Origin of the sequence: Dietzia sp. Alg238-R159, from assembly GCF_900537145.1 — a bacterium.
GTDB classification, from domain to species: Bacteria; Actinomycetota; Actinomycetes; order Mycobacteriales; family Mycobacteriaceae; genus Dietzia; species Dietzia kunjamensis.
This window is the reverse complement of the sequence record NZ_UNRI01000004.1, coordinates 1-115,343: the sequence shown is the minus strand read 5'-3', so window position 1 is coordinate 115,343 and position 115,343 is coordinate 1. Positions and strand designations below refer to the sequence as shown.

Sequence of the window (115,343 nt, the reverse complement as noted above, 5' to 3'; positions counted from 1 at the left end):
TGCGCTTGGGACAGATCTCGCTGGACCTGTCGGTGCTGGTGCTCTTCGTCATCATCATCGTCATCCAGGTGATCCTGCGTGGCCTCATGATGAGCGTGGCGTGAGGCCCCGTTGCGGCCGCTGGTGACGCGCGGGCCGATTGTGACTAGATTGGCCACCGTTAAGGTAGTAATGAAGTCGCGGGTCCGGTGCGACAACGCCGGGCCGGCACCCGAGACGACCACGAGGGGTATCCCATGCCGTTGACTCCAGCCGATGTGCACAACGTCGCGTTCTCCAAGCCGCCGATCGGCAAGCGGGGCTACAACGAGGACGAGGTCGACCAGTTCCTCGACCTGGTCGAGACGGAGCTCGCGGAACTCGTCTCGGACAACGAGGACCTCCGCCAGCGGGTGGAGGAGCTCACCAAGGATCTCGAGAAGGCGCGCAAGGCCGCCGACGAGTCCGGCAAATCCTCCGGCGCCGCCACCGGCGGCTCGGGTACGGCACAGCAGCCGGCCGCCCCGGCGCCCGCGCCGACCCCCGCGCCCGCACCTGCCGCGGCCGCCGCGCCGACCACCCCGACTCCGGCCGCCGCGACCCCGTCGCTGGGCAAGAGCGAGGACGACGGCGCCGCCAACAACGAGACCCACCTGCGCGCCGCCCGCGTCCTGGCCATGGCCCAGGAGATGGCCGACCGGCTCACCGGCGAGGCCAAGAAGGAGTCCGACGGACTCATGGCCAAGGCCCGCAGCGAGTCCGACCGGCTGGTGGGCGACGCCAAGTCCCAGTCCGATCGCCTGGTCGGCGACGCCAAGTCCCAGTCCGAGAAGATGGTCGGCGACGCCCGCAAGGAGGCCGACAAGATCCTCACCGAGGCCAAGAGCAAGTCCGACGGCATCGTCAAGGACGCCCAGGCCCGGTCCGAGCAGCAGGTCAAGGAGGCGCAGGCGAAGGCCGACGCCCTGCAGGCCGACGCCGAGCGCAAGCACACCGAGATCATGGCCACCATCAACCAGCAGCGTGGCGTGCTCGAGAGCCGGATCGACCAGCTGCGGACGTTCGAGAAGGACTACCGCAGCCGCCTCACCAGCTACCTGGAGAACCAGCTCTCGGAGCTCGGCAAGACCGGATCGGCCGCCCCGGCCGCCCCGGCGGCCACTGCGGCCTCGTCCACCCCGGGCGGCCCGGCGGCCTCGTCCGCGGCCGGCGAGGGTACCGGCAGTGCCGGCGCTCCCGGCTCGTCCGACCAGTCGGCAAAGAAGGACGGCGGTCACCGCGCCGAGTGATCCACTCCGCGTGACCGATGCGGTCCCCGCCCCTGCCCAAGGGTGCGGGGACCGACGTATATTCGGGGGGAGGGGACGGGGCCACCGACGGTGCGACCCCCTTTCCCATCGCACAGCTCCCAGAATTCGCCCAACACCAGGATTCGCCCACCAGGAGGCACGGATGCTCGTCGCCGCGCTCGGACTGACGGTCCTCGGTTTCGCCTTCCTCGTGGCGGCCGTCGCGACAGGTCAGATCGGGTGGGCGTGGGCGTGTATCGTCGTCGGAGCCCTGGGGCTCATCCTGCTGCTGGCCGACCTGGTCCGTGGGCGCGCCGAGCGCGACCGCGAGCCGCGGATGACCTCGGAAGAGGCGGACGCCCGCACCGACGGGTAATATCGGAGCCTGTTCGGTCGTGAGCCGGACGCGCGGAGATCCGGCCATCACCGGGGAGTGCTCGGAAGAACGGTGGGACCCCGCACGGCGGGGACCGCTCAGTAGAACCGAACGGGGGAGCCCGTCACAGCCCGACCCACGAGTGGGCGTCGCACGTCGTCGCCAAACGGGGTGGTACCGCGGACGGAACGCGCCAGACGCGATCCGGTTCGTCCCCGAGCGCAGGCCTGACGGCCCCACGGATGCGAACTCGTGCGGGCCCCGTACGCGAGGAGTCCGCCCACATGAGCACCGAACCCGTAGCGACCGAACCCGCCGACGGCGAGCCCGCTGCCACCGGCAGCGCGTACCCCGTGCTCGACCTCGCCGGGGGCGCCACGTCCCAGACGCCGTCGTTCCCCGCCCTCGAGGAGACGGTCCTGCAGCGGTGGGACGAGCGCGACACGTTCCGCGAGTCCATCCGTAACCGTGCGGACGCGCAGGAGTACGTCTTCTACGACGGGCCCCCGTTCGCCAACGGCCTGCCCCACTACGGTCACCTGCTCACCGGGTACGTCAAGGACGTCGTCCCGCGCTACCGCACCATGCGTGGGTACAGGGTCGAGCGCCGGTTCGGCTGGGACTGCCACGGCCTGCCCGCCGAGCTCGAGGCCGAGAAGCAGCTCGGCATCACCGAGAAGTCCCAGATCCTCGACATGGGCCTGGCCGAGTTCAACAACGCCTGCGAGATGTCGGTGCTGCAGTACACCGACGAGTGGGAGAAGTACGTCCACCGCCAGGCCCGCTGGGTGGACTTCGACAACGACTACAAGACCCTCGACATCGACTTCACCGAGTCCGTGCTGTGGGCCTTCAAGCGGCTCTACGACAAGGGGCTGATCTACAAGGGCTTCCGCGTGCTGCCGTACTCCTGGTACGAGCAGACGCCGCTGTCCAACCAGGAGACCCGCCTGGACGACGCCTACAAGATGCGTCAGGACCCGGCCGTCACCGTCGGGCTGCCACTGGAGGCCCGTCAGGACAGCCCGTTCCACGGCGCCGAGGCACTGGTGTGGACCACCACGCCGTGGACCCTGCCCTCCAACCTCGCCGCCGCCGTCCACCCCGAGATCGACTACTCGGTGGTCAGGGTCAACTCCGGTGAGTTCGCCGGGCGGAGCTTCGTCATCGCCGAGGCCCGTCGCGGCGTCTACGCCGCCGAGTTCGGTGAGGACGCGGAGGTCGTGACGACCGTCAAGGGCTCTGAGTTGGTGGGCCTGCGGTACACCCCGCCGTTCGACTTCTTCGCCGGTCACGCGGGTGCGCACGTCGTGCTCTCGGCCGACTATGTCACCACCGAGTCCGGTACCGGCGTCGTCCACCTCGCGCCCGCCTTCGGTGAGGAGGACAAGGACGCCTGCGACGCCGCCGGGATCGAGCTCGTCATCCCGGTGGGCCCGGACGGCAAGTTCACCACCGAGGTGCCGCCGTACGCCGGGCAGCTCGTCTTCGACGCCAACGCGCCCATCTCCCGCGATCTGCGGGCCGATGGCCGTCTGATCCGCCACGAGACCATCGAGCACTCCTACCCGCACTCGTGGCGCTCCGGCCAGCCGCTCATCTACATGGCGTTGCCCGCGTGGTTCGTCAAGGTCACCGCGTTCCGGGGCCGCATGGTCGAGCTCAACCGCGAGCACATCACCTGGATGCCGGAGCACGTGCGCGACGGCCAGTTCGGCAAGTGGCTCGAGGGCGCCCGCGACTGGAACATCAACCGCAACCGCTACTGGGGCGCCCCGATCCCGGTGTGGGAGTCCGACGACCCCGCCTACCCGCGGGTCGACGTCTACGGGTCCCTCGACGAGTTGGAAGCCGACTTCGGCGTCCGGCCCACCGACCTGCACCGCCCGTACATCGACGAGCTGACCCGGCCCAACCCGGACGACCCGACCGGCAAGTCCACCATGCGCCGCATCCCGGACGTGTTCGACTGCTGGTTCGAGTCCGGGTCGATGCCGTTCGCCCAGGTCCACTACCCCTTCGAGAACAAGGAGTGGTTCGAGACCCACAACCCGGGTGACTTCATCGTCGAGTACAACGGGCAGACCCGCGGCTGGTTCTACACCCTGCACGTGCTGGCCACCGCGCTGTTCGACCGTCCCGCGTTCACCCATGTCGCCGCCCACGGGATCGTCCTGGGCAACGACGGTCTCAAGATGAGCAAGTCAAAGGGCAACTACCCGGACGTCAACGAGGTGTTCTCCCGCGACGGCTCGGACGCCATGCGCTGGTTCCTCATGAGCTCGCCGATCCTGCGGGGCGGCAACCTCGTGGTGACCGAGCAGGGCATCCGCGAGGGCGTCCGCCAGGCCATGCTGCCGCTGTGGAACTCCTACAGCTTCTTCCAGCTGTACGCCTCCCGCCGGGCCACCTGGCGTACGGACTCGGAGCACGTGTTGGACCGCTACATCCTGTCCCGCCTGGCGTCCACGCGCGACGCCATGACCGAGGCGCTGGACGCCACCGACATCGCCGCGGCCTGCGACGAGCTGCGCCTGTTCGCCGACGCCCTGACCAACTGGTACGTCCGCCGGTCGCGCTCCCGGTTCTGGGCCGGCGAGGACAGCGGCCAGGATTCCCGCGACGCCTTCGACACCCTCTACACGGTGCTCGAGACCACCATGCGCCTCGCCGCGCCGCTGCTGCCGCTGATGAGCGAGGTCGTGTGGACCGGGCTCACCGGTGAGGAGTCGGTGCACCTGGTGGACTGGCCGGCCGCCGATGAGCTGCCGCACGATGCCGACCTGGTCGAGGCGATGGAGGCCGTGCGCGACGTGTGCTCCACCGTGTCCTCGATCCGCAAGGCCAAGCACCTGCGGGTGCGCCTGCCGCTCAGCTCGCTCACGGTGGCCATGCCCGACGCAGAGCGGCTCCAGCCGTTCACCGGTCTCATCGCCGACGAGGTCAACGTCCGCGAGGTGCGCCTCACCAGCGACGTGGCCACTCACGGGCGGATGGAACTGGCGGTCAACGCGCGCGCTGCCGGCCCGCGGCTGGGCAAGCAGGTCCAGGCCTGCATCAAGGCCGCCAAGTCCGGTGACTGGACCGAGACCGACGGCGTCGTGGTCGCCGGCGGCGTCGAGCTGCAGGAGGGCGAGTACGAGCACCGGCTCGTGGCCGCCGATCCCGAGTCCACGTCGGCGCTGCCCGGCGGTGCCGGCCTGGTGGTGCTGGACCTGACGGTCACCGAGGAGCTCGAGGCCGAGGGCTGGGCCAAGGACCGGATCCGCGAGATCCAGGAGGCCCGCCGCGGTGCCGGTTTCGACATCTCCGACCGCATCCGGGTGCGCATGGAGGTGCCGGCCGCCCGCCGTGAGTGGGCGGACCGTCACGCGCAGCTCATCGCTGGCGAGGTGCTGGCCAGCGACTTCGCCGTGGTCGACGCACTGGACCCGGCAGACGGGGACCCGGTCGAGCTCGCCGAGGGCGTCCGGATGACGCTGGCTCGGGTCTGACCGGCGGCTCGTCATGGGTGGCGGGCAGGACCGCTGGGTCCTGCACGTGGACATGGACGCGTTCTTCGCGTCCTGCGAGCAGCTGACCCGGCCGACCCTGCGGGGTCGGCCGGTGCTCGTGGGCGGTCAGGGCGGCCGCGGTGTGGTGGCGGGGTGTTCCTACGAGGCGCGAGCGAAGGGTGCCCGCTCGGCCATGCCCTCACACCAGGCGCGGCGCCTGGTGGGGCCGGGCGCGGTGTTCGTCTCGCCGCGGATGCCGGTCTACCGGGCCCTGAGCCGCCGGGTGGTCGAGGTGTTCGCCGAGCACGCGCCGGTCGTGGAGCAGATCTCCGTGGACGAGGCGTTCCTCGAGCCTCCGGAGCTGCGGGGTGCCGACGCCGACCGCACCCGACAGTGGGCGCAGGAGTTGCGTGCCGCCATCCGTGCGGCGACCGGGCTCCCGGCGTCGGTGGGGGCGGGGGCGGGCAAGCAGTACGCCAAGATCGCCTCGGAGCTGGCCAAGCCGGACGGTGTGGTGGTGGTGCCACGCCGCGACCACGCCGAGGTGATGTTCCCGTTGCCGGTGCGGAGCCTGTGGGGAGTGGGTCCGGTGGCGGGGGAGCGGCTGGCGCAGTTCGGGGTGGCGACCATCGGCGACCTCGCGGCGATGGACGACGACGACGTGGCCCACGCGCTCGGCAAGACGGTCGGCCCGGCGATCGCCCGGATCGCGCGGGGCTACGACGACCGGCCGGTGCACGAGCGGGCCGAGGCCAAGCAGATCAGCGCCGAGAGCACGTTCGCCGCCGATCTCACGACGTCGGGTCAGGTCGCGGCCGCGGTCCGTCGAGCGGCTGAGGCGGCGCATCGCAGGCTGCTCTCCGACGGCCGTGCGGCGCGGACGGTGACGGTCAAGGTCAAGCGCAGCGACTTCACCTCGATCACCCGTTCGTACACGTTGCCGGTGGGCACCACGTCGCTGGAGACGATCATCGCGGTGGCGCGCTCGCTCGCCCCGGACCCCGTCGACTTCGGGGCGATCCGCCTGCTGGGCGTGGGGGTGTCCGGCCTCACCGATCACTACCAGGACGCGCTGTTCGAGCAGGAGTTCGTCCCCGTGGACCGGTCGGAACAGGACGACGACGAGGACCTGCCCGACATCGTCGGAGTGGGCACCACCGTCACCACCGACGAGTCCGAACCGGCCGACGACGGGACCGGACCCGCGGACGAGGGGGCGGCCGACGGACGGGGGGCAGGGGAACTCCCGGCGATCGGGGCGTGGCGGCAGGCCGGGCACCGGCGTTTCGAGACGGGCGCGGACGTGCGACACCCGGAGTTCGGGCACGGCTGGGTCCAGGGCTCGGGGCACGGGCGGGTGTCGGTGCGGTTCGAGACTGCGGTGACGGGCCCGGGCCGGATGCGCACGTTCGCCGAGGACGATCCGGACCTCGAGCCCGCGGACCCGCTGGACTCCCTCGGCTGGTGACCCGGCGGCCCCGCGCCGCCCGCCGACGCCCGGCCCTGCTGCAGCCGCTCCTCGAGATGGCGCCTCGCCCCCGCCGCGGGGCACGCGAGACGCCATGGGCGCGTGCGGCTGCGGCGGGGCGGGCAGGGCGCCAGCACACCCCCGGCTGACCGCGCTGCCTCTCTGCCCTGCGCTGCGTGAACGCCCGCCGGCGCCCCGCCAGCCCCGCAACCGCCGGCCCCGCAACCGGCGACGTCTGCTCGTCAGCTGTAGAGGTGGTAGCGCCCCCACTGTCGGCGCACCTCTGCGGCCGCACCGTCGCCGCCGGCGCCGTCTGCACTGCCCGCGGTGGACAGGAGCGCGGCGAGCAGGACCCGGGCCTGCCCGGATCGCAGGTATCCGCAGCTCAGCACGCCACGAGCGGCGAGCTCCGCGCCACCGCCCGGGCCGCCGTAGGTCGAGGTCGCCTCACCCCGCGGCACCCGGCTGGACGCCACCACCACGATGTCCGGCCGGTCGTCCGCCAACCGTGCGACCGCGTCCGCGACGAGCGGGGGCAGGTTGCCGGATCCCGACCCCTCCAGGACCAGCCCGCGGGCGCCGGCATCGACACACGCGTGCACCGCGACCGCGTCCGCGCCGGCTGGGCAGGCGACGACGTCGACGCGGGTGTCGGCGAACCGGGCCCGGCCGGTCAGGGTGGGGCGTTCGAGCTCCGGGGGCAGGTCCTCGACCGGATGCTCGGGCGAGTTGCGGGCGAAGGCGATGGGATCGGTCGTGTGCCACTTGCGCACGCCGCGGGCCTGCAGGATGGCCCGGCCCAGGACCACCAGCACCCCCAGGTCGCGGGAGACGGGGTCGGCGGCCAGCAGGACCGCGTCCAGGAGGTTGGCGGGCCCGTCGGCCTCGGGGTGGTCGGCGGGACGCTGGGCCCCGGTGAGCGCGACGGGCCGCGGGTCGTCGTGGTGCAGATCGAGGGCGATGGCGGTCTCCTCGAGGGTGTCGGTCCCGTGGGTCACCACGACCCCCGACACCGCCGGATCGGACAGCACGTCACCCACCGCGTCGACCAGCAGGTCCCACTCGGCCGGGCCGAACGTGGAGGAGTCGGCGTCGAGCACGGCGCGCGCGCTCACGGTGATCTGGTCCGGCAGCACCGCCCGCAGGCCGTCGAGCATGGCCTGGGTCGCGGGGTCGGAGTCCCCGGCCACGACCGCTCCCTCCGGCGTGGTCGAGGCGGTGATCGTGCCTCCCGTGGTGCAGATCACGATGTGGGGGGTATCGGTGCTGGTCTCGGCGCTGGTCACCCGCTCCACAGTGGTGTGCGGGCGGCCCGGCGTCAACCATCCCGGCCGCTGACGATGGAACAATGGCTCACCGATGTTCGTTGGGCCGGTGACCCGGCCCGGAGCCATGCCCGGCTCGGTACCGCATGCCCGGTGCCGCACATCTCGACGAAAGGACCCCGCGTGAGTCTTCGACGGACCATCGCCGCAGTCTCCCTGTCCGCCTTCGCACTGGGTGGCCTCGCCGCCTGCGGAGGTGAAGACGACGGTGGGCGCGAGACCGCCCCCGCGCCCACCACGAGCGCGCAGGAGACCACCGTGCCCACCGCCGAGGAGCTGACCCAGCTGCTCGACCGGGCCTCCGACCCCGCGGTGCCGGTGGAGGAGAAGGTTGACCTGGTGGAGGGGGGCGCGGAGGCGCCCGAGATCTTCGACCAGATCGCCGCCCTCAAGGCCGAGCAGGGCGCCGAGGTGACGATCACCGGCGCGGCGGAGGGGGACATCCCCGGCACGCTCATCGCCAACGCGGTGATCTCCCAGCCGGGCCAGGAGGACATCAACGTCCAGGCCCAGTTCATCAACCAGGGTGGTCAGTGGCAGCTGCAGAAGGCGTTCGCCTGCGCGCTCATCACCAACGCCGGGCTGGAGCCGCCGGCCACGTGCGCCGCGGCCTGACCGCACGTCAGCGCGCCGTCAGCCCGGCCTGACAGCGAGGCCTGACCAGCGTCAGTCCACGCTGCGGAACCGCAGCACCGAGTCCTCGTCGTAGGTCGTGCGTCGTCCCGAGCCGGGATCGACGTAGACGGCCCGCGTCGAGGACTCGGTGGTTCCGCCGACGGGCACCGGGGCGCGCAGGTCCACCGTGAGCTCGCCCGAGCCGGAGACCTCGTAGGACTCCACGTCGAGGGTCACGCCCGGCCCGCCGTCGGGGGCCGGGGCGGCCAGGGTGCCCGCCGGGTCGGGAGCGGTGGTACTCGACCGGACGGTGGCGACGTCGCCGTCGAGGTCGACCAGGTCGTAGGTGGTGACCCTCGTCGGGGCCACGGCGTCGTCGACCCGGCGGGTGACGGTCCACCGGGCACCGACGCCGATCTCCTCGGTGGGGAACGCCACGGTCGCGTCCGAGACCGCGTTCGCGGTGATCTCCACTCCGGCTCGGGCGGCGTCGGTGGCCCCCGAGGGGGCCGCCAGCGACAGTTCCCGGACGATGCCGTCGGCGCTGCGGGTCCAGGTCACGGTGAACCCGGGGGCGGTGGAGAACTGGGCGTTGCGGAGTTCGTCCACGGAGGTGAACTCCCGCGCGGTCACGGTCGCCCGCTGCGCGCCGTCGACGTCGGGCTCCGATCGCCCCTCCACGGTGAGTGTCTGCGCCGGGGTGTCGTCGGTGCGCGGCTCGGCTCCCGGGACCTCGGTTCGCGAGGTGGCCGAGCGGGTGATCGCGACGACCGACGGTTCGCGCGAGGGGGCATAGGCCAGGACCCGCCGCTCGCCCTCCCCGGCGTCGATGAGGTCGACGACCGGGGCGGGACCGGGGTCGACGGTCACCTCGGGCTCGAGGGCATCCGTCCCCTCTGCGGCGGACGAGCCCGGGCCGCCGTCGGCGGGGTCCGCGGCATCGTCCCCGGCGCACGCGGAGGTGCCGGCCACCAGCGTCACGGCCAGCGCCGCCGCGAGGAGACGGTGACCGCGACGAGCGGTTCGGGAGGGGCCGGGGGAGACGGTCGATCGCGGGTCCACGGCCCCGAGCCTAGAGGGTCGCCCACCCGGCGCCGCCGGGCCCGCGGCGGGATCAGGGATACTGGAGCCCATGACGGAGACCAACGGGACGCCGCCCGACGCGTCGGGGCCCACGCCCGGCAGCGCGGCGCCACAGGGTGACTCACCCGCGAGCACCGCGCCCCACGACCCCGCGCCCCACGACCCCGCGCCTCACAACCGTGCGCCCCACTACTTCCGGGGCGGGCCGGTGGTCATGCTGGTGATCGCCGCGCTGATCGTCGCCGTAGACCAGATCGCCAAGGTCCTGGCCGTGGCGAACCTGGAGGACTCGAGGCCCATCGAGCTCATCGGCGACACGGTTCGTCTGGTCCTGCTGCGCAACCCGGGCGCCGCGTTCTCCATGGGCACCGAGTTCACGGTGGTGTTGAGCATCGTCGCCACCGTGGTGGTGGCGGGCCTGCTGTGGTTCTCCCGCAGGGTCCACTCCCGGTGGTGGGCGTGGGGCCTCGGACTGATCCTGGGCGGCGCCGCCGGCAATCTGGTGGACCGCTACTTCCGTGCGCCCGGCATCCTGCAGGGCCACGTCGTGGACTACATGTCCGTTGGCTGGTGGCCCGTGTTCAACGTGGCCGACGCCAGCCTGGTCACCGGCGTGATCGTGGTGGCCGTGGCCGTGTTCCGCAACGTCGACTTCGACGGCTCGCGGGTGTCCGAGGCGCTCGCCGGCGACAAGAAGGCCCCTGCCGACCCCGCCGCCCCCGCCCACGAGAAGGACCCCGCCGATGGGTGAGGTCCGCACCTTCCCCGTCCCCGACGGGCTCGACGGCATGCGCGTCGACGCCGGTGTCTCCCGGCTCCTGGGCATCTCGCGGACCGCGGTCGCAGACCTGGCCGGCGAGGGCAAGGTCCTGCTCGACGGGCACGCCGTGGGCAAGTCCGACAAGCTCACCGGGATGTCCTGGATCGAGGTCGAGATGCCCGAACCGCGGGCCGAGCCCGCCGTGGTCGCCGAGCCGGTCGAGGGGATGGCGGTCCTGTACTCGGACGCGGACATCGTCGTCGTCGACAAACCCGTCGGCGTCGCCGCGCACGCGTCGGTGGGCTGGACCGGCCCCACGGTGATCGGCGGCCTGGCCGCCGCCGGGTACCGCATCTCCACCTCCGGCCCGCCGGAGCGCAAGGGGATCGTCCACCGCCTGGACGTCGGCACATCCGGCCTGATGGTGGTGGCGGCGTCGGAGCGGGCGTACACGCTGCTCAAGCGGGCGTTCCGTGACCGGACCGTGGACAAGACCTACCACGCGCTGGTGCAGGGCCACCCCGATCCGCTGTCGGGGACCATCGACGCGCCGATCGGCCGGCACACCTCGTCGGACTGGCGCTTCGCCGTCACCTCCGACGGCAAGCACTCGATCACCCACTACGACACGCTCGAGGCGCACCAGGCCGCGACGCTGGTGGAGGTCAAGCTCGAGACCGGCCGCACCCACCAGATCCGCGTGCACTTCTCCGCGCTGCACCACCCGTGCGCCGGCGACCTCACCTACGGCGCCGACCCGGTCCTGGCCAGGCGGCTCGGCCTCGAGCGGCAGTGGCTGCACGCGGTGGGGCTGGGCTTCGAACATCCGGGCACCGGCTCGCGCGTCGACTTCACCAGTACCTACCCCGACGACCTCCAGCACGCGATCGACGTCCTGCGCTCGGCATGACCCTCGCCGCGCGGGTGCTGAAGATCGCCGGCGTGGGAGTCGTGATCGTGGTGGCGTTGGTCGCGATCCTCACCGCGCTGCGCACCGACCCGCCCCGCAGCCCTGGCGTGATGACCGACGCCCTGGGACCCGAGGACGGCGAACGCGTCGAGGACTACCTCGCCCGCGCGGCCGACTCGCTGGTCACCGCGGGCGGCGGGGGGGATGCCGCACGGGGTTCCGGCGGAGATGACGACGACGACGAGGCCCTCGCCTCCGACCCCGACGCCCGTCGCTGGGCCCTCGTGACCGCAGGCTGGGCGTGGACGGTCCCCGAGGCGGTCGGCGTGGTCCGGGAACTGCCGCGCGTCTCGGGTCTGTACGTGCAGGTGCCGGTCGACGGGGTCGCGATGCCCGTCACCGGGGTGACCCTGGCCGAGCCGGTGGCGGGGGAGTCGGGGCGCGAGCCCGTCTTCCACCGCGGCCTCGAGCAGGTGGCCCGGCGGCTCGACGCCGGACCTCCGTCCGGGCCCGGGGTGCCGCAGCCGCCCGACGCCGGGCGGGCAGCCGCCACCGCCGCCCTCACCGTCTCGCGGATCCGTGCCGGTGAGCCGGCGATCATCGGGCTGCTCGCCCGCGGCACCACCGAGCAGTTGCGCGCGGTGGCCGACCAACCGTGGGTCCGCGCGGTCGAGGCCCTGCCGCCGGACGCGGTATGGGAACGCTTCGCCGTCCGCCCGCTGCAGCCGCAGCAGGTCGACGCGGCGTACCCGCTGCCCGACGGCGGCCCCGTCCCGGCCGCCTGACCGGTCCCCGCCCGTCTGACTGGCCCCCACCCCCGAAAGGGCTCGATGTGCGGGGCCGATCCGGGGCCTGGCTAGGGTTGCGCCGGTGAGCAGCGAGGGGCCGAGCCGGCGGGTGAGCAACAGCGAGAAGTCTGTGGCCGGCGGGATGGTCGCCGGCATCGCCGCGTACACCCTCTGGGGGTTCTTCCCCGCGTTCTTCCCGCTGCTCGAGCCCGCCGGCGCCGTCGAGATCGTCGGCCACCGGATCGTGTGGTCGCTCGTCGTCATGGCCGTCGTGCTCACCGTGCTGCGGCGCTGGCGCGACCTGTGGGCCATCGACCGCGTCTCGTGGGCCCGGGTCGGCGGGGCCGCCGTCTTCATCACCGCCAATTGGGGCGTGTACGTGTATGCGGTCAACTCCGAGCGCGTCACCGAGGCCGCCCTCGGGTACACGATCAACCCGCTGGTCAGTGTCCTGCTGGGCGTCCTGTTGTTCCGCGAACGACTCAATCGCCCACAGTGGCTCGCGGTGGCCCTCGCCGTCGTCGCCGTCGGGGTCCTCACCGCCGGATACGGCCATTTCCCGTACCTCTCGGTGATCCTCGCGATGAGCTTCGGCATGTACGGCGTGCTCAAGAAGAAGCTGCGCGTTGACCCGGTGATCGGGATGACGGGCGAGGTGCTGGTGATCGCCCCGTTCGCGCTGGCCCTGCTGCTGTGGCTGGGTGCGACCGGCGCGGGCACGTTCACCACCGACGGCGCCGGGCATTCGGTGTTGCTGGCCACCGCCGGGCTCGTCACCGTGGTGCCGCTGCTGCTGTTCGCCGTGGCCGCGCAGCGCATCCCGCTGGCGACCGTGGGCATGCTGCAGTACATCGTCCCGGTGCTGCAGATGGCCTGGGGACTGCTCGTCGTGGGCGAGCGGCTCGACGCCGTGCAGTGGGTCGGGTTCGCGCTCATCTGGGTCGCGGTGATCGCATTCACGCTGGCCGGCAGGCAGCCACGCTCGGCCCGCGCTGGGGTTTCGGGGACTGTCGGGGATCCGACCTACACTGGCCCGGACGAGTCGTAGGAGGAATGCTGCGTGGGCGGATCCCAGTTCGTGCATCTGCACAATCACACCGAGTTCTCGATGCTCGACGGGATGGCGCAGATCGACCCGCTGTTCGCGGAGGCCTCCCGGCTCGGCATGCCGGCGGTCGGGATGACCGACCACGGCAACATGTACGGCTCGTCGGACTTCTATAAGCAGGCCGTCAAGACCGGCATCAAGCCGATCATCGGGATCGAGGCGTACGTCGCCCCCGAGTCGCGGTTCAACAAGAAGCGCGTGCTGTGGGGCGAGAAGAACCAGAAGAGCGACGACGTCGCGGGCTCCGGCGCGTACACCCACATGACGATGGTCGCCGAGAACGCCACCGGCCTGCGCAACCTCTTCCGCCTGTCCTCGCTGGCCTCCTACGAGGGGCAGCTGGGCAAGTGGGCGCGCATGGACGCCGAGATCCTCGCCGAGCACTCCGAGGGGATCATCGCCACCTCCGGCTGCCCCTCCGGTGAGATCCAGACGCGGCTGCGCCTGGGCCACAGGAAGGAGGCCTACGAGGCCGCGGAGAAGTGGCAGTCGATCTTCGGCAAGGACAATTTTTTCCTCGAGTTGATGGACCACGGGATCGACATCGAGCGCAGGGTCCGCGAGGACCTCCTCACGCTCGGCAAGGACCTGGGGATGCCGCCGTTGGTGACCAACGACTGCCACTACGTCACCCGCGAGCAGGCCCACTACCACGAGGCCATGCTCTGCGTGCAGACCGGAAAGACCCTCGCCGACGAGAACCGCTTCAAGTTCGACGGTGACGGCTACTTCCTCAAGTCCGCCGACGAGATGCGCGCCCAGTGGGACACCGAAGTCCCCGGCGGCTGCGACAACACCCTGTGGATCGCCGAGCGCGTCCAGCCGTACGACGACATCTGGGCCCCCAAGGACCGGATGCCCAAGTTCCCCGTCCCCGACGGCGAGACCGAGGACACCTGGCTGGCCAGGGAGGTCCAGAAGGGTCTGGAGTGGCGGTTCCCGGACGGTGTCCCGCAGGAGTATCTCGACCGCGCCGCGTTCGAGCTCGAGGTCATCAAGGGCAAGGGTTACCCCGGCTACTTCCTGGTGGTCGGTGACCTCATCGAGCACGCCCGCTCCATCGGTATCAAGGTCGGACCCGGCCGAGGCTCAGCCGCCGGCGCCCTGGTCGCGTACGCGCTGAAGATCACCAACATCGACCCGATCGAGCACGGGCTGCTGTTCGAGAGGTTCCTCAACCCCGAGCGTCCGTCGGCGCCGGATATCGATATCGACTTCGACGACCGCCGTCGCGGCGAGATGATCCGCTACGCCTCCGACAAGTGGGGCGCCGACAAGATCGCCCAGGTCATCACGTTCGGCACCATCAAGACCAAGGCCGCCATCAAGGACGCCGCGCGCGTGAACTTCGGCCAGCCCGGCTACGCGATCGCCGACCGGATCACCAAGGCACTGCCGCCGCCGATCATGGCCAAGGACATCCCGCTGTCCGGGATCACCGACTCCAAGCACGAGCGCTTCGGTGAGGCCGCCGAGGTCCGTCAGCTCATCGAGACGGACCCCGACGTCAAGCGGATCTACGACACGGCCCGCGGGCTCGAGGGCATGGTCCGCCAGGCCGGCGTGCACGCCTGCGCGGTGATCATGTCCTCCGAGCCGTTGCTCGACGTGATCCCCATGTGGAAGCGCGCGCAGGACGGCGCCATCATCACCGGCTGGGACTACCCGTCGTGTGAGGACATCGGCCTGCTCAAGATGGACTTCCTGGGCCTGCGCAACCTCACGGTGATCGGCGACTGCCTGGAGAACATCAAGCTCAACCGGGGCGAGGAGATCGACCTCGACGTCCTGAGCACGGACGACCCCGCGACCTACGAGCTGCTCGCCCGCGGTGACACGCTGGGCGTGTTCCAGCTCGACTCCGGCGGCATGCGCGAGCTGCTCAAGCGGATGAAGCCCACCGGCTTCAACGACATCGTGGCCGCCCTCGCCCTGTACCGCCCCGGGCCGATGGGCATGGGGACGCACTGGAACTACGCCGACCGAAAGAACGGCAAGCAGGAACTGGTGCCCATCCACCCCGAGCTCGAGGAACCGCTCCGGGAGATCCTCGGCGAGACCCACGGCCTGATCGTGTACCAGGAGCAGATCATGGCCATCTCCCGCGAACTCGCGGGATACACGGCCGGTGAGGCCGACGGCTTCCGTAAGGCCATGGGCAAGAAGAAGGCCGAGGTGCTGGCCGCCGAGTACGAGAAGTTCTCCGGCGGCATGTTCGAGCGCGGTTTCTCCAAGGACGCCGTCGACGCACTGTGGGGCACCATCGAGCCCTTCGCCTCGTACGCGTTCAACAAGTCGCACGCGGCCGGCTACGGCCTCGTCTCCTTCTGGACCGGCTACCTCAAGGCCAACTACCCGGCCGAGTACATGGCCGCGCTGCTCACCTCCGTCGGCGACGACAAGGACAAGGCCGCCCTGTACCTGTCCAACTGCCGCCAGATGGGCATCAAGGTCCTGCCGCCGTCGGTCAACGAGTCGCGGACCAACTTCCTGTCGGTGGGCACCGACATCCGCTTCGGACTGGGCGCGGTGCGCAACGTCGGCGCCCAGGTGGTCGACTCGATCGTCGCGGCCCGCGAGGCGAAGGGCGAGTTCGGCGACTTCTCGGACTACCTGGCCAAGATCGACCAGACCGCCTGCACCAAGAAGGTCACCGAGTCGCTCGTCAAGGCCGGCGCCTTCGACTCTCTCGGCCACCCGCGCAAGGGACTGTTCCTGGTCCACGCCGACGCGGTGGAATCGGTGATGTCCACCAAGAAGGCCGAGGCGGTGGGTCAGTTCGACCTGTTCGGCGGGGGAGATGACGCCGAGGCCGACTCGGGCTTTGGCGACGTCTTCGCCGTCCGGGTCCCCGACGAGGAATGGGACATCAAGCAGAAGCTCGCCCTGGAACGCGAGATGCTGGGTCTGTACGTGTCCGGGCACCCGCTGGACGGGCTCGAGGCCGCCCTGGAGGCCAAGACCGACACCACCATCGCCACCATCCACGAGGGCGAGCTCGCGCACGGCACCGCCGTGACGATCGGCGGGATCATCTCCGGCGTCGACCGGCGGGTCAACAAGAACGGCGAGCCGTGGGCGATCGTCACCATCGAGGACTTCAACGGCAGTGTCGAGGTGCTGTTCTTCCCCAAGACGTACCGTCTCGCGGCGATGGACATCGCCGAGGACGCGGTGGTGCTGGTCAAGGCGCGCATCAACATCCGTGAGGACCGCGTCTCGGTGTTCGGCGACACCCTCGAGGTGCCCGACCTGGTCGTCGGTGGCAACGGGGCGCCGCTGGCGCTCACGCTGCCGACGCGGATGTGCACCATCGAGACCGTCACCGCGCTCAAGCAGGTCCTGGGGCGGCACCCCGGACCGTCGGACGTGCACCTGCGGTTGGTCAACGGAAGTTCGTCGACCGTCCTGCGGCTCGATGACCACCTGCGGGTCGAGACCTCGTCCTCGCTGATGGGCGATCTCAAGGCGCTGCTCGGCCCCGGCTGCCTCACGGGCTGACCGGGTTGACGGTGATCGTGGGCGCGGTGGGACACTGGTGGCTGTGACCGTCACCGATTCCGCCACGACCCAGGTCGTCACCCCCGACGACATCGACGCCGCCGCCCGCCGGATCGGTGACGTGGTCCGGTGCACCGACCTCCAGGTCAGTGAGCGGCTGAGCGAGCAGACCGGCGCGCACATCCTGCTCAAGCGGGAGGACCAGCAGGACGTCCGCTCGTACAAGATCCGCGGCGCCTACAACCTCATGGCGCAGCTGAACAGGGACGAGCGCAGTGCCGGCGTCGTGACGGCCAGCGCCGGCAACCACGCCCAGGGCGTCGCCTTCGCCTGCCGGGTGCTGGGCATCAACGGCCGGATCTACGTGCCGACCAACACGCCCAAGCAGAAGCGCGACCGGATCCTCGCCCACGGGCGGAACTCGGTCGAGCTCGTGGTGACGGGGACGAACTTCGACGCCGCCCAGACCGCCGCCCGAGCCGACGCCGCGCGCACCGGGGCGACCATGGTGCCGCCGTTCGACCACCCCGACACGATGGCAGGGCAGGGCACCATCGCCGCGGAGATCCTCGCCCAGCTCGACGAGACGCCCGACGCCGTGGTGGTCCCCGTCGGTGGCGGCGGCCTGGTTGGTGGGTTGGCGACCTACCTCGCCGAGTACGCGCCGGACTGCAAGATCATCGCCGTCGAGCCCACTGGGGCCCCATCCCTGACCCGGGCGCTCGAGGCGGGGGAGCCGGTCACCCTGGACACCGTCGACACCTTCGTGGACGGCGCCTCGGTCGCGCGGCTGGGCGAGTTCCCGTTCGGTGTCATCTCCTCGATGACCGAGCGCATCCAGGTCCTCACCGTGGACGAGGGCGCGGTCTGCACCGAGATGCTGGAGCTGTACCAGAACGAGGGGATCATCGCGGAGCCCGCCGGGGCACTGGCGGTGACGGCGCTGGAGCAGCTCGAGATCGACGAGGGTGCCACCGTCGTCTGCCTGGTCTCCGGTGGCAACAACGACGTCTCGCGGTACAGCGAGATCATTGAACGTTCCCTGGTGCACAAGGGACTCAAGCACTACTTCCTGGTGAAGTTCCCGCAAGAGCCCGGCCAGCTGCGCCGCTTCCTCGACGAGGTCCTGGGGCCCGAGGACGACATCACGCAGTTCGAGTACCTCAAGCGCAACAACCGCGAGTACGGCGCCGCCCTGGTGGGCATCGAGCTGGGCTCGGCCACCGGCCTGCACTCCCTGCTCGAGCGGATGGACGCCTCCCGGATCGACTGCGAGCGCCTCGAGCCCGGCACCGCGGCGTACGAGTACCTGACCTGACCTGATTTCACGCGCGGGCGGCGTCCACCGTGACGTCGTCTCAGCGCGTCCGCAGCACCGCGAAGCCGAACGCCTGGCAGAACACCGAGTCGTCGTCGGCGACCGCCCCCGAGGCGAACACCGCCTCGCCGGCCAGCGGGACCCGCGACGGCTCGGTGCCCAGGTTCACCACCAGCGCCAGCGCCCCGCGGTGGACCACGAGCCAGCGGTTGTCGTCGGCCTCCACGCCGCAGTCCACCCGGACCGAGCCCAGCCACGGGTCGCTGAGCTCCGGCTCGGACTTCCGCAGGGCGATCAGCGCCCGGTAGGTCCGCAGAATCTCGGCGTGCTCATCGGCCGCCTGCTCCGTGCGGTCGAGCACCGAGCGACGGAACGTCTCCGGATCCTGCGGGTCCGCCACCGTGTCCGGATCCCAGCCCATCGCCGCGAACTCGCGGGTCCGACCCTCACGCACAGCCTCGGCCAGCTCCGGCTCGGGATGCGAGGTGAAGAAGCAGAACGGCGTCCGCGCGCCCCACTCCTCACCCTGGAACAGCATCGGCGTGAAGGGCGAACAGAGGACGATGGCGGCCTTGGCCAGCTGCTGCTGCGGCGTGAGGTTCATCGACGGCCGGTCGCCGGCCGCGCGATTGCCCACCTGGTCGTGCGTCAGCGTGTAGGCCACGAACCGCGACCCCGGCACCCGGCCCACGTCCAGCGGCCGCCCGTGCACGCGCCCGCGGAACGTCGAGAACGTCCCCGCGTGCAGGAACGCACCCGTGAGCACCTGTCGCAGCGACTCGAGCGACCCGAAGTCGGCGTAGTAGCCCTGCCGTTCCCCCGACACGGCGGCGTGGACGGCGTGGTGCACGTCGTCGTCCCACTGCCCGTCCAGCCCGAGGCCGCCACCCTCACGCGCGGTGACCGTCCGCGGATCGTTCTGATCCGACTCGGCGATGAGCGAGAGCGGCCGCCCGAGATGGGTCGCCAGCGACTCCACCTCCACCACCAGCTGCTCCAGCAGATGCACGGCCGAGGCGTCGTGCAGCGCGTGCACCGCATCCAGCCGCAGCGCGTCCACGTGGAACTCGTCGAACCAGCGCAGCGCGTTGTCGATGATGTAGCGCCGCACCGCGCCCGAGTGCTCACCATCCAGGTTGAGCCCCGACCCCCACGGACCGTCCGCGGCCGACAGGTACGGCCCGAACTCCGGCAGGTAGTTCCCGGACGGCCCCAGGTGGTTGTAGACCACGTCCAGACACACCGCGAGGCCCCGCGCGTGGCAGGCGTCGACGAACTGCTGGAACGCGTCCGGCCCGCCGTACGGCTCGTGCACCGCGAACCACGCCACCCCGTCGTAGCCCCAGCCGTACTCGCCGTTGAACGCATTGAGCGGCATCACCTCGACCATGTCCACGCCCAGCTCGACCAGCTCGTCGAGGTGCTCGATCGCGCTGGTCAGCGTCCCGCCGGCCGAGAACGTGCCCACGTGCAGCTCGTAGATCACCGATCCGGCCAGCTGCCGTCCCGTCCACGCCTGGTCCGTCCAGCGGGACTCCTCGAGGCGATGTGCCCGAGACAGCCCGTGGACCCCGTTCGGCTGACGCGGCGACCGCGGGTCGGGCCGCGGCGGGCTGACCTCGTCGTCGTCGCCGGTCACCACGAACCCGTAGTCCCTGCCCTGCTCCCGGGGGGTGCCGGACGTCCACCAGCCGCCCGGGGCGCGGCGCATCGGAACAGGGTCGGAGTCGGGGGAGTCCAGCACCAGCCCCACCGCGCGGGCCTCGGGCGCCCAGACGGAGAACATCTCGTCGCGCGGGGTGGCGGCGGGGACGGTCGTGGCGGGCGCGCTCGTGTCGGTCGGGGTCGCTTGGCTCGGTGAGGTCACACCGCCCAGCGTAGGGAAAACGTGCCGCCGCGGGGAGGGGCGAACGACACCCGCAGGCCGACCTGTGCCCATCCACGACCAACGGCGATACTGGGGACATGACCGACTCCCCGCCCCGCGTGCTCCGGCTCACCGCCGGACCGGACGTGAGGGGGGAGTACGAGGAGAAACGCTCCAGGTTCGTGGCCGTGCTGAGACGGTGCGACGACGAGGAGGACGCCCGCGCCCTGATCGCCGAACTCCGGGCCGCGCACCCGTCGGCTCGCCACCACTGCAGTGCCTTCATCGTGGAAGTTCCCGGGGCCAGCCGAATCGAGCGGTCAAACGACGACGGCGAGCCCTCCGGCACCGCCGGGACACCCATGCTGGACGTGCTGCGGGGACGTGGCCTGACCGGGGTGTGCGCGGTCGTGGTCCGGTGGTTCGGCGGCACCAAGTTGGGCACCGGCGGGCTGGCGCGGGCCTACTCGGCGGCGGTGTCCGGGGCGGTCGACTCCGCGTGGCGGGGCGGTCGCGTGGCGGAGGTGACCCGTACCCCGGCGTGGACGGCCGAGGTCGACCACTCGGTGGCCGGCGGGCTCGAGGGGGCGCTGCGCTCGGTCGGTGCCCGGGTGATGGACGTCGACTACGGCCGGCGCGTGCGGTTGACCGTCGCCGGCGAACTGGACGTGGTCGGGCCGATCCTGGCCGCCCGCACCTCCGGCGGGGTCGAGTGGGAGTCCACAGGGGTGGCCACCACCGAGAACGCGGCCGTTCGCCGGGATATGGAATCCTGACTACATGAGCATGCAGCCCTACCAGCCGAACTCGATCGAGCAGCAGAAGCAGCAGGTCCGCAAGGATGCGCGCACCACCGCTATCGCTCTGGGCGTGACGGCCGTGTCGCTGCCGATCGCGCTGTTCGCGAGCTCGTTCTTCACCGTGGTGGCGATCCTCGCCGCCATCGTGGCGATCTACAACGGCAACAAGGTCCGCAAGGCCATCTCCGGCAAGCCCGATCAGAAGCGCGAGCTGTACTGAGCTGTCCCGCGTGATGTGCCCGTCGGGCTGCGGGTCAGCCGAGATCCGTGGGCCGCGAGTCGACTGCGGGTGTCAGCCGTGTCGGCGCACGACGTCGGTCAGGTCCGCACGCTCGGCCCGGAACGTGTTGGCCGGGTGGTCGGCATCGGCGTAGCCGAAGGCGATCCCACAGACGATGAGGCGGTCCTCGGGGATCTGCAGGTGCTCGCGGACCGCATCCGAGTACAAAGCGATCGCTGCCTGGGCGCATGTGGCGACGCCCAGCGACGTGGCGGCCGCCAGGAACGTCGACACGTAACCACCGCAGTCCACCGCCCCGTACGTGCCGAGGCCCGCGTCCGAGGTGATCACCGCGACGTGCGGGGCGCCGAAGAAGCGGTAGTTCTCCAGCATCTGACGCAGCCGGGCGTCCGTGTCAGACCGCTCGATGCCGAGCGCCGAGTAGAGCCCGAAGCCGCTCGCCCGGCGGCGGTCGCCATACACACCGTCATACCGCTCCGGGGCGGGAAAATCCGAGCGCATGTCGTTGGAGAGCACATGGTCGGTGAGATGCTCGCCGAACGCCGCCGTGGCCCGTCCCGTCACCAGCTCCACCTGCCAGGCCTGCGAGTTGCACCACGATGCGGTGCGCTGGGCCATGCGGAAGATCCGGTCGATCGTCTCCTCCGGGACCGGCTCGGAGGTGAATCCCCGGCAGCTGTAGCGGTCGTCGAGGAGCTGCTCCAGCGTGGCGGCGGCGTCGGTCATGGGCCCTCCAGGGGAACTCGTTTCAAAGTGTGAGCCCAGTCTCGCACGGGCCCCAGGCGGGCTTGGCAGGGGCTGTAGCCGCCAGCGCTGCCACCGCCGCCTCGCCAGCCCCACCCGCACCCGCACCCGCACCCTCCATCATCCCGCCGGCCCCAATCCGCCGATCGGTCGGCGATCCACCAGGCGGGATCGCTCGGTGGATCGTCGTTCGATCTGCGGTTGTCGCGAAGGGCCGGTCATGCGCGACCGCGATATCCACAGGGGTCTTCCCCCTCCACAGGTGGCGTGCTCCGGGTGCTCAGGGGCGGCATGTCGAGCACGGCGCCCGGCCATTATCGGGTCGTGACTGACATGAGCGAACTGCGATCCCTCCTCCTGACGGCCTCTCGGTTGCGAGCCGACGGCATGACCTCTCAGCGGATGAGCCGGGCGGTCTCCTCAGGCGACCTGGTCCGTCTCAGACCGGGTTACTACGTGGACGGCGTAGCCCGCCGACTTCGGAAAGAGGACCGGCACCTGCTGAACGTGTTGGCCGCGGATGCGGCGCTCGACTCCCCGGTGTTCTCGCACGCATCCGCGGCTCTCATACACGGCTTGCCCTCGTGGGGACTGCCTCTGGGAAAGGTTGCGGTCTCGGCAGACCATCAGTGCTGGCGAACCCACACGACCCGGGCGATGAAGCATCATCTCGGCGCTCTCCGCGAGGACGAGGTGACCCGGGTTGATGGCCTGCGAGTCACTGCTCCCGCGCGTACTGTAATGGATCTCGCGCGGACCGTTGGTCGGGATGCGGGTGTGGCCGTCGCGGATGCGGCACTCCACGGGGAACTGATCGACCCGGCCGCTCTGGACCGCGCGCTCGAGGAAGCGGCCGGGCGCTCGGGGATCAAGAGAGCCCGGGCGTCTATGGCGTTGACCGACGGCCGGAGCGAGAGCGTGGCCGAGACGCTCAGCCGCCTGACGCTGGCCGACTTCGGACTCCCGGCGCCGGAGACCCAGGCGGACATCATCGGCAGGCACGGCAACCGCATCGCCCGCGTGGACTTCCTGTGGCGCGAGTTCGGGGTGATAGGGGAGTGCGACGGGTTCGGCAAGTACTTCGACGGCGCGGACAGTGCAGAGGTGAGGCGCCGACTCGGCCGTGAGAAGGACCGGGATGCCGAGCTCCTCGCTCTCGGCTATCGGATCCTGCACTGGCGGTGGGCGGATCTCGAGCAGCCGCGCCTGTTGGCCGAGAAAGTCCGTCGGGTCCTTTATCCCGTCGCGGCCTGAGCCCCGGGGTCCGGCACCCGCCTGAAAAGTCTGCACCCGCCACGATGGTTCGCGGGCGGGGTCGGTGATGCACTGATCGGATGACGATCCGCCGACGGAGCTCCCGCGGTGAATCGCACACGGATCGGTGGATCACGCACAGGTCGGTGGGTTTCAGGCGCCCCTGGCGGCCACAGCTATCCTCGGCCCCATGAGTGTTCGGGTGGACGCGTGGACGTGGTCGGTGCGGTTGTTCCCGTCGCGGACCAAGGCGGCGGCCGCCTGTCGCGGTGGGCACATCAAGGTCAACGGCGAGGCGGTGCAGCCGTCGAAGCCCGTCGTTCCCGGCGACCGCGTGCAGGTCACCGGCGCATTGGGGCGGGTCCGCATTCTCGAGGTGGTGACGACCATCAACAAGCGGGTCGGTGCCCCGGTGGCCGCGACCTGCTACATCGATCACTCGCCCCCGCCGCCGCCCAAGGAGGTCCTGGCCTCCCAGCCGCGGCGGGGGCGGGGAGCCGGGCGGCCCACCAAGCGGGAGCGCCGCGAGACCGACCGACTGCTGGGCCGCGACTGAGGTCCCCGCGACTGAGGCCCCCGTGCCGCCGCGCCGCCGCGCCCCCACCGGTCAGCCGCCCCCGCCGGTCAGCCGCCCTCGCGGACGATCACCACGACCGCCGACTCGCTCAGCAACTCGCCGAGATCGACGCGGCCCGAGAGCGGCGTCCCGCCCGGGCGCACGGACCAGGTCCCCTGCGGTAGGAGCACCACGGTCCCGGTGAACTCCTCGGCGGGCAGCACCGCGGTACGCCGCCGCGCGATCATGCCGACCGCCGGCCGTCCGTCGACGGACCGGGTGAACGCCACCACGTCCGAGGCGGCCGGACCCTGCACGGGCAGCGGCACGTACGCCCCGCCGGTCAGGGCCTCCGGATGCGCCCGCCGCAACCGCAGCAGCTCGCGCGCCAGCACGAATTTGGGGTGTCCCGCACGGGCGACGGCGCCGGAGCGCAGTGGCCCGTAGTCCACGAACCGGCGGTTGTCCGGGTCGACGAGCGAGTCCTCCCACACCTCCGTGCCCTGGTAGACGTCCGGGATGCCGGGGCCGAGCAACTGCACGGCCTTGGCGACCAGCGAGTTGTCGCGGCCGGCCGGGGCGATGCGCTCGACGAACGGCCCCAGCAGCCCGCCGCCGGAGTCGATCAGCGTGTCGATCCACCGGTGCACACCGGACTCGAAGTCGGCGTCCTGATCGGTCCAGGTGGTGTGCACGGCGGCCTCACGCAGGGCTTTGTCGGCGTAGTCGTGCAGGCGCGACCGCAGGTCGTCTGTGGGCCCGCCCAGCTCGGGCCAGACGCCCACGATCACCTGGAGGAGGAAGTAGCCCGCGTCCTCGGCGGGCGGCGGGAACTCGTCGAACACGCGCGTGACGAGGTCGGCCCACTCGTCGGGGAGCTGCGAGAGCACCGAGATCCGGGCGCGGACGTCCTCTCCGCGCTTGGTGTCGTGGGTGCTCAGCGCCGTCATCGCCAGCGGGGTGGAGCGGGCCCGTTCGGCCATGGCGAGGTGGAACGCCTCGACGGGCATCCCCATCCGGCCGGGCGAGCCGCCGACCTCGTTGAGCGAGACCAGTCGCGCGAGCCGGTAGAACAGCCGGTCCTCCTCGGCCTTGGCGGTGGCGGCGCCGGTGACCTGCGCGAGCCGGGTCGAGGCCTCGCCGCCGCGGGCCAGTGCTGCGGCCACGAGCCCCAGGGCGGGCACCAGTTCGGGCCGGTCGCGGCGCAGTCCCCCCAGGATCGTGGGCAGGGTGCCGCGCAGGACGGGGTAGTCGGCCCGGTAGAACGGCGTGCGCGCGACGACGGAGATCAGCGTCTCCCGGAGGGCGGCCTCGTCGACGTCGTCGCTCGCCGGGCCGTCCAGCCCGACCGCCACCTCGCGACGAACCGCGCGCGCCAACCTCGCGAGCTCGGGAGCCAGGTCCTCCGCCACGATCTGCCGTTTGAGCTCGGCGGACTGCGCGTGCACCTGCTCCTCGTCACCGGGGTCGCCGGTGTAGCGCCGGGCGAGCTCGGACAGCCGGGCCTCGCCGGAGGCGTCGACGAGCAGCTGGTCGATGAACCGCAGGGCGTCGTAGCCGGTGGTGCCGTCGACGGGCATGGCGGGTTCGAGGACCTCGGGTGGGGTCGATTCGGTACCGGGCGCGAGGATCTTCTCGACCAGCAGGACGCGGTCGTCGCCGGCGAGTGCCCGCAGCCGTCGCGCGTACCCGACCGGGTCGGACAGTCCGTCGGGGTGGTCGACGCGGATGGCGTCGACGAGGTCCTCCTCGCACCAGCGCCGCACCTCGGCGTGTGTGGCCTCGAAGACCTCGGGGTCCTCCTGGCGCAGCCCGGCGAGCCCGGTGACGGTGAAGAACCGCCGGTAGCCCAGCAGCGGCTCGCGCCAGTGGACGAGCCGGTAGTGCTGGCGGTCGTGGACCTCGCGGGCGGTGCCGTCCCCGGTGCCGGGGGCCACCGGGAACCGGTGGTCGTAGAAGTGCAGCTCGGCCTCGCCGGAGGGGGAGTCTCCGGGGGCGACGACGACGAGGTCCGCCACATCGTCCGGTGTCCCCAGGACGGGGATCGCGATCCTGCCGTCGGCCCCGTTCGCCTCCTCGGTGTCGAAGTCGAAGAACGAGAAGTGCGGCGAGTCGGGGCCCCGCCTCAGCGCGTCCCACCACCACGGGTTGGCGGCCGGCTCGTCCACACCGAGGTGGTTCGGGACGATGTCCACCACCAGGCCCAGCTCGTGGGCCCGGCACGCCGTGCGAAGGGAGCGCAGTGCGTCGATCCCGCCGAGTTCGGCCGAGACGGTGGTGGGGTCGACGACGTCGTAGCCGTGGGTGGAGCCGGGAGTGGCGGTCATGACGGGCGAGAGGTACACCGCGCCCACGCCGAGGTCGGCCAGGTAGGGCACGAGCTCCTCGGCGTCGGCCAGGGTGAAGCCTCGGCCGTCGGGGTCCGAGGCGGGGGTGCGCAGCTGGAGGCGGTAGGTGCTCGCCAGCGCGGCGCCCCGGCTCGGCCCGGCCCCGGTCCCTGTCTCGTCCTCGGCGGCCATGCTCAGCTGACCTTGCGCAGCACGATCGTGCCGCGGTCGGCCACGGTGATGGTGCCGTCCGAGCTCAACTCGTCCGCGCGCTCCTCGAGATGGTCGGCGGTGTCCAGGACGACCTCCCACTTCTCGGCGTAGTCGGCGCCGAGCAGGGAGAACTCGATGGGCTCGTGGTGGGCGTTGAACAGCATGAGGAACGAATCGTCCACGATCCGCTGACCGCGCACGTCCGGCTCGTGGATCCCCTCGCCGTTGAGGTACACGGCCATGGACTTGCCGAACCCGGAATCCCAGTCCTTGCTGGTCATCTCCGAGCCCTCCGGGGTGAACCACCCGATGTCCTGCGGTTCCTCCTCGCCACGCAGCGGGGAGCCGAAGAACCGGCGGCGACGGAACACGGGGTGGTCCTTGCGCAGCTGGACCAGGTTCCGGGTGAACTCCAGGAGGTCCTGCTTCTCCTCGTCGAGGTCCCAGTCCATCCAGGAGATCTCGTTGTCCTGGCAGTAGACGTTGTTGTTGCCGCCCTGGGTGCGGGCGATCTCGTCGCCGTGGGCGATCATCGGCGTGCCCTGCGACAGGATCAACGTGGTGAGGAGGTTGCGCCGCTGGCGGTGGCGCAGCTGGATGATCTCGGGGTCGTCGGTGGGGCCCTCGACCCCGCAGTTCCAGGAGCGGTTGTGGCTCTCGCCGTCGTTGCCGTCCTCACCGTTGGCGTCGTTGTGCTTCTCGTTGTAGCTCACCAGGTCGTTGAGCGTGAACCCGTCGTGGGCGGTGACGAAGTTGATCGAGGCGTTGGGGCGGCGACCGGTGTGCTCGTACAGGTCCGAGGACCCTGTCAGGCGCGAGGCGAACTCGCCCAGGGTCGCGGGCTCGCCGCGCCAGAAGTCGCGCACCGTGTCGCGGAACTGGCCGTTCCACTCGGTCCACAGCGGTGGGAAGTTGCCCACCTGGTAGCCGCCCTCGCCGACGTCCCAGGGTTCGGCGATGAGCTTGACCTGGCTGACGATGGGGTCCTGCTGGACGAGGTCGAAGAACGAGGACAGCCGGTCGACGTCGTGTAGGCCGCGCGCCAGGGCGGAGGCGAGGTCGAAGCGGAACCCGTCGACGTGCATGTCGAGGATCCAGTAGCGCAGCGAGTCCATGATGAGCTGCAGGGAGTGCGGGTGCCGGACGTTGAGCGTGTTCCCGGTGCCCGTGTAGTCCATGTAGTGCTGCTCGTCGCCCTCGACCAGCCGGTAGTAGGCCTGGTTGTCGATACCGCGGAAGCCGATGGTGGGGCCCATGTGGTTGCCCTCGGCGGTGTGGTTGTAGACCACGTCGAGGATCACCTCGATATCGGCTTCGTGGAAGGCCTTGACCATGGCCTTGAACTCGCTGACCGCGTCGCCGGGCCGGTCGGAGAACGCGTACTCGTTGTGGGGCGCCAGGAACCCGAAGCTGTTGTAGCCCCAGTAGTTGCGCAGGCCCATGTCGATGAGTCGTTGGTCCTGCATGAACTGGTGCACCGGCATGAGCTCGATCGCGGTGACGCCCAGGTCGGTGAGGTAGTCGATGATCGCCGGGTGGGCCATCCCCGCGTAGGTGCCGCGCATCTCGGCGGGGATGTCAGGGTGCGTCGCGGTCATGCCCTTGACGTGCGCCTCGTAGATCACCGTGTTGTGGTACTCGTGCCCGGGGGCGCGGTCGTTGCCCCAGTCGAAGTACGGGTTGATCACGACGGTGGTCATGGTGTGCCCGAGGGAGTCGTCGGTGTTGCGCTCGTCCGGGTTGTCGAGGTCGTAACTGTGCAAACTCGGGTCCCCGTCGAAGGAGCCGTCGAAGGCCTTGCCGTACGGGTCCATGAGCAGCTTGGACGCGTCACACCGCAGCCCGTCGGAGGGTTCGTACGGACCGTGGACGCGGAACCCGTACCGCTGACCGGGCGTCACGCCGAACAGGTAGCAGTGCCAGATGTGGTAGTCGACCTCGACGAGCTCGATGCGCTGTTCGCCGCCGTCGTCGTCGATCAGGCAGAGCTCCACGCGCTCGGCGACCTCTGAGAACAGGGAGAAGTTCGTGCCGGTGCCGTCGTAGGTGGCCCCCAGCGGGTAGGGGGTACCGGGCCAGGCTCGGATGAGCTCCGGGGCGGACTGCGTCTCGTCGTCTTGGGTCACCCGACCCAGGGTAGTGCCTGAGGGCCGTCCGGACGTGGCCGTGCAGGCGGAGGCGGGTCGTGGGCTCCGTCGGCCACCCGCAAGCAGGTCACCGCCGGCCGTTCACCGCCAGCTGTTCACCACCAGCCGGTGGCGGGCCCCATCTGACGGGCCAGTTCGCCGGACGCGGAGCGCACCCAGGAGCCGGACAGGTGGTGGGAGTCGTGGTAGACGATCACGTTGCCCACCACGGCGGGGCAGACCTCGGGATCACACAGCCCGTCGGTGAGGTCGAGCAGTCGCACGGAGTCGAGGCCGGCGCCGGCGAGCGCGGCGGGGTTGACGGGGGAGATGGAGCGCTCGCGAGGCATGCCGCACTCGGCCGGGGTGCCGCCGTCGCCGAGGCAGTCGGGGGCGCGGATCGGGCCGCGGCCGCGGTTGAGCCACGGGGTGTCGCGGATGGCGATGACCCCGATGCCCTGCTCGCCGAGCGCGCGCCACAGGTCGACGTACTGGCGGGGGGTGACGTCGGGTCCCACGACCCCGACGGGTCGGGTGGCGGTGGTGAAGACGAAGTCCGGGTCCAACCCGACGAGCGCCGCCAGCGCCTCGGGGGTCCACTCGGCGCAGCTCTCGTAGAGCTGTTCGCCGCCGTCGGAGACCGTGGCGTCCAGGGTGAGGGGGCAGCCCATCTTGAGGACGGTGACCACGCGGAAGCCGTAGTGCCGACCGACCTCGTCGAGGCCGCTGATCCAGTGCTCGGCGTGGGAGCCGCCGGTGAGCGCGATGGTGCGGGGCGAGGTGACGTCGCCGTAGACGCACATCTCGACCTCCGTCGACTCGAAGGTCGAGATGCAGCCGTCCATGGTGCTGGCGGGGAGGTCATTGCCGACCTGGAGCAGGGAGGGTACGTAGGGGGCGTCGTCGGGTGCGGGGACGCCCTCGAAGAACGCCCGCGCTCCGGGGTGGTCCGGGTCGGTGAGGGAGTCGACGTACGGGACGGACGAACGGGAGCCGGAGGTGGCGCTCCACCAGCTGACGGTCCCCAGGCTGGCGACGACGGCGACGACGACGACGACGCTCGCCCCCACGAATCGCTTCTGCTCACGGGCCGAACGGGCCGGGCCGCCCCGCTGTCGGTCGCGTGCCGCCGCCGCCGGGGTGGTGCGTCCCCGCGCCCGGCTGGCCATGCGGAGCGGGCGCTCGACGTACTTCTCGGTGAGGAGCGCCAGCACGAGCGAGACGACGATGATGGTCAGGCCGGAGACCAGCGTGATCTCGGCTTCGCGGTCGTGGGACAGCCACAGGATGAGCAGCGGCCAGTGCCACAGGTACAGCGAGTAGGAGATGTCGCCGAGCCGCCGGAACACCCGTCCGGACAGGAGCCAGGTGACGGGGTCCTTGGCCGGGGTGGCGCGCTGCCCGACCGGGAGGTTGCCGCCGAGGATGATGAGCAGGGCGCCGCCGATGGGGTACCAGGCGAGCGGGCCGGGGAAGTGGGCGGCGCCGTCGAAGAAGAAGCCGGTGCTCACCACCAGGAAGAGTCCGGCGACGGTGGTGAGCAGCCGCAGGGGCCACGGCAGGACGATTCCGGCCAGCAGGATGGCCACCAGGCCACCGATGAGCAGTTCCCACATGCGGGCGCCGGTGTCGTAGTAGTTCCACGCCTGGTTGTCGGCCTGTCCGAGGACGGCCCACCACACCGAGGCGGCGGTGCCCGCGGCGACGATGCCCACGAGAAGCCACTTCGGGGTGCCCCTGCGGACGATCAGGCGCCAGAGGGCGGTCCCGCCCAGGATCACCGCCAGGGCGACCACATAGAACTGGCCCTGCACGGACATGGACCACAGGTGCTGCAGCGGGGAGATGGTCGCGTCGGCGGCGACGTAGTCGGACGCGGTCAGCGCCAGTTCCCAGTTCTGGTAGTACAGCAGCGAGGCGACGGTCTGCTCGAAGATCGTCGACCATTGGGTGGGCGGCTTGACGAGCACCGTGCCCAGCACGGTGGCGGCGATCGTCACCACCAGCGCCGGGTACAGCCTGCGGACAAGCCGCTTCAGGTGGGGAAGCGGGGAGAGCGGCGTGCCGGGGTCGCCGGCGCCGCGCAGGAGCGAGCCGAGGAAGAAGAAGCCGGACAGGGTGAGGAAGACGTCCACGCCGCCGGAGACGCGGCCCATCCAGATGTGGAAGACCACCACCAGCGCGATCGCGAGGCCACGCAACCCGTCGATGTCGTGTCGGTAGGCCATCTTCCCGCGGCGCCGCCCAGCGGGCGCGGGAGGAGAGATGGTGGCCACTGGCGGGTACTTCCTGACGTGTCGTCCGGTGGGTCGGTGGGGGCCCGGCCCGGGGTCCGGGCACCGTGCCGTACACCGGCGGAGCCGGGTCCGATTACACCACAACGGGTCGGCACCACCGGCGTTGGTACAGTCCGTGCGCATGACCAGCCCGTCGTCGACATCGTCGTCCCCGCCGTCGTCGACCACGGCCCCGCACCGCGGCGGTGCGGCCCGATTCGCGGCGTCGACCCTGCTCGGCGTGGTGGGCCCGTTCGTGGTCGCGCTGCTGCTGTGGATCGTCGCGGCGCCCCGGGCGGAGCTGTTGTCGGTCGGTGACGGCCGGGGTCTCCGGCTACCGGACTCGGGGGTGGACGGTGGCAGCCAGCTGCTCGTGTTCATTGTCCTGTCGGGGTTCGCGACCGTGTGTGCGGTCATGGTCCTGTGGCGGCGTCACCCGCACCTGCGGCGGCCGGATGGCGTCCCGGCGCTCGTGCTGCTGCCGGGTGTGGCCTGCGCGATCGCGGCTGCGGCCGCGACGCCTCTGGCAGACGTGGTCGCGGCGCCCCCGGATGACGTCCCCTACGGCGAGGTGGTCCGGCAGGCTCCGGCGGTCGGGAGTCTGTTCTTCGACCGCATGGTCTTCGGCACGTCCGGCCCGTCATGGGACTGGTTCCCGCCGGGTCTCGACTGGGTGGTGTTCGGGGTGATGATCGCGGCGTTCACGGTGGCGGTGCTGGCGTACCTCGACGACCCCGAGGCACCCGTCAGCCCACCCCCGCCGGCGGCCGCAGCGTAGCGAACTGGTCGGTGATCCGGAGGCGCCGTTCTGCGAACGTGTACAGCGCCGCCGGCCGGCCGCCCGTGGGCCCGGGGGGAGCGCTGCGTCCGCACCGCACGAGCTCACCGCGGCGGGTCAGGACGCGCTGGAGGTTGGTCGGGTCCACCGGGTGGCCGAGGGCGGCGCCGTAGAGCTGCGCGAGGTGCGACAGCGTGAACTCCACGGGCGCCAGGGCGAACCCCAGGGTGGAATACGAGAGCTTGGCGGCGAGGCGGGCGCGGGCGCGGGCGACGATCTCGGCGTGGTCGTAGACGGTGTCGGGGAGATGGTCGACCCGGAACCAGGCGGTGTCGTCGGGGATGGCGGGATCCGCATCGCTGGGCAGGACACCGAGGAATCCGGAGGCGAACACGCGCCGGCCGGGTATGCGGGCGGGGTCCGAGAATTCCGCGACCGATTCCAGGTGGCTGAGCGAGCGCACGTCGACCTTCTCGGCGAGCTGCCGGGTGGCGGAGGCGGGCAGGTCCTCGTCGTCGCGGACCTCACCGCCGGGTAGCGCCCACCGGCCGGCGGCCGGCCCGAGCGAGTGCTGCCACAGCATCACGTGGAGCGCCGGTGCGGTGGAGCCGGGGGTCGGCCGGACCTGGGTCACCACGACGAGCACCTCGTGACCGGTGTTACACTGCATCATGTTTTCGATTGTAAGTCGAAAACGGGGCCGGTGGCGTATCGGCCCGGAGAAACGACCCGGGAGGGGGCAGCGATGAGCACTGCCACAGGACACGGCACGACGGTCGCGCCGCGGCCGGACACCACCGTCGGGCGGCTCGACTCGCCCCTGGCCGCGAGGATCCGCCATGACGGCTCGGTGTACACGGGCGTCGAGCCCGACGCGGAGTGGGCCGCCGAGATCCGCCGCCTCGCCGCCGAGCGCGACGCGGTGATCCTCGCCCACAACTACGAGGTCCCCGCCATCCAGGACATCGCCCACCACGTGGGGGACTCCCTGGCCCTGTCGCGCATCGCCGCGGAGGCCGAGCAGTCGACCATCATCTTCTGCGGCGTCCACTTCATGGCGGAGACCGCCAAGATCCTCTCCCCGGACAAGACCGTCCTCATCCCCGACGAGGCCGCGGGCTGCTCACTGGCCGATTCCATCACCGCCGAGCAGTTGGCCGAGTGGAAGTCCGAGCACCCGGACGCCGTGGTGGTCTCCTACGTCAACACCACCGCCGCGGTGAAGGCCCTCACCGACATCTGCTGCACGAGCTCCAATGCGGTCGAGGTCGTCGAGTCGATCGACCCGGGCCGCGAGGTGCTGTTCCTTCCCGACCAGTTCCTCGGTGCGCACGTCCGGCGCAAGACGGGCCGCGAGAACGTCCTCGTGTGGGCGGGCGAGTGCCACGTCCACGCGGCGATCAACGGTGACCAGCTCACCGCCAAGTCGGAGGCCCACCCGGGTGCCGAGCTGTTCGTCCACCCCGAGTGCGGCTGCGCGACGAGCGCCCTGCACCTGGCCACCGAGGGTGCGGTCCCCGCCGATCAGGTCAAGATCCTGTCCACCGGAGGGATGGTCGACGCCGCCCGCGCCTCGGGGGCCAGCGAGGTCCTCGTGGCGACCGAGATCGGGATGATCCACCAGCTGCGCAAGGCCGCGCCCGAGATCGACTTCCTGCCGGTCAACGACCAGGCCAGCTGCCCCTACATGAAGATGATCACCCCGGCCGCGCTCCTGCGCGCCCTCGTCGAGGGTGCCGACGAGGTGCACGTCGATCCCGCCACGGCCGAGGCCGCGCGCGGGTCCGTCGAGCGGATGATCGCCATCGGCAACCCGGGGTCGGGGGAGTGAGCGGCGCTGCACCCGGGGCCGACGACGACGAGCTCTTCGATCCCGACACCCGTGCGGACGCCCTGATCGCGGTCCGTCGTGCCCTCGAGGAGGACCTGCGATACGGCCCGGATGCCACGTCGCTGGCGACGGTGCCCGCGGACGCCCGTGCCACGGCCCGCCTCGCGACCCGCTCCGACGGCGTGGTGGCCGGGCTGCCGCTGATCGAGATGGTCCTGGCCGAGGTGCTCGGCCGGGCCGAGCCGGGGCGGGCGGATTTCTCGGTGACGCGCCACGCCCGCGACGGAGACCGCGTCTCGGCCGGCGACGTGGTGGCCGAGATCAGCGCCCCGACACTCGGTCTGCTCACCGCCGAGCGGACCCTGCTCAACCTCGTCTGTCACCTGTCGGGGGTGGCGACCGCGACCCGGGCGTGGGCCGACGAGCTCGCCGGCACGGACTGCGCCGTCCGCGACACCCGCAAGACCATGCCCGGCATGCGACTGCTGCAGAAGTACGCGGTGCGCTGCGGCGGCGGGGTCAACCACCGACTGGGCCTCGGCGACGCGGTGCTGGTCAAGGACAACCACGTGGTGGCCGCCGGCGGGGTGCTCCCGGCGTTGGCCGCGGTCCGCGAGCGCTTCCCCGACCTGCCCTGCGAGGTCGAGGTGGACTCCCTGGAGCAGCTCGACCAGATGTTGGACGCGGGCGTGGACCTGGTCCTGCTGGACAACTTCCCCGTCTGGCAGACCCAGATCGCGGTCCAGCGCCGCGACAAGGTCTCACCGGCCACCCGGCTGGAGTCCAGCGGCGGGCTGACTTTCGATGCGGCCGCCGACTACGCCCGCTGCGGGGTGGAGTTCCTGGCCGTGGGGGGCCTGACCCACTCCGTCGCGGTGCTCGATCTGGGGCTGGACATGTGAGGTACGCCCCACCGCCGCCTTCGGGCTCGGGCGACGGGCCGCGGTCCGCGTAAAGTCGAGGACCATGACGGGGTTCTGGGACTCAGGCGAGAAAAGCACGGCATCGGAACGACGATTGCAGCGGATGGAGGAAGCCCGCCGCCGCGTGGAGGCCGGGGAGAACTCCTCGCCGCCGCCTCCGCCCGCACCCGCCAGGAGCACCCGGCCGACTCGGTCCGCCCGCGCCGCCAAGGCCCCGACCGTCGATCCGCTCGCGGTGACCGGCGCGCAGTTCGCGGTGTGGCGCAGCGTCCAGCACTTCTGCAGCACCGACTCGACGCCCGACGCCCGCGGCGCGAACCTCGACCTCTTGGTCGCCTGGTCCGACTCGATCCAGCCGTTCCGGCTCCGGCAGCGCATCGTCGCCCGCCTGGACAACGAGGGCGCCTGGCTGCCCGTCTGCTACGCCAAGGACGGCGCCCGCGAGCCCATCACGCAGGCCCAGGCGGAGCGCTACCGGGAGGCCCGGATCGGTGAGACCACCCTGTCCGGCGGGGCCCAGAAGCCGCTCAAGGACACCGACCACCCGGACGAGACGCTCACCCTGTAGTCGGCCCGCCCTGTAGCCCACCCTGCACCCGGCCCTGTCGCGCCCCGACCCCGCCGGCCGGGGGTCAGCGGTCCCCGAGCGCGAACCGCCGCCCCTCGGGCTGCGGGCCCGTCGCGAGGACGATCTCCTCGGCTCCCGCCTTCGCGGCCGCCGCGTCGGTGGTCTCCTTGGCGGCGGTGACCTCGTCGTCGTCGTTGTTGTCATTGCCGTCGTCGTGGTTACCACAGGCAGGGTCCCCCTCGCCGGTGGCGCGGACCATCTCGCCGTCGCCGGGCAGGGGATCGACGGCCACGATCGCCCCCTCGTCCAGCAGGTCGATGATGGCCGTGCGCGCGGCGCGGGCGTAACGCAGGTTCCGCAGGGCCGGGGTGTCGGAGTCGGGCGCGGACGGGTCCACGTCGACCAGCCGCAGCGGCTCGCCCGACGGCGCCTCGTACGCCTCGCAGACGGATTCGACGAGCTCGTCGAGCGCCAGACTGTCCCGCTCGCCGAGCTTGTCCACGATGATCATGCGGGCACGCTCCAGCGCCGGCGCCTCGGGCTCGGTCGCGCTGTCGATGGCGGTTCGGATGGTCTCGAGTGAGGTCATACCCCGAGCCTGCCAGCCCGGGCGACGACGTGCAGCCGGTCAGCAGGGCCGGTGGGCGTCGTGTACCTCCGATACCACCGTCACCACCACGTCCTCGATCTTCCAGCTCAGCTCCGCCAGACTCCGGCGCACGTCCGCGAGCCGCTCGACGGTGATCTCCCGGCCGCGGGCCGGGACGAGGAACGCCTCCACGTGGAAGACGTGCCCCTCGTCGCGTACCCGCGCGCCGTGGTCGTCTGCCCAGTCGACGCCCGCCAGCAGCTCGTCGATCCGGTACACGAGCGGGTGCGGGTCCGTGCCGTCGAACCGGGTGGGTCGCGCATCGGCGAGTCCCTCGATCGCCCCGCGCAGGTTTGACCACCCGTCCCGGACGATCGACGCACTCACCACGAGCGCCGCCACCGCGTCCGCCCACCACAGGCCGAGCGAGATGCCCAGCACACCGACGATGGTGGCCAGTCCGGTCTTCCAGTCGGCGCGGTTCATGTCGGCGTCGGCGTAGAGCACCTTGTCGTGCAGCGCCTCGGCGGGACCGGTCTTCATGCGACCGAGGATGAGCGGCCCGACGACGGACAACGCCATCACCGCGATCATCAGCCACCCGGACCAGATCACCTGCCCGCCGATCACCACGACCCCCATCGGTGGGCGTTCACGGGTCAGCAGAGACGTTCCGGAGTCGACGACGAGGAACGCCCCCATCGCGAGCAACGCCACCCCCGCGACGAGGTGCCCGATCCCGACGGAGCGGTGCATACCGTAGGGGAAGCGGGCGGTCGGCGGCATGCGGGAGACCCGGATCGCCACGAGGAAAGCGATCGGCGGGAGCAGCGACAGCGAGTCCTCGATCCACGCGGCCTTCATCGCCTGCGACTGACCCGACACCGCGTACACCGCGGCGACGGTCACGGTCATCACCGCGAGGGTGGCCCACTCCAGGCGGATCGCCCGGCGCAGCGCTGCCCGCTGCTCGACGGGCAGGTCGTCGCGACCGAGCCCCGGGGCCACGCCCGCCACCGCGTGTTCGCCCCGGCCCCTGTCCCGCTCGTCACTCACGATTCACCCCCGGCCTCGGCGAGGTAGGTCTCCAACGCCACCAGCAGCGCGTTCTCCCCGAGCGGTGTGGCCATCACCATCTTCTCGGTATCCCCGTCCGGGGTGATCTCCTCGGTGTACGGCCTCGTCAGTGCGACCTCCTTTTCCCACGGCGAGTCGGAGGTCAGCCCACCCACGACCACATCGAGGTCACCGCGGGCCATCGCCATTGCCAGTTCGCTCTCCGCGCCCGGCGTCCACTCGACGTCCGCGGCGTGGGCTTCGGCGAAGCCGGTGACGAGGTCGACCTCCCGACCGGCGACGCGGCCGTCGTCGTACACCTCGGTCCACGGTGGGTTCTCCGACACGCCCACCCGGAGCACGCCGTCGGTGATGCGCGCGAGGCTGCCGTCGGTGTCCTTGGGTACAGGTCCGCCGCAGGCGGCCGCGAGGGTGGTGACGGCGGAGGTGAGAACAACGGCGACGACGCTGCGGGCGGTCGTCGACACCGGGCTGCGGGACGGGCGACGCACGACGGGATGGCTTCGGACCTGCACGATTCCCCCTCCGCGTGGAGCAGTTCAGGACGAGAGTTCCACCAGGACGCCGGGGATCTCGGCCAGCAGTTCGCGGGCGAGGAAGCCGGTCGTACCGATCCGGGCGGACAACCGTTCCCCTGCCCGCCCGTGGCTGTGGGTCGCCCACGCGGCGGCCTGGGCGGGTTCGGCGCCCCGGGCGAGCAGCCCACCGATGAGCCCGGCCTTGACGTCACCCGACCCCGAGATCCCGAGCCCGAACGAACCGGACTCGTCCCGCCAGAGTCGGCCGTCCGGGGCGGCGATCCACGAGGTCGCGGTGCCGGTCACCACCACGGCCCCCGCGCGCTCGGCCAGCGCAACGGCGTGTCCCGGGGTGTCAGCCTCCACGTCGTCCTCCGGCACGTCGAGGGTGCGGGCGAGTTCCTTGGGGTTGGGGCTGAGGACCGCGCGACCGTCGAGGGGGGCGAGCCCGCCGGGGTTCTCGGTGACGTAGGCCATCCCCAGCGCGTCAAGCACGAGGGTGGTGTCCAACCGGGGCACGACGTCCGAGAGCAGTTCCACCGCGGCGGCCTTCTCGCAGATCCCGGGGCCGAGCACCACGGCGTCACACCCCGCGGCGAGCTCGACGATCGTGTCCGCCCCCGCGGCGGTGAGTTCCCCGGCGTCGTCCTCGGGCAGACCGATCGATTTCGACTCGGGGATGTGGATCGCCAGCGACGACGACACCGACCCGGCGGTGGCGATCTGTAGTTTGCCGGCCCCGCACCGCAGCGTCGCCTCGGCGGCCAGCAGCACAGCGCCCGGGGTGGACCTGCTGCCACCGACGACCAGCACCCGCCCGCGGCCCTCCTTTCCACCACCGGGGGAGGGGAGCGCCCAGTCCCGCAGCGCATGGTGCGTGAGGACCGACTCGCTGCTCACCTCGCCGCTCATCTCGCCGCCTCCTCGTTCCCTGAAGGCGACTCTCGCGTGGTGGGCGCATGGCCGCGCTCCACGGCCGTCGTGTCGGCATAGCTATGCAGCTCGAGCCCCGCGCTGCCGGGGTGGTGCCCCACCGATTCGTGCCGCCCCGGGCGGTGCTGCCTCGGTGCGAGCTGCCGCTGGCGATAGATCGTCACCGAGCAGTTGGGCAGGGGGTCCTCGCGATCGACCCGGAGGACCTCCTCCTCGTCCAACTGCTCCAACGCGACCCGGAAACACATGATCACGGCCTGGTGGCTGAACACGCAGACCCGCTCGCCCGCGTACTGCTGCCGGAGGTCCGTCAGCAGGTACCGCACGCGTAGCAACACGTCGGTCCAGCTCTCACCACCCGGCGGGCGGTAGTAGAACTTGCCGATCCGGTCCCGCCGCTCCGCCTCCTCCGGGTACCGCTCCCGGATGCCCCGGCCGGTGAACCCGTCGAGGATCCCCAGGTCGCGCTCCCGAAGTCGCTCGTCGGTGAGCAGCCTGGTGCCACTCGCCCGACCGCCCGCCGCGCTGCCGCCGGCCGCCTCGAGCGCAGCCGTGGCCGTGTCCGCCGCACGGCGATAGGGCGAGGTGAGCCACACCGTCGGCAGGGCGTCCTCGGGTAATCCGCCGAGCCAGGTGCCCACTGCCCGAGCCTGTCCCACTCCCGACTCCGACAGCGGGGTGTCGGCATCACGGTGGTCCAGGTCGAGACGGTGGGCGCCGGCGGCACGGGCGTTGTCATTGGCGACGTTGCCCACGCTCTGACCGTGGCGGACCAGGAGGAGTCCGGCGAGTTCCGTCACGGCTCGAGGACCACCTTCACGGCGCCGTCCTCCTTCTTCTGGAACATCTCGTACGCGCGGGGCGCATCGGCCAGCGGGAGCCGGTGGGTGGCGAAGTCGTCGACGCCCAGCGGATCGTCGTCGGTGAGCAGCGGCATGATCTCCGGAACCCAGCGCTTGACGTTGGCCTGGCCCATCTTCAGGGTGATCTGCTTGTCGAACAACGTCAGCATCGGAATGGGATCGGCGGTGCCTCCGTACACTCCCGAGAGCGAGACGGCCCCACCGCGGCGCACGATGTCGATCGCCCCGTAGAACGCCCCGAGGCGGTCCACCCCTGCGTGCTCCATCATCTTCTTGCCGAAGAACTTCGGCATCAGCCCAACGGCGGCGTGCGCAGCGCTGGCGACCGGCGAGCCGTGCGCCTCCATACCCACCGCGTCGATCACGGAGTCGGGCCCGCGGCCGTCGGTCATGTCGCGGATCGCATCGCCGATCTCGCCGGGAACGTCGGTCGGATCGAGGACCTCCACCCCCCGGTGGGCCTGACGGGCCCGGCGCTCGGCCACCGGGTCCACACCGATCACACGGTGACCACGGTGGGCGGCGATCCGCGCGGCCATGTCCCCGATCGGCCCGAGGCCCAGAACGACGACCGTGCCGCCGTCGGGGATCTCGGCGTACTCGACGGCCTGCCACGCGGTGGGCAGGACGTCGGACAGGTAGAGGTAGCGGTCATCGGAGTGCTCGTGCGGCACCTTGATGTGGGTGTTCTGGGCCTGCGGGACGCGCAGGTACTCGGCCTGGCCGCCGGAGACGCTGCCGTACAACTCCGAATAGCCGAACAGCGCGGCGCCCATACCCTGGTCTCGGACCTGCGTGGTCTCACACTGGGTGTTCAGGCCCTTGTCGCACATGTAGCAGTGGCCGCAGGAGATCTGGAAGGGCATCACCACGCGGTCCCCGGGGTTTAGCCCGGTCACCTCGGCGCCGACCTCCTCGACGATTCCCATGGGCTCGTGACCGAGGATGTCGCCCTCGTTCATGAAAGGACCCAGCACCTCGTACAGGTGTAGATCCGATCCGCAGATGTTGGTGCTCGTGATCTTGACGATCGCGTCGGTGGGCTCCTGGATCTTCGGATCAGGAACGTCCTCGACGCGGACGTCGCGCTTGCCGTGCCAGGTGACTGCCTTCATGTGCGGGGCTCCTCTCTGGTCGTGCCATGCGCGTTCACGCATGCCTCCGACGGTAGTAACGGAGGGCAGCGTCCGCATCCGGTAACCGGGGGCCGCGGGTCGCAGGACGCTCAGGACAGCGCAGTGTGGTCGGGACATCATCGCGTTCGGGAGACCGTCGGCGAACCGGGGCTCTCGCTTCGCGATACCGGATAAAGTGATCGTCATTCAGATCGGATCGGTCGGTTACCCCGACCCCGTTGCTGGTGGTGACCATGAGTAGTCCGCCCAACGGACCCGGCTGGGGTAACGAGGGGTGGGGGCACGCCTCGTACGGAGAGCCTCCGCAGGATGCGCGTCGCTCTCCGGTGGTCTGGGCGCTCGGCGCGCTCATCGTCGTGTTGCTGATCGCCCTCGCAGGCACTGTCGGGTACCTGCTCGCGTCCGACGACGACCAGCCGGGCGCGGCTTTCGCACCCACGACGACCCCCTCCGAAGCGTGGACGACGAGGCAGGGCGCCCCCTCGGCCTCGACAGGGAACGGCACGCGCGCAGGAGTAGTGGCGGGGGTGGGGCCGTGCGACCCGGACGAGATCGCGGCAGAAGCGGGTATCACCCGCCGGGATGTGAACATCGATCGGTGCCTGGGCGACTGGGCTCTCGCTCATGTGGACGTTGCGGCCGGCGAACCGGCCGGGGACACGCAGTACATCCTCGGTCGCGCCGACGGAACCTGGAGTCGCTATACCGGCATTCCTTCGGGGATCTGCTCGGATGATGCGGAGGGTGACGGGATGCCCGCCGAACTGGCCGCGTTCCTGAACGAGTGCCCGCGATCTGAGGGCGCGGCGGGGGATCTGGGCCTGGCCACACCGATGTCGAGGCCGGCCTGCGATGGCCGGGGAATCGTGGTCCTGTATTCGGCTGTCACGCCGGGGGCCTACTCGGAGGAGATCTCTTCCGCGCTGTCGAGGCACCCGGGGGCGTCCTACCTCCGTACCGACATGGCGTGCCCGTCCCTGCGTTCTCGCGATGAGAACGGCAATGTCATCTACGCGGTCTACCGGCCGTCGGGGTACACGCGTGGGGAATTGTGCAGCGATGTGCGAGCGGTGGGTCCGCCCGCGTACGGCCGGTGGCTGGACACCACGAGCGACCCGACCGAGCTCGTCACCTGCTGACCCGGAGGTCGGCCGGGTCGGAGACGGGGTCAACGAATGAGCAGCGGAATGTGTTGTTCATCAGTGGTGTTGGCCCCGTGGTGGCCGAGCAGGGATGACTCCATCTTCTCGAGCTGTGTACGCGCGAGAATCACTCCTCCGGCGGCGATGCCGATGACGTCGCCCAGACGATCGGCGTGGTCTCGGTTGGGTCCGAAGAGGTGCTCGTCGAGTGCCTGCTCACGACTGATCACCCGGGCTCGCCCGGCCAACTCTGATCGCCACGTGTCCAGGACATCGTCGGCCGATCCCGGTCGCGCGTAGACGTGGCGCACTCGGGGCTCGCCGGCAACGGTCTCGACGTCGGCGAGCAGCGTCGGCGCCGCGTCTATGTCGACAACGGTTTCAGCAGTGACCATCCCGTGGTCTGCCGTCAAGATGAGCTTGCAGTCGCGGGGCAGGTCAGTGGCCAGGTCTGCGACGCTCCTGTCCACTTCGCGCAGGACCTGCAGCCACTCGGGAGATCCCGGCCCGTGAATGTGGCCGATGAGGTCGAGGTTGCCGAAGTATGCGTAGACGAACCGTCGAGCGCGAGACGGCTCGATGAAGGTGTCGAGTACGCCCTGGCGGACTTCGTCAAGAGAGTTCGCCGCCCGATAGTCGCCTTCCGCCCGGAACGCTGCACGGGTCAGGCCTGACTCGCGAAAGTCCTCCCGCATGACGTAGGTGACGTCGACCCCGTCCGCGGCGAGCAGTTCGAGCAGGCTCGGTTGCTGTTGGACCTGCCGGGGCGGGAAGCGATCTATCGCCGAGGGGCCGCTCGACGATTCGACCGTCCACCGCAGGGGGTTGAACGACCTCGGTGGTCCGCCGGACTCGTCGGAGATCCGAAAGCTGTATCCCACGATGCCGTGCTTGGAACACGGAGCGCCCACCGCGAGGCTGGTCAGGCTCGTCGCCGTTGTCGAGGGAAAGCCTGCAGAGATCATGCGGCTGGTCATCGCTGCGAGCGTGGGGGCATCTTCCGCGTGTCGGCGGATGAGTTCGGCGCCCAGCCCGTCGATGAGTACGAGTACCGCGTCCCGAGTCGGCAGTATACGCAGCGGGTTAGGTAGATCTAGACCCAGGGCGGCGGCTACTGACGGCATGACGTCGGCCAGCGAATTGTCCGACGGGCTGGCGGGAATCGGGCTCATTCACTCACCATCCCTCAAGACCCGCTCGGAGTGGGGGAAATCCGTGCCCCCAGGAGGTTCGGTTCACTCGGTGCGGCCCTCGTGGTGTCAGAAGGGTGGTGGGTCGATGAGTTCGTCGAGGCGTTCGTGGAGTAGGGCGCGGATGCCTTTTTCGATGTCGCTGTGGTGGGGCTTGTTGCGGGCCCACCAGCGGCTGGCGCTCTCGGGGGTGGCGCTGGCGGGGGTGGCTTTCTCGGGCGTGGTGTCGGTGGCCGCGGCGGTGGTGGAGCTGGCCGCGCCGGTGCTGGAGCTGGCGGCGCCCGTGCCGGGCGCGGGTGGGGTGGGGTCAAAGGTGCGGACGCGTTCGGCGTTGCGGCGTTCGGTGCGGTGGCGGGCGGCGCGGCGGGACCAGAAGGTCGGCTCGGCGTCGGCCTTCTCGTCGCCGGTGGGGTCGGGGCTGCGGCGTTGCTGCCGGGTCCACGCCTCGGTCTCGGCGCGGGCCTGTTCGCGCCGGTACTCGGCCAGTGGGCCGGAGGGTCGGGTGAGCATGGTGGTGCCGTCCGGGGTGCGCACGGTCAGAGTGCCGTCGGGCTGCAGGTCGTAGATCCAGTCGGAGAAGGTCTTGAACCGGTGATGCCGGCGGCACATCGCGGCGAGGTTGGCCTCGATGGTGTGTCCGCCCCGCTGGGGGTCGGCGTGATCGAACGGCACCACATGATCCAGATCACAGGCCTCGGCCGGGATTGCGCAGCCGGGGTGGCGACAGGTGCCATCGCGCAGCCGGATCCGGCGGGCCAACTGGGCACCGGGCCGGTACTTCAGTGCGGCGCGGGCGTCATCGGCGGCCCCGATGCGCGGGTCGATGGGCTCGAAGGTGGCTCCGTCGCTGGTGGCGAGCATGTCCAGCAGGGCCTGCAGGGCGGCCTGGCCGGTGCGGGTGAACTCCACCCGGGCGCCGCCAGCGTCGCGGGCGTGGTTGCCGGTGGCGATGACGGTGACCTTCGGCCGCAACGCCACCCCGGCACCAGGCGCGCCGGGCCGGCCGGGGCGGGCAGGGGTGCCGGCTAGGCCGGGATCGCCGCACACCAGGGACATCAGGGCGTCGGCGCGCCGCTCGGCGATCGAGTAGTCCTCGACCTCGCCAGAGCCGCCGGTGCCGGTGTTGGTGTCGGTGTCGGGGTTGGCGGTGTCGGCTTGGGTGTTGGCGGCGGCTTGGGCGTCGGCGTACTTGTGGTCTTTCACGCGTTGGTCGAGGGCCTCGGCCAGGACGGCCGCTTCCTCGGTGGCCAGGATCGCCGACACACTCGACATGCCGTCGACGCCCTTGTGGAACCGCACCCCGCGGGTGCGGGCCGCTTCCTGACGGCGCAGGCGGATGCCGTTCGCGTCGTAGCGGGCGATGATCGCATCGACGTTGCCGCGGATGGCTTTCTCACCCAASCGCACCCCGCCCTCGATCGCGGCGAGATACTCCTCGACGACCTGCCGCTGCACCGCCTCGAGCACATCGACGTGGACGGTGGCCATCTGCGAGGCCAGGATATTCGCRGCCTGCAGATCCAGCCGCCCCTGCGCCATCGCGGACAGGATCGCCGGATACCGCAGGTGCAGATCGAGGGCGAAGGTGATCATCCGTTCGGCCCGGCCCGTCGAGATCGCCATCGCCGACACCACGTACCCGGCCGCGACATCGATCGGATCGAGYACSGCATGACCGGGCCGACACTCACCGCCGCCCGCMCCGGACTCCTCCCGGCGCTGGCATTCGACAAACAACTCGTAACAGGCCACGAACCGGCGCGCCGCCGCACGATTCTCGCCCATCCACCCCTCACGCGCCGCCGCCCGCAGCCCCGACAGCGACACGGGCGCCGCGGAACCGGCGCCGCCGCCGGACGGGGACGGGCCACCGGACGAGGAGGGGCCACCGGACGGGGATGGGGACGGGCCACCGGCCGCGGCGTCTGCGTTACCGCCCATGTGCCCCACCCCCTGCCCGTCTGGCTGGTATCGAATCTGTGTTCTACAGTACGCACACACATTCGAGTACGCAAGGGTTTTCCCCCGACGCACCGGAGGAGCACAGGAGACGCGCCGGGGGTCGAGCAGCTAGGCCGAATCGCGCGGTTCCGGGCCGACGACGTCGAAGAGCATGGCGGTGAACTGCCCGTCGGTGTCGAGTTGACGACGGTGGAGGCGGAGCCGACGGGGGAGCAGGGGGCGGCCGGAGCCGAGGACCACCGCGCACTGGTGGATCCACACCCGGTCGAGCAGGCCGAGATCGGCGAACTGGCCGGCGAGGTCGCCTCCACCGACCACCCAGACGTCCCGCCCCGCCGCGGCCTCGACGAGGCGGGGGTGCAGGTCGGCGAGATCGCCGGCGAAGAACTCCACGCCGTCGACGGGGTCGAGGTCCCGGTGGGTGACGACCCAGGTGGGCTGTGAGTACGGCCAGACGAACGGTTGGCCGTCCTTGGTGAGATCCCGGCGGACCCACTCGAAGGTGTTCGCACCGCAGACGATCGAGCCGACGCCGGCGAAGAACCGGTCGAAGTGGAGCTCGGGCGCCGACTCGTCATCGGCCCCGGCAGTCGACCCCGGCGCGGCGCCTCCGGGAGTGGTGAAAAGCCAGGTGAGGCTTTCGTCGTCGTCGGCGATGTACCCGTCGAGGCTCGTCGCGGTGCAGTAGATCGTGGCCATGCTCATGAATCGCACGGTGGCGCGCGCCGCGCGAGGGGGAGAGGGCCCGTACTCAGCGCCGGCCGCGTGCCTCGCGGTAGATCTCGACCAGGGAGTCCGTGGAGGAATCGAAGGTGGGGCCCGGGTGGGTGTCGGCGGTGAGCGCGCCCAGCAACTCGCCGGCCTGGGCCTTGCCCAGCTCGACGCCCCACTGGTCGAACGCGTTGATGCCGAGGATCGCGGCCTGGGTGAACACGATGTGTTCGTACAGTGCGATGAGCTGGCCGAGGACACCCGGCGAGAGCGACGGCGCGAGGATCGTGGTGGACGGCCGGTTCCCGGGCATGACCTTGTGGGGCGCGAGAGTCGGGTCGACGCCGTCGGCGAGGACCTCCTCCTCGGTCTTGCCGAACGCCAGGACCCGCGACTGCGCGAACAGGTTGGCCATGAGCAGGTCGTGCATGGACACCGCGTCCGACCCATCGGTGGGGTGGGCGTCCAGGTCCGTGCCCGGGCGGGCGATCCCGATGAAATCGACGGGAACCAGCTGGGTGCCCTGGTGGAGGAGCTGGAAGAACGCGTGCTGGCCGTTGGTGCCGGGCTCGCCCCAGTAGACCTCGCCGGTGGGGTAGGTGACATCGGAGCCGTCGAGCCGGACCGACTTGCCGAGCGACTCCATGGTCAGCTGCTGCAGGTAGGCCGGGAACCGTCGGAGGTCCTGGGTGTAGGGGATCACGGCCTTGGACTGCGACCCGAGGAAGCACGTGTACCAGATCCCCAGCAGCGCCATGAGGACCGGTGCGTTGTGCTCGGGCGCCTCGGTGGCGAAGTGCTCATCCATCGTGTGGAAGCCCTCGAGCAGTTCGATGAACGCCGGTGGCCCCACCGTGATCATCACCGACAGCCCGATGGCGGAGGAGACGGAATATCGTCCACCGACCCAGTCCCAGAACTCGAACATGTTGTCCGCCGCGATGCCGAAGTCGGCGACCTTCTCGGCGGCGGTGGAGACGGCGACGAAGTGCGAGGCGATCGCGTCCTCGGAGCCGAGGGCCTCCACGAAGTGCCGGCGCGCCGCGTGCGCGTTGGCCATGGTCTCCTGGGTGGTGAACGTCTTGGAGGCGACCACCACCAAGGTCGTTGCCGGGTTGATCTCCGCGAGGGTGGCCGAGAGGTCGGCGGGGTCGACGTTGGAGACGTACCTGGCGCTGATGCCGGCCGTCCGGAACTGCCGCAGGGCGCTGTCGACCATCACCGGGCCAAGGTCGGAGCCCCCGATGCCGATGTTGAGCACCGTGTCGATCCGCTCGCCCGTGTGTCCGGTCCACTCGCCGGAGCGGACGCGGTCGGAGAAGTCGGCCATGCGTGTGAGTACCGCGTGGACGTCGGCCACCACGTTCCGGTCGTCGACGACGAGTTCGGCATCGGGCGGAAGACGGAGCGCAGTGTGGAGAACCGCGCGATCCTCGGTCGTGTTGATGCGGTCGCCCCGGAACATCGCGGCCCGCTGCGCCGGCAGCCGGGCGGCGTGGGCGAGTTCGAGCAGGGCGGACAGGATCTCGTCGGTGACCAGATGTTTGGACAGGTCCACGTGCAGATCGCCCGCGGTGACCGACATCCGGCGGCCGCGGTCCGGGTCGGCGTCGAACAGCTCCCGCAGAGACACCTCGCCGATCGACGGAACCAGGTTCTCCACCGCTGTCCACTGCTTCGTCGTGCTGATGTCGGTCATGGCTTCGAGGCTAACCGGGAATAACGGCGGGCCGCGGGCCGTTCCAGCGATGTGACCCCCGGAGTTCCGCCCGAAGCCCCCATCGCCCGCCAGGTCGAGCGCCTCGTCGAGCTCGGGGTGCCCGAGCTCGCCGGAATCACGGCCGATCAACTGCGGGCCCACGCCCGCGCACTGCCTGCCGGACCCGGCGACAGCGAAGGCGGTGGCGGGTCCGTGCTGGCCGTCCACCCGTCCCTGGTGCCCACCGCGCGACTGGCCACCCTCATGCGCCGCCACGGTAAGGCGGGCTTCGTCGTCGTCGACATGACCGACCTGGCCGAGTTCGTGCCCACCGACGACGTCCACGTCCCGGACGCCCCGTTATACCTGGTGGGGGACGTGACACGCGACGACGACATGCTGGACTGGACGCCCACCGACGCACACACCGAGATGGGCGCCCGGGGTCGTACCCCGCTCACCGTCTCCGAGGGGATCAGCTGGCTGCTTCAGCGCCCCGACCTACTGGAGCCCGGGAAGTGCTTCATGTGCATCGGCTCACGCAAACCCAAGAAGGGCGGCGGGCTGGACTCGCGGACGCCCGCACTGTGGATCAGTGGCGGGACCGGCCGCGATGGCAAAGCGAACAAGGGCGCACCCAAGGTGGGGTGGTGCTGGGCGAACAATCACCACACCTGGCTGGGCTTCGCGTCCACGGCGGGCAGGGTCGGGCCGGAAGAGTAGCCGGGGCCCTGGTTGTCAGTACAGCTAGTAGCCCAGGCGGCCCCGGCCGAGACGCAGCAGCATGCCGGCGAGGGTCTGCCCTTCCTCGCCGAGCGAGGAGAACCGCTCGTAGACCTTGAGCTCCCGGGTGTGGACGAGCTTCGTGCCGCCCGACTTCATGCGGGTGCGGCCGATGCGCTTGGAGATCTCGCTGCGGCGGACGATCGCATCGAGGATCTCGGCGTCCAGGCGGTCGATCTCCAATCGCAGTTCCTGGATTTCGGACTCTGACAGCGGGTCGTCGGTGCCGGCGGGATCGATGCTCATGACCGAATTATCCCACTGCGCCCCGAACCGGACGAATGACCGTCTAATGTTTCCGCCCGTGGAAGATATCAACACGTTTCTCGCCGACATCGGATCGGTGATCTGGGGACCGTTCGTCCTCATCCCGCTGCTGCTGGGCACCGGCCTGTTCCTGACGATCCGGCTGCGGATGCTGCAGTTCCGCAAGCTGGTCCCCGCCCTCAGGCTGGGGCTGCTGAAACGGAAGGACGACGGCGGCGAGGGTGACATCTCGCAGTACCAGGCGTTGACCACCGCCCTGGCCGCGACCGTCGGCGTGGGCAACATCGTCGGTGTCGCCACGGCCATCGCGCTGGGCGGACCGGGTGCCCTCTTCTGGATGTGGATCACCGCGCTCGTCGGCATGGCGTCCAAGTACTCCGAGGCGTTCCTCGGTGTGCGCTTCCGCGTCACCGACGCCCGCGGCGAGCAGTCCGGCGGCCCGCAGTACTACCTGCACCGGGGGTTCGCGGAACTCTTCGGGCGCACCGGCGGCAGGATCGGCCTCGTCCTGTCCATCGTGTTCGCGGTGTTCGCCGTCCTGGCCAGCTTCGGCATCGGCAACATGACCCAGGGCAACGCGGTGGCCACCCAGTTGGACAACTCGTTCGGCGTCCCGCACGTCACCACCGGCATCGTGATGTTCGTCCTCACCGGCGCGGTCCTCCTCGGCGGAATCAAGGCGATCGGCCGCGTCACCGCCGGGTTCGTGCCGCTGATGATCGTGCTCTACCTCGTCGGCGGGACCGTCGTGCTCGTGGTCAACGCCGGCCAGATCCCGTCGGCGTTCGGTCAGATCTTCTCGGATGCCTTCACCGGCACCTCGGCGGTCGGCGGCTTCGTCGGCTCGGCGATCCTCTACGCCATCCAGATGGGTGTCGCCCGCGGCATCTTCTCCAACGAGTCCGGTATGGGATCCGCCGCCATCGCGGCGGCGGCCGCCAAGACCACGCACCCCACCCGGCAGGGCCTGGTGTCGATGACCCAGACGTTCATCGACACCATCATCGTCGTGACGTTCACCGGTCTGGTGCTGGTGACCACGGGTGTGTGGCAGGAGGGCAGCGACAGCGCCGGGACGATGACCGCCGACGCCTTCGGCTCCGCGATCCCCGAGGGCGACAAGCTGGTGGCGGTGTCCATCGCGTTCTTCGCATTCTCCACCATCCTCGGCTGGTCGTACTACGGCGAGCGCTGCATGGAACGGCTCGTGGGCGCGCGCGGCGTCATCCCGTACCGCATGGTGTTCACCTGCGTGGTGTTCGTGGGGGCGGTCACCGAGCTCGAGGTGGTGTGGAATTTCGCCGACGTCATGAACGGCCTCATGGCCATCCCCAACCTCATCGGCCTCCTGGTCCTCTCCGGCCTCATCGTCCGCGAGACGCGCCACTACCTGGACAACGACCCGGGCCTGACCGCCACGGCGTCCCAGGTGAAGGAGTTCACGGGGGCCGGTCAGCGCTGATCCCGGGGTGTCGGACCGAGTGGGTAGATTGGACCCACGATGACCGACACCGCACACGCTTCCGCCCGACCGACCACGCCCCACTCGCCCCTCCTGGACGGGCTCAACCCACAGCAGGCCGCCGCGGTCACACACCGCGGCGGCCCGTTGTTGATCGTGGCCGGCGCGGGCTCGGGCAAGACCAGCGTGCTCACGCGGCGGATCGCGTACCTGCTGGCCGAGGGTGGCGCGCACCCGGGGCAGATCCTGGCCATCACGTTCACCAACAAGGCCGCCGCCGAGATGCGCGAGAGGGTCGCCACACTGGTCGGCCCGCACGCCGAGCGGATGTGGGTGGCGACGTTCCACTCGATCTGTGTGCGGATCCTCCGCGCCCAGTCCGCGCTGCTCGGGACGCGGAACTCGAACTTCACGATCTACGACTCGGACGACTCCCGGCGGCTGCTGGGGATGATCGCCAAGGAGCAGCAGCTCGAGGTCAAGAAGTTCACCCCCCGGATGCTGGCCACGGCCATCTCCAACCACAAGAACGAGTTGCGCGAGCCGTCCGAGGCGATGGACCGGGCGATGGAGGACTCCGACCGCACCGGGCAGACCGTCGCGGCCGTCTACACGGAGTACCAGTCGAGGTTGCAGGCGGCCAACGCCTTCGATTTCGACGATCTGATCGGGGAGACGGTCGCGCTGCTGCGTGCCCACCCCGAGGTCTCGGCGTACTACCGGCGGCGGTTCCGTCACGTCATGGTGGACGAGTACCAGGACACCAACCACGCCCAGTACGTCCTGGTGCGCACGCTCGTCGGCGGGGCGGCCGGGAACGACGACGACGAGGTGGGCGTCCCCCCGGCCGAACTCTGCGTTGTCGGTGACGCCGACCAGTCGATCTACGCGTTCCGCGGGGCCACGATCAGGAACATCGAGGACTTCGAGCACGACTACCCCGATGCACGTTCCATCCTGTTGGAGCAGAACTACCGTTCCACGCAGACCATCCTCACGGCCGCCAACGCCGTGATCTCGCGCAACCCGGGCCGCCGGGAGAAGAACCTGTGGACTTCCGAGGGCGCGGGTGAGCTGTTGGTCGGCTACGTGGCGGACAACGAGCACGACGAGGCGAGGTTCATCGCCGGGGAGATCGACAGGTTGGTCGACTCGGGTGAGGCCTCCTACTCCGACATGGCCGTGTTCTACCGGACCAACAACTCCTCTCGCGTGGTCGAGGACGTGTTCGTCCGACTGGGCCTGCCCTACAAGGTCGTGGGCGGCACCCGGTTCTACGAGCGCAAGGAGGTGCGCGACATCGTCGCCTACCTCAAGGTGCTGGGTAACCCGGACGACACCGTGGCGCTGCGCCGGATCCTCAACACCCCCCGACGAGGGATCGGGGATCGTGCCGAGGCGTGCGTAGTGGTCCACGCCGAGCAGCGGGGGATCGGGTTCGGCCGCGCGTTGCGGGACGCGGCCGAGGGAAAGGTGGCGCTGCTGCCGACGAGGTCCGTCAAGGCGATCGCCGGGTTCGTGCAGATGCTCGACGACCTGCGGGGGCGGCTGGACGGCAGCGGTCACGCCGCCGGGGAGGACTCGGCGCCCGATGTCGGGGCACTGGTGGAGGCCGTGCTGGAGAGCACCGGCTACCGCGCCGAGCTGGAGGCGTCCAACGATCCGCAGGACGCCGCCCGGTTGGACAACCTCAACGAGCTCGTCGGCGTGGGCCGGGAGTTCTCCTCGGAGGCCGCGCTGCAGCGCTCCGCGCGGGAGCAGGGCTTCGGGATCGAGGACGCCGGGGAGGCCGCGGGTGCGGTGCCCGACCAGACGGATGCCGACCTCGACGAGGGTTTGGCGGAGCCCGGGTCGCTGGCGGCGTTCCTCGAACGGGTCTCGTTGGTCGCCGACGCCGACCAGATCCCGGACGAGGATCAGGGGCAGGTCACTCTGATGACCCTGCACACCGCCAAGGGGCTGGAGTTCCCGGTGGTGTTCCTCATCGGCATGGAGGACGGACTCTTCCCGCACATGCGGGCGCTGGGGGACCCGGCGGAGCTGTCCGAGGAGCGCAGGCTCGCCTACGTGGGGATCACGCGCGCCCGCAAGCGCCTATACCTGACCCGCGCGATGATGCGCTCGTCCTGGGGGCAACCCATGACCAATCCCGGGTCGCGGTTCCTGGAGGAGATCCCCACCGAGGCGATCGAATGGCAGCGCGAGGAGCCGGCCGGTGGTGGCGGTGTCGGGGATGACGACTCGTATGTCCCGCGCCGCCGCTTCGGAGGCGGTTCGGGCGGGTACGGTTCGGGCGGGTACGGCTCAGGTGGAGCCGGGTCCGCGAGTGGACGGTCGTCCGGGATCCCCCGCGCGAAGGCGTCCGCCCCCGCCCTCGAGCTGGCGCCGGGGGACCGGGTCACCCATGACAAGTACGGACTCGGCAAGGTGCTGTCCTGCGACGGCAGTGGGCCGCGGGCCACTGCGACGATCGACTTCGGTGCGTCGGGCAAGGTCCGGCTGATGCTCATCGGGGGCGTCCCCATGCAGAAGCTCTAGAGCAGAGGCGTCATGGCGCCGCCGGGGCCGGGCCTCTCGAACTATCGAGTGGGCCCGGCCGGAACAGGTCGAACTGTCAGCTACCGAAGGCGGAGGCGACGCTGCCCGCGAGCACGTCGAGACCGTGCTCGGCCAGCCAGATGACGGGATCGACGTGCTGCTGGCCGTCGTTGACGAGCACCTCGAAGTGCAGGTGGGTGCCGGTCGAGAAACCGAGGTTGCCCATACCGGCGATCTTCTGACCGGCGTAGACGCGCTGGCCCTTCTGGACGTCGACGGTCTCCATGTGGCCGTAGACCGTCATGGTGCCGTCGTCGGACATGATCCGAACCCAGTTGCCGTAGCCCTGGGCGGGGCCCGCGTCGACCACGACGCCGTCCGTGGCAGCCAGGATGGGCGTGCCGTTGACGTTGGCGATGTCGATGCCCGAGTGCATCACGCCCCACCGCATCGCGTAGGGGGAGGTGAACGCGCCGATCGCGGGGATGACGACCTTCGGCCGTCGCGCCTGCTCCTCGGCGATCTCGCGCTGGGCGTTGATCTCGGTGCCCGCGTACAGCATCGTCGAGCTGATGTCATCGGTGGACGAGCCGTCGGCAGCGGCCGGCAGGACGACCGGCGCCGGGGCCGAGGGCGTCGCCGGCGCCGAGGTCGACGGTGCACCGGGCGCGGAGGTGGCGGGGGCGGGCTCCCCGTTGGCGAGCAGGGCGATGTCCCCGGCCTCGGCCGAGTGGGTGCTCGTGTCGCTCATGGCGGAGCCGGCCGAAGCCGCGGTCACCGCGGCGCCGGCCGCGACGGCCAGGACGGCTGCGCGACCGCGCAGTGCGTGCGGCGGCGCGGGCATCCGGTGACGGCCGACCCGGTGCGCACCGGCAGGGGGGATGACGACGGGAGTCGCGGCTTCCTCGAATTGCGACTTCTGCACCGTGTCGTTTCCCCTCTGCGTTCGCGCCGTGATCTTTTCGTGATGAACGTCGTCCAACGTAACGGATCGGCAACGGTGCCGCAAGGTTGTCGGCGGCGCGTGGGGGAGGGGTGCGTCACACCGGTGTGACTCGTGGTGCCCGAGGGGCTCCGGGGTGCCCATGTGTGGGGTGTGACGGTTCGGACTGCCGTCCGGTGTGATCCACTACACACAGCTACCCCCAGTGTGCGACGGGGGACACACCACGCGCCTAGGATGAGGCAGGACTCGGCTTTCAACAGGGCCGGGCGAATCTACCCACGTCAAGATGGTGAGCTGATGGATCTCTTTGAATACCAGGCAAAGGCTCTTTTCGCGAAGCATGACGTGCCCACCACCCCGGGGCGCGTCGCGGACACCGCGGAAGAGGCCGAGAAGGTTGCGGCCGAGATCGGCAAGCCTGTCGTCGTCAAGGCGCAGGTCAAGGTCGGAGGCCGTGGCAAGGCCGGCGGCGTGAAGCTGGCGGAGGATGCCAAGGAGGCCCGCGCCCGGGCCGAGGACATCCTGGGCCTGGACATCAAGGGCCACATCGTCAAGAACCTGCTGGTCGCCGAGGCCAGCGACATCGCGGAGGAGTACTACATCTCCTTCCTGGTCGATCGGTCGAACCGCAACTACCTGGCCATGTGCTCGGTCGAGGGCGGCGTCGAGATCGAGCAGGTCGCCGAGGAGTCCCCGGACCGCCTCGCCCGGATCAACATCGACCCCACGGTCGGTGTCGACGAGGCCAAGGCCCGCGAGATCGCGAAGGCCGGCCACCTGCCGGAGGAGGTGCTGGACGCCGCTGCGGTGACCATCGCCAAGCTGTACGACGTCTTCATCAAGGAGGACGCCACGCTGGTCGAGGTGAACCCGCTCGTCCGTACGCCGAATGACGAGATCCTCGCCCTCGACGGCAAGGTCACCCTGGACGAGAACGCCGAGTTCCGTCACAAGGAGACCTTCGCCGACTTCGCCGACGCGGGCACCACGGATCCGCTCGAGCAGAAGGCCGCGGAGAACGACCTCAACTACGTCAAGCTGGACGGTCAGGTCGGCATCATCGGCAACGGCGCCGGTCTGGTCATGTCGACCCTCGACGTCGTCGCCTACGCGGGCGAGAACCACGGCGGCGTCAAGCCCGCCAACTTCCTCGACATCGGCGGCGGTGCCTCTGCCGAGGTCATGGCCAACGGTCTCGACGTCATCCTCAATGACGAGCAGGTCAAGAGCGTGTTCGTCAACGTCTTCGGCGGCATCACCGCGTGTGACGCGGTCGCGAACGGCATCGTCAAGGCCCTGGAGATCCTGGGCGACGAGGCCAACAAGCCCCTCGTGGTCCGGCTCGACGGCAACAACGTCGAGGAGGGTCGCAAGATCCTCGCCGAGGCAAACCACCCGCTCGTGACCCTGGCCGACAACATGGACTCCGGCGCCGACAAGGCCGCCGAGCTGGCCGCCAAGTAAGAAGCTAAAGGACCTTACACACATGTCGATTTTCCTCAACAAGGACAACAAGGTCATCGTCCAGGGCATCACCGGCGGCGAGGGCAGCAAGCACACCGCCCGCATGCTCGCGGCCGGTACCCAGATCGTCGGCGGCGTCAACGCCCGCAAGGCCGGCACGACGGTGTCCCACAAGGACGCCGACGGTAACGACGTCGAGCTGCCCGTGTTCGGTTCCGTGAAGGAGGCCATGGAGGCCACCGGCGCCGACACGACGATTCTGTTCGTCCCGCCGCCGTTCACCAAGGACGCGATCATCGAGGCCGTGGACGCGGAGATCGGGCTCGCCGTGGTCATCACCGAGGGCGCCCCGGTGCTGGACACCGCCACCGCGTGGAACTACAACGTCGCCAAGGGCGGCAAGACCCGCATCATCGGCCCCAACTGCCCGGGCATCATCACGCCGGGCGAGTCGCTGGTCGGTATCACCCCGGCCAACATCGCGGGCAAGGGGCCGGTCGGTCTGGTGTCCAAGTCGGGCACCCTGACCTACCAGATGATGTACGAGCTGGCCGACTACGGTTTCTCGACCGCCATCGGCATCGGTGGCGACCCGATCGTCGGCACCACGCACATCGACTGCATCGAGGCCTTCGAGAACGACCCGGAGACCAAGGTCATCGTCATGATCGGCGAGATCGGCGGCGACGCCGAGGAGCGTGCGGCCGATTACATCAAGGCCAACGTCACCAAGCCGGTCGTCGGCTACGTGGCCGGCTTCACCGCACCCGAGGGCAAGACGATGGGCCATGCCGGCGCCATCGTCTCCGGCTCCGCGGGTACCGCGCAGGCCAAGAAGGAGGCCCTGGAGGCCGCGGGCGTCAAGGTCGGCAAGACGCCGTCCGAGACCGCGCAGCTGGCCAAGGATCTTCTCGACGCCATGTGATCCGCCCGCGGTGGCCCTCCCGGCCACCGCGAGTGAGCAGGCCCCAGCGACCCCCGTCATCCCCGGATGGCGGGGGTCGCGGCGTGCCGGGGGTGCCCCGCGCCGGCGGGTATCTACGGTTGTCAGAGTGAGTCCCCCACGCGTCATCCGGCCCGCTGCGAGACGGTCGCCCGCGGGTGCCCGCTCGTTGTTGTGGACGGCGGCCGCCGCGGCGCTGCCCGTCATCGTCTCCGTATTGGTGCTGGCGGCGCTCACCCTGGCGGTTCTGCTGTTCGCCGCCGACGGATTCGACTCGCTGTTCGCGGTGGTCGCGGTGGAGTGGCTGGTGGTCAACCGGGTGCCGCTGACCGTGGACCGGGTCGAGCTGGGGTTCCTGCCGTTGTTGCCCGCGCTGATCTATGTGGCGGTCCTGGCCCGGCAGACCCGTGCGGTGCTGGCGGACGTCGAGCAGCCGGGCCCGCGCGAGGCGGGTGCGGCGATGGCCGGTGTGACGCTGGCGGGGCTGTTGCTGACCGGGCTGGCGACGCTGCTGGTCGGGTCGGCCGCCTCGGATTTCGCGGTGCGCGAGTCGGCCCTGCCGACGGCGTTGCTGTGGACCGCGGGTGTGGGGATCGTGGGTTCGGGGCTGGGGGTGTGGCTGTACTTCCGTCGCGACCTGCGCGAGATACTGCCGCTGTGGGTGCGCGGGGGGATCCACCTGGGCGCCGCGTTCGTCGCCGCGACGTGGGCCGTCGCGACACTGCTGGTGCTGGTCGGCCTGGTGACGGCATGGGAGCCGGTGGGGTCGGTCCTGGAGATCGGCAAGGGCGTCGTGGGCACGGCCGCGCTCGCGGGCATCTCGGTGGCGTACCTACCCAATGTGGTGATGACGGGGGCCGCGCTCATGGTCGGCGGGGAGGCGCACCTGGGCGAGGCCTCGTACAGCGTGTTCGCGGTGTCCCGGGGGCCGATGCCTGAGGTGCCGTTGGCGGCCGTCCTGCCCACCACCAACCCGCACTGGGTCGTGCAGGGCCTGTTGCTCGTGACGGTGTTCGTGGCGGCCGGGCTCGCGAGGTCGGTCGCGCACTGGTTCCGCACGACGGGCGACGCCGTCAAGGCGACGTGGCTGGCCGCGGGGATCGTGGCCCTGGTGATCGCGGTGAGCCCGGTCATCGCGGGCGGTCGGCTGGGGATGTTGGGCATGGTCGGGACGGGCTCGCTCATCGCGGCGTCGATGGCCCTGGTGCTGTTCGGCATCATCGGGTCGGCGACGATCGCCTTGTCGTTGGCGGGCCTGACTCGGCGCCGCGAGCGGGCCGAGAGCGAACTCGAGCGGCGTCGTCGCCGCGCCGGGACCGCCCCGGTGGTCGAGGACCCGGCGGAGTATCCGGCGGAGTATCCGGTCGAGGACCCGACCGGGAGCGGGGTGGGCGAGGTCGGCGAGGCCAGCACGTCCGGTGTCGAGGACGCTGGTGTCGAGGACGCTGGTGTCGAGCACGCCGGGGTCGACAGCGCCGGGGTCGACGACGAGGTCGCCGCTTCCGACACCGCCGCGGAAGCCGAGGTGGACGCGCAGCCAGACCTCGACCCGGCTGCCGACGAGGACGCGACGGTTGCCGGGGGTCCGCCATCACCGGCGGTGGTCGAGGACCCACGGCCGGCGGAGGAGCAGCCCGCGGAGGGTCAGCCCGCCGAGGATCAGTTCGAGGAGGTCCGGCTCGACGAGGGCGAGCCCGAGGACACCCGGCGTGGGGACACGGTCGCCGACGATGCCGAACCCGGCGATGCACAGTCCGACTCCGACGATCCGACCGGTCTGCCTGCCGAGGGCAGAGGGGCGGCCGACTAGACTCCCAGCCGTGGCCCGCGCTCCCGGTGGGTCTGAGGATCGACGGGTAGGAGAGCCGGACGTGGTCGGTAGCGAGACCCCCAGCGCCTCTCCACCCAGCGCCTCTCCACCCAGCGCCGGCTCCCCTGATGCCGACCCTGTCGGTGCCCGCCGCGTCGTGGTGATGGCGTCCGGTTCCGGGACCCTCGCGCAGAGCGTGCTCGACGCCGCCGACGCCCCCGGCTGCCCGTACCGCATCGTCGCGCTGGTCTCCGACCGCGACTGCGAGGCCGTCGCCAGGGCCGGCCGCGCCGACCTCCCGACGGCCGTCGTCCGGCCCGGCGACCACGCCGACCGCGCCGACTGGGACCGCGCCCTCGCCGACGTGGTGAGCGGGTTCGATCCCGACTGGGTGGTCTCGGCGGGCTTCATGCGCATCCTCGGCGCCGCGTTCCTCGGACGGTTCGACGGTCGCGTGCTCAACACCCACCCGGCGTTGCTGCCGTCGTTCCCCGGCGCCCATGCGGTGCGCGACGCGCTCGCCTACGGGGTGACCGTCACCGGCAGCACCGTCCACCTGGTCGACGCCGGCGTCGACACCGGACCCGTGATCGCCCAGCGTGCCGTCGACGTCCACCCGGACGACACCGAGGCCACCCTCCATGAACGCATCAAAGTCGTCGAGCGCGAGATGCTCGTCGACGTCCTCGCGGCCGCCGCCCGTGGCCGACTCCACATCGAAGGTCGAAAGGTGCACCTAACGTGACCGATTCCCGCAGGCCCGTCCGCCGCGCACTCATCAGCGTCTACGACAAGACCGGGCTCACCGAGCTCGCCCGGGGGCTCGCCGACGCCGGGGTCGAGATCGTCTCCACCGGCTCGACCGCGCAGCGTATCGCCGACGCCGGGGTCGCCGTGACGCCCGTCGACGCGCTGACCGGGTTCCCGGAATGCCTCGAAGGCCGCGTCAAGACCCTCCACCCGCGGGTTCACGCCGGCATCCTCGCCGACACCCGCAAGCCCGAGCACCTCGAGCAGATCGCCGACCTCGGTGTGCAGCCGTTCGAGCTCGTCGTCGTCAACCTCTATCCCTTCACCGACACCGTCGCCTCCGGCGCCGATTACGACGCCTGCGTCGAGCAGATCGACATCGGCGGACCGTCGATGGTCCGCGCGGCCGCGAAGAACCACCCGTCGGTGGCTGTGCTCGTCGACCCCGCCGGATACGGCGAGGCGCTCGAGGCCGTCGCGGCCGGTGGGTTCACCCTCGAGAAGCGCCGCAGTCTGGCCGCCGCCGCGTTCCGCCACACCGGGGCCTACGACGTCGCCGTGGCCACGTGGATGACCGCACAGACCGCGGACGGCGCGGGCGACGGGGCAGCGGGCGGCTCCGGCGAGTTCCCGGTCTGGCAGGGGCAGAGCCTCGACCTCGCCGCCACCCTGCGCTACGGCGAGAACCCGCACCAGAGCGCCGCTCTCTACACCGACGCGGCCGCCGCGCCCGGCCTCGCCCAGGCCACCCAGTTGCACGGCAAGGAGATGAGCTACAACAACTACGTCGACGGCGACGCGGCGTGGCGCTCCGCCTTCGATCACGCCGAGCCGTGCGTGGCGATCATCAAGCACGCCAACCCGTGCGGGATCGCGATCGACGCCGACATCGCGGCCGCCCACCGCGCCGCGCACGAGTGCGACCCCGTCAGCGCGTTCGGTGGTGTGATCGCGGCCAACCGTGAGGTCACCGTGGAGATGGCGGAGCAGGTCGCCGAGATCTTCACCGAGGTGATCATCGCCCCGTCCTACGCGGACGGTGCCGTTGAGATCCTGCAGCGCAAGAAGAACATCCGCATCCTCTCCGCGCAGGCGCCCGCCGAGGGCGAGTTCGAGCGCAAGCAGATCTCCGGCGGCGTGCTGGTCCAGCAACGTGACTCGCTCGACGCGGACGGCGACGTGGTCGCCGGCTGGACCAAGGCGTGCGGCGACGACGCCGACGAGCAGACCCTGCGCGACCTGCTGTTCGCGTGGCGCGCGTGCCGCGCGGTCAAGTCCAACGCCATCCTGCTCGCGCAGTCCGGGGCCACCGTGGGCGTGGGCATGGGCCAGGTCAACCGCGTCGACTCCGCCCGGCTCGCCGTGCAGCGCGCGGGGGAGCGGGTCACCGGGTCGGTCGCCGCGTCGGACGCGTTCTTCCCCTTCGCGGACGGTCTCGAGGTGCTCGCCGAGGCCGGCGTGCGCGCCGTGGTCCAGCCCGGCGGGTCCGTGCGGGACGCCGAGGTGATCGAGGCCGCGGAGAAGGCGGGGATCACCATGTACTTCACCGGCGCCCGGCACTTCTTCCACTGAGACGGGACGTCCGAGATGGCACTGACATGACCGGGACCGGGGCCGCGGGCAGCGGGGTGGGCGAGCAACAGGACGCCGCGGCCCCGCTGACCCCGCGCGCCCGGGCCAAGGCCCGGCGCCGTGACGAGATCCTCGTGGCCGCCGCCCGCCTCATGGCCCGGCGCGGATTCCACGCCGTGCGGCTGGACGACATCGGTGCCGAGGTCGGGATCTCCGGGCCGGGCATGTACCGGTACTTCACCTCCAAGGAGGACGTACTGGCCGAGATGCTGCTCGACATCTCCCGTCGCCTGCGGGACGGCGGGCGGGCGGCGGTCGAGCGGGCCGGCGAGCCGGCGGACGTGCTCGATGCCCTGCTCGGGGTGCACGTGGACTTCGTCGCCACGGAGCCCGATCTCATCAGCGTGCAGTTCCGTGACCTCGGTTCCCTGCCGGCCGCTCCCCGGCACGAGGTGCGCACCCTGCAGCGGGAGTACGCGCAGTTGTGGGTGGACGCCCTCGTGCGGGTGCGTCCGGAGCTCTCGTCGATCGAGGCGCGGGCCCACGTCCACGCGGTGTTCGGGCTCCTCAACTCGAGCCCCCGGCTGCCGGCCATGGCCGAGGCCGACCTTCGGCGCGTGCTCACGGCGATGGCCTCGGCTGCGCTGCGGTCCTGAGCGCCTGCCCGGGTGCTGATCTGCCCCTCGGTTCGCTCGCGCAGATCGACTCGCGCTTTCGATCACGATCCGCCCGCGGGGCCCCGGGGGCGGACCGGATTCCGGAGGGCGGATCGTCTGGGTGGGCTGTATCAGGTGGGCTGAATTGCGCGGGCTGAATCGGGGGGTTCGCCGATCAGGTCAGGGCGGACCGGAGGCGGGCCATCTCCTCCCGGTAGCGCTCGACGTTCGCGAGCTTGACGTGCTCGTAGCCGCGGACCATGTCCGGCAGCTCCGCGAGCGCCACCGCGGTCGCCCGCCAGGTGGCGTCCTTGCCCACCGGGCCCGCGCGCCGCAACTCCGAGGCCAGGTCGGCGACGAGATCCCGGTACCCGGCCAGCAGCTCACGCTCGACGCGGCGGACCTCCGCGTAGCCGAAGAGGTCCATCCGCGTGCCGCGCAGTCGCTTCATCCGGGCCAACGCCTTCATCGCCGGCCTGGCCCGCGGGCCGATCGAGATCTTCTTCTTCATTCCCATCGCGCGCAGCACCGGGGGATGCAACTTCAGTCTGGCCACCGCCCCTTCGCCCCAGTCCTCGTCGAGCTGCGTCGCGAACTGTGGATCCACGGCCAGGCGGGCGACCTCGTACTCGTCCTTGTAGGCCATCACCTTGAACAGGTTGCGGGCCACGGCGAGGCTGAGCTGCTCGGAGGTCGGCCCGGCCGGGTCGCCGTCCTCGAGGGACCCGGCGGCGCGGACCTCCTCTACGCGCCGGACGTAGTCGGCCGCGTACGCCTCGTCCTGGTAGCCGATCAGTTCGTCGACCCGGAGCGCGACCACGTCGCGGAGCTCGTCGGAGGCGTCGGCGTCGAGGTGGGTCAGCAATCGCTCCGCCGCGGGGGAGGGCACGTGCCGGCCCGCCGTGGCCGTTCCGGCCGGGCGGTGCAACCCGGCCGCCAACGCCGCAAGGGCGTTCGGCTCGGCGACCGCCTGCCGGCCGCGACGGAAGGCTTGCAGGTTAGCGTCGACGGCCACCCCGTTGAGCTCGATCGCCCGCTCGATCGACTGCGCCGAGATCGGCAGGGCCCCGCTCTGGTACGCCGCCCCGACCATGAGCATGTTGGCGGTCTGGGTGGACCCGAAGAGCTGCTCGGTGAGCGCCCCCGGGTCGAGGTACAGCCCGCGCGAGGTGGTCGGGTCGATGATCGCCTGGATGTCCGAGGTGGTCGGGTAGTGCTCGGAGGTGTCGATCACCATCTTCCCGGTGGGTATCTGAGTGGTGGACACCACCGCCGTGGTGCGATCGGGAGCGGCCACCTTCAGGTGGGTGCTGTCCGCGCCGACCAGGCCGTCACAGCACAGGTAGAGGTCGCAGTCGCCGGCCCCGATCTTCGGGGGCTGTTCGGTCGGCGTGCGGGTCACGCGGACGTCGGAGACCACCGCGCCGCCCTTCTGGGCGAGCCCGGTCATGTCCAGGGTGCGCGCCGAGTGGCCGTCGAGGACGGCCGCGGTGGCGAGGATCGCCGAGACGGTGACGATGCCGGTGCCACCGATCCCGGTCAGCCGCAGGGAGAAACCGCGGTCGGGCGCGACCCCGGCGCGGGCCGGCTCCGGGATCGCGTCGGCCGCCAGGGCAGGCGCGGACGTCACCCGCCGGGACTTCTCACCGGGGACGACGGTGACGAACGCGGGGCAGTCACCCTCCAGGCACGAGAAGTCGAAGTTACAGGTGGACTGGTCGATCTGCGTCTTCCGACCGAACTCGGTCTCCACCGGATGGACCGACAGGCAGTTGGACTTCCGGCCGCAGTCCCCGCATCCCTCGCAGATGCGCTCGTTGATCACCACCCGCTCGTCCGGCGTGGGATAGGTGCCACGCTTGCGGTGGCGGCGCTTCTCGGCCGCGCAGTACTGGTCGTGCACGAGAACCGTGACCCCCGGGACGGCCGCGAGTTCCCGCTGCACCTCGAGGGTGTCCACCCGGTCGCGGACCTCCACTCCCCTCGGCAGGCCCCGGGACCGGGTCGCCCTGACGTCGTCGGTGGTGACGACGATCCTCGCGACCTTCTCGGCCTGCAGGAGCCGGAGGATCTCGGGCAGGGTCATCTCGCCGACGGGGTCCTGACCGCCGGTCATCGCCACCGTCCCGTTGTAGAGGAGCTTGTAGGTGATGTTGTCGCCGGAGGCCACGGCGGCCCGGAGTGCCAGGGAGGCCGAGTGCATGAAGGTGCCGTCGCCGACGTTCTGCACCATGTGCCGCTCGGTGAGGAACGGCGCCATCCCGGTCCACTGGATCCCCTCGCCGCCCATCTGGGTGACTCCGGTGACGTGGCCGACCTGTTCCTCGTCCATCATGAGCACCATCGCGTGACAGCCGATGCCCCCGCCGACGAGCGTGCCGTCGGCGACCTTGGTCGAGCTGTTGTGGGGGCACCCCGAGCAGAAGTACGGGGTGCGGCTCGTGGCGAGCGGCAGCGCGATCCGGGAACGTCCGCGTCCCGGGCCGTCGAGCCAGGCCCGAGCCGATTCGATTCCGTGGACCGGGCCGAGACGCTGCGCCAGGCCGCGGGTGACGGAATCGACGTCGAGCTCGCCGAACCGGCTGAACAGGGTGGACCCGTCCTCGTGCGCCTTGCCGACCACGTTCGCCACCCCGGGCTTGCGGAACTGGATGTCCCGGATCATGGTCTCGATGAAGTCGCGCTTCTCCTCCACCACGATCACCTCGTCGAGACCGGACATGAACTCGTCGAGGATCGTGCGCTCCACGGGGTAGATCATGCCCAGTTTGAGGATGCGGATCCCGCGGCGGCCCAGCTCGTCGTCGCCGATCCCGAGGCGGCGCAGTGACTCACGGACGTCCAGGTAGGTCTTCCCGGCCGCGACGACGCCGATCCGGTCGTCCGGGGTCGACTGCACGATCCGGTTGAGACGGTTGAGGCGGGCGTACTCCAGCGCGCGGGGAAGGCGGATGGTGAGCTGGTTCTGCTCGAGCTCCATGAGGCTGGCCCCCAGGAGCCGACCGGACGGCACGTGCGGGCTCGTCCCGAGGTCGCCGTACACGGGCAGGATCCGGTCGGGATCGACGAGGGCGGTCGCCGAGGCGTCCGCGACGTGCGCCGAGATCTTCATCGCGGACCACAGGCCGGAGACCCGGGACAGGATCGCGGCGTGGACGCCGAAGTCCAGGACGTCCTGCGGGTCCGCGGGGTAGAGCGTCGGCATGTACAGGTCCGCGAGTGCCAACTCGGACGCGCACGGCACGGTGGAGGACTTGGCGCCCGGATCGTCGCCGACCAGCACCACCGCGCCGCCGTTCGGATCGGTGCCTATCAGGTTGGCGTGCCGCAACGCGTCGGTGGCACGGTCCAGGCCGGGCGCCTTGCCGTACCAGTACCCCACGACCCCCTGGAGGGCGGCACCGCCGGTGTTGGCGGTGGCGCGCAGGGTGCCCGTGCGCCGGGCGAGCTGGGACCCCATCACCGCCGTGGCGCCCGCCTCCTCGTTGAGGGCGGGGCGGTGCACGATGTCGAACGGCCCGAGGAACTCGCGACGCCTGGCCAGTTCGAGGTCGTACCCCGCGAGCGGCGATCCCTCGTAACCGCTGACCAGGCTCGCGGTGAGCAGATTCTGCCTGCGGTCGAGCCGTGCCCGGTCGCGGACCGTCCGGACCAGTGCCTGGATCCCGGAGAGGAAGACCGTGCCGCTCTCGCGCGTGTAGCGATCGGAGAGGGAGAACGATCCGGCGTCCGCTTGCCCGGTCCGCGGCAGGTCGTCATGCGTGCCGTCCGTGGAGTGGAGGAGAGAGGTCATGATCAACACCTGGCCTTCGCGAGACGAACGATGTGCCCCCAGGCTAGGACGAACTGTGAGGCGCGTCACGCGGCCGGTCCGAGATCGAACAGTCTGCACATTCGGGGTCCCGTTTGTGCGTCATGACTGGACCATCTGTCCACCTCGTCGTCGTATACCGTGGACACATGGACCCTTCACCCAACCTGGACGACACCGACCGGCGACTCCTCGACATCGTCCTGTCCGACCCGCGCGTCGGGGTCCGCGAGTTCTCGCGACGACTCGGGGTGGCCAGGGGCACCGCCCAGGCCCGGCTCGACAAGTTGGAGGCGCGCGGTGTGCTCGCCTCGTGGGCGCCGAGGCTCGACCCCGCCGCCCTCGGGTACCCGCTGGGCGCGCTCGTCCACGTCCAGGTGGCGCAGGCCGGGCTTGACGAGACGTGTGCGGGGCTGGCGCAGGTGCGCGAGGTGCTTGAGGTGGTGAGCATCGCCGGCGAGTTCGACGTCGTCTGCCGGGTCGTCGCGCGGGACCACGCCCACCTCGAGGAGGTGTTCAGCGCCATCATCTCCACGCCCGGCGTCCTGCGCACCCGCACCGAGGTGATCCTGCGTCAGCGGGTCGGGCCGCGCGTCACCCAGCTGCTGGGGGAGTGAGCCTCACTCCCAGATCCGGGCGAACGGATGGGCGGCCTCGTACTCCGAGGCCAGCTCCAGCAGGAGCCGGTCCTGCCCCCTGCGGGCGGAGAAGTGCACGCCGACGGGCATCCCGTCCGGCGCGTGACCGGTGGGCAGCGAGACGGCCGGCGATCCCGCGATGTTCTGCAGCGGGGTGAAGGTGACCCAGTTGGAGACCCGCTCGAGGTGGGTCTCGAACGGCAGGTCCGCGTCCAGGTACCCGACCTCCGGGGTCTCGTGGGCGACCACCGGGTTGATGTACACGTCGAGGTCGCCGAACCCCGCGTCGAACTGCCGCCGGGTCCTGGCCAACCGCAGTAGGTGCAGGGGAAGCGAGGCGATGTTCCGTCGGGCCATCCGCGCGAGCCCGACCGTGAAGGGGTCGAGCTCGGAAGGGTCGAAATCGGGGTCGAAGAGCCTGCGCCCGGACGATGACGTGCTCAGCGCGAGCAGCCCCCAGTAGGCGATGAAGTCGTCCCGGAACCCCGTCGGGACGGGAGCCTCGGTCGGCACCACCTCGTGGCCCAGTCCGGCCAGCCGCGCGGCGGTCTCGCGGAGGACCGCCAGGGTCGCGGCATCGGTCGCACCGCCCGCCGGGCTCTGCTCCACGAGTCCGATGCGCAGGCGCCGTGCCGGGGCGGGGGCGACGGGGCCCACTGGGGGGACGCCGACGGGGAGGTGGCTCGCCTCGAACGCGGTGAGGAACGTGGCGGTGTCCCGGACGGACCGGGAGACCACCGACTGCGACACGATGGGGATCGGCATGCCCCGGGAGAATTTCTCGTCGGTGTGCCTACCCCGGCTCGGCTTGAACCCGACCAACCCGGTGACCGCCGCGGGGATCCGGATCGACCCCCCGCCGTCGTTGGCGTGCGCGATCGGCAACGCCCCCGCGGCCACGAGGGCCGCGGAACCACCCGAGGAACCGCCACTGGTGCGGCCGGTGTTCCACGGGTTGCGGGTCACCAGGCCGCCCTGCCGTTCGGTCGCGGCGGTCCAGCCGAACGGGGGCATGGCGGTGATGCCCAGTGGGATCAGGCCGGTGGCGCGGAACGCCCGCGCGTAGTCGCCGTCGTGGAGGGCGGGGGAGTCGGGGACGGCGGGGGAGCCGAGCCGCATCGGGGCGCCCTCGACCTGCACCGCGTCCTTGAAGGCCGACGGCACGCCGGCGAACGGCGAGGACAGGCGCGAGCCCGCGGTCCGGCGTGCGTGCTCGCGGGCCCTGTCGAAGTCGGTGAAGACCAGGGCTCCTAGTTCCGAATCCACCTGCGCGCATCGTTCGATGGCGGCCTCGACGAGCTCGGTCGGTGACACCTCCCCGCCGCGGACCCGCTCGGCGAGGGCGGTGGCGTCGTCGTACCCGAGCGCGTCGTCACGGAAGGCGTGGATCCGTGTCGTGTCGGGATGGCGCCGGACAGAAGCGGTGGCATCGGCGGTGGCATCGGTTGTGGCGTCGGTCACCCCCCCACTGTAGGGCGAGGGGGTGCGAAAATCGGTGGCCCTCTTGACAGGCTCCGCACCGTCGGGCACTTTAGGGGTACCTAAGTAAGGCGAGGGTCACCTAACGCATCGGCGGGCGGGGCCGGTCTCTGGAGGCAATCGATGGCAGCGCACCCGGTCGTGTCGGATCCGATAACCACCGGCGCGCGCCGTCTGCTCGACGGAGCCGGCATCGCGACGGTCGCCGTACGCGGGACCAAGAACCGTTCGGATGTCATGGTCTCCGCCGGCCATCGCTGGATCGGGGAGGGGGCGATCATCGTCACCGGGACCCCGGCCCCCTGGTCCGCACTGATGGTCGCCCCGGGAGAGTCGGTCGAGGTGGTCGTCATGATCGACGAGTTCGCCCCGATCGTCGAGGCCAAGGTCCACGTCGCGAGCCTGTACGGCTTCGGCGTGGCGCCTGCGGCACGGCAGGGTGAGGGCTGGGTGGTCGAGATCGAGATCGAACTCGGCGACCTCGACATCCGCCGACTGGGGCACGAGGGCACCGTCCACGCGGGCTGCCTGGACGCGGTCCCGTCGGACCCCCTGGCATGCGAGGCGCCCGGCCTCGCGGACGAGATCCGGGCGCGCTTCGGCTCTGACTTGGCCATGCTGGCCGGGTCCGCCGACCCGGCGCAGCCGCCGTATGTCCTGGGCGTCGATCCCGACGGCCTGCATCTGCTGACGGCGCTCGGTACCCACGCCGATGTCATCCACCTGCCGTTCCTGACCCGCGCGGAGTGCGTCAACGACGTCGTCCGTGAGATGGGCCAGTACGTGGCCCGCGCCAGCTAGCCTCCCGCGGTAGCGCGGACCGGGCCGATCAGGCCGGGCTGTAGGTGAGGCAATCGGCGGTGTCGGCGCCGGAGCCGATCTCGACGGAGTCCGCCGAGCAGAGCAGGTCCTTGTTGTGGGTGCACTCCACCCGTTGGCAGGCGCCCACGTGTGCGCTGGCGGTGGGTAGTCCGCCGCGGACGTCCAGCGAGATGAAGGTGCCGCACTCGGCGTGATCCGGGGTTCCGGCGACGGTGATGGCGCCCGCGTTGCAGCTCTGCTCGCTGTTGAACGAGCACGCCGTGACGGTGCAGGCGCTGATTCCGGTGAGTGTGGCCATGATGATCGCTCCTCGTATGACGGTGGCGTGGTGTGCCCCAGAGTCAACACCGGATCCCCCCGGCTTGCAAGCAAGTTGAGGCTGTGCTAATTCAGGCCAGCCTAAGCTGCCTACCTGCACGGATGGCGGGAATGGCGGCGTCCCCGTGCGCCTCGTCGGGTCCGCGGAGTGGGTGAGCGCGGGTCCGGGTCCCCGGTGGGTGATCCCGAATCCGGTCTGGACATTTGTGAGGCGCAGCACTATCGTCGATTTCAGTTAATCCGACTTAACTGAAAGGGAGCGGCACTGATGACTTCCGCGACCACCAATCGCCAGGCCCACGAGGAACTTCTCGCCGACCTCCGCGAGCGCCTCGAGCGGGCCGCGCTGGGCGGCGGTGAGAAGGCCCGTGCGCGCCACCTCGAGCGCGGCAAGCTGCTCGCCCGGCAGCGCGTGGACGTGCTGCTCGATCCGGGCAGCCCGTTCCTCGAACTCTCGCCGCTCGCCGCGGAGGAGATGTACGGGGGCAAGGCCCCCGCCGCCGGCGTCGTCGCCGGGATCGGCCGGGTGTCGGGCCGCGAGTGCCTGATCATCGCCAACGACGCGACCGTCTCCGGCGGCACCTACTACCCGATGACGGTGAAGAAGCACCTGCGCGGTCAGGAGGTGGCGCTGGCCAACAACCTGCCGTGCATCTACCTCGTGGACTCCGGCGGCGCGATGCTGCTGCAGCAGGACGAGGTCTTCCCGGACCGCGACCACTTCGGCCGGATCTTCTACAACCAGGCGAACATGTCCGCCAAGGGCATCCCGCAGATCGCCGCGGTCATGGGCTCGTGCACCGCCGGTGGCGCGTACGTCCCCGCGATGAGCGACGAGGCCGTGATCGTCCGGAACCAGGGCACGATCTTCCTCGCCGGCCCGCCGCTGGTGAAGGCCGCGACGGGCGAGGAGGTCACGGCCGAGGAACTCGGTGGCGGCGACCTGCACGCCAAGACCTCCGGTGTGGTGGACCACCTCGCCGACGACGACTATGACGCGCTGATGAAGGTCCGCCGGATCGTGGCGACCTGCCCGCCGGCGCCCGCGCCGGACTGGGAGGTGCTCGAGCCCCGCGAGCCCGTCCGCGCGCAGTCCGACCTGTACGACCTCGTCCCGGTCGACTCGCGCCAGCCCTACGACGTGCGCGACATCATCGGCACGATCGTCGACGGCGGCGAGTACACCGAGTTCAAGGAGAACTACGGCACCTCCATGGTGACCGCGTTCGCCCACATCCACGGGCATCCGGTCGGCATCATCGGCAACAACGGCGTCATCTTCTCGGAGTCCGCGCTCAAGGGCGCCCACTTCATCGAACTGTGCGACCGCCGCAAGATCCCGCTGGTCTTCCTGCAGAACATCACCGGCTTCATGGTGGGCCGGCAGTACGAGGCGGGCGGCATCGCCAAGAACGGCGCCAAGATGGTCACCGCCGTGGCGTGCGCCCGGGTCCCCAAGTTCACCATCGTCGTGGGCGGGTCCTTCGGTGCCGGCAACTACTCCATGTGTGGCCGTGCGTACTCCCCGCGGTTCCTGTGGATGTGGCCCAACGCGAAGATCGCCGTGATGGGCGGGCCCCAGGCGGCCGACACCCTCGCCTCGGTGCGCGCAGCCCAGGTCACCAAGTCGGGCGGGGAGTGGACCGACGAGCAGCAGTCCGAGTTCACCGCACCGATCCGCGAGCAGTTCGAGGAGCAGTCCACCGCGTACTACTCCACGGCCCGCCTGTGGGACGACGGGATCATCGACCCCGCAGACACCCGCACTGTCCTCGGTCTGGCCCTGGCGGCCGCGGCCAACGCCCCCCTCGAGCCGGTCAACAACGGCGTCTTCAGGATGTGAGCAGCCCCATGTCAGAACAACTGTCACAAAAACTCCACACCGTCCTGGTGGCCAACCGCGGGGAGATCGCGTGCCGCGTGATCCGCTCGCTGCGGGCAGCGGGTATCCGCTCGGTCGCCGTCTACTCCGACGCGGACGCCGACGCGCTGCACGTGCGCATGGCCGACGCCGCCGTCCGCCTCGGCCCGGCCCAGGCCTCGCAGTCCTACCTCGACATCGACAAGGTGATCGACGCCTGCCGCCAGACCGGGGCGCAGGCCGTGCACCCGGGCTACGGTTTCCTGTCCGAGAACTCGCGGTTCGCGCGGGCACTCGACGAGGCCGGCCTGATCTTCGTCGGACCGCCGGCCTCGGCGATCGAGACCATGGGCGACAAGATCACCGCCAAGGCGGCGGTGTCCGCACGTGACGTCCCCACCGTGCCCGGGATCTCGCGTCCGGGACTGACCGACGACGATCTGATCGCCGGTGCCGCCGAGGTCGGCTACCCGGTCCTCGTCAAGCCCTCGGCCGGTGGTGGCGGCAAGGGGATGCGCCGCGTCACCGATCCCGCCGATCTGCCGGCGGCACTGGAGTCCTCGCGACGGGAGTCGGCAGGCGCCTTCGGCGACGACACCCTGTTCCTCGAGCGGTTCGTCGACACCCCGCGCCACATCGAGGTGCAGGTCCTGGCCGACACCCACGGCAACGTCATCCACCTGGGCGAGCGGGAGTGCTCGCTGCAGCGCCGTCACCAGAAGGTCATCGAGGAGGCGCCCAGCGCACTGCTCGACGAGGTCACCCGTCAGCGCATTGGTCAGGCGGCCTGCGACGCGGCCCGCTCGGTGGGCTATGTGGGCGCGGGCACGGTGGAGTTCATCGTCTCCGCGCACGCCCCGGACGAGTTCTTCTTCATGGAGATGAACACCCGCCTGCAGGTCGAGCACCCGGTCACCGAGATGGTCACCGGTGTCGACCTGGTCGACTGGCAGGTCCGCATCGCCGCGGGCCAGGAGCTCACCCTGCGCCAGGAGGACATCACCCTCACCGGCCACGCGATCGAGGCCCGCGTCTATGCCGAGGACCCGGCCAAGGGCTTCCTGCCCACCGGCGGCACCGTGGTCGGGCTCGAGGAGCCCTCCGGCGACGGCATCCGCGTGGACTCCGGACTGCGCGTCGGCACGGTCGTCGGCAGCGACTACGACCCGATGCTCGGCAAGGTGATCGCCCACGGGGCGGACCGCGCCGAGGCTCTGGCCCGGCTGGACGCCGCGCTCGCCGGCACCCACGTGCTGGGCCTGCGCACGAACGTCGACTTTTGCCGGTTCCTGCTCTCGCGCCCGGAGGTCGTCTCCGGCGACCTGGACACGGGCCTGCTCGACCGGTCCGTCGACGACTACACCGCGACGCCCGCCCCCGAGGGCGGACTGATCGCCGTGGCCATGCACCGCACCGAGGAGCGCTGGGCCCGGGTGCCCGCGCAACGCCGCGGCCCGTGGGACGTTCCCAACGGGTGGCGCATCGGCGGGCGCGCCGAGGTGTGGACCCGCCTGGACGCCGGCGCCGGGTCCGACGCGGTCACCGTGGGACTGCGGGGGACCCCCGACGACGCCGAGGTGACCATCACCGACGCCACGATCGGCTCCACCGAGGCGCCCGAGGTCTCCTCCCGACATCGTGCGCGGGTCGCCCGGGACGGCGCCTCCCTCCGGCTGACCGTCGACGGCACCCAGCAGCGCTGGACCGTCGTGCGCTCGGCGGACCCCAAGGCCGCCGACACCTTCTGGGTGGCCGGCGACGGCGGGACCTGGGACCTCCGGATGCTCCCGCTCATCGACTCCCGGATCCACGACGCCGGGATGTCTGACGGCCAGATCGTCAGCCCCATGCCCGGGTCGGTCATCGCGTGCTTCGTCGCCGACGGCGACGAGGTCACCGCCGGACAGAACATCCTGGCCGTCGAGGCCATGAAGATGGAACACGCGCTGCCCGCGCCGATCGACGGTGTGGTCCGCGTGCACGTCACCACCGGCGAGCAGGTGCCCGCCGACCACCTGCTCGCGACCGTCGAGCCCCACCCCTCCACCGAGGAATCCGAAGGAGAAGGCAATGCCTGAGTTGGAAGAGCACTACGCCGACCTGAAGTCGACGGTCGCGGACTTCGCCGACAAGGTGGTCGCCCCGGCCTCGGCCGAGCACGATCGCAACCACACCTTCCCGTACGAGGTCGTCGCCCAGATGGGCGACATGGGCCTGTTCGGTCTGCCGTTCCCGGAGGAGTTCGGCGGGATGGGCGGCGACTACTTCGCGTTGTCGCTCGCCCTGGAGGAGCTCGGCCGCGTCGACCAGTCGACCGCCATGACCCTCGAGGCCGGCGTGGGCCTGGGCGCCATGCCCATCTACCACTTCGGCAACGACGAGCAGCGCGCCAAGTGGCTGCCGGACCTGGCCGCCGGCCGCACGCTCGCCGGCTTCGGCCTGACCGAGCCCGGCGCGGGCTCGGACGCCGGCGCCACCAAGACCACCGCGAAGCGTGACGGCGACGAGTGGGTGATCAACGGCAACAAGCAGTTCATCACCAACTCCGGCACCGACATCACCTCGCTGGTCACCGTCACCGCCGTGACCGGTGTCCGCGACAACGGCAAGAAGGCCATCTCGACGATCATCGTCCCGGCCGGCACCCCCGGTTTCACCGCGGAGCCCGCGTACGACAAGGTCGGGTGGAACTCCTCCGACACACACCCGCTGACCTTCGCCGACGCCCGGGTGCCGGCGGAGAACCTCCTCGGCGAGGAGGGGCGCGGGTACGCGAACTTCCTGTCGATCCTCGACGAGGGACGCGTCGCGATCGCCGCCGTGGCCACCGGTGCCGCGCAGGGGTGCGTCGACGAGTCCGTGAAGTACGCCCGTGAGCGCGAGTCCATGGGCCGCAAGATCGGCGAGTTCCAGGCCATCGCGTTCAAGATCGCCCGCATGGAGGCCCGAGCCCACACGGCGCGTTGCGCCTACTACGAGGCCGCGCGACTCATGCTGGCCGGCAAGGAGTTCAAGAAGGAGGCCGCCATCGCCAAGATGATCGCCTCCGAGGCGGCCATGGACAACGCCCGCGACGCCACCCAGATCCACGGTGGCTACGGCTTCATGAACGAGTACCCGGTGGCGCGGCACTACCGCGACTCGAAGATCCTCGAGATCGGCGAGGGCACCACCGAGGTGCAGCTCATGCTCATCGCGCGCGGTCTGGGGCTGTGACGATGTCTGAGCAGCGCAGAGAGGTCGTCCAGCGTGGCCTGTGGTTCGAGGAGTACGAGGTGGGGACCGCCTACCTCCACCGCCCCGGGCGCACGATGACCGAGACGGACAACGTCCTGTTCACCACGCTGACGATGAACACGCAGGCCCTGCACCTGGACGCGGCGTGGTCGGCCGAGCAGCCGGGCTTCGGCGGCGAGCGACTCATGAACTCGATGCACACGCTGTCGACGCTCGTGGGACTGTCGGTCGCCCAGCTCACCCAGGGCACGATCGTGGCGAACCTCGGCTTCTCCGAGGTCAGCTTCCCCAAGCCGGTCCTGCACGGTGACACGCTGTACGCGGAGACCGTGTGCACCGACAAGCGCGAGTCGAAGTCGCGGCCGGGCGAGGGCATCGTGACCCTCGAGCACATCGGCCGCAACCAGCACGGCGACATCGTGGCCAAGGCGGTCCGCAAGACGCTGGTCCGCAAGCGGCCGACGGAGTCGGGCCCGGGCGGGGAGGCCACGGCATGACCCCCGCACCCGCCTGGATCCCGCCCGGCCCGGCACTGTTGTTCTGCCCGGCCGACCGGCCGGAGCGCTACGGTAAGGCCGCCGACCGCGCGGACGTCGTGATCGTCGACCTCGAGGACGCCGTCGCACCGGCGGACCGCCCCGCGGCCCGTGAGGCGCTGCGGGCCTCGACACTCGATCCGGACCGGACGATCGTGCGAGTCAACCCGACCGGCACCGACGACCACGCGGCCGACCTCGAGGCCCTGGCCGACACGGACTACCGCTGCGTGATGCTGGCCAAGACCGAGTCCGCCGCGCAGGTCACGGATCTACACTCGACGACCGGCGCCGCGGTGCTGGCGTTGGTCGAGACCCCGCTCGGCGTCGTCCGCGCGGAGGAGATCGCCGCCGCGCCCGGGTGCGCCGGGATGATGTGGGGCGCCGAGGACCTCCTGGCCGCGATGGGCGGATCGACCAGCCGGTTCTCCTCCGCCGAGGCCGGTGGCCCCCGCGTGGCGGGGGAGTACCGCGACGTGCCCCGTCACGCCCGGGCGCGGGTCGCGCTCGCCGCGGCCGCGTTCGGTCGGTGGGCGGTCGACTCCGTGCACCTGGACATCGCCGACTCCTCCGGTCAGCGCGCCGAGGCGCTCGACGCCGTCGCGCTGGGGTTCGTGGCCACCGCGTGTATCCACCCGTCCCAGGTGGCGGTGGTCCGCGAGGCCTACGCCCCCGACGACGACGAGGTGGCCTGGGCCCGGAAGGTCCTCGCCGCCGCGGAACACAACCAGGGCGTGTTCCGGCTGGACGGTCGCATGGTCGACGGTCCCGTCTTCCGTCAGGCCGAGGCGACGATGCGTCGCGCCGCGGCCGCCGCCACCTGATACCGCAATCCCCATGTCGCGGGCCGTCCGGCCCCACCCCCAAGGAGTACCGAGATGACCACCACCGATCTCGATTCCACACCCCTCGACCCCGCCGGGTCCCACACGCGCGGGGAGACCGACGTCCCCCTGCTCACCCAGACGATCCCCGAGAACCTCGCGGCGACCGTCGAGAGGTTCGGCGACCGCGACGCGCTCGTCGACGTGCAGGCCGACCGGCGGTGGACCTACGCCGAGTTCCTCGCCGACGTGCGCCGACTGGCCTCCGGGCTGCACCGCCTCGGCATCCGTGCGGGCGACCGGGTGGGCATCTGGTCGCCCAACCGGTGGGAGTGGGTGATGGTCCAGTACGCCACCGCCGAGATCGGCGCGGTGCTGGTCAACATCAACCCGTCCTACCGGGTCCACGAGCTGGAGTACGTCCTCAAGCAGGCGGGGATCAAGGCCGTCGTCGCCGCCCCCCAGTTCAAGGATTCCGACTACACCGGGATGCTCGCGCAGGTCCAGCCGAACTGCCCCGACCTCGAGCTGGTCGTGCTCTTCGGCGACGAGGAGTGGGAGTCGCTGGTCTCGGGCCCCACCCACGCCGAGGAACTCGCGTCGATCCGCGCCGCACTGCAGCCGGGCGACCCGATCAACATCCAGTACACCTCCGGCACCACGGGCTTCCCCAAGGGCGCCACGCTCTCGCACTCGAACATCCTCAACAACGGGTACTTCGTCGGCGAGCTCGTCAACTACACGGAGGTCGACCGGGTGTGCATCCCGGTGCCCTTCTACCACTGCTTCGGCATGGTGATGGGCAACCTCGCGTGCACCAGCCACGGATCGGCCATGGTCATCCCCGCGCCCGCGTTCGACCCCGCGGCGTCGCTGCGCGCGGTGGAGCAGGAGAAGTGCACGAGTCTCTACGGCGTACCCACGATGTTCATCGCCGAGCTCGCGCTGGAGGATTTCGACTCCTACGACCTGTCCACGCTGCGTACCGGGATCATGGCCGGCTCGCCGTGCCCCGAATCCACCATGCGGCAGGTGATCGACAGGATGAACATGGAGGAGGTCTCCATCTGCTACGGCATGACCGAGACCTCGCCGGTGTCCACCCAGACCCGTCGGGACGATTCGCTGGACCGGCGCGTGTCCACGGTCGGCCGGGTCGGGCCGCACCTCGAGATCAAGATCGTCGACCCGTCGACCGGCGCCACACTGCCGCGCGGCGAGGCCGGCGAGTTCTGCACGAAGGGCTACAGCGTCATGCTGGGCTACTGGGACCAGCCGGACAAAACCGCCGAGGCGATCGACCCCGAGGGCTGGATGCACACCGGTGACATCGGGGAGATGGACTCGGGCGGTTACGTCCGCATCACCGGCCGCATCAAGGACATGGTCATCCGCGGTGGCGAGAACATCTACCCGCGGGAGGTCGAGGAGTTCCTCTACACCCACCCGGACATCCTCGACGCCCAGGTGATCGGCGTGCCCGACCCGAAATACGGCGAGGAGCTCATGGCCTGGGTCCGGCTCAAGCCGGGACGCGACGATCTCACGGCCGAGGAGGTCCGCGAGTTCGCCACCGGCAAGCTCGCCCGCCACAAGATCCCGAAGTACGTCCACGTGGTCGACGAGTTCCCCATGACCGTCACCGGCAAGGTCCGCAAGGTCGACATGCGCAAGAGTGCGATCGAGATCCTCGGCATCGCCTGACTGCCCCCACACCCAAGGAGTGCGTGTATGTCCAGCAAGATCATGACCGCGGCCGAGGCCGTCGCGGACATCCCCGACGGGGCGTCGATCGCCGCCGGCGGGTTCGGCCTGAGCGGGATCCCGCAGATCGTGATCGAGGCCCTCGCCGCCCGCGACGTCGGGGACTTCGAGGTGTTCTCCAACAACGCCGGCGTCGACGGCAAGGGCCTCGGCATCCTGCTGGAGAGCGGCAAACTCCGGCGCATCGTCTCCTCCTACGTCGGGGAGAACAAGGAGTTCGCCCGCCAGTACCTGTCCGGTGAGCTCGAGGTGGAGCTCACCCCGCAGGGCACGCTCGCCGAGCGGATGCGTGCGGGAGGGTCCGGCATCGGGGCGTTCTTCACCCGAACCGGCGTCGGCACGTTCGTCGCCGACGGCGGCATGCCGTGGAAGTACGACTCGGCCGGCGGGATCGCGGTGGCCTCCCCGCCCAAGGAGACCCGCGAGATCCGCGGCGAGACCTACGTGCTGGAGCAGGCCATCGAGGCCGACTACTCGCTGGTGCGCGCCGCCGTGGCCGACCGCAACGGCAACCTCCGGTTCAACCTCACGGCCCGCAACTTCTCGCCGCTCGCGGCGATGGCCGGCCGCGTGTGCATCGTGGAGGCCGAGAAGATCGTCGAGGTCGGGGAACTCGCGCCCGACGACATCCACCTCCCGGGCATCTTCGTCCACCGGCTGGTGGAACTGACCCCGGAGCAGGTCGCCCAGACCAAGTGGATCGAGAAGACCACCACCAACCCGCCCTCGGAAGGACAGCGCTGATGAGCAGGATCGGACGCGACCGCAAGGCCATGGCCGCCCGCGCGGCCCTGGAGCTGGAGGACGGCCAGTACGTCAACCTCGGGATCGGCCTGCCGACCCTGGTCCCCAACTACGTCCCCGAGGGCGTCAACGTCACCCTGCAGTCCGAGAACGGGCTGCTGGGCATCGGGCCGTACCCGCACCCCGACGACGTCGACCCGGACCTCATCAACGCCGGCAAGGAGACCGTCACGACCCTGCCGGGGTCGGCGATCTTCGACTCGGCGATGAGCTTCGGCATGATCCGCTCGGGCAAGATCGACGTGGCGATCCTCGGCGCGATGGAGGTCAACCCGGCCGGTGACATCGCCAACTGGATGGTCCCCGGCGCGATGGTCAAGGGCATGGGCGGCGCGATGGACCTCGTGGTGGGCGCCCGCCGGATCGTCGTGGTCATGGACCAGGTCGCCAAGGACGGTTCCTCCAAGATCGTCTCCGAGATCTCCCTGCCGCTCACCGGCCTGGGCTGCGTCAACCGGATCATCACCGAGCTGGGCGTGTTCGACCGGGACGCCGACGGGCTGACCCTCATCGAGATCGTCGACGGGGTGACCGTCGAGCAGATCGAGGCGGCCACCGACGCGCCGTTCCGGGTGGCCGAGCACCTCAGGTGACCCCGCCGCCGCCGGCGCCGCCCGGCCTCTGGACCACACCGGTCCGGGGCCGGGCGGCATTGTCGGCGTTGGCGTGGGTCCTCGTGTACGGGGCCGCCCTCGTCGTCGTCGTCCTCCTCGGCCTGGTCACCGCACGGTCCCTCGGGGCCGGCCGCCCCGATACCGCGCTCCTCGCCCTGGTCGTCCTCGCCGGCACCGCCGTGGCCGCGCTGCTCGCGGTGCGGATCCACCTCCTGCGTCGGCGCGGTCTCGGGTGGGCGGACGTCGGCCTCCGGCCACCGGACCGCTCACCCTGGCACCTTGCGTGGCAGATCCCCGCGGTGATGGCGGCCGGCGTCACCGCCTCGATGATCGTGCTCATCCCCCTGGGGGCGGGCGCCGAGTCGACGGGGGATGAGGCCGATGCGGCGATCGCGGACCTGGCGGCCGGCGGGCCGGTGTTCGCCGTCCTCGGGCTGCTGACCGTCGCCGTGCTCGTCCCGGTGGCGGAGGAGGTCGTGTTCCGCGGCATCGTGCTGCCGGCCCTGCGGGCGCGGCTGCGGGCCGTCGCGGGGATCCTGCTCGCCGGGGCGGTGTTCGCCGCCGTGCACCTGCTGCCCCCGGCGCTGCCCTACCTGCTGGTGGTGGGGATCTCGCTGTGCGCGATGGCCGAGTGGTACCGGTCGATCGTGCCCGGCATCGTGCTCCACGGCGTCAACAACGCGGTCGTGTTCGCCGGGGTCATCGCCGCCGGGTCAGGCCAGTAGCGCGGAGACCAGCAGGAGGACCGGCAGCGCGCCGAGGGTGGTGAGGACGGCGGAGTCCCGGGCCAGCAGAGTCCCGTGTCCGTATCGGGTCGCGACCACGAGGACGTTCTGCGCGGTGGGCAGCGCGGCGGCGACCACCACGGTGAGGAGCTCGTGGCCCCGCATCCCCATGAGCCCGGCGCCGATGGCGTACGCGAGCACGGGGTGGGCGACGAGTTTGAGTGCGCTCGCGAGGAAGATCTCCCGGCGGGGCGAGGCGCCGGCCTCGAGGACCTTCACCCCGTAGAGCGACATGCCGAACACCAGCAGGGCGCCGGGGACGGAGATCTGGCCGACCAGGTGCACGGGCTCCAGGAGAGTCTCGGGCGGCGTCCAGGGCAGGGCGGCGACGACGACGCCCGCGAGCGCGGCGAGGACGATCGGGGTGCGGACCGACTGCAGTAGCGCACCGAGCGCGCCCCCGTCCCCGCCGCCGTCCGACCCCTCGGCCCGCGCGGCCCGCTCCAGCACGGCGATGGCGACCGGTTGTAGGACCACCACCTGGAAGAGCAGCAGCGGCATGACGAACCCGAGGTCCCCGAGGACGTACAGCGCGATGGGGATTCCGAGGTTGGCGGAGTTGACGTAGCCGGCGGACAGGGCACCCACCACGAGGTCCGCCGCCGGGCGCTTGAGCCACAGCCGGGCGATCGCCACGTACAGGACCGCGACGATGATCGCCGACACCGCGGACACCACGAACACGCCGGTGAAGACCTGGTCGAGGGTGGTGCGGGCGAGGGAGTCGAACAGCAGTGCCGGGGTGGCGACGTAGAAGACGAGCCGGTTGAGCACCAGCCGTGCGTCCGTACCGAGAACCAGGGTGCGGGCGAGGATCCAGCCCAGCGCGACCAGCGCGACGATGACGGCGAAGCCGTTGAGGACGCCGGCCACGGGTGGACTCCTGGTGTCGGGGAGGGGAGGGGGAGAGGGGAGCGGTAGGCGCGGTAACGCCGATCGGGGTCGCGCACTCCTGCGTGAGGAGGCACGACCCCGATCGGGTTGCTGTTGCCTGAGTCGGCGGCTAGAGGCCGCAGGCGGGACGGGCGGTCCGGTTCACCCGCGCCGAGTGGTGACTCAGCGGCTGGTGAACGGCAGCAGGGCCATCTCGCGGGCGTTCTTGACCGCGACGGCGACCTGACGCTGCTGCTGCGGCGTGAGGCCGGTGACCCGACGCGAACGGATCTTGCCGCGATCGGAGATGAACGTACGGAGGGTGTTGACGTCCTTGTAGTCGACCGTCTCGATACCCGCCACCTTCAACGGGTTCTTCTTGGGTCGACGGCCCTCCTGGGCGCGGATCTTCTTGGACGGGGTGCTACGTGCTTTAGCCATGGTTACCTACTCACCAACTCGACTTCGTGACACCGGGCAACTCGCCACGGTGGGCCATCTCGCGCATGCGGACGCGGGAGAGGCCGAACTTGCGGAGGTAGCCGCGGGGGCGACCGTCGGCGACGTCGCGGTTACGCACCCGCACGGGCGAGGCGTCACGCGGCATCTTGTTGAGAGCGGTCTGGGCATCCATACGTGCCTCGTCCGTGCTCTCGGGGTTCTTGATGATTGCCTTGAGCTCGGCGCGACGCTCGGCGAACCGGGCGACCTTGGCCTTGCGCTGCTCGTTGCGCGCGATCTTGGACTTCTTGGCCACGAGTCAGCGCTCCTCTCGGAATTCGACGTGCTTACGGACGACCGGGTCGAACTTCTTGAGGACGATGCGGTCCGGATTGTTGCGACGGTTCTTGCGGGTCACGTAGGTGAACCCGGTCCCGGCCGTGGACTTGAGCTTGATGATGGGTCGAACGTCGTTACGTGCCATCTCAGATCTTCTCCCCACGGGCGCGGATACGGGCCACGACGGCCTCGATGCCATCGCGGTCGATGGTCTTGATGCCCTTGGTCGAGACCGTCAGCGTGATGCGACGACCCTCGGAGGGCACGAAGTAGCTACGGCGCTGGATGTTCGGGTTCCAGCGACGGTTGGTCCTGCGGTGTGAGTGCGAGACGGACTTGCCGAAACCCGGCTTCCGTCCCGTTACCTGGCAATGCGCCGACATGGCGTGGTTCTCCTTCCGCCCCGTCCTGCGGTGGCGCGCGGCGGAGGAGGCACCCTCGGTCGGCCTGGGCCGTACGGGGGCTTACCGCCACGTCGCGAGCACCGTGAGAGGCGATAGCAAACGTGCAGACAACAGCGATGGTCTAGTTTACGGCCCGACCGCGTGAAACGGTAATCGGCACGTCAGTGGGCATAAAGGCGGCCGCAGCGGCTCCGGCGGCCGGATGTCCGCGGCGCACGAATTGGGTGCCCGGCCATCCTACGGGTACGATCTACCGATGCGTGTGCTGACACCGGGATCCCCGGTTCGGCCACTGGCAATTGCGCGCTCTTGCAGGAGCGAGCGCCAGACCCACAGACTTCTACCGAGCTAGAGGGATCCAGTATGAAGAACGACATTCACCCCGACTACCACCCGGTGGTCTTCCAAGACTCGGGCACGGGCACCAAGTTCCTCACCCGTTCCACCGCGACCAGCAGCCGCACGGTCGAGTGGGAGGACGGTCAGACGTACCCGCTCATCGTCGTGGACGTGACCAGCGAGTCGCACCCGTTCTGGACCGGCGCGCAGCGCGTCATGGACACCGCCGGCCGCGTCGAGAAGTTCCAGCGTCGCTACGGCAACCGCACCCGCCGCAAGTGAGCAGCGGGGCGTCCGCGCCCCGACCACCCTCCTAGACCCCGAGGACGATAATCATGGCAGTTCCGAAGCGCCGCCTCTCGCGTGCCAACACCCACTCCCGCCGGTCCCAGTGGAAGGCCGACAACGTCGCCCTCCAGGAGACCAAGATCGACGGCCGCCCCGTGGCGCTGCCGCGTCGTCTGGTCAAGGCCGCTCAGCTCGGCCTGGTCAACCTCGACCGCTGAGCCGCGTCGGCTGCCGCCCCCGGGGCGCAGCTGAGCACGGCGGCGCCGCGGGCGCCGCACGCACACGCCCGGTCACGAGCCCGACGGGTCCACACGGACCCGTCGGGCTCGTCGGCGTCTGCGGCGCGCGTGGCGGCGGCCCTCCGCGGCGGATCCTCAGCCGCGCTTCAGTCGGGTGGGCGAGAATCCCGTCATGAAGATTCTCGTTGTCGACGACGACCAGGCCGTGCGCGAATCGCTCCGGCGCTCCCTGACTTTCAACGGCTACGACGTGGAGCTCGCCGGCGACGGCATCGAGGCGATCGAGAGGGTCGATACCAACCGGCCCGACGCGGTCATCCTCGACGTGATGATGCCCCGTCGGGACGGGCTCGAGGTGTGCCGGATCCTGCGCAGCAGGGGGGACGACCTGCCGGTGCTCATGCTCACCGCGAGGGACGCCGTTTCCGAGCGGGTCGCGGGTCTGGACGCGGGGGCCGACGACTACCTGCCCAAACCCTTCGCGCTGGAGGAACTCCTCGCCCGCCTGCGGGCTCTGCTGCGTCGTCGCGGCACGGACGCCGAGGAGGTCGACGAGGTGCTGGAGTTCGAGGACCTGCGGATGGATATCGCGACCCGCGAGGTCACCCGCGGCGAGCGGCGGATTCAGCTCACCCGCACCGAGTTCTCCCTGCTCGAACTCCTCATGCACCACCCTCGCCGGGTCCTCACCCGCAGCCACATCCTCGAGGAGGTGTGGGGCTATGACTTCCCGACCTCGGGTAACGCTCTCGAGGTCTACATCGGCTACCTGCGGCGTAAGACGGAAGGGGAGGGCGAGAGTCGGTTGATCCACACCGTGCGCGGTGTGGGTTACGTGCTGCGCGAGACGCCGTAGTGCCCGCCCGCACGATGCGGACGGGGTCCGCGCCGATCTCCCTGCACCAGCGGGTGACGCTGCTGGCGGCGAGCTCGGTGGGTGTCGCGGTGGCCCTCATGGCCGTCGCGGCGTACTTCGTCGTGTCGGGGTCGATGTACAGCGATGTCAACAACCGCCTGCAGCAGCAGGCCGACCAGTTGGTCAACAGCCAACTCGCCTCCGAGTTCGCCCTGCAGTCGCGCAGCACGCTGATCGCACTGCGGGCGTTCAACCCGAACCTGGACGCGCAGATCGTCGCTCCCTCCGGGGTGCGCACCGCGACCGGGGAACCCTTCCAGATCGGTGGCCCGGAGATCGCGGTCGTGCGCGGCGAGGCCGAGTCGAGCCTGCGTACCTCCGGGGGCAAGCAGATCTACGCGGTCGGGGTCCGAGACGGCTCGACCCTCATCCTGGCCCAGGACCTCAGCCCCACCCGGGCTGCGTTGAACCGTCTGGCGATCGTGCTCACGCTCGTCGGGGCAGCGGGCATCGCCCTGGCCGCGGTGGCCGGGACGGCCGTCGGCCGCACCGGGTTGGCGCCGGTGGCCCGGCTGACCAGGGCCGTGGAACGCATCGCCCGCACCGATGATCTGCGGCCGATCCCCGTGGCCGGTGACGACGAGATCGCCCGCCTGACGAGCAGTTTCAACCAGATGCTCGTCGCGCTGGGGGAGAGCCGGGAGAGACAGGCGCGGCTCGTCGCGGACGCCGGGCACGAACTCAAGACGCCCCTGACGAGTCTGCGGACGAACGTCGAGTTGCTCATCGCGGCCAGTCGCCCCGGCGCGCGGACGATCCCCGACGCCGACCGGAACGAACTCGAGGCAGACGTCGTGGGGCAGATCTCGGAACTCAGTCAGCTCGTCGGGGATCTGGTCGAGCTCGCCCGGGAGGACTCCGGCGAGGTCGAGCTGGAGCCGGTGGCCGTCTCCGACGCGGTCGAACGGGCCCTCGAGCGGGTCCGGCGTCGCCGACACGACGTGGACTTCGACGTCGAGTTGATGCCGTGGTACTCCTTCGGCGACTCGGCCGGGATCGAGCGGGCGGTGCTGAACGTGTGCGACAACGCGGCCAAGTGGAGTCCCGCCGGCGGGACGGTGACGGTGCGGATGCGGCCCGTCTCCGACGCGGTGATGGAACTGACGGTCGCCGACCAGGGGCCCGGCATTCCCGAACAGGACCGCGAGTTGGTCTTCGAACGGTTCCACCGCTCGCACGAGGCGCGCGCGATGCCGGGGTCGGGTCTGGGGCTGGCCATCGTCCGACAGGTCACGACCCGACACGGTGGAACCGTCGAGATCAGCGACGCCGAGGGCGGCGGCGCACTGGTGCGGGTGACCATCCCCGGAAGCGAGCAGCCGCCCGGGTGAGTCCCGGGGTGGCGAGTACCGTCTCAGCGGGCACACAGCGCCATCGGGAACCATGGGACCCATGGAGAACGAGAACGAGAACGGCCGGGGCAGGGGCGAACCCGGGTCCCCGGACGAGTGGGCCGGCAGATCGGGTGCCGGTCTCGGAGGACCCGCACACGGACCCTCCGGCCAGAACCCCTACGCCGCCGAGAATCCCTACGGCATGGCCCAGGGGTGGGGTGGAACCGATCGGCCCACCACGGCCTTCCCCGCTCAGCACCCCGCGCAGGCGCAGGCGCAGGCGCAGGGGCACGCACAGGGCCAGGGGCAGGCCGGACCGTGGCGACCCGCGGACGCCATACCCCCCTCCGACGCCATGCCCCCCTCGGGCCCGCCGCCCCACCCCGGGGCCGGGCCGGGTGTGGAGCCCGGAACGCCGCCGGGACAACGGAAGTCGGGCCGGGGCCTGCTCGCGGCCGGCATCGTGGCCGCCATGCTCGTCTCGGGTGGGCTCGGTGGGTGGATCGGTGCGACGGTTGCCGGTGGGTCCGCGGCGGGGTTGTCCTCGCCCATCAGCGCGACCCAACCCGAGGGGACGGCGCCCGACGGCACCGTCGAGGCGGTGGCGGACAAGGTGCTGCCGAGCGTCGTGTCGATCGACGTGCGTTCCCAGACGGGCCGCGGCGAGGGGTCCGGGGTGGTGTTGACCGCCGACGGCCTCATCATCACCAACAGCCACGTCATCGGCGCGGCTCTCGCCGGGGGCCAGATCCAGGTGCGCTTCGACGACGGCTCCAAGGCTCCCGCGAGCGTCGTCGGCACGGACCCGGCCACCGACATCGCGGTCATCAAGGCGGAGACCTCCCGCCCGCTCACCCCCATTGCCCTGGGCACCTCGGCGACGTTGACCGAAGGACAGGCCGTGGCCGCGGTGGGGTCGCCACTGGGGTTGTCGGGCACCATCACGACCGGGATCGTCTCCGCGCTGAACCGCCCGGTGCGGGCCGGCGGCGCCCAGTCGGACCAGAGCACGGTGATCGACGCCATCCAGACCGACGCAGCCGTGAACCCGGGCAACTCGGGCGGCGCGCTGGTCAACATGAACGGCGAACTGGTCGGGATCAACTCGGCCATCGCGTCGTTGGGATCGGGCAATTCGGGATCGATCGGCCTGGGCTTCGCCATCCCGGTGGACCAGGCCAGGCGGATCGCCGACCAGCTGATCAAGCAGCAGTACGCGACCCGCGCGGTGCTCGGGGTCTCGGTCAGCGACTCGCCGGAGGGCGACGGCGCGCTGGTGCGTGCCGTCGAGCCGGGTGGGCCCGCCGAGCGCGCGGGGATCGAGCAGGGCGCGGTCATCACCGGGGTGGGGGATCGGCTCATCGAGGGCGGCGACGCGCTCGTCGCGGCCATCCGGTCCCAGGCGCCGGGGGACACCGTGACCGTCACCTATGCTTCTCGTGAGGGCGATTCGCCGAACACCGTAGACGTGATGCTGGGAGAGGCCAGATGAGCACCAGATTTGACCCGCGGGCTCTGCCCGGGGGCCGCAAGCTCCCCACCGGTATGGACTTCGACCCCGCGGCCGTCGAGCCCGTGGAGCCGCAGATCGCCGGCCGCGCCATGGTCGTGGTGGTGACCGACCGCCTCAACGAGCGGGAGGACTCCATCGGTCCGCTGGTCACGGAGCTCCTCGAGGAGGAGGGGTTCCTCGTCGGCGGTGTCGTGGGCGTGGCGGCCGACGAGGCGGAGGTCCGCAAGGCCCTCGAGACGGCGGTGGTCGGTGGATTCGACTTCGTCGTGACCGTGGGGGGCACCGGGGTCGGTCCCCGGGACATCACGCCCGAGGTCACCGAGGAGATCCTCGACCAGCGCCTGCCCGGCATCGCCGAGGCCATCCGGTCGTCGGGTCTCACGGCCGGCGCGGTCGACTCGATCGTCTCGCGCGGCTACGTGGGGGTGTCCGGCAGCACGGTCGTCGCCAACCTCGCGCCGAGTCGCGCGGCCATCCGCGACGGGATGGCGACCCTGTGTCCGCTGGTCTCGTACGTGGTGGCGCAGCTGTCCGCCTTCGACGAACTGTGACGGATCCACGGCCGGTGGACCGGGGGCGACTCGACGAGGTGTTCGGGGAGACCCTGCCCGAGACGACCTCGGATGAGGCGCGCAGCGCCGACAGTCGGATCGACGACGACTGGTGGCGCGATCAGCGCCCGCCGCACCACGGCTGACTCCACGGCGACGCAGCGCCACCGCCGGCAGACGCCGACGCCCCGCCGGCCATGACGGCGCCGACGGGGCGTGGGACGTGAACCGGGGTTGATCAGGCGTTGCTCGACGGGCTGTCCGGCTCGGACGGGTGCGTGAGCGGGCGACCGGCGAGCAGGTCGCGGATCTCCACGAGGAGGTCATTGTCCGAGGCGGGGGCCTCGATGCCCTTGCGCTTGGCGACGGCCTCCTTCATCTTGTTCATCGGTCCGACCAGGACGAAGTAGATGATGGCCGCGATCAGCAGGAAGTTGATGATCGCGGTGATGAGCATCCCGAAGTCCATGACGGTCTCGGGATTGCCCTCCAGGAGTTGGACGGCGAACCCGATCTCGCGGTCGCCGCCGAGCAGCGCGATCAGTGGGTTGATGATCGCGCTGGTGAAGGCGTCGACGATGGATGCGAACGCGGTGCCGATCACGACGGCGACCGCCAGATCGATCACGTTGCCCTGCATGATGAATTCCTTGAAACCCTTGAGCATTCGTGCACCTTCCCAAAACGGTCGTTTCACCGGATTCGGCGAGGATACCAGCCGGCCGTGCCGCTTCCGCGCAACTCAACCGTGGACCACGACGGCCAGCGGGGTCCCGGCGGCCGTCGCGGCGAGGCGGGCGGCGTCGGTCTCGGGGACCTCGACGAGGATCGAGCGGGCGCCCGACCGCCCCACGGGGGCGTCCCGTACCCGGGCGGCGTGGGCGATGAGCGCGGGCGACTGCCCCGGGACGATTTCGGCGGTCCCGACGAGGTCGACCAGGTCGCCGGGACGGAGCAGATCGGCCACGGTGGGGTCGGCGAGCGGGACGGGCACCACCCGGACCGGTCCGCGAGCGGGATCGTCGCCGGGCCCCGCGGCGGCGGCCGGGGCGGTGGGTTCCGCCGGGTCCTGGGCGCCGGATCGGTCCACGAACGGGGCGGCCACCACGAGTGCGGCCGCGAGCCCGATTCGAACCGCGCGGCGCCGCCGCCACCGCCCGGGTGTGGTCACCGAGGCGATGGTGCGGCGCATGGGGTCCCCCGTCGGTCGGTGCGCTCGACTCGAGCGCCGGATCGGTGGGCGCCGGGCGGGCCGGTGCCGTGTCGATCAGACCGTAGCGGCGCGGTGGGTCGGCCATGCCGCCCCGGGCGCGCTGGGGTGCGACGTCTGTGGAGACGGCCGGGGGTGTGGATAACCGGCGGGCAGAACCGGCGGGCGGTGCCCCGGCCGGGGGCGGCGGTGACGCGGCCGGTGACGACGGCGGTGCCGGTGACTACGGCGCCGGTGACGACGGTGCCGGTTACGACGACGAGGTCGACGACCCCGAGGAGGAGCCCGAGCCGGTGGATGCGCCGGAGCCGGAGCCCGAGCCGGATCCCGAGGAGCCGGACGTCGAGGAGCTACTGTCCGACGAGCCGGAGCCCGAGGAACCGCTGCCGGACGAACTGCCGCCCGATCCCTTGCCGGCCGATCCCTTGCCGACCGAGCCGCTGTCGCCGGAGGCCCGGCTGTCGGTGCGGTAGAAGCCGGAGCCCTTGAAGACGACGCCGACCGTGTTGAAGAGCTTGCGCAGCGTGCCGTCGCACCGGGGGCAGACCGTCAGCGAGTCCTCGTCGAAGGACTGCTGGATGTCGAAGGCGACGTCGCAGTCGCGGCACCGGTAGGAGTAGGTGGGCATCGGGCCTCCCGAGGAGTATCGGATAACGCCTTGGCACTCTACTCCGGCGAGTGCCAAGTTCCGAAGTCGAGAACCGCCTCCGGGGTGATGACGCCGTCGACCGGCCGGTCGTGTGGCTCGGCGGGGACGTGGTCGACGACGTTCTCGGAGTCCAGCAGCGCGAGCATCCTCGTGCGCGGGCCGGTCAACGCGAGGGACCGGTCGTAGTAGCCACCGCCCCGGCCGAGCCGGTTCCCGGACCGGTCCACGGCGACGGCGGGGACGAGGACGAGATCGGCACCCGAGATGAACTCCGGCCCTGCGGGCGGGGCCGACGGGACGGGGATGCCGAACCGTCCCGGGACCAGGTCCGCCGGCCCCGCGTACGCCGCCCACTGCAACGGGCCGACCACCGGCGAGACCGGCAGGAACACCCGCGCACCGCACCGGGTGAGTTCCTCGGCCAGACCCCGTCCGCCGGCCTCGTCGTCGTCGGGGACGTACGCGCAGACCACCATCCCGGCGGTGACGACGCCCCCCAGGCGCCCGAGGATCCTCCGGTCGCGTTCGGCGCGCACCGGCGCCGGCACCGCGGCCCGGCGATCGAGGGCCTCGCGGCGCAACCGCGTCTTGTCGACCGAGAGGGCGACGGTCTCGTCGGTACGATCGGGCCGGTCGGACTGCATGACCCCAGTCTGCCGCGCGTGGCGCCACCCCGAGGGGGCGGGTGCGAGGTCTATGGTGGTCGCCATGACGTCCAGTACCTCTGTCGACCCGCAGTTCCGGACCGCCGTCGTGCCGGCGGCCGGCCTGGGGACCAGGTTCCTGCCCGCCACCAAGACGGTGCCCAAGGAACTGCTACCGGTCGTGGACACCCCGGGCATCGAGCTCATCGCCGAGGAGGCCACCGAGGCCGGCGCCGGCCGACTCGCGATCGTCACCTCCGAGCGCAAGGTCGGCGTGATGGCGCACTTCTCCGAGGACCAGGTCCTCGAGGACACGCTGTCCGACCGCGGCAAGGACGTCCTGCTGCACAAGGTCCAGCGCGCCCCCGGGCTCATCGAGGTCGTGGACGTGCGCCAGGACGAGCCGCTGGGGCTCGGTCACGCGGTCGCGCAGGTGGAGTCGGTGCTCGGCGACGAGGAGAAGGCGGTGGCCGTGCTGCTGCCGGACGACCTCGTCCTGCCGTTCGGGATCCTCGGCCGGATGTCGGCGGTCCGCGCGGCCCGCGGCGGCAGCGTGCTGTGCGCGTTCGAGGTGGATCCGGAGGACGTGTCGTCCTACGGCGTGTTCCGGGTCGAGGACACCGATGACCCGTCGGTGAAGAAGGTGCTCGGCATGGTCGAGAAGCCCGCCGCCGAGGACGCTCCGTCCAACCTCGCCGCGGCCGGGCGGTACGTGCTCGACCGGGCGATCTTCGACGCGCTGCGCCGGATCGAGCCGGGTGCCGGAGGCGAGCTCCAGCTCACCGACGCGATCGACCTGCTCATCGGCGAGGGACACCCCGTGCACGTGGTGGTCCACGACGGTACGCGGCACGACCTGGGCAACCCGGGCGGCTACATCAAGGCCTGCGTGGACTTCGCTCTGGACAACCCGGCGTACGCGGACGATCTCCGCGAGTGGCTCTCGGACCGACTGGGTTCCTGACGAGCACCGTAGGTGAGGCGGGCCCGCTCGGCGGGCGGTGACTGGTACGGGAAGGGGACACTGGGTGCGCTCCGTCGAGGAACAGCTGGCGCTGGTGACGGCGGCCGCGGTCGCCCCGCGCCCGGTCCGTGTGGCGATCTCCGAGGCGCAAGGCTTGTTGTGCGCCGAGGAGGTCGTCGCGGAACGGCCGCTGCCGGCGTTCGACCAGGCCGCCATCGACGGGTACGCGGTGCGCAGCGTCGACGTGCGCGCCGGCGGGTCCACCGCCCAGGGCGGGGACGGCCCGGCCGGACCGGCGACACTGCCCGTGGTCGGTCAGATCACCGCGGGATCCCGCCAGCCGACCCGCCTCCAGCCCGGCCAGACCGTCCGGGTGGACACCGGCGCGCCGCTGCCCACGCTCGCGGACGCGGTCCTGCCGATCGGATGGGCCACCGCCGACGGGCGTCACATCACCCCCTCCCGCGCCGTCCGCACCGGGGACTACGTCCGACGGGTCGGCGACGACGTGCAGCCCGGGGACGTGGCGGTGCGCGCGGGCAGCATCATCGGACCGGCGCAGGTCGGCCTGCTCGCCTCGGTCGGGCGCGCGAAGGTATTGGTGCACCCCAAGCCACGGATGGCGGTCATCTCCGTCGGCGACGAACTCGTCGACGTCGACGGCCGGCCCGGCACCGGACAGGTCTACGACGTCAACTCCTACGCCCTCACCGCGGCCGGCCGGGACGCCGGCGCCGACGTCCACCGCGTGGGCATCGCCAGTACCGAACCGTCCCGCCTGCGCGAGGTCCTCGAGGGTCAACTCGTGCGCAGCGAGCTCGTCGTGGTCTCGGGCGCCGCCGGCGGTGAGGCGACCACCCGCATCCGCCAGGTCATGGCCGAGCTCGGCCAGATCGAGGTCAACCGGGTGGCGATGCATCCTGGGTCGGTCCAGGGGTTCGGGCGGCTCGGACGCGACGAGGCCCCCACCTTCCTCCTGCCGTCCAACCCGGTCAGCGCCCTGGTGGTCTTCGAGATCATGGTCCGCCCACTCATCCGGATCGCCCTCGGCAAGCGCCAGCCCATGCGCCGCACCGTCCGCGCACGGACCGTCGCGCCGATCTCGTCGGTCGAGGGTCGGCGCGGCTACCTGCGCGGACAACTGATGCGCGACACCGACACCGGCGAGTACCTGGTCCGCGCCCTCGGCGGCGCCCAGGGGTCGTCCACCCACCTGCTGGCCTCGCTGGCGGAGGCGAACTGCCTCGTCGTGATCGACCCCGGCGTCACCGCGGTGCGTACGGGTGACGAGGTCGACGTGATGTTCCTCGCCCAGCGCGGGTGACCGGGCCGGCGACGTGAGCGGACCGTGGAGCGCGTTCGCCGCCGACACGGTGACCCGCCCCGGGTGGCCGATCGAGGCCGGGCCGGTGCGGGTGCGCGCAGGGGTCGTGACCTTGCGCCCGGTCCGCCGCCGCGACGCCCGGGACTGGGCGGCGCTGCGGTTGTTCGAGCGGGACCACCTCGAACCGTGGGAGCCCACCGTCGAGGGGCGCTGGCACGAGAACAACTCCGCGCGCGCCTGGCCCCCCATCCACGCCCAGCTCAAGCGTTACGCCCGCGCCGGCGCGAGCCTGGCCGCCGCCATCGAGTTGGACGGCCGCTTCTGCGGGCAGCTCACCGTGGGCGGGATCGTCCGCGGCGCGCTGCACTCCGGCTGGATCGGCTACTGGGTGGGGCGACCCTTCCTCGGTGGCGGGGTGGCCACGGCCGCCCTGGCGCTGGGTGTCGACCACGCGTTGGGTCCGGGAGCACTGCACCGGGTCGACGCCACCGTCCGGCCGGAGAACACCGCCAGCCGCGTGGTGCTGGACCGGTGCGGTTTCCGCGAGGAGGGGCTGCTGCGGCGCTACCTCCACGTCGACGGGGCGTGGCGCGATCATCTCCTGGTGGCACGGACCCGCGAGGAGCACGGCCGGGGCGCCGTCGCGGCTCTGGTGCAGGCGGGTCTGGCGCGACGCGCGTGACCGCGCGTCTGAGTATGTCCTGAGCATCGTGACCTGCGGCGCGCCGTCACTGGACGGGGCTCGGGCCCCGATACGGTTGGGACCTCACCACGACGTCCCGTGTCGGGGTAGACGCTCGAGGAGGCCTGATCGATGTCGAGCTCGCTGCTGATCATCCTGCTGGTGGTGGTCTGGCTGTTCGTCCTCGCGCCGATGCTCATCCGGTCGCGGAATCCCATCCGCCGCACCGGTGACGCACTGGCCCAGACGCGCACGCTCTACTCCGGCGGTTCCGGCCGACTGGTACCCAGTCGTGGCCGTGCCGCCGCCGACCCGGTCCAGGCCGAGGACGAGGACTCCCTCTTCGGTCTGCCCTCCGGGGCGGGCGCGACGGACGCCGAGTTGCTCGACACCGAGACGTGGGAGCACCTGCTCGAGCAGACCCTGCGCCGTGAGGCCGCCGGCCGCCGGGGCGAGGCCGTCCGCCGGGCGATGGAGGAGCGGCGCGCCGCGGTGGCCGGGGACCCGGCCGCCGAGGAGGTCACCTCCGAGATCCCGGCTGTGCCCGTGGCCGACGAGTACGACCCGGCCAGGGCGGTCGCGTCGGTCGACGAGCGGTCCGCCTCGGTCGTGGGCGCCCGGGTCGGCGACCTCCGCTCGAACGGCATGGGCGCGGCGGCCACGGACTCGGACGTGTCGGGCGCGGAGGCGGACGACGAGACCCGGCGACCGGTGGTCGTCGACGGCGAGCTCGTCGAGGGCACGGCGGGGGAGCGGACCGCGGCTCGGACCGATCACGCCGAGGACGCCGCGGGCATCGACGAGGAGGCCGTGCTCACCCATCGTGGGCGCCGACGCCCGGCCGAGCCCGAGGTCGAGCTCACCGACGCCGATCTGAGCTTCGCCGAGCGGCGTCGCGGGCGCGGGGCCTACGACCCGATGGCGGACCGCGAGGCCGCCGAGCAGCGGGCCCACGCGCGCCAGCGCACCGCGCTCATTCTCGTGGCGCTGTCCGTCGTCACCGTGATCGCCGCGCTGCTCACCGTGCCCGCCGTCTGGTGGTTCGCCGGAGGCTCCGTCCTGCTGCTCGCCGCCTACCTGACCTACCTGCGCCGCCAGGTCAAACTCGAGGAGAGCCTGCGCCGCCGCCGCGTCGAGAGGATGCGTCGCGCCCGGCTCGGTGTGGAGTCCCGCGAGGACGACGAGCTGTCCGTGGTGCCGCCCCGCCTGCGGCGTCCCGGTGCGGTCGTGCTGGAGATCGACGACGAGGACCCGGCGTTCGACGTCCTCGATACGTTCGACGATCACCTGGATTCCGACCCCGGGCACCACGATCACCGGCGCCGGCAGCACGCACCGCTGCGGCGCGCCGTGGGGTGATCGACGGCCCGGTTTGGTCGGGGGACCGACCATCCTGGTAAGGTATTCCACGCTGCTCGAGAGGGCGGCACCGTCGCCTGAGAGAGTGACAACGTCGCCCGCCAGGGCGGCGAGGGGCTATAGCGCAGTTGGTAGCGCGTCTCGTTCGCATCGAGAAGGTCAGGGGTTCGATTCCCCTTAGCTCCACCCAAGGACTACGAGTTCTCAAGGCCGTTTCCGCGCAAGCGGGGACGGCCTTTCCGCTTTGTGGTGAGTTGGCGCTGTGGTGAGTTGGCGCTGTGGTGAGTCGGCGCTGTGGTGAGCTGGGGCAGTGGCCGTTCACTCCTTCACGATCGTCGAGCGCTTCTCGGCCGAGCCCGGTGACGTGCTCTCCCTCGCCTCCGACGCCGCGCGGTGGCAGGAGTGGGCGCCTGCGCTGTTGCGCGGGCTCGGCCGACGTCACCCCGGCGCCGTCACCGTGCGCGCCCTGCCCGGCGGTGGTGGCGAGCTCGAGTGGGAGTGCTCCATCCGGACGTCCGATCGGGTCGTCGGCACGGTCGTCGCCCGTGTCATCGCGGCGCTCGTCGCCCTGCTGGCGCGTCGTCTGGTCACCGAGGCCGACCGTCGGATCACGCTCACCCGTCGGCCGAGTCTCCCGGCATGCCTCCAACGCCTCGGCCTACAGCTGGTCATCCGCCCCGTGCTGACCATCGCACCGTTCGACCGGAGGTGGATCCGGGCGATGCGCGCGGTGGCCACGGGCGCGTCGCGGGCCACGGGATCCCGCCGGGTGGCCCGACCGGCCGACGATGCTCCCGTCCCCGGGCTCTGGATCGACGGGCCGGCGGATGCCCCGGGGCTGCTCGTGTTGCACGGTGGTGGCTATGTCGCCGGCTCAGCGGACACGCACGCCACCATGGCGACCACGCTCGCCCGGCTGTCCGGATCGACCGCCTACGTCCCCGACTACCGACTCGCGCCCGAGCACCGGTACCCGGCCGCCCTCGACGACGCCGAGGTGGCGTTCCGTCATCTCGCCGAGCGTGTCGGTGGCGCAGCGCGGGTCGCCGTCGCCGGGGACTCCGCGGGCGGCGCCCTCGCCCTCGGGCTGCTCGACCGCCTCCGCCGCAGTGGGGAGCGTCCGGCCGCCCTGGCGTTGGTCAGCCCCTGGGTCGACCTGGCCGGGCGCACCGGCCCGGGGCGGCAGGCCGGCGCGGCCCGGTGGAGTGGCGCGTTCGACCCGCGCACGCCGCCGAGGCTGGCCCGCGCCTGTCGCGACGCCTATGCCGGGAACGTCCCGGTCGACGACCCGGGGGTCTCACCCGCCCGGCGCCCCCTCGACGCGTCGGCGCCACCGACCGCGATCGTGTGCGGCGGCGACGACTTCGTGGTCGACGACGTCCGCCGCTTCGTCGAGGCCAGTCGCTCGCGTGGCGCGACGATCGACCTGAGGGTCTGGCCCGGGATGATCCATTGCTTCCCGGTCGTGGCGGGCACCCCGGAGGGCGCCTCAGCGCTGGCCGTGCTCGCGGTCCACATCGGGAGCGCGGTCGGCGGTGCCTCGGATCCCCGACGGGAGGACTGATGGGGTCGGGGATCGTGACGACCGCCTGCGGCGTATTGCTCGTGGAGATCGGTGCGGGCGTCTGAAGCGGGTAAGGCCAACCTATGGTCTGCAGGTGGCGGGCGGTAGCGCCGCCCGGCGTAGGGTGCCTGCGGCGAATCACGACAAATGCGCTGGCCAGACAGGGGACGGGGCGGGTGGAACAGGTTATAGTTCTGCTCATGAGTCTCGCGCCCGGAACACCCGCACCCGATGTCTTCAGCCCCGGCAAGATCGGCAACGTGACGCTGCGCAACCGCATCGTCAAGGCCGCGACCTTCGAGGGGCGCTGTCCCAAGGGGCGCATCACCGACGAGCTCATCGAGTTCCACGCCGAGTACGCGCGCGGCGGCGTGGGCATGACGACCGTGGCCTACCTCGCAACCTCCCCCGAGGGCCGCACCGACAAGCACCAATACCACTGGGGAATGGACGACGGTGGCATGCTGCGCAAGCTCACCGACGCCGTGCACGCCGAGGGCGCCGCGATCTCCGCCCAGGTCGGTCACGCCGGGGCCGTCGCCAACGGGTCGTCCAACGGGCTGCCCCCGCTCGGGCCGTCCCGGATCCCGGCGCCCACCGGCCTGGCGATCACCAAGGCGTGCACGGAGGCGGACATCGACCGGATCGTGTCCGACCACGTCCGCGCCGCCCGCGGTGCGTATGAGGCCGGTTTCGACGCCATCGAGGTGCACTTCGGTCACAACTACCTCGTCAGCGAGTTCCTCAGCCCCAAACTCAACCGGCGCAAGGACTCCTACGGTGGATCGCTGGAGAATCGCGCCCGCTTTGCACGGCGCATCGCCCGCGCCATCCGTGACGCCATGGGCGACAAGATCACGGTGACCATCAAGCTCAACATGGACGACGGGGTGCCCGGCGGGTTCTGGATCGACGAGGCCCGCCAGGTCGCCCAGTGGCTCGAGCAGGACGGCTCCGCCGACGCGCTGGTGATGACAGTCGGCAGCTCCCTGCTCAACCCCATCTACCTGTTCAAGGGCGCCGCGCCCCTGGAGGAGTTCGCCGCCACCCAGCCCGCGGTGATCAAGATGGGCATGAAGGTCGTGGGTCCGAAGATGTTCAAGGAGTACCCGTACACCGACGCGTACATGTTCGACGACGCCCGGCAGATCCGCGAGGCCGTGGACCTGCCGATGATGCTGCTCGGCGGGATCGTCGACCGGCCGTCCATCGACAAGGCGATGGGGGCCGGTTTCGAGTTCGTCGCCATTGGCCGAGGCCTCCTGCGTGAGCCCGACCTGCCCAACAAGCTCAAGGAGGACGACCGGCGTCGGTCGCTCTGCGTGCACTGCAACCGCTGTATGGCCACCATCTACAGCGGCAGCCGCTGCGTGCTGCGCGAGTACGTCCCGCCGATCCCCGCCCGCGGCGGCCACGACACCCTCCAGGCGACGAGCCCCACGCCACCCGTGTAGAGCGGACGCGCCCGCCCGTCCCCGCCTCACGTGCCCCGTCGGGCCGCTACGGTGATCACATCGGGTGGCCCGCCGCTTTTCGATCCGGGCCCGGACGTGGGGGAGTAGATGTCGAGGCGACGGATCAAGAACTACCGGGGCAGGGTCTGCGTGGTGACCGGCGCGGCCAGCGGGATCGGTCGCGCGGCGGCCCTCCGGCTCGCGGATGAGGGCGCCCGCTTGGTGCTCACCGACCTCAACGCCGAGGGGCTGGCCTCCGCCGAGCAGGCCTGCCGGGACGCCGGTGCGCCCGTGCTCGTGGCCGAGGCGCTCGATCTCACCGACCACGAGGCCGTGATGGCGTTCGGGGAGCGCGTCGTGGCCGACAGCGGTGCGCCCGACGCGATCTTCCACGTGGCCGGCAACTCGGCCTGGGGCCGCCCGGATCTGCTCGAGCACCGGATCTGGCGGTCGATGGTCGAGGTCAATCTCATGGGCACCATCCACGTGGTGGAGGCGTTCGTGCCCGCGATGATGACCGCCCGCAAGCCCGCCGCGCTCGTCCTGGTCTCGTCCGCCGCCGGTCTGCTCGGCCTGCCGTGGCACGCCGCCTACAGTGCCGCCAAGTTCGGGATCCGCGGCGTCGCCGAGGTCCTGCGCTTCGACCTGGCGCCGTACGACATCGGCGTGCACCTCGTCTGCCCCGGCGGCGTCGACACCCCGCTCGTGGAGTCCGTCGAGATCGCGGGCGTCGACAGGTCCGATCCCGAGGTGGCCAGGACCGTCGACCAGTTCCGGCGCCACGCGGTCACCCCGGACCAGGCCGCCGAGAAGATGCTCGAGGGCGTGCGCAAGGGGCGCTACCTCGTCTACACCTCCCCGGACGTCCGCATCGGCTTCGCCGCGCAGAAGTTCGCCCCGCCGCTCTACCGGATCGCGATGACGGCCCTCCACCGCCGACTCGCCAAGGCCGGCCGGGGCATCCTCCCGTGAGGGGGATGGAGACCCTCCGGGACGCCGCGATCCTCCTGGCCCGTGTCGGGCTCGGGGTGGTGTTCGCGGCCCACGGGTGGCAGAAGTTCTTCACCCTCGGCCTGAGCCGGGTGGCCGAGCAGTTCTCGAGCTACGGCATCCCGCAGCCGGCCGTCACCGCCGCGATCGTCGCCGGGGTGGAGTTGGTGGCGGGGGCCGCCCTCATCGCCGGGCTTCTCACCCCGCTCGCGGGCATCCTGCTCGGCGTGGACATGGCCGGCGCGTTCTACTTCGTCCACGCCACCAACGGCCCGTTCATCACGCAGAACGGCTGGGAGCTCGTGGTGGCGCTCGGGGTGGGGGCGCTGCTCGTGGCGGCGGTCGGCGCCGGCCGGTTCAGCATCGACAGGGTGCTGGGCGGCTAGCGCCGACCGGGCGGGAACGGCTGTCGCCGCCCGGGCCTCACCCCGAGGCCATCGCGCGCATCGCGGACACCGGGAGGCCGTCCGGGTACGGGGCGTCGATGCCGGCCTCGTCGAAGGCGTTGCGGATGCGGCGCCGCAGCTCCCGCTCGGTGGCCCACTGGGTGTTGGCCTGCGTCACCGCGGTCATCCGCAGGGACCAGAAGTCCGCGTCCAGCGCGTTCACGCCCTGGAGCTCCGGGCCCGAGATGAGGTTCGACGCGATCGGCTCCTCGGCCGCCGCCTGCCTGGCGGTCTCGATGGCCACGGTGCACGCCCGGTCGACGTCGGCGGTGTAGGACACGGGGATCTCGAGGAACGCGACGCCGAAGTCCTGGCTGTAGTTCCCGACCCGGGCGATGTCGCCGTTGCGGCAGTACCAGAGCGTCCCGTGCAGGTCCCGCAGTGAGGTGACGCGCAGTCCCACGTGCTCGACCGTGCCCTCGGCCTCGCCCAGGTCGACCCAGTCACCGACGCCGTACTGGTCCTCGAAGAGCATGAACAGACCGGAGAGGAAGTCCCGGACGAGGGCCTGGGCGCCGAAGCCCAGCGCGACGCCGACGATCCCGGCGGACGCGATGAAGGGCGCCACGTTGACGCCGACGATGGCCAGGGTCTGCAGCACCACCCACACGAGCACGGCGAACGAGACGATCGACTTGAGCACCGACCCGATGGTGGCCATCCGCTGTGCCCGCCGTTCCGCGCGTCGATGCTCGGTCCGCACGTGCTCCGCGGAGCGTCGTCGACTGTTCTTCTTCAGACTCGCGGCGGTGAGACCGCCACTCTCGTCGGCGGTGACCTCACCGCGGTCGCCGTCGGGGTCGAGTTCGACCGTGTGCGCGTCGGCGCGCCGGTCGGCCCGTTCCTGTCGGCGGCGCCGCCACGAGGACGGGGACGCGTTCTTCGACGGGGCGGTGATCCGGTCGATGCCCCGGTGGAGCACCCACCGCACCAGCAGCGCCAGCACGAGGTACAGGGCGATCATGACCGGCTTCTCGACCAGCCACTGTTGGGTCACGTCGCTCATCGGGAGATCGGCGAAGGGAAGGGATAGCTCGTTCACTGCCGCGACGGTACTGACCGCACACCGTCTGCGACACCTCGTCCCCGGCCGCGGGGCGCGGGGATCAGACGGCGCCGAGCCGGTGATCAGCACATGCTCAGGGGGCGGGATCCACGTGCGGGTGGGGACCTCGCGGGGGCGACTGCGCTAGCGCCAGGAAGGTAGCCAGAGCTGGTGACTCCACTCGGTCTGGGTGATGGGCATCCCCGAGAGGATGGGCAGCGCGTAGATGAAGTTCACCACGACCAGCGCGAGGTACAGGCTGACGATCGCACGACCGATGAGTTGCCGCCGGGGGGAGTCGGTGGCCCTGCCGGCGATCTCGCCCAACACGAGCGCGATCATCATGACGAAGAACGGCGCCATGACCGAGGCGTAGAAGAAATACATCTGGCGGTCGTGCTGGAAGAACCACGGCAGATAGCCGGCCATGTAGCCCACCAGTGGGAACGCGTAGCGGCCGTCACGGCAGATGACTGCGCGCCAGAACGCCCACGCCAGGACGGGGACGGCCAGCCACCAGATGGCGGGGGTCCCCAGGAGCATGATCGCGCGGACGCACGAGGTCTCCCCACAGCCGGCGATGCCCTCGCCCTGCTCGACGTAGTAGAGCATCGGTCGCAGGCTCATGGGCCAGGTCCACGGCTTGGACTCCCAGGGGTGTCGGTTCCCGGCGGAGGTGGTCAGCGTGGAGTGGAAGTCCAGGACCGACGACTGGTAGTACAGCCACGACTGCACCGAGTCGGGCAGCCAGTTGTCCTCGACCTCGTCGCCCACGACGTGCCGGTACACGGAGTTCTCGTTCGCGAACCAGGGCAGCCACGTGAACATGTGGAGGATCGCCGGCCAGAGGACGAGGGTGAGGAAGGCCGGCACCGCGTCGCGCAGCAGTGCGCCCGCGAGGGGGCGCTGGACCCCGTAACGGCTGCGCAGAGCCCAGTCCCACGCCACGGTCATCACACCGAAGAAGGCGATGAAGTACAGGCCGGACCACTTGACCCCGAGGGCGAGGCCCAGCATGACGCCGGCTGTGAAGCGCCACCAGCGGAATCCCAGTCGCGGTCCCAGGCTCGACAGGTGGAGCCTGCCCTCGAGGGCGGTCCGGTGCATGCGGGCGCGCATCTGGTCGCGGTCCACCAACAGGGCGCCGGCGGCCGCGACGACGAAGAGCACCTGGTAGATGTCCAGCATGCCGATGCGGGAGGTCACGAAGCTGACGCCGTCGAGGCACAGCAGCAGCCCGGCGACGAGGCCGAGCTGGGTGGACCGGGTCAGGCGCCGGGTGATGCGCATGACCATGAGCACCACGAGCACCCCGGCCAGGGCCGCGGTGAACCGCCAGCCCAGGGGGGAGTAGTCGAAGAGCATGCCGCCGATGGACTGGATCTGCTTGGCGACGGGCGGGTGGACGACCAGGCCGTAGGCGGGATTCTCCTCGATGCCGAGCTGGGCGACGTTGTACGACTGCGGTGCGTAGTGCTTCTCGTCGAAGACCGGGGTGCCCTTGTCCGTGGCCGAGGTCAGGCCCCAGAAGCGGGAGAGGAACGCCAGGACCAGGATGACGCCGGTGGCGATCAGGTCGCGGGTCGTGTCGACCGGACCGGTGTCGGGGGAGGGCAGCGGGCGTCCTGGTGAGCGCACGCCGATGGTCGAGGTCACAGGCAGAGCATAGTGGGGGCCGTACGCCGGGCGGGGATGCGCCCGGCCACCGATAGGGTGGTCGTCATGACGTCCGGACGTGTCGTGTTGGCGGCCACCCCCATCGGGAACCCGGCTGACGCCTCGGACCGGCTGCGGCAGGTCCTGGCGACCGCCGACATCGTGGCCGCGGAGGACACCCGCCGGCTGCGTTCCCTCTCGACGGCTCTCGGGGTGACCATCGGGGGCCGGGTGATGAGTTTCTTCGAGCACAACGAGGCCGGTCGTGTGCCCCAGTTGGTCGAGCGGGTCCGCGCCGGGGACGTGGTGGCGGTGGTGACCGACGCGGGGATGCCGGCGGTGTCGGACCCGGGGTACTCCCTGGTCGTGGCGTGCATCGAGGCCGGGCTCCCGGTGACGTGTCTGCCGGGTCCGTCGGCGGTCACCACGGCGTTGGTGCTCAGCGGGCTGCCGGTCGACCGCTTCTGCTTCGACGGGTTCCCGCCGCGGCGCCCGGGCCGACGCCGGACGTGGTTGGCCCGGCTGGCGACCGAGGAGCGCACGTGTGTGTTCTTCGAGTCCCCGCACCGCCTGGCCGACACGCTCGCCGAGGCGGCGCAGGTCCTGGGCGCGGACCGCCGGGCGGCGGTGTGCCGGGAGTTGACCAAGACCTATGAGGAGGTCCTGCGCGGGACCCTGGGCGAGCTGGCCGAGCGGACCGCCGGCGGCGTGCTGGGGGAGATCGTCGTGGTGGTCGAGGGGGCCGACGCCGCCGGGTCGACCGCCACTGTCGAGGACCTCGTGGAGATCGTCGAGGAGCGGGTCGAGGCGGGGGAGCGGCTCAAGGACGCCTGCGCCGCCGTGGCCGAGGGGTCGGCGGTGACCAAGCGGGACCTCTACCAGGCCGTGCTCGACTCACGCGCCTGAGGGGGCACGGCGGCTCAGAGCCAGGGCGCGGGACCGCCGCCCCAGGTGAACGCCGCCTTGTGCACGCATTCGTCCCATTCGGCGTCCGGGTCGGAGTCGATGGTGATCCCGCCGCCCACCCCGAGTTCGCAGCGGCCGTCCGGCGCCACCTCGAGGGTGCGGATGGCCACCGCCAGGTCGAGGGTGTCGGCGGTCGCGAACCCGTAGGTGCCGCAGTGCAGGCCGCGGGACCGCGACTCCCAGCCGGCGATGAGTTCCCGGGCACGCTGCTTGGGGGTGCCGGTGACCGACGCGGGCGGGAAGGTGGCGGCCACGAGGGCGTCGTGGTCCACCGAGGTGCGCGCCGTGACGGTGGAGACCAGGTGGTGGACGCCGGGCGCGGGACGGACGGCGAGTAGTTCGGACACCCTCACCGAACCCACGTCCGCCACTCGTCCGAGGTCGTTGCGCGCGAGGTCGACGATCATGATGTTCTCCGCGACGTCCTTGGCGGAGGCGAGGAGCTGGGCGGGGTCCCGGTCGGCGGGCACCGTGCCCTTGATGGGGCTGGTGCGGACGTCGTCGCCGGTGCGCACGAGGAACTCCTCGGGGGAGAAGGCCAGTACCGCGCCCCACTCGCCCTCGAGGTACGCCGACCGCGCGGCGGGGGCGCGGCGGGCCAGGGAGAGGAAGGTCTCGAGTGGGTCCGCGCGGAGCCTGCCGTCGAGGCGGGTGCTCAGGCAGGTCTGGTAGACCTCGCCGGCGCGGATCGCCTCGAGGCAGTCGACCACGGCACGTCTGTGTGCGCGACGGTCGGGGACGGCCCAGGTGAGGGGGATGCCGAGCTCGTCGTCGTCCCCCTCGTCCCCATCGCCGCGGGTGTCCCCGGTGCCCCCGGATGACGGCGGCCCGTACCGTCGGATTACCTCGTGCGGGTCGGGGGCGGTGCCGTCGCCCCGCCACCGGCCGTCCGGGTCGAGCGTGAGCATGCCCGTGGCCGTGCCGCGGACCGCCGCGGGCAGGAGAGGGGCGTGGTCCGGTACGTGGTCGGGGAAGGAGCGGAACCCGACGACGACGAGGTCGCCGTCCACCGAGAATACCTGCTCGGGCCGGGTCGGCCGCAGGTCCACGGAGGGGATGATCACCGCCGGGGAGTCGCGCCAGTCGCCGAGGAACGCCGCCGGGGGACCGATCCCGAGGGCCCGCGCCCGCACGTGGAGAGCGCGCAGGAGCGCCGGCACGGCGGGGGTGGAATCGGGCACCGTCCGATCGTGCCACCCCGGGACGGCGAATCCACGCCGGGGCCGATAAGCGTTTTATTATCTTGCGCTCACCTTGGATTGTTGACAGGGTTCGACGTATGCCAAAGTCACGAGAGAAAGCTTTCGACGCGTCGAATGACGGCCCAGAGGACCCTGTGCGCGGGCCCCGCCCGGGCGTCGACTTCACGGTCCTCGTGCCCACCACGATCATCGCTCTCATCGTGGTGATCTGGGGCGCCATGTACACCACTTCGTTCGAGAACGCCGCCGGTGAGGCGTTCTCGTTGGTGGTGGACACGGTGGGATGGCTGTTCATCCTCGTCTCCACCACGGTCGTGGTCTACGCGATCTACCTGGCACTGTCCCGGTTCGGCGGCGTCCGGCTGGGTGGGGACGACGAGAAGCCGGAATACTCCACCCGGTCGTGGATCGCCATGATGTTCGCCGCGGGTATGGGGATCGGGTTGATGTTCTACGGCGTGTCCGAGCCGCTGACCCACTTCCAGGAGCCGCCGCCGGGGCAGGAGCAGCAGTACGACGTGGCCATGGCCACGACGACGTTCCACTGGACCCTGCACCCGTGGTCGATGTACGCGATCGTCGGGCTCGCGCTCGCCCTGGCCGCCTACCGCTTCAAGCGCGGCCACCTCATCTCCCAGGCGTTCGTTCCGCTCATCGGCGAGAAGCGGGCCGCGGGATGGATCGGCAAGGTCCTCGACATCGCGACCGTCGTCGCGACCATCTTCGGCACCGCGGCCTCGCTCGGCCTGGGTGCGCTGCAGATCCGGGCCGGGCTCAACGAGACCGGCGCGATCAGCGGTGGCGGCATCGCCCTGGTCGTGGGCGTCATCGTGGTCCTGGGCCTGGTGTTCCTCGCCTCGGCCGCCTCCGGGATCAGCCGCGGTATCCAGCTGCTGTCGAACATCAACCTCATCCTGGCGGTGTCACTCGCGCTGTTCGTGGCGATCTTCTCCGGCGCCCTGTTCTTCATGCTCGACCTCATCCCCACCACGATCGGCACCTACTTCTCCGACTTCTTCGACATGGCCTCCCGCACCGCGGTGAGCGAGAACGGTGAGGCCGCCGAGTGGCTCTCCGGGTGGACGGTCTTCTACTGGGCGTGGTGGATCTCCTGGTCGCCGTTCGTGGGCATGTTCCTGGCCCGTATCAGCCGTGGGCGCACTGTTCGCGAGTTCATCATCGGCGTGGTCCTGATCCCCAGCACCCTGTCGGTGGTCTGGTTCTCCATCTTCGGCGGCTTCGCCCTCTACCTCGAGGAGGCCGGACGCAGCGTCTTCGGCGACGGGTCCCTCGAGCCGCAACTGTTCAACCTGCTCCGCGAGCTGCCGCTCGCGCCCGTACTCATGGTGGTGGCGATGGTCCTCATCGCCATCTTCTTCATCACCTCCGCGGACTCGGCGTCGATCGTCATGGGCGGGATGGCCCAGCACGGCGTGGAGGAGCCGACCCGCTGGCTCGTCATGCTCATGGGCTCGTTCACCGCCGCCGTGGCGATCATCATGCTCGTGGCCGGTGACGGTGGCGGCGACGCCCTGTCGAGCCTGCAGAACATGACGATCATCGCCGCCTCGCCGTTCGTACTGGTGCTGATCGCGCTGTGCGTGTCCATCCACAAATCGCTCTCGCGAGATCCCGCGGCCGAGGCGGCCTGACGCGGTCCCGGCCCCCGCGGACGTGACCACTAGTCTGTAGCCCATGGCGAAGACAGTCCTGACCGCGGTCGCATGGCCGTACGCGAACGGCCCCCGGCACATCGGACACGTCTCGGGGTTCGGGGTGCCGTCGGACGTCTTCTCGCGCTACCAGCGGATGGCAGGCAACGACGTCCTCATGGTCTCGGGCACGGACGAGCACGGCACGCCGCTGCTCGTGCAGGCCGAGAAGGAGGGCGTGCCGGTCCAGGAGCTAGCGGACCGCTACAACCGGGTGATCGTGGACGACCTCGCCGGCCTGGGGCTGAGCTACGACCTGTTCACCCGCACCACCACGCGGAACCACTACGCGGTGGTGCAGGAACTGTTCCGGGGCCTGCACGCCAACGGCTACATGGTCGCCAAGACCACCACCGGTGCGGTGAGCCCGTCCACCGGGCGGACCCTGCCGGACCGCTACATCGAGGGCACCTGCCCCATCTGTGGTGACGACGGCGCCCGCGGGGACCAGTGCGACAACTGCGGCAACCAGCTCGACCCGGCGGACCTGAAGAACCCGGTCTCCAAGATCAACGGTGAGACGCCGAAGTTCATCGAGACCGAGCACTGGTTCCTCGACCTGCCCGCGCTCGCGGACTCGCTGGGGGACTGGCTCAAGGGGCGGAAGGACTGGCGACCCAACGTCCTCAAGTTCTCGCTCAACCTGCTCGAGGACCTGCGTCCGCGCGCCATGAGCCGCGACATCGACTGGGGGATCCCCATCCCGGTGGAGGGGTGGCAGGATCGCGGCGACAAGAAGCTCTACGTGTGGTTCGACGCCGTGGTCGGCTACCTGTCCGCTTCCATCGAGTGGGCGTGGCGCTCCGGCGAGCCTGAGGCGTGGCGACGGTGGTGGACCGACCCCGAGGCCGTGTCCCACTACTTCATGGGCAAGGACAACATCACCTTCCACTCGCAGATCTGGCCGGCCGAGCTCATCGGCTACGACGGCCGGGGCGCCCACGGCGGCGAGCCGGGGGCGCTGGGCGCACTGAACCTGCCCACCGAGGTGGTCTCGTCCGAGTTCCTCACCATGTCCGGGTCCAAGTTCTCGTCCTCGCGCGGCGTGGTGATCTACGTGCGCGACTTCCTGGCCGAGTTCGGCCCCGATGCGCTGCGCTACTTCATCTCGGTCGCGGGCCCGGAGAACCACGACACCGACTTCACCTGGGACGAGTATGTGCGCCGCACCAACTCCGAGCTGGTCGGCGGCTGGGGCAACCTCGTCAACCGCACCGTGTCGATGGCACACAAGAACTTCGGCGAGATCCCGCGGCCCGGCACCCTGTCCGACCTCGACGCCGAACTGCTGCGCGAGGCGGAGTCGGCCTTCGCCACCGTCGGCGCGCACCTCGAGCGCTCGCGGTTCAAGGCCGGCGCCACCGAGGCCATGCGCATCGTCGGCGCCGCCAACCGCTACATCGCCGCCACCGAGCCGTGGAAGCTGGCCAAGGAGCCCGACCAGCGCGAGCGCCTGGGTACCGTGCTGCACACCGCGCTGCAGGTGGTCTCCGACGCCAACACGCTGCTGACCCCGTACCTGCCGTCGGCCGCGCAGCAGATCCACGGCGCGATCGGCGGGCAGGGCGTGTGGGCCGCCGCCCCGCAGGTGCACGAGGTCACCGACGACATGCCGGTCGAGCTCGTCGGGGTCGGGCTGCCCGACGCTGGCCGCAGCTACCCGGTGATCATGGGTGACTACGCCGCCGAGCAGGCGCGGTGGGCGCGCACCGAGATCACCCCGGGCACCCCGCTGGCCAAGCCCAGCCCGCTGTTCGCCAAGGTCGACCCCGAGTTGGCCGAGACCGGGCCGAGCTGGGCGCCGATCCAGCAGGAGGACTGAGGCGACCGTATGGGTAAGCGCAAGCCCCGCCCCACTCCCGTCCTGCCCGAGTCGCTACCCGGGCTCGTCGACGCACACACGCACCTCTACTCCTGCGGTCACCGCACCGCCGACGAGGTGCGCGCCGCCGCAGACCGCGCCGCACTCGCCGGGGTCGCGGCCCTGGTCACGGTGGGCGACGACCTCGCCGAGTCCGAGGCCGTCGTGGCCGCCGCCGAAGCCGACGAGCGGGTGTACGCCGCCGTGGCCGTGCACCCCACCCGAGCCGCCGAGATCACCGACCCCGAGCGCGGCGAGCAGGTGCGGGCGCGCCTGCGCGAACTCGCCGCCCATCCGCGGGTCGTCGCGGTGGGGGAGACCGGCCTCGACCACTACTGGGTGGGGAAGATGGACGGCTGCGCCGACCCGGCCGAGCAGGAGGAGTCGCTGCGCTGGCACGCCGGGCTCGCCGCCGAGCTGGGCAAATGCCTGATGATCCACAATCGCGAGGCCGATGACGACCTGCTGCGTGTGCTCGCGGAGGTCGCCGGCCCGGGCTCGGGCATCCCGCACGTGATGCTCCACTGCTTCTCCTCGCCGCTGGAGGTGGCGCGGGAGGCGCTGGACCGCGGGTACGTGCTGTCGTTCACCGGCAACGTCACGTTCAAGGCCAACGACCACCTGCGCGAGGCGGCCCGCCTGGCCCCGGCCGGGCAGCTGCTCGTGGAGACCGACGCCCCGTACATGGCTCCCGAGCCGTTCCGGGGCGCCCGCAACGAGCCCGGCCTGGTGGGTTACACCGCCCGGGCGATCGCGGAGGTCCGGGGGCAGACGCCGGAGGACTTCGTGTCGGAGGTCGCCGACACCGCCCGCGCCGTGTTCGGCCTGACCGTCTGACGGGCGGGCCCGCCCGGGCCGACGACCGGTGTGGCGCGTGGTACTGGTGAGGGCTGAGTGGCGAATGTAACGAAACGTGACCTGAATACCTCGTCGTCGTCGACTCGTTCCCGCATGTCACGAGGGTCACGTTGCCCCGGCGCTGTCCGCTCGTTACGCTATCGTGATGAAACGCGAACGGCTGTACGGCAGTTCGCGGAGCTACCCGAGGAGAGAACCCACAAGTGGTTGACGACGCACGGACCGACACCCCCACGGGCGCCCGACCCACCGCGACCCGGGGCATGCTCGCCCCCGTCAAGCGACTCCACGAGTCCCGCTCCACCATGCTGCGGCTGTCCGTCGCCGGGATGCTCACCACCCTCGTGGTGGGTGGGGTGGCGGCGCTCGACCAGCGCACGCAGTACACCCTCGAGGTCGACGGCGAGCAGGTCGAATTGGTGACCTTCAGCTCCGACGTCCACGCCGCGCTCGCCGACGCCGGCTACAGCGTCGACGACCGGGACGTGGTGATCGCGCCCGGCGACCGCATCGACGACGGCGACACCGTCACCCTGCTGCGCGCCCGGCCCGTCACCGTCGAGGTCGACGGTCGCAGCGAGCAGGTGTGGACCACCGCCACCACCGTCGCCGACCTCGTGGCCGAGCGCGACGACGTCCCGCCCCGCAGCTACGTCAGCCCACGCATCGACGCGGACGTCCCGCTCGACGGCACCACCGTCTCCGTGGTGACCCCGCGCGAGGCGCTGCTGTCCGACCACGGCGGCCCCGCCACCCCGATGGCCTCACCCGGTGAGACGGTCGGGCAGTTCCTCGAGCGCGCCGGCATCACCCTCGGCCCGCTGGACACTGTCACCCCGGCCCCGGACGCCCCCGTCGAGCCCGGCACCGAGGTCACCATCACCCGGGTGGCCGTCGCCGAGGAGACCGCGGTCGAGCAGTTCGAGGCCCCCGAACAGACCACCGAGGACCCCGAGGCCACCGAGGGCGAGCGCACGGTCGTCGATCCCGGTGCCCCCGGCGAGCGCGAGGTCGTCTACACGATCACCCGCGTCAACGGTGTCGAGACCGAGCGCGCCCGCGGCGCGGAGAAGGTCCTCACCGAGGCCCGCCCCGCCGTCGTCCGCGTGGGCACCAAGCCCAAGCCCGCCGCGCCGGCCGTCTCGAACGGCGGCGTGTGGGACTCGATCGCCCAGTGCGAGTCGGGCGGGAACTGGAGCATCAACACCGGCAACGGGTACTCCGGCGGGCTGCAGTTCGCCGCCGGCACCTGGACCGGCCACGGCGGCGGCCAGTACGCGCCCAGCGCGCACCTCGCCACGCGTGAGCAGCAGATCGCGATCGCCGAGAAGGTCCGGGCCTCGCAGGGCTGGGGCGCCTGGCCCGCCTGCACCTCCAAGCTGGGTCTGCGCTGACCGGCCCGGACGCGACCTTCCGCGGGCAGGCCGACCCTCTCGGCCCGCAGGAGGTGCGCGCGCTCGCGGAGGAACTGGGCATCAAGCCCACCAAGACCCTTGGACAGAACTTCGTCCACGACGCCAATACGGTCCGCAAGATCGTCACCGCCTCCGGCGTGGGCCGAGACGACACGGTGATCGAGGTCGGGCCGGGCCTCGGGTCGCTGACCCTGCCGCTGCTCGACGCCGCCGGCCACGTGGTGGCCGTGGAGATCGACCCCGTGCTGGCCACGCGCCTGCCCCGGACCGTGGCCGAGCGGGCCCCGCAGCTCGCCGACGCACTGACCGTCGTGGGCGCCGACGCGCTCGCGGTCTCCGGCGCCGACCTGGGCGGCCCGGGGGTCCCGCCGCCGACCGCGCTGGTGGCCAACCTGCCCTACAACGTCTCCGTGCCCGTGCTCCTGCACATGCTCGCCGAGGTGCCGACCCTGCGCACCGCGCTGGTGATGGTGCAGCTCGAGGTGGCCGATCGCCTCGCCGCCGCCCCCGGCTCCCGCGTCTACGGGGTGCCCAGCGTCAAGGCCGGGTTCTTCGGCACCGTCCGCCGCACCGGCACCGTCGGCCGCAACGTCTTCTGGCCCGTCCCCAACGTCGAGTCGGGCCTGGTGCGGATCGACGCCTACCCCGAGGCCCCGTGGGACCTGGGCGAGGCACACCGGAAACGGGTGTTCGCGGTGGCCGACGCCGCGTTCGCCCAGCGTCGCAAGACCCTGCGCGCCGCCCTGTCCGGGTGGGCGGGCTCCGGCGCGAACGCCGAACTCGCGCTGACCGAGGCCGACGTCGACCCCAAGGCCCGCGGTGAACAACTCACCACCGCCGACTTCGTCCGGATCGCCGAGGCGGCGGTGCGGCTCGGGATCGGACCGGCGCACCGGGAGCCGTAGGCTGGTGGTCATGCCCCGCGACGCCTCCACCCCCGCCGGCGCGCGCGCCGTGACGGCCGTCGCCCCCGCCAAGATCAACCTCCACCTCGGCGTCGGTGACGTCCGCGGCGACGGTTACCACGACCTGCTCACCGTGTACCGGGCCGTGGACATGTGGGAGCGGGTCACCGTGTCGCTGGACGACGCCGACGACGACAGCGAGGTCGTCGTCACCGGGCCCGGGGCCCCGCAGGTGCCGACGGATCGGACCAATCTCGCCGCCCGGGCCGTCGACCTGCTCCGCGAGGAGGCGGGATCGGACGCCCGGATCGCCATCCGGATCCACAAGGGCGTCCCCGTGGCCGGCGGGATGGCCGGCGGCAGCGCGGACGCCGCCGCCGCGCTCGTGGCCACGGACCGGCTGCTCGGTCTGGGACTCAGCCGGGCGGCGCTGGAGGAGCGGGCCGCGCGGCTGGGCAGCGACGTGCCCTTCTGCATCCGCGGCGGCACGGCGTTGGGCACCGGACGCGGCGAGAAACTCGCGACGCTGCTTCACGCCCGCGCCGAGCAGCACATCGTGGTGGCCCTGGCCGACGGGGGACTGTCCACCCCGACGGTGTTCGCCGAGCTCGACCGGCTGCGCGCCGAGCGCGACCCTGCTGATCCCGGGCGCGACCCGGCTGATCCCGAGCGTGGCCTGCCGCGCGCGGGCGGGGTCGACCCGCTCGTGGCGGCCCTCGCCGGCGACGATCCCGCCGCCGTGGCCGGGCTGCTCGCCAACGACATGGAGGCCGCCGCGCTCTCGCTCATGCCCGCCCTCCGCCGGACCCTGTGCGTCGGCCGGGAGGCCGGGGCCCTGCACGGCATGGTCTCCGGCTCCGGCCCCACCTGCCTGTTCTTCTGCACCGACCGTGACCACGCGATCGCCGTCGCCGCCGAGATCAGCGAGCACGGCGTCGCCCGCGAGGTCCGCGTGACCCGCGGCCCGGTCGGCGGTGCGCACATCGTCGACGACCCCACAGGAAAGTAGAGATGGCCCCCACCAACCTCATCAACCTCGAGCAGTGCTCGGTCTCCTTCGGGATCCGGCAGGTGCTCGACAACGTCTCACTGGGCGTCAACGCCGGCGACCGCATCGGCGTCGTCGGCCTCAACGGGGGCGGCAAGACCACCCTGCTGGAGATCCTCACCGGCGTGGCCGAGCCCGACTCCGGGCGCGTCTCGCAGGTCAGCGGTCTGCGGATCGCCGTGGTCACGCAGCGCACGGAGCTCGCCGCCGACACCGTGGGCCAGGCCGTGGTCGGCGGGCTCGGCCTCGCGGTCCACGAGTGGGCCGGTGACGCCCGCGTCCGCGCGGTGCTCGACGGCATCGGGATCCACGACCTGGGACTGGACACGCCCGTCGCGGATCTGTCCGGCGGTGAGCGGCGCCGGGTGTCGCTCGCCGCGGCCCTCGTGCAGGATTTGGACCTGCTCGTGTTGGACGAGCCGACCAACCATCTCGACGTCGAGGGGGTCCAGTGGTTGGCGGACCACCTCGTCGCGCGATCGAGTGCGCTCGTCGTCGTCACCCACGACCGGTGGTTCCTCGACACGATCGCCACCCACACCTGGGAGGTGGTCGACGGCCACGTCGAGCAGTACGAGGGTGGCTACAACGACTGGGTGTTCGCGCTCGCCGAGCGCGACCGCCAGGCCGCGGCCACCGAGTCGCGTCGTCAGAACCTCATGCGCAAAGAACTCGCGTGGCTGCGCCGCGGCGCCCCGGCGCGGACGTCCAAGCCGCGCTATCGCATCGAGGCGGCCGAGGCGCTCATCAAGGACGTGCCGCCGCCCCGCGACTCGCTACAGCTGTCGAGCTTCGCCGCGCGGCGCCTCGGTAAAGTCGTGATCGAGCTCGAGGACGTGCGCCTCGACGCCCCCGACGGCCGCACCCTCGTCGACGACCTCACCTGGCGACTGGCCCCCGGCGAGCGAGTGGGCCTCGTCGGCGTCAACGGTTCCGGCAAGACCACGCTCCTGCGGGCGCTCGCCGGTGAGGCCCCTCTCGCCGCGGGCAGCCGCAAGGAGGGCAAGACCATCCGGATCGGGTGGTTGCGGCAGGAACTCGACGACCTGCCGCTGGACCAGCGGGTGCTCGAGGCGATCGAGGACGTCGCCGCCCAGGTGGCATTCGGCAAGGACGAGCTCACCGCCTCCCAGCTGGCCGAGCGGCTGGGCTTTTCGCCGGCCCGTCAGCGCACGCCCGTCGGCGACCTGTCCGGCGGCGAGCGACGGCGCCTGCAGTTGACGCGCGTGCTCATGGCCGAGCCCAACGTCCTGCTGCTCGACGAGCCCACCAACGACCTCGACATCGACACGCTGCGTCAACTCGAGGACCTGCTCGACGGCTGGCCCGGCACGATGGTCGTCATCTCGCACGACCGCTACCTCGTCGAGCGCATCTGTGACTCGGTGTGGGCGCTGTTCGGCGACGGCCAGCTCACCAACCTCCCGCGCGGCATCGACGAATACCTCGAGCGCCGTCGCGTCGCCGGGGCGGCGGGCGACTCGGGCAAGGTGTCGCGCTCCGCGCCGGGCGCCGGGTCTGCTTCGGCTGGCGGTTCTGTGGCTGGCGGCGCGGACGGGTCTGCCACGGCTCCCGCCCTCTCCGCCGCCGAGGAGCGGGCACTCACCAAGGAGATGTCGAAGATCGAGCGGCAGATGGGCAAGCTCGACAAGCGCGAGGCCGAGCTCCACAAGGCCATGGCCGATGTCTCGGCAGGGGCGATGGACACCGAGAAGCTGGCCGCCCTGGACCGCGAGCTCAAGGACGTCTCCGCGGAGAAGGACACGCTCGAGGAGCGCTGGATGGAACTGGGCGAGCAAATCGAGGGTTGAGTCGCCCGGCCGGCCGACCTAGGCAGCCGACTGCGACCCTGGTTCGCTCTCGGCAGCGTGTAGTCGCTGTTCCGCCTGAGCGCGCAGGTACCTCCGTTCGGAGGCGCGACGGTGCCGGGTGTGCGGTTGGCGCTGCGATCCGGGGATGCTGTCACCGGTTCTGCCGGCTTCGGCGGCCTCCTTCTGTAGCCGGGAGCGTTCGGGGTGTCGCGGTGCGCCGAACTCCGCCAATGGGCCGGTGGGGGTGGTGATGACGCGTGTCCCGGGGTCCTTGTCGGGATGGTTCGGACCATGGATCCACACGTAGTCCCCGTCAGGGCTCCGGTAGTAGGCCCAGATGCCATCGGTCTTGAGGCGATGGTGGGTGCGGCAGATGCTGCCGAGGTCGTCGCTGGTGGTGTATCCGCCGCGCTGGGGATCCTCGTGGTCGAAGGGGATGATGTGGTCGAGGTCCGTCTTGTCCGCCGGGGTCTGGCAGCCCGGGAAGACGCAGGTGCCGTCGCGGCCTCGACAGAAGCGCGCCAGTGCCTCCGAGGGGCTGTACCGGCGGGACGCCTCACTGTCCGGGTCCGCGAGCGTGTCGATCGCGTCGAGCCTGCGTCTGGCGAATCGCTGCAGTTCGTCGGACGTGAAGCGACTGACGGGGCCATAACCTGCCACGAACAGTCCCCGGAAGTCCGCGTCCCCGTCGTCGTAGGCGTGGATCACGACCCGGCGGGCCGCGGCCATCGCGTCCGGGTCCGTGGGGTGGTCTCCGTCGGGTGCGGGCAGACAGGTCCAGCCGCGGCTCAGGGCGAGGAGGCCGGCGGCCCTGAGTTGCCCGATCGACCGGGGGTCGTCTGTTGCGGCGGTGCGGACCAGGGCTTCGATCCGTTCAGTGATCTCCAGGCCGTCGACGGCTGAGATGGTCGCGGTGAGCAGCGCGAGATCGCCCGTGACCGGCGTCATCTTCACGTTCTGCTCTCGCCGAGCCTGTTGTGCGCGGGCGTCCGCTCCCACGGGGTCGCAGCTCGCGACGTGCTTGCTGAGCATCTTGCGCAGTGGCCCGATCCTGGGAGGGTGGGTTCGGCGCCTCGTCGGTGCGAGTCCCTCGCTGATGCGGCGGTCGAGTTCCGGCATGAGACGGTCCTCCACCAGGGCGGTCTCCTCGGCGATGGCGTGGGCCGCGTCGACTCCGATCCACCCAGTCGTCAGCAGTGTCGCGGTGAGAGGCAGCCGCTCGGTCAGTTCTATGGCGGTGGCCACCAGCCGAAATGCCCCGCGGCGGGACAAAGCCATCGAGGCGCTCACCATGGTCGCCGCCGTGTCCAGGGGATCGCGTCGCTGGTCGTTCTGGGTTGACCTGGATACGCAGTCGTACGCATAGGCCACAGTGCGGCCTTCGGCAGCGTTGATCGCCCGCTGCGCGAGATAGCCGCGTCGCTGTCCGGGGTCCCATCGGCTGAAGGCCTCAGGGACGACGACGTCGGTGGCGGGGGTAGGCACCGTCGTGAATCCCGGCGGGGTCACGAACGGCGAGTGGGCGGTGTCTGTTGGGCTCATGGTTCGACTGTATGTTCGAGGTACGACATGGTCGGAAGAAGTGGCTGTCACGGCCGTGACCTGCGGTGCCCTGGATGCCCCGTTCAGGGCGCCGCAGGTCAGACGGCACTGCAGCTCAGACGGCACTGCGGTTCAGACGGCACTGCGGTTCAGACGGAGGCGTGGACGGCAGCCAGAAGTGCGTCGGCGTAGGTGAGGCATGGCGGTACGGCGTGCCACCGCGCCCGGGCGCTCTATGGATACCGCCAGGCCGTGGGCCCGGGCGGCGTCTGCAGCCTCGTGACCTGCGGTGCCCTGGATGCCCCGTCCAGGGCACCGCAGGTCGGACGGCACCGCGGTTCAGACGGTGGCGTGGATCGCGGCCAGCAGGGCGCCGGGATCTGTGAGATCCGGCAGGACGGCGTGGGCGCCGGCGGCGCGGAGGTCGTCGGCGGAAACCCTGCCGGTGGCGACAGCCACGCAGACGGCACCCGCGGCGCGCGCCCCGCGGACATCGTGCACGTGATCGCCCACGACCACCGACCGCCCGGGGGTCACGTCCACACCGCGGGCCCGGGCGGCGGCGAGGGCGTCGCGGACGAGGTGGGCGCGGTCCGCGTGGTGATCACCGAACGCGCCGAGTCCGGGATCGGGCAGCCCGTCGAAGCCACAGAGCCGCAGCTTGAGCAGCGCCGTCCGCCGCATGTTGCCCGTGACGATCCCCTGGTGCAGTCGCGGGTCCGCGGCCAGGGCGGCGACAGCTTCGTGGGCGCCGGGCAGGGGACCGCCACCTCCGGCCAGGAGATCGTCCCCGAACGTTTCGCAGCGCCGGGCCACGGCGTCCATGAGGGAATGGACCACCTCGTCGTCGTCGACACCTATCCCGTTGATCTCGAGCAGATCGGTGAGGATCGCGCGGTCGGTCCGTCCGGCGAAGGACACGCCCATGACGGGGTCGCGGCCGAGGAGGTCGGCGAGCGCCGGGGTGATCATGCGGGTCCCGAAACCGGCGGGGTCGAGGAGGGTGAGGTCGAGGTCCCACAGGACCAGTACGTCGCTCACGTCCCGAACGTCTCCAGCAGCGGCGCCAGCCAGGTGATGAGGAAGGTGCGGAGGTCGTCGTCGGAGCGGGCCTCGGGCGAGTCCAGGCACAGCACCGACCAGCCCACGTGCACGCCCACCTCCGCGACCAGGTCCAGGCGGCCGGCCAGTTGCGGGAACCGCTCGGCGGCGGGGACGAGGAGCTCGACCGCGTACTGGCGGGCCCGTTCGGCGGAGCCGGGGTCGAAGATGGGGTTCGAGCCGCCGCCGAGCGTGAGCGCGCGCAGCAGGGGATCGTCGAGGATGCAGTGGCGGCCCACGACCACGATCTCCACGATCAGCTCGAGGGGCGTCGTCGCGGCGTCGAGCACATCGGTGAACGCGCCGGTGAGCATGGTGAGTCGCTCGGAGACGGCCTGCGAGACCAGGTCCTCGCGGCTGCCGAAGATGGAGTAGACGGTCTGGCGGCTGACCTCGGCCTGCTTGGCGACCGCGGCGATCGTGACGCCCCCGAAACCGGCGCGCCCGATGACGGCTCGGGTGGCGTCGAGGATGGAGTCGCGGGAGCGCACCCCGCCAGTATCCCGGACGCCGCCGGACGCCGTGCCTAAAAGACGGCGCCCTCAGAAGACGGCGCCCACGTCCTGCCGCACGATCCTGTCCAGCGGGCGCTCGGCGATCGCGGCGATGGTCAGCGACGGGTTGCACGCGGCGGTCGTGCCGGGGATGAGCGCGCCGTCGACGACGTACAGCCCGCGCTGGCCCGGGACGCGGCCGTCGAGGTCGCAGACCTGTCCCATGACGGCGCCGCCGAGCGGGTGCCAGGTGGAGTTGAGCATGCGGTTGGTGTCCGTGAGGTGGCCGGTCGGGCCGGCGATGTCGCGTGCGGTGCGGTCGACGTGGGTGAGGATGTTGGAGCCGCCGCCGGCCGGCCATCGGATGATCCCGCGGTCCTGCGCGGAGTCGTAGACGACCCGACCGCGGTCGGCGCTGACGCCGTAGCCGACCATCACCGTGGTGTGGGGGTCCGGTCCGAACGGCGGGAGCGAGGCCTGGATGACGGTGTGGGCGGTGGCGGGGTCGGACCAGTTGAGACTGCCGTAGACCACGGGCCCGCCCTGGACGGCGCCGAACCCGGCGGTGGGGTCGGTCCACAGGTAGATGCGGTCGGCGTTGGAGCCCCAGCCGCTGCCGACGGCGTCGGGCAGGTCGGTGACGGCGTCGGTGGCGGCGGCGCGGGTGAGCAGGGTGGAGGTGCCCACCGAGCCGGCGGCCATGATCAGTGCCGGGGCCCGCATCGACAGCGTCCGGACGAGCCGTCCGGCGGTGTCGAGGACCTCCACGTCCAGCTCCCAGCGGCCGTCGGGAGGCGGCGCATCGCGCGCACATCGTGCAGAGGCCGGACGTCGACCAGGCCCGTGGCCTCGGCGCGGGCGAGTTAGGTGACGTCGACGGAGTGTTTGCCACCGTTGTTGACCCCCAGGGAGCTGTCGCCGTTGGTGTAGGACGGGCGCATCTCGCCGCGCAGTTCCGCCAGGGCGTAGTCCCAGTCCATCGGCATGGGGATCTTGCGCAGGGGCAGCCCGGCGTCGCGGACGCGCTGGGCGAAAACGCGGGAGGCGGCGTACCGGGGCGCGGCGACGAGCTCGTCGGGGGCCTCGGCGAGGCGCAGCATCCGGGAGACGCGTGGGTAGTACTCGCGCTCCATCTCGCGCCAGTCGATCGCGCCGGGGGACCACGTGTGGAACAGCTCCTCGGTGGGTTGTAGTGCCATGCCCTGGTAGATGAGGGAGCCGCCGCCGACGCCGGTGGCGCAGACGGACGTCATGTTCTCGCCGACGGACGCCTCGAGCAGGCCGGTGTGGCGCGGGAGGTCCACGGGGCGGCCGAACACCTCGGCCGGCGGGCGGAACCACGGGGCGCGCTCGTCGGGGGAGGTGGCGCTGGGGAAGGTGGTGGAGCCCGGTCCGGTGGGCCAGCGACGGCCTCGTTCGACGACGACGACGGCGACGCCCGCCTCAGCGAGACGAAGCGCTGAGATGCCGCCGCCGAATCCGCTCCCGACCACGATGCACCGGTGGTCCTGCACATCGTGGGGGATCCGTCCGGGTGCGGGGGAGTCGGTCGCGGCGCCGGCGGAGTCGCTCGGCCGGGCGGCAGCCGCGGGGTCGGTGGCCAGGGCGGCGACCCCGGCGGCGGCGACGGTGCCGAGGAAGCCCCGGCGGGAGATGTGCCGCATGGGCGTGAAACTAGTGTCGCGTGTCGTTAGTTCCTAAATGCTTGGGTGTTTGGGAGAATGGGTCATGCCCAATAACCCGGCTCCGGCTTTGATTCTTCGTGATGGTGACCGCGAGGAGTTGGAGTCGTGGACGCGGTCAACGTCGATCCAATCGGGGTTGGCGATGCGGGCGCGGATTATCCTGCTCGCGGCGGAAGGTCAGGCGAACTCTCGGATCGCTGACCGGGAGCGAACGACGCCGACGACGGTGTGGAAGTGGCGAGGCAGGTATGAGGCGGATGGGATCGCGGGCCTGTTCGACGAGTCGCGCTCTGGCCGGCCGAAGCGGATAGATGACCAGAAGATCATCACCACGACGTTGACTCCTCCGCCGAAGAAGTACGGGGTGACGCACTGGTCCTCACGCCTGCTGGCGGATCATCTGAAGATCGGTAACGCCACCGTGGCCAGGGCGTGGTGCAAGGTCGGGGTGCAGACTTGGCGGGGCGGGACGGTCCAGTTCTCCACCGATCCCGAAC

General features: G+C 71.0%; 103 protein-coding genes, 1 tRNA gene and 1 pseudogene (1 of these 105 running past the window's edge). 66 read left to right on the top strand and 39 right to left on the bottom strand.

The window, feature by feature from the left end; all coding sequences use genetic code 11:
* The 5 genes from G6R20_RS11620 to G6R20_RS11600 form a co-directional block, all read left to right on the top strand.
* Positions 1-104: the end of a YggT family protein gene (locus G6R20_RS11620; RefSeq protein WP_082923774.1), read on the top strand. Its footprint begins 196 nt before the window's first position; 104 of the gene's 300 nt are visible here — the last part of the coding sequence; its start codon lies off the left edge, out of view; the stop codon is at positions 102-104.
* Positions 105-236: 132 nt separating this feature from the next.
* Complete coding sequence (locus tag G6R20_RS11615) at positions 237-1,268, top strand: DivIVA domain-containing protein (protein WP_067713797.1); 1,032 nt, start codon at positions 237-239, stop codon at positions 1,266-1,268.
* Between the two features lie 163 nt (positions 1,269-1,431).
* A complete protein-coding gene (locus tag G6R20_RS11610) occupies positions 1,432-1,644 on the top strand; it encodes a hypothetical protein (protein WP_159148521.1) in 213 nt (70 codons plus the stop codon).
* A 284-nt stretch (positions 1,645-1,928) separates the two neighbouring features.
* Positions 1,929-5,138 (top strand): isoleucine--tRNA ligase, encoded by a 3,210-nt coding sequence (gene ileS / locus G6R20_RS11605; protein ID WP_205475846.1) that lies wholly within the window; start codon positions 1,929-1,931, stop codon positions 5,136-5,138.
* Positions 5,139-5,151: 13 nt separating this feature from the next.
* Positions 5,152-6,606, top strand: a complete 1,455-nt coding sequence (locus G6R20_RS11600; protein WP_163376509.1) for a DNA polymerase IV — start codon at positions 5,152-5,154, stop codon at positions 6,604-6,606.
* A gap of 242 nt (positions 6,607-6,848) precedes the next feature.
* Here the strand turns inward: G6R20_RS11600 and G6R20_RS11595 are convergent, their stop codons facing one another.
* Positions 6,849-7,892, bottom strand: a complete 1,044-nt coding sequence (locus tag G6R20_RS11595; RefSeq protein ID WP_240341425.1) for an asparaginase — start codon at positions 7,890-7,892, stop codon at positions 6,849-6,851.
* 162 nt (positions 7,893-8,054) lie between these two features.
* On the opposite strand from G6R20_RS11595, the gene G6R20_RS11590 reads away from it, so the two are divergent.
* Entirely contained in the window at positions 8,055-8,546 is a 492-nt protein-coding gene (locus G6R20_RS11590) for a hypothetical protein (protein WP_163376508.1), read from the top strand.
* Positions 8,547-8,597: 51 nt separating this feature from the next.
* Here G6R20_RS11590 and G6R20_RS11585 read toward each other — a convergent pair whose 3' ends face one another.
* On the bottom strand, positions 8,598-9,608 hold the full coding sequence (locus G6R20_RS11585; RefSeq protein ID WP_240341424.1) for a hypothetical protein: 1,011 nt from the start codon (positions 9,606-9,608) through the stop codon (positions 8,598-8,600).
* A gap of 70 nt (positions 9,609-9,678) precedes the next feature.
* On the opposite strand from G6R20_RS11585, the gene lspA reads away from it, so the two are divergent.
* The 6 genes from lspA (at position 9,679) to ilvA (ending at position 18,014) form a co-directional block, all read left to right on the top strand.
* A complete protein-coding gene (lspA, locus tag G6R20_RS11580) occupies positions 9,679-10,380 on the top strand; it encodes a signal peptidase II (protein WP_163376506.1) in 702 nt (233 codons plus the stop codon).
* Complete coding sequence (locus G6R20_RS11575; protein ID WP_163376505.1) at positions 10,373-11,299, top strand: RluA family pseudouridine synthase; 927 nt, start codon at positions 10,373-10,375, stop codon at positions 11,297-11,299. Before lspA ends, G6R20_RS11575 begins: the two co-directional genes overlap by 8 nt.
* Positions 11,296-12,084 carry a hypothetical protein gene (locus G6R20_RS11570; RefSeq protein WP_240341423.1) on the top strand — a complete coding sequence of 263 codons (789 nt, stop codon included), beginning with the start codon at positions 11,296-11,298 and terminating at the stop codon, positions 12,082-12,084. Before G6R20_RS11575 ends, G6R20_RS11570 begins: the two co-directional genes overlap by 4 nt.
* A 145-nt stretch (positions 12,085-12,229) precedes the next feature.
* Positions 12,230-13,135, top strand: coding sequence for an EamA family transporter RarD (gene rarD, locus G6R20_RS11565; protein WP_120285928.1), 906 nt, complete (start codon positions 12,230-12,232; stop codon positions 13,133-13,135).
* A 12-nt stretch (positions 13,136-13,147) separates the two neighbouring features.
* Positions 13,148-16,696, top strand: coding sequence for a DNA polymerase III subunit alpha (gene dnaE / locus G6R20_RS11560; RefSeq protein WP_119192934.1), 3,549 nt, complete (start codon positions 13,148-13,150; stop codon positions 16,694-16,696).
* A 43-nt stretch (positions 16,697-16,739) separates the two neighbouring features.
* Positions 16,740-18,014 (top strand): threonine ammonia-lyase IlvA, encoded by a 1,275-nt coding sequence (gene ilvA / locus G6R20_RS11555; RefSeq protein WP_163376504.1) that lies wholly within the window; start codon positions 16,740-16,742, stop codon positions 18,012-18,014.
* A 40-nt stretch (positions 18,015-18,054) separates the two neighbouring features.
* On the opposite strand, the gene treZ is transcribed toward ilvA, so the two are convergent.
* Positions 18,055-19,800 carry a malto-oligosyltrehalose trehalohydrolase gene (treZ, locus tag G6R20_RS11550; protein WP_240341441.1) on the bottom strand — a complete coding sequence of 582 codons (1,746 nt, stop codon included), beginning with the start codon at positions 19,798-19,800 and terminating at the stop codon, positions 18,055-18,057.
* Positions 19,801-19,979: 179 nt separating this feature from the next.
* Between treZ and G6R20_RS11545 the strand changes: the two genes are divergently transcribed.
* Positions 19,980-20,657 (top strand): YigZ family protein, encoded by a 678-nt coding sequence (locus tag G6R20_RS11545; protein ID WP_069390434.1) that lies wholly within the window; start codon positions 19,980-19,982, stop codon positions 20,655-20,657.
* 4 nt (positions 20,658-20,661) lie between these two features.
* The gene (locus tag G6R20_RS11540) at positions 20,662-20,901 is read left to right on the top strand and encodes a hypothetical protein (protein WP_067713823.1); all 240 of its coding nucleotides are present in this window, start codon (positions 20,662-20,664) and stop codon (positions 20,899-20,901) included.
* A gap of 72 nt (positions 20,902-20,973) precedes the next feature.
* On the opposite strand, the gene G6R20_RS11535 is transcribed toward G6R20_RS11540, so the two are convergent.
* Positions 20,974-21,648 carry a nitroreductase gene (locus G6R20_RS11535; RefSeq protein ID WP_069390435.1) on the bottom strand — a complete coding sequence of 225 codons (675 nt, stop codon included), beginning with the start codon at positions 21,646-21,648 and terminating at the stop codon, positions 20,974-20,976.
* A gap of 795 nt (positions 21,649-22,443) precedes the next feature.
* Between G6R20_RS11535 and G6R20_RS18755 the strand changes: the two genes are divergently transcribed.
* On the top strand, positions 22,444-22,920 hold the full coding sequence (locus G6R20_RS18755; RefSeq protein WP_240341422.1) for a hypothetical protein: 477 nt from the start codon (positions 22,444-22,446) through the stop codon (positions 22,918-22,920).
* 190 nt (positions 22,921-23,110) lie between these two features.
* Positions 23,111-23,476, top strand: coding sequence for an RNA-binding S4 domain-containing protein (locus G6R20_RS11525; protein ID WP_163376502.1), 366 nt, complete (start codon positions 23,111-23,113; stop codon positions 23,474-23,476).
* 68 nt (positions 23,477-23,544) lie between these two features.
* Here G6R20_RS11525 and treY read toward each other — a convergent pair whose 3' ends face one another.
* The 3 genes from treY to G6R20_RS11510 all read right to left on the bottom strand — a co-directional run bounded on the left by treY (position 23,545) and on the right by G6R20_RS11510 (position 30,370).
* Positions 23,545-25,995 carry a malto-oligosyltrehalose synthase gene (treY, locus tag G6R20_RS11520; protein ID WP_163376501.1) on the bottom strand — a complete coding sequence of 817 codons (2,451 nt, stop codon included), beginning with the start codon at positions 25,993-25,995 and terminating at the stop codon, positions 23,545-23,547.
* Between the two features lie 2 nt (positions 25,996-25,997).
* Positions 25,998-28,142 carry a glycogen debranching protein GlgX gene (gene glgX / locus G6R20_RS11515; RefSeq protein ID WP_096905624.1) on the bottom strand — a complete coding sequence of 715 codons (2,145 nt, stop codon included), beginning with the start codon at positions 28,140-28,142 and terminating at the stop codon, positions 25,998-26,000.
* Positions 28,143-28,258: 116 nt separating this feature from the next.
* Positions 28,259-30,370 carry an acyltransferase family protein gene (locus G6R20_RS11510; RefSeq protein ID WP_069389990.1) on the bottom strand — a complete coding sequence of 704 codons (2,112 nt, stop codon included), beginning with the start codon at positions 30,368-30,370 and terminating at the stop codon, positions 28,259-28,261.
* Between the two features lie 190 nt (positions 30,371-30,560).
* Here G6R20_RS11510 and G6R20_RS11505 point away from each other — a divergent pair, with 190 nt between their 5' ends.
* On the top strand, positions 30,561-31,196 hold the full coding sequence (locus tag G6R20_RS11505) for a hypothetical protein (RefSeq protein WP_069389991.1): 636 nt from the start codon (positions 30,561-30,563) through the stop codon (positions 31,194-31,196).
* On the opposite strand, the gene G6R20_RS11500 is transcribed toward G6R20_RS11505, so the two are convergent.
* Positions 31,165-31,869, bottom strand: a complete 705-nt coding sequence (locus G6R20_RS11500) for an NUDIX domain-containing protein (protein ID WP_069389992.1) — start codon at positions 31,867-31,869, stop codon at positions 31,165-31,167. The genes G6R20_RS11505 and G6R20_RS11500 overlap by 32 nt on opposite strands.
* Positions 31,870-31,941: 72 nt before the next feature.
* Here G6R20_RS11500 and nadA point away from each other — a divergent pair, with 72 nt between their 5' ends.
* The 3 genes from nadA (at position 31,942) to G6R20_RS11485 (ending at position 34,518) form a co-directional block, all read left to right on the top strand.
* Complete coding sequence (gene nadA / locus G6R20_RS11495; RefSeq protein WP_163376500.1) at positions 31,942-33,027, top strand: quinolinate synthase NadA; 1,086 nt, start codon at positions 31,942-31,944, stop codon at positions 33,025-33,027.
* 62 nt (positions 33,028-33,089) lie between these two features.
* Positions 33,090-33,929, top strand: a complete 840-nt coding sequence (nadC, locus tag G6R20_RS11490) for a carboxylating nicotinate-nucleotide diphosphorylase (RefSeq protein ID WP_163376578.1) — start codon at positions 33,090-33,092, stop codon at positions 33,927-33,929.
* 64 nt (positions 33,930-33,993) lie between these two features.
* A complete protein-coding gene (locus G6R20_RS11485; RefSeq protein ID WP_163376499.1) occupies positions 33,994-34,518 on the top strand; it encodes a hypothetical protein in 525 nt (174 codons plus the stop codon).
* Positions 34,519-34,582: 64 nt separating this feature from the next.
* Here the strand turns inward: G6R20_RS11485 and G6R20_RS11480 are convergent, their stop codons facing one another.
* From G6R20_RS11480 to G6R20_RS11455, 6 genes are read right to left on the bottom strand one after another with little or no spacing between them, the layout of a single operon-like run.
* Positions 34,583-35,107, bottom strand: a complete 525-nt coding sequence (locus tag G6R20_RS11480) for a hypothetical protein (RefSeq protein ID WP_163376498.1) — start codon at positions 35,105-35,107, stop codon at positions 34,583-34,585.
* Between the two features lie 39 nt (positions 35,108-35,146).
* A complete protein-coding gene (locus G6R20_RS11475) occupies positions 35,147-36,163 on the bottom strand; it encodes a cation diffusion facilitator family transporter (protein ID WP_240341421.1) in 1,017 nt (338 codons plus the stop codon).
* On the bottom strand, positions 36,160-36,699 hold the full coding sequence (locus G6R20_RS11470; RefSeq protein WP_240341420.1) for a transporter substrate-binding domain-containing protein: 540 nt from the start codon (positions 36,697-36,699) through the stop codon (positions 36,160-36,162). Before G6R20_RS11470 ends, G6R20_RS11475 begins: the two co-directional genes overlap by 4 nt.
* 24 nt (positions 36,700-36,723) lie before the next feature.
* The gene (locus G6R20_RS11465; RefSeq protein WP_163376497.1) at positions 36,724-37,614 is read right to left on the bottom strand and encodes an NAD(P)H-hydrate dehydratase; all 891 of its coding nucleotides are present in this window, start codon (positions 37,612-37,614) and stop codon (positions 36,724-36,726) included.
* Positions 37,611-38,435: a histidine phosphatase family protein gene (locus G6R20_RS11460; RefSeq protein ID WP_159148631.1), complete on the bottom strand. Its 825-nt coding sequence runs from the start codon at positions 38,433-38,435 to the stop codon at positions 37,611-37,613. The genes G6R20_RS11465 and G6R20_RS11460 overlap by 4 nt, the downstream gene beginning before the upstream one ends.
* A complete protein-coding gene (locus G6R20_RS11455; RefSeq protein ID WP_163376496.1) occupies positions 38,432-39,613 on the bottom strand; it encodes a zinc-dependent alcohol dehydrogenase in 1,182 nt (393 codons plus the stop codon). The genes G6R20_RS11460 and G6R20_RS11455 overlap by 4 nt, the downstream gene beginning before the upstream one ends.
* Positions 39,614-39,867: 254 nt before the next feature.
* Here G6R20_RS11455 and G6R20_RS18750 point away from each other — a divergent pair, with 254 nt between their 5' ends.
* The gene (locus tag G6R20_RS18750; RefSeq protein ID WP_240341419.1) at positions 39,868-40,773 is read left to right on the top strand and encodes a serine/threonine protein kinase; all 906 of its coding nucleotides are present in this window, start codon (positions 39,868-39,870) and stop codon (positions 40,771-40,773) included.
* Positions 40,774-40,802: 29 nt separating this feature from the next.
* Here G6R20_RS18750 and G6R20_RS11445 read toward each other — a convergent pair whose 3' ends face one another.
* The 4 genes from G6R20_RS11445 to pgi form a co-directional block, all read right to left on the bottom strand.
* Positions 40,803-41,948 (bottom strand): nucleotide pyrophosphatase/phosphodiesterase family protein, encoded by a 1,146-nt coding sequence (locus G6R20_RS11445; protein ID WP_163376495.1) that lies wholly within the window; start codon positions 41,946-41,948, stop codon positions 40,803-40,805.
* Between the two features lie 87 nt (positions 41,949-42,035).
* Positions 42,036-43,907, bottom strand: coding sequence for an HNH endonuclease signature motif containing protein (locus tag G6R20_RS11440; RefSeq protein WP_163376494.1), 1,872 nt, complete (start codon positions 43,905-43,907; stop codon positions 42,036-42,038).
* Between the two features lie 129 nt (positions 43,908-44,036).
* On the bottom strand, positions 44,037-44,633 hold the full coding sequence (locus G6R20_RS11435; RefSeq protein ID WP_235027780.1) for a dihydrofolate reductase family protein: 597 nt from the start codon (positions 44,631-44,633) through the stop codon (positions 44,037-44,039).
* A 46-nt stretch (positions 44,634-44,679) separates the two neighbouring features.
* Positions 44,680-46,338, bottom strand: coding sequence for a glucose-6-phosphate isomerase (gene pgi / locus G6R20_RS11430; RefSeq protein ID WP_069388782.1), 1,659 nt, complete (start codon positions 46,336-46,338; stop codon positions 44,680-44,682).
* A gap of 51 nt (positions 46,339-46,389) precedes the next feature.
* Here pgi and G6R20_RS11425 point away from each other — a divergent pair, with 51 nt between their 5' ends.
* On the top strand, positions 46,390-47,061 hold the full coding sequence (locus G6R20_RS11425) for a DUF5701 family protein (protein WP_069388781.1): 672 nt from the start codon (positions 46,390-46,392) through the stop codon (positions 47,059-47,061).
* A 24-nt stretch (positions 47,062-47,085) separates the two neighbouring features.
* Here G6R20_RS11425 and G6R20_RS11420 read toward each other — a convergent pair whose 3' ends face one another.
* Complete coding sequence (locus G6R20_RS11420; protein WP_069388780.1) at positions 47,086-47,367, bottom strand: chorismate mutase; 282 nt, start codon at positions 47,365-47,367, stop codon at positions 47,086-47,088.
* Positions 47,368-47,413: 46 nt separating this feature from the next.
* Here G6R20_RS11420 and G6R20_RS11415 point away from each other — a divergent pair, with 46 nt between their 5' ends.
* Entirely contained in the window at positions 47,414-48,850 is a 1,437-nt protein-coding gene (locus tag G6R20_RS11415) for a sodium:alanine symporter family protein (protein WP_096907084.1), read from the top strand.
* A gap of 39 nt (positions 48,851-48,889) precedes the next feature.
* Complete coding sequence (locus G6R20_RS11410; RefSeq protein WP_069388778.1) at positions 48,890-51,388, top strand: UvrD-helicase domain-containing protein; 2,499 nt, start codon at positions 48,890-48,892, stop codon at positions 51,386-51,388.
* Positions 51,389-51,464: 76 nt separating this feature from the next.
* On the opposite strand, the gene G6R20_RS11405 is transcribed toward G6R20_RS11410, so the two are convergent.
* Positions 51,465-52,313: a M23 family metallopeptidase gene (locus tag G6R20_RS11405; protein ID WP_240341418.1), complete on the bottom strand. Its 849-nt coding sequence runs from the start codon at positions 52,311-52,313 to the stop codon at positions 51,465-51,467.
* A 318-nt stretch (positions 52,314-52,631) separates the two neighbouring features.
* Here G6R20_RS11405 and sucC point away from each other — a divergent pair, with 318 nt between their 5' ends.
* The 6 genes from sucC to G6R20_RS11375 all read left to right on the top strand — a co-directional run bounded on the left by sucC (position 52,632) and on the right by G6R20_RS11375 (position 59,529).
* Positions 52,632-53,798, top strand: coding sequence for an ADP-forming succinate--CoA ligase subunit beta (gene sucC / locus G6R20_RS11400; RefSeq protein ID WP_067717323.1), 1,167 nt, complete (start codon positions 52,632-52,634; stop codon positions 53,796-53,798).
* A 22-nt stretch (positions 53,799-53,820) separates the two neighbouring features.
* Positions 53,821-54,723 (top strand): succinate--CoA ligase subunit alpha, encoded by a 903-nt coding sequence (sucD, locus tag G6R20_RS11395; protein WP_067717326.1) that lies wholly within the window; start codon positions 53,821-53,823, stop codon positions 54,721-54,723.
* Between the two features lie 127 nt (positions 54,724-54,850).
* Positions 54,851-56,551, top strand: coding sequence for a DUF6350 family protein (locus G6R20_RS11390; RefSeq protein ID WP_240341417.1), 1,701 nt, complete (start codon positions 54,851-54,853; stop codon positions 56,549-56,551).
* Between the two features lie 163 nt (positions 56,552-56,714).
* Entirely contained in the window at positions 56,715-57,296 is a 582-nt protein-coding gene (gene purN, locus G6R20_RS11385; protein WP_067717350.1) for a phosphoribosylglycinamide formyltransferase, read from the top strand.
* Entirely contained in the window at positions 57,293-58,873 is a 1,581-nt protein-coding gene (purH, locus tag G6R20_RS11380) for a bifunctional phosphoribosylaminoimidazolecarboxamide formyltransferase/IMP cyclohydrolase (RefSeq protein ID WP_163376493.1), read from the top strand. The genes purN and purH overlap by 4 nt, the downstream gene beginning before the upstream one ends.
* A 26-nt stretch (positions 58,874-58,899) precedes the next feature.
* Positions 58,900-59,529, top strand: coding sequence for a TetR/AcrR family transcriptional regulator (locus G6R20_RS11375; RefSeq protein WP_163376492.1), 630 nt, complete (start codon positions 58,900-58,902; stop codon positions 59,527-59,529).
* A 175-nt stretch (positions 59,530-59,704) separates the two neighbouring features.
* On the opposite strand, the gene G6R20_RS11370 is transcribed toward G6R20_RS11375, so the two are convergent.
* Positions 59,705-63,322: an indolepyruvate ferredoxin oxidoreductase family protein gene (locus G6R20_RS11370; protein WP_163376491.1), complete on the bottom strand. Its 3,618-nt coding sequence runs from the start codon at positions 63,320-63,322 to the stop codon at positions 59,705-59,707.
* A 167-nt stretch (positions 63,323-63,489) separates the two neighbouring features.
* Between G6R20_RS11370 and G6R20_RS11365 the strand changes: the two genes are divergently transcribed.
* Positions 63,490-63,957 carry an Lrp/AsnC family transcriptional regulator gene (locus tag G6R20_RS11365; RefSeq protein ID WP_163376490.1) on the top strand — a complete coding sequence of 156 codons (468 nt, stop codon included), beginning with the start codon at positions 63,490-63,492 and terminating at the stop codon, positions 63,955-63,957.
* Between the two features lie 3 nt (positions 63,958-63,960).
* Here the strand turns inward: G6R20_RS11365 and G6R20_RS11360 are convergent, their stop codons facing one another.
* Positions 63,961-65,439 (bottom strand): amidase, encoded by a 1,479-nt coding sequence (locus G6R20_RS11360; protein WP_163376489.1) that lies wholly within the window; start codon positions 65,437-65,439, stop codon positions 63,961-63,963.
* Between the two features lie 141 nt (positions 65,440-65,580).
* Between G6R20_RS11360 and G6R20_RS11355 the strand changes: the two genes are divergently transcribed.
* Positions 65,581-66,258 carry a hypothetical protein gene (locus G6R20_RS11355; protein WP_163376488.1) on the top strand — a complete coding sequence of 226 codons (678 nt, stop codon included), beginning with the start codon at positions 65,581-65,583 and terminating at the stop codon, positions 66,256-66,258.
* Positions 66,259-66,286: 28 nt separating this feature from the next.
* Here G6R20_RS11355 and G6R20_RS11350 read toward each other — a convergent pair whose 3' ends face one another.
* Positions 66,287-66,577: a DUF1540 domain-containing protein gene (locus G6R20_RS11350; protein ID WP_067713210.1), complete on the bottom strand. Its 291-nt coding sequence runs from the start codon at positions 66,575-66,577 to the stop codon at positions 66,287-66,289.
* Between the two features lie 288 nt (positions 66,578-66,865).
* Here G6R20_RS11350 and G6R20_RS11345 point away from each other — a divergent pair, with 288 nt between their 5' ends.
* The 9 genes from G6R20_RS11345 to G6R20_RS11305 are packed head-to-tail and all read left to right on the top strand — an operon-like array spanning position 66,866 to position 76,962.
* Positions 66,866-68,440, top strand: coding sequence for a carboxyl transferase domain-containing protein (locus tag G6R20_RS11345; RefSeq protein ID WP_163376487.1), 1,575 nt, complete (start codon positions 66,866-66,868; stop codon positions 68,438-68,440).
* Between the two features lie 8 nt (positions 68,441-68,448).
* Positions 68,449-70,536, top strand: a complete 2,088-nt coding sequence (locus tag G6R20_RS11340) for a biotin carboxylase N-terminal domain-containing protein (RefSeq protein ID WP_163376486.1) — start codon at positions 68,449-68,451, stop codon at positions 70,534-70,536.
* On the top strand, positions 70,529-71,674 hold the full coding sequence (locus tag G6R20_RS11335) for an acyl-CoA dehydrogenase family protein (protein ID WP_163376485.1): 1,146 nt from the start codon (positions 70,529-70,531) through the stop codon (positions 71,672-71,674). Before G6R20_RS11340 ends, G6R20_RS11335 begins: the two co-directional genes overlap by 8 nt.
* Positions 71,675-71,676: 2 nt before the next feature.
* Positions 71,677-72,192 carry a MaoC family dehydratase gene (locus G6R20_RS11330; RefSeq protein ID WP_154828353.1) on the top strand — a complete coding sequence of 172 codons (516 nt, stop codon included), beginning with the start codon at positions 71,677-71,679 and terminating at the stop codon, positions 72,190-72,192.
* The gene (locus G6R20_RS11325) at positions 72,189-73,055 is read left to right on the top strand and encodes a CoA ester lyase (protein WP_163376484.1); all 867 of its coding nucleotides are present in this window, start codon (positions 72,189-72,191) and stop codon (positions 73,053-73,055) included. Before G6R20_RS11330 ends, G6R20_RS11325 begins: the two co-directional genes overlap by 4 nt.
* A gap of 54 nt (positions 73,056-73,109) precedes the next feature.
* Positions 73,110-74,759: an AMP-binding protein gene (locus tag G6R20_RS11320; RefSeq protein ID WP_163376483.1), complete on the top strand. Its 1,650-nt coding sequence runs from the start codon at positions 73,110-73,112 to the stop codon at positions 74,757-74,759.
* Positions 74,760-74,786: 27 nt separating this feature from the next.
* Entirely contained in the window at positions 74,787-75,563 is a 777-nt protein-coding gene (locus G6R20_RS11315) for a CoA transferase subunit A (protein ID WP_067713235.1), read from the top strand.
* The gene (locus G6R20_RS11310) at positions 75,563-76,216 is read left to right on the top strand and encodes a 3-oxoacid CoA-transferase subunit B (protein ID WP_132061590.1); all 654 of its coding nucleotides are present in this window, start codon (positions 75,563-75,565) and stop codon (positions 76,214-76,216) included. Before G6R20_RS11315 ends, G6R20_RS11310 begins: the two co-directional genes overlap by 1 nt.
* Complete coding sequence (locus tag G6R20_RS11305; protein ID WP_163376482.1) at positions 76,213-76,962, top strand: type II CAAX endopeptidase family protein; 750 nt, start codon at positions 76,213-76,215, stop codon at positions 76,960-76,962. Before G6R20_RS11310 ends, G6R20_RS11305 begins: the two co-directional genes overlap by 4 nt.
* On the opposite strand, the gene G6R20_RS11300 is transcribed toward G6R20_RS11305, so the two are convergent.
* The 5 genes from G6R20_RS11300 to rpmB form a co-directional block, all read right to left on the bottom strand.
* A complete protein-coding gene (locus G6R20_RS11300) occupies positions 76,951-77,895 on the bottom strand; it encodes an AEC family transporter (RefSeq protein ID WP_163376481.1) in 945 nt (314 codons plus the stop codon). The genes G6R20_RS11305 and G6R20_RS11300 overlap by 12 nt on opposite strands.
* A 183-nt stretch (positions 77,896-78,078) precedes the next feature.
* Positions 78,079-78,336 (bottom strand): 30S ribosomal protein S18, encoded by a 258-nt coding sequence (gene rpsR, locus G6R20_RS11295; RefSeq protein WP_007632792.1) that lies wholly within the window; start codon positions 78,334-78,336, stop codon positions 78,079-78,081.
* 10 nt (positions 78,337-78,346) lie between these two features.
* Positions 78,347-78,652, bottom strand: a complete 306-nt coding sequence (gene rpsN / locus G6R20_RS11290) for a 30S ribosomal protein S14 (RefSeq protein WP_017836289.1) — start codon at positions 78,650-78,652, stop codon at positions 78,347-78,349.
* Between the two features lie 3 nt (positions 78,653-78,655).
* Positions 78,656-78,820, bottom strand: coding sequence for a 50S ribosomal protein L33 (rpmG, locus tag G6R20_RS11285; protein ID WP_017836290.1), 165 nt, complete (start codon positions 78,818-78,820; stop codon positions 78,656-78,658).
* 1 nt (position 78,821) lies between these two features.
* Positions 78,822-79,058 carry a 50S ribosomal protein L28 gene (gene rpmB, locus G6R20_RS11280; protein ID WP_163376480.1) on the bottom strand — a complete coding sequence of 79 codons (237 nt, stop codon included), beginning with the start codon at positions 79,056-79,058 and terminating at the stop codon, positions 78,822-78,824.
* Positions 79,059-79,442: 384 nt separating this feature from the next.
* Between rpmB and G6R20_RS11275 the strand changes: the two genes are divergently transcribed.
* From G6R20_RS11275 to G6R20_RS18525, 7 genes are all read left to right on the top strand, one after another.
* On the top strand, positions 79,443-79,700 hold the full coding sequence (locus tag G6R20_RS11275; RefSeq protein WP_067713246.1) for a type B 50S ribosomal protein L31: 258 nt from the start codon (positions 79,443-79,445) through the stop codon (positions 79,698-79,700).
* 53 nt (positions 79,701-79,753) lie between these two features.
* Positions 79,754-79,924: a 50S ribosomal protein L32 gene (gene rpmF, locus G6R20_RS11270; RefSeq protein ID WP_067713249.1), complete on the top strand. Its 171-nt coding sequence runs from the start codon at positions 79,754-79,756 to the stop codon at positions 79,922-79,924.
* Between the two features lie 193 nt (positions 79,925-80,117).
* A complete protein-coding gene (locus tag G6R20_RS11265; protein ID WP_069388691.1) occupies positions 80,118-80,801 on the top strand; it encodes a response regulator transcription factor in 684 nt (227 codons plus the stop codon).
* Positions 80,801-82,192 carry a HAMP domain-containing sensor histidine kinase gene (locus G6R20_RS11260; protein ID WP_163376479.1) on the top strand — a complete coding sequence of 464 codons (1,392 nt, stop codon included), beginning with the start codon at positions 80,801-80,803 and terminating at the stop codon, positions 82,190-82,192. The genes G6R20_RS11265 and G6R20_RS11260 overlap by 1 nt, the downstream gene beginning before the upstream one ends.
* Before the next feature lie 61 nt (positions 82,193-82,253).
* Positions 82,254-83,687, top strand: coding sequence for a trypsin-like peptidase domain-containing protein (locus tag G6R20_RS11255; RefSeq protein WP_205475844.1), 1,434 nt, complete (start codon positions 82,254-82,256; stop codon positions 83,685-83,687).
* Positions 83,688-83,740: 53 nt separating this feature from the next.
* Positions 83,741-84,259 carry a molybdenum cofactor synthesis domain-containing protein gene (locus tag G6R20_RS11250; RefSeq protein ID WP_205475856.1) on the top strand — a complete coding sequence of 173 codons (519 nt, stop codon included), beginning with the start codon at positions 83,741-83,743 and terminating at the stop codon, positions 84,257-84,259.
* Positions 84,256-84,405 carry a hypothetical protein gene (locus G6R20_RS18525; RefSeq protein WP_205475842.1) on the top strand — a complete coding sequence of 50 codons (150 nt, stop codon included), beginning with the start codon at positions 84,256-84,258 and terminating at the stop codon, positions 84,403-84,405. Before G6R20_RS11250 ends, G6R20_RS18525 begins: the two co-directional genes overlap by 4 nt.
* A gap of 92 nt (positions 84,406-84,497) precedes the next feature.
* On the opposite strand, the gene mscL is transcribed toward G6R20_RS18525, so the two are convergent.
* From mscL to G6R20_RS11230, 4 genes are all read right to left on the bottom strand, one after another.
* Entirely contained in the window at positions 84,498-84,926 is a 429-nt protein-coding gene (mscL, locus tag G6R20_RS11245) for a large conductance mechanosensitive channel protein MscL (protein ID WP_163376477.1), read from the bottom strand.
* 75 nt (positions 84,927-85,001) lie between these two features.
* Positions 85,002-85,451: a hypothetical protein gene (locus G6R20_RS11240; protein ID WP_163376476.1), complete on the bottom strand. Its 450-nt coding sequence runs from the start codon at positions 85,449-85,451 to the stop codon at positions 85,002-85,004.
* A 268-nt stretch (positions 85,452-85,719) separates the two neighbouring features.
* Positions 85,720-86,097 (bottom strand): FmdB family zinc ribbon protein, encoded by a 378-nt coding sequence (locus G6R20_RS11235; RefSeq protein WP_083249692.1) that lies wholly within the window; start codon positions 86,095-86,097, stop codon positions 85,720-85,722.
* Positions 86,098-86,135: 38 nt separating this feature from the next.
* Entirely contained in the window at positions 86,136-86,828 is a 693-nt protein-coding gene (locus tag G6R20_RS11230; RefSeq protein ID WP_240341416.1) for a 5-formyltetrahydrofolate cyclo-ligase, read from the bottom strand.
* Here G6R20_RS11230 and G6R20_RS11225 point away from each other — a divergent pair.
* The 9 genes from G6R20_RS11225 (at position 86,827) to G6R20_RS11185 (ending at position 95,485) form a co-directional block, all read left to right on the top strand.
* Entirely contained in the window at positions 86,827-87,726 is a 900-nt protein-coding gene (locus tag G6R20_RS11225; protein WP_067713277.1) for a UTP--glucose-1-phosphate uridylyltransferase, read from the top strand. The genes G6R20_RS11230 and G6R20_RS11225 overlap by 2 nt on opposite strands.
* 64 nt (positions 87,727-87,790) lie before the next feature.
* Positions 87,791-89,050, top strand: a complete 1,260-nt coding sequence (gene glp / locus G6R20_RS11220; RefSeq protein WP_163376475.1) for a gephyrin-like molybdotransferase Glp — start codon at positions 87,791-87,793, stop codon at positions 89,048-89,050.
* A gap of 13 nt (positions 89,051-89,063) precedes the next feature.
* Positions 89,064-89,732, top strand: a complete 669-nt coding sequence (locus G6R20_RS11215) for a GNAT family protein (protein ID WP_163376474.1) — start codon at positions 89,064-89,066, stop codon at positions 89,730-89,732.
* Positions 89,733-89,864: 132 nt separating this feature from the next.
* Positions 89,865-91,091: a gephyrin-like molybdotransferase receptor GlpR gene (glpR, locus tag G6R20_RS11210; protein ID WP_163376473.1), complete on the top strand. Its 1,227-nt coding sequence runs from the start codon at positions 89,865-89,867 to the stop codon at positions 91,089-91,091.
* A 113-nt stretch (positions 91,092-91,204) separates the two neighbouring features.
* A tRNA-Ala gene (locus G6R20_RS11205) sits at positions 91,205-91,277 on the top strand.
* 124 nt (positions 91,278-91,401) lie between these two features.
* Complete coding sequence (locus tag G6R20_RS11200) at positions 91,402-92,655, top strand: alpha/beta hydrolase fold domain-containing protein (RefSeq protein WP_163376472.1); 1,254 nt, start codon at positions 91,402-91,404, stop codon at positions 92,653-92,655.
* Between the two features lie 200 nt (positions 92,656-92,855).
* On the top strand, positions 92,856-94,109 hold the full coding sequence (locus tag G6R20_RS11195) for an NADH:flavin oxidoreductase (protein ID WP_163376471.1): 1,254 nt from the start codon (positions 92,856-92,858) through the stop codon (positions 94,107-94,109).
* A gap of 108 nt (positions 94,110-94,217) precedes the next feature.
* Positions 94,218-95,081, top strand: coding sequence for an SDR family oxidoreductase (locus G6R20_RS11190; RefSeq protein ID WP_163376470.1), 864 nt, complete (start codon positions 94,218-94,220; stop codon positions 95,079-95,081).
* 5 nt (positions 95,082-95,086) lie between these two features.
* Positions 95,087-95,485, top strand: coding sequence for a DoxX family protein (locus tag G6R20_RS11185; RefSeq protein WP_096907104.1), 399 nt, complete (start codon positions 95,087-95,089; stop codon positions 95,483-95,485).
* 37 nt (positions 95,486-95,522) lie between these two features.
* On the opposite strand, the gene G6R20_RS11180 is transcribed toward G6R20_RS11185, so the two are convergent.
* Complete coding sequence (locus G6R20_RS11180) at positions 95,523-96,551, bottom strand: mechanosensitive ion channel family protein (protein ID WP_163376572.1); 1,029 nt, start codon at positions 96,549-96,551, stop codon at positions 95,523-95,525.
* Between the two features lie 183 nt (positions 96,552-96,734).
* Positions 96,735-98,246: a phospholipid carrier-dependent glycosyltransferase gene (locus tag G6R20_RS11175; RefSeq protein ID WP_132061688.1), complete on the bottom strand. Its 1,512-nt coding sequence runs from the start codon at positions 98,244-98,246 to the stop codon at positions 96,735-96,737.
* A gap of 66 nt (positions 98,247-98,312) precedes the next feature.
* On the opposite strand from G6R20_RS11175, the gene rsmI reads away from it, so the two are divergent.
* Entirely contained in the window at positions 98,313-99,152 is an 840-nt protein-coding gene (gene rsmI, locus G6R20_RS11170) for a 16S rRNA (cytidine(1402)-2'-O)-methyltransferase (protein WP_154828314.1), read from the top strand.
* 14 nt (positions 99,153-99,166) lie between these two features.
* Here the strand turns inward: rsmI and G6R20_RS11165 are convergent, their stop codons facing one another.
* Complete coding sequence (locus tag G6R20_RS11165) at positions 99,167-100,393, bottom strand: aminodeoxychorismate synthase component I (protein ID WP_163376469.1); 1,227 nt, start codon at positions 100,391-100,393, stop codon at positions 99,167-99,169.
* A gap of 98 nt (positions 100,394-100,491) precedes the next feature.
* Between G6R20_RS11165 and G6R20_RS11160 the strand changes: the two genes are divergently transcribed.
* The 7 genes from G6R20_RS11160 to G6R20_RS11130 all read left to right on the top strand — a co-directional run bounded on the left by G6R20_RS11160 (position 100,492) and on the right by G6R20_RS11130 (position 110,024).
* Positions 100,492-102,066 (top strand): BCCT family transporter, encoded by a 1,575-nt coding sequence (locus tag G6R20_RS11160; RefSeq protein WP_163376468.1) that lies wholly within the window; start codon positions 100,492-100,494, stop codon positions 102,064-102,066.
* Positions 102,067-102,109: 43 nt separating this feature from the next.
* Complete coding sequence (metG, locus tag G6R20_RS11155; protein WP_067713310.1) at positions 102,110-103,948, top strand: methionine--tRNA ligase; 1,839 nt, start codon at positions 102,110-102,112, stop codon at positions 103,946-103,948.
* Between the two features lie 9 nt (positions 103,949-103,957).
* Positions 103,958-104,824, top strand: a complete 867-nt coding sequence (locus G6R20_RS11150) for a TatD family hydrolase (RefSeq protein WP_120283932.1) — start codon at positions 103,958-103,960, stop codon at positions 104,822-104,824.
* 224 nt (positions 104,825-105,048) lie between these two features.
* Positions 105,049-106,239, top strand: a complete 1,191-nt coding sequence (locus tag G6R20_RS19005) for a resuscitation-promoting factor (RefSeq protein WP_132061700.1) — start codon at positions 105,049-105,051, stop codon at positions 106,237-106,239.
* Positions 106,236-107,165, top strand: coding sequence for a 16S rRNA (adenine(1518)-N(6)/adenine(1519)-N(6))-dimethyltransferase RsmA (rsmA, locus tag G6R20_RS11140; RefSeq protein ID WP_067713441.1), 930 nt, complete (start codon positions 106,236-106,238; stop codon positions 107,163-107,165). Before G6R20_RS19005 ends, rsmA begins: the two co-directional genes overlap by 4 nt.
* A gap of 10 nt (positions 107,166-107,175) precedes the next feature.
* Complete coding sequence (locus G6R20_RS11135; RefSeq protein ID WP_163376467.1) at positions 107,176-108,174, top strand: 4-(cytidine 5'-diphospho)-2-C-methyl-D-erythritol kinase; 999 nt, start codon at positions 107,176-107,178, stop codon at positions 108,172-108,174.
* Positions 108,175-108,176: 2 nt separating this feature from the next.
* Complete coding sequence (locus G6R20_RS11130; protein ID WP_163376466.1) at positions 108,177-110,024, top strand: ABC-F family ATP-binding cassette domain-containing protein; 1,848 nt, start codon at positions 108,177-108,179, stop codon at positions 110,022-110,024.
* Between the two features lie 18 nt (positions 110,025-110,042).
* On the opposite strand, the gene G6R20_RS11125 is transcribed toward G6R20_RS11130, so the two are convergent.
* The 4 genes and pseudogenes from G6R20_RS11125 to G6R20_RS11110 all read right to left on the bottom strand — a co-directional run bounded on the left by G6R20_RS11125 (position 110,043) and on the right by G6R20_RS11110 (position 114,825).
* Positions 110,043-111,566, bottom strand: coding sequence for an HNH endonuclease signature motif containing protein (locus G6R20_RS11125; RefSeq protein WP_163376465.1), 1,524 nt, complete (start codon positions 111,564-111,566; stop codon positions 110,043-110,045).
* A gap of 339 nt (positions 111,567-111,905) precedes the next feature.
* Positions 111,906-112,607 carry an HAD hydrolase-like protein gene (locus tag G6R20_RS11120; protein WP_163376464.1) on the bottom strand — a complete coding sequence of 234 codons (702 nt, stop codon included), beginning with the start codon at positions 112,605-112,607 and terminating at the stop codon, positions 111,906-111,908.
* Entirely contained in the window at positions 112,604-113,158 is a 555-nt protein-coding gene (locus tag G6R20_RS11115) for a TetR/AcrR family transcriptional regulator (protein WP_163376463.1), read from the bottom strand. The genes G6R20_RS11120 and G6R20_RS11115 overlap by 4 nt, the downstream gene beginning before the upstream one ends.
* Positions 113,159-113,209: 51 nt before the next feature.
* Positions 113,210-114,825 (bottom strand): annotated as a pseudogene (locus tag G6R20_RS11110) (GMC oxidoreductase).
* A 64-nt stretch (positions 114,826-114,889) separates the two neighbouring features.
* On the opposite strand from G6R20_RS11110, the gene G6R20_RS11105 reads away from it, so the two are divergent.
* A partial coding sequence (locus tag G6R20_RS11105; protein WP_163376462.1) for a helix-turn-helix domain-containing protein occupies positions 114,890-115,343 on the top strand: 454 nt, incomplete at its 3' end.

Coding starts and splice junctions, on each gene's coding strand:
- G6R20_RS11150 (WP_120283932.1), top strand. CDS start 103,958: ATGGGTAAGCGCAAGCCCCGCCCCACTCCCGTCCTGCCCGAGTCGCTA.
- G6R20_RS11195 (WP_163376471.1), top strand. CDS start 92,856: ATGAGTCTCGCGCCCGGAACACCCGCACCCGATGTCTTCAGCCCCGGC.
- G6R20_RS11160 (WP_163376468.1), top strand. CDS start 100,492: ATGCCAAAGTCACGAGAGAAAGCTTTCGACGCGTCGAATGACGGCCCA.
- G6R20_RS11500 (WP_069389992.1), bottom strand. CDS start 31,869: ATGATGCAGTGTAACACCGGTCACGAGGTGCTCGTCGTGGTGACCCAG.
- G6R20_RS11345 (WP_163376487.1), top strand. CDS start 66,866: ATGACTTCCGCGACCACCAATCGCCAGGCCCACGAGGAACTTCTCGCC.
- G6R20_RS11125 (WP_163376465.1), bottom strand. CDS start 111,566: ATGAGCCCAACAGACACCGCCCACTCGCCGTTCGTGACCCCGCCGGGA.
- G6R20_RS11370 (WP_163376491.1), bottom strand. CDS start 63,322: ATGACCTCTCTCCTCCACTCCACGGACGGCACGCATGACGACCTGCCG.
- G6R20_RS11310 (WP_132061590.1), top strand. CDS start 75,563: ATGAGCAGGATCGGACGCGACCGCAAGGCCATGGCCGCCCGCGCGGCC.
- G6R20_RS11325 (WP_163376484.1), top strand. CDS start 72,189: ATGACCCCCGCACCCGCCTGGATCCCGCCCGGCCCGGCACTGTTGTTC.
- G6R20_RS11185 (WP_096907104.1), top strand. CDS start 95,087: ATGGAGACCCTCCGGGACGCCGCGATCCTCCTGGCCCGTGTCGGGCTC.
- G6R20_RS11230 (WP_240341416.1), bottom strand. CDS start 86,828: ATGGCGACCACCATAGACCTCGCACCCGCCCCCTCGGGGTGGCGCCAC.
- G6R20_RS11435 (WP_235027780.1), bottom strand. CDS start 44,633: ATGAGCATGGCCACGATCTACTGCACCGCGACGAGCCTCGACGGGTAC.
- G6R20_RS11445 (WP_163376495.1), bottom strand. CDS start 41,948: ATGAGCCCGATTCCCGCCAGCCCGTCGGACAATTCGCTGGCCGACGTC.
- treY (WP_163376501.1), bottom strand. CDS start 25,995: ATGGCCGCCGAGGACGAGACAGGGACCGGGGCCGGGCCGAGCCGGGGC.
- G6R20_RS18750 (WP_240341419.1), top strand. CDS start 39,868: ATGAGTAGTCCGCCCAACGGACCCGGCTGGGGTAACGAGGGGTGGGGG.
- G6R20_RS11485 (WP_163376499.1), top strand. CDS start 33,994: ATGACGGGGTTCTGGGACTCAGGCGAGAAAAGCACGGCATCGGAACGA.
- metG (WP_067713310.1), top strand. CDS start 102,110: ATGGCGAAGACAGTCCTGACCGCGGTCGCATGGCCGTACGCGAACGGC.
- rsmI (WP_154828314.1), top strand. CDS start 98,313: ATGACGTCCGGACGTGTCGTGTTGGCGGCCACCCCCATCGGGAACCCG.
- G6R20_RS11330 (WP_154828353.1), top strand. CDS start 71,677: ATGTCTGAGCAGCGCAGAGAGGTCGTCCAGCGTGGCCTGTGGTTCGAG.
- G6R20_RS11410 (WP_069388778.1), top strand. CDS start 48,890: ATGACCGACACCGCACACGCTTCCGCCCGACCGACCACGCCCCACTCG.
- G6R20_RS11235 (WP_083249692.1), bottom strand. CDS start 86,097: ATGCCCACCTACTCCTACCGGTGCCGCGACTGCGACGTCGCCTTCGAC.
- G6R20_RS11610 (WP_159148521.1), top strand. CDS start 1,432: ATGCTCGTCGCCGCGCTCGGACTGACGGTCCTCGGTTTCGCCTTCCTC.
- G6R20_RS11275 (WP_067713246.1), top strand. CDS start 79,443: ATGAAGAACGACATTCACCCCGACTACCACCCGGTGGTCTTCCAAGAC.
- mscL (WP_163376477.1), bottom strand. CDS start 84,926: ATGCTCAAGGGTTTCAAGGAATTCATCATGCAGGGCAACGTGATCGAT.
- G6R20_RS11535 (WP_069390435.1), bottom strand. CDS start 21,648: ATGACCGACGCCGCCGCCACGCTGGAGCAGCTCCTCGACGACCGCTAC.
- G6R20_RS11180 (WP_163376572.1), bottom strand. CDS start 96,551: ATGAGCGACGTGACCCAACAGTGGCTGGTCGAGAAGCCGGTCATGATC.
- sucC (WP_067717323.1), top strand. CDS start 52,632: ATGGATCTCTTTGAATACCAGGCAAAGGCTCTTTTCGCGAAGCATGAC.
- rarD (WP_120285928.1), top strand. CDS start 12,230: ATGGTCGCCGGCATCGCCGCGTACACCCTCTGGGGGTTCTTCCCCGCG.
- G6R20_RS11575 (WP_163376505.1), top strand. CDS start 10,373: ATGGGTGAGGTCCGCACCTTCCCCGTCCCCGACGGGCTCGACGGCATG.
- pgi (WP_069388782.1), bottom strand. CDS start 46,338: ATGACCGACATCAGCACGACGAAGCAGTGGACAGCGGTGGAGAACCTG.
- G6R20_RS11420 (WP_069388780.1), bottom strand. CDS start 47,367: ATGAGCATCGATCCCGCCGGCACCGACGACCCGCTGTCAGAGTCCGAA.
- ileS (WP_205475846.1), top strand. CDS start 1,929: ATGAGCACCGAACCCGTAGCGACCGAACCCGCCGACGGCGAGCCCGCT.
- G6R20_RS11375 (WP_163376492.1), top strand. CDS start 58,900: ATGACCGGGACCGGGGCCGCGGGCAGCGGGGTGGGCGAGCAACAGGAC.
- G6R20_RS11615 (WP_067713797.1), top strand. CDS start 237: ATGCCGTTGACTCCAGCCGATGTGCACAACGTCGCGTTCTCCAAGCCG.
- G6R20_RS11525 (WP_163376502.1), top strand. CDS start 23,111: ATGAGTGTTCGGGTGGACGCGTGGACGTGGTCGGTGCGGTTGTTCCCG.
- G6R20_RS11255 (WP_205475844.1), top strand. CDS start 82,254: ATGGAGAACGAGAACGAGAACGGCCGGGGCAGGGGCGAACCCGGGTCC.
- G6R20_RS11315 (WP_067713235.1), top strand. CDS start 74,787: ATGTCCAGCAAGATCATGACCGCGGCCGAGGCCGTCGCGGACATCCCC.
- G6R20_RS11465 (WP_163376497.1), bottom strand. CDS start 37,614: ATGAGCGGCGAGGTGAGCAGCGAGTCGGTCCTCACGCACCATGCGCTG.
- lspA (WP_163376506.1), top strand. CDS start 9,679: ATGACGGAGACCAACGGGACGCCGCCCGACGCGTCGGGGCCCACGCCC.
- G6R20_RS11415 (WP_096907084.1), top strand. CDS start 47,414: ATGTTTCCGCCCGTGGAAGATATCAACACGTTTCTCGCCGACATCGGA.
- G6R20_RS11350 (WP_067713210.1), bottom strand. CDS start 66,577: ATGGCCACACTCACCGGAATCAGCGCCTGCACCGTCACGGCGTGCTCG.
- glpR (WP_163376473.1), top strand. CDS start 89,865: ATGTCGAGCTCGCTGCTGATCATCCTGCTGGTGGTGGTCTGGCTGTTC.
- G6R20_RS11250 (WP_205475856.1), top strand. CDS start 83,741: ATGGACTTCGACCCCGCGGCCGTCGAGCCCGTGGAGCCGCAGATCGCC.
- rpmB (WP_163376480.1), bottom strand. CDS start 79,058: ATGTCGGCGCATTGCCAGGTAACGGGACGGAAGCCGGGTTTCGGCAAG.
- G6R20_RS11320 (WP_163376483.1), top strand. CDS start 73,110: ATGACCACCACCGATCTCGATTCCACACCCCTCGACCCCGCCGGGTCC.
- G6R20_RS11600 (WP_163376509.1), top strand. CDS start 5,152: ATGGGTGGCGGGCAGGACCGCTGGGTCCTGCACGTGGACATGGACGCG.
- G6R20_RS11265 (WP_069388691.1), top strand. CDS start 80,118: ATGAAGATTCTCGTTGTCGACGACGACCAGGCCGTGCGCGAATCGCTC.
- G6R20_RS11480 (WP_163376498.1), bottom strand. CDS start 35,107: ATGACCTCACTCGAGACCATCCGAACCGCCATCGACAGCGCGACCGAG.
- G6R20_RS11455 (WP_163376496.1), bottom strand. CDS start 39,613: ATGAAGGCAGTCACCTGGCACGGCAAGCGCGACGTCCGCGTCGAGGAC.
- G6R20_RS11190 (WP_163376470.1), top strand. CDS start 94,218: ATGTCGAGGCGACGGATCAAGAACTACCGGGGCAGGGTCTGCGTGGTG.
- G6R20_RS11355 (WP_163376488.1), top strand. CDS start 65,581: ATGGCAGCGCACCCGGTCGTGTCGGATCCGATAACCACCGGCGCGCGC.
- G6R20_RS11130 (WP_163376466.1), top strand. CDS start 108,177: ATGGCCCCCACCAACCTCATCAACCTCGAGCAGTGCTCGGTCTCCTTC.
- rpmG (WP_017836290.1), bottom strand. CDS start 78,820: ATGGCACGTAACGACGTTCGACCCATCATCAAGCTCAAGTCCACGGCC.
- G6R20_RS11135 (WP_163376467.1), top strand. CDS start 107,176: ATGCCCCGCGACGCCTCCACCCCCGCCGGCGCGCGCGCCGTGACGGCC.
- G6R20_RS11240 (WP_163376476.1), bottom strand. CDS start 85,451: ATGCGCCGCACCATCGCCTCGGTGACCACACCCGGGCGGTGGCGGCGG.
- G6R20_RS11545 (WP_069390434.1), top strand. CDS start 19,980: ATGACCGACTCCCCGCCCCGCGTGCTCCGGCTCACCGCCGGACCGGAC.
- purN (WP_067717350.1), top strand. CDS start 56,715: ATGGCGTCCGGTTCCGGGACCCTCGCGCAGAGCGTGCTCGACGCCGCC.
- G6R20_RS11225 (WP_067713277.1), top strand. CDS start 86,827: ATGACGTCCAGTACCTCTGTCGACCCGCAGTTCCGGACCGCCGTCGTG.
- nadA (WP_163376500.1), top strand. CDS start 31,942: ATGAGCACTGCCACAGGACACGGCACGACGGTCGCGCCGCGGCCGGAC.
- G6R20_RS11335 (WP_163376485.1), top strand. CDS start 70,529: ATGCCTGAGTTGGAAGAGCACTACGCCGACCTGAAGTCGACGGTCGCG.
- G6R20_RS11505 (WP_069389991.1), top strand. CDS start 30,561: ATGACCAGCCCGTCGTCGACATCGTCGTCCCCGCCGTCGTCGACCACG.
- rpmF (WP_067713249.1), top strand. CDS start 79,754: ATGGCAGTTCCGAAGCGCCGCCTCTCGCGTGCCAACACCCACTCCCGC.
- treZ (WP_240341441.1), bottom strand. CDS start 19,800: ATGTTCTCCGTCTGGGCGCCCGAGGCCCGCGCGGTGGGGCTGGTGCTG.
- sucD (WP_067717326.1), top strand. CDS start 53,821: ATGTCGATTTTCCTCAACAAGGACAACAAGGTCATCGTCCAGGGCATC.
- G6R20_RS11365 (WP_163376490.1), top strand. CDS start 63,490: ATGGACCCTTCACCCAACCTGGACGACACCGACCGGCGACTCCTCGAC.
- rpsR (WP_007632792.1), bottom strand. CDS start 78,336: ATGGCTAAAGCACGTAGCACCCCGTCCAAGAAGATCCGCGCCCAGGAG.
- G6R20_RS11570 (WP_240341423.1), top strand. CDS start 11,296: ATGACCCTCGCCGCGCGGGTGCTGAAGATCGCCGGCGTGGGAGTCGTG.
- G6R20_RS11540 (WP_067713823.1), top strand. CDS start 20,662: ATGAGCATGCAGCCCTACCAGCCGAACTCGATCGAGCAGCAGAAGCAG.
- G6R20_RS11510 (WP_069389990.1), bottom strand. CDS start 30,370: ATGGCCTACCGACACGACATCGACGGGTTGCGTGGCCTCGCGATCGCG.
- G6R20_RS11340 (WP_163376486.1), top strand. CDS start 68,449: ATGTCAGAACAACTGTCACAAAAACTCCACACCGTCCTGGTGGCCAAC.